Annotated in this window: 72 protein-coding genes (1 of these 72 running past the window's edge); 56 read left to right on the forward strand and 16 right to left on the reverse strand. The window is 44.9% G+C overall.

Annotated features, from left to right (window positions below; genetic code table 11):
• From gmd to AC07NA_RS10510, 3 genes are all read right to left on the reverse strand, one after another.
• Positions 1 to 144, reverse strand: partial view of a GDP-mannose 4,6-dehydratase gene (gene gmd, locus AC07NA_RS10500; RefSeq protein ID WP_345210272.1) — the beginning only. 972 nt of this gene lie to the left of the window's left edge; the window shows 144 of its 1,116 coding nt (coding positions 1-144); its start codon is at positions 142 to 144; the stop codon falls past the left edge of the window.
• 113 nt (positions 145 to 257) lie between these two features.
• Positions 258 to 647, reverse strand: a complete 390-nt coding sequence (locus AC07NA_RS10505) for a hypothetical protein (protein WP_345210273.1) — start codon at positions 645 to 647, stop codon at positions 258 to 260.
• A gap of 94 nt (positions 648 to 741) precedes the next feature.
• Positions 742 to 1,278 carry a UpxY family transcription antiterminator gene (locus tag AC07NA_RS10510; protein WP_494897528.1) on the reverse strand — a complete coding sequence of 179 codons (537 nt, stop codon included), beginning with the start codon at positions 1,276 to 1,278 and terminating at the stop codon, positions 742 to 744.
• An 896-nt stretch (positions 1,279 to 2,174) separates the two neighbouring features.
• On the opposite strand from AC07NA_RS10510, the gene AC07NA_RS10515 reads away from it, so the two are divergent.
• Positions 2,175 to 3,470: a WcaI family glycosyltransferase gene (locus AC07NA_RS10515; RefSeq protein ID WP_494897529.1), complete on the forward strand. Its 1,296-nt coding sequence runs from the start codon at positions 2,175 to 2,177 to the stop codon at positions 3,468 to 3,470.
• 58 nt (positions 3,471 to 3,528) lie between these two features.
• Here the strand turns inward: AC07NA_RS10515 and AC07NA_RS10520 are convergent, their stop codons facing one another.
• Complete coding sequence (locus AC07NA_RS10520; protein WP_345210276.1) at positions 3,529 to 3,750, reverse strand: hypothetical protein; 222 nt, start codon at positions 3,748 to 3,750, stop codon at positions 3,529 to 3,531.
• 223 nt (positions 3,751 to 3,973) lie between these two features.
• Between AC07NA_RS10520 and AC07NA_RS10525 the strand changes: the two genes are divergently transcribed.
• Positions 3,974 to 4,357, forward strand: a complete 384-nt coding sequence (locus AC07NA_RS10525; RefSeq protein ID WP_494897530.1) for a response regulator — start codon at positions 3,974 to 3,976, stop codon at positions 4,355 to 4,357.
• Positions 4,358 to 4,378: 21 nt separating this feature from the next.
• Here the strand turns inward: AC07NA_RS10525 and AC07NA_RS10530 are convergent, their stop codons facing one another.
• A complete protein-coding gene (locus AC07NA_RS10530) occupies positions 4,379 to 5,824 on the reverse strand; it encodes a T9SS type B sorting domain-containing protein (protein WP_494897531.1) in 1,446 nt (481 codons plus the stop codon).
• A gap of 564 nt (positions 5,825 to 6,388) precedes the next feature.
• On the opposite strand from AC07NA_RS10530, the gene AC07NA_RS10535 reads away from it, so the two are divergent.
• From AC07NA_RS10535 to AC07NA_RS10665, 27 genes are all read left to right on the forward strand, one after another.
• Entirely contained in the window at positions 6,389 to 7,162 is a 774-nt protein-coding gene (locus AC07NA_RS10535; protein WP_494897532.1) for a polysaccharide biosynthesis/export family protein, read from the forward strand.
• Between the two features lie 21 nt (positions 7,163 to 7,183).
• Complete coding sequence (locus AC07NA_RS10540; RefSeq protein ID WP_494897533.1) at positions 7,184 to 9,541, forward strand: GumC family protein; 2,358 nt, start codon at positions 7,184 to 7,186, stop codon at positions 9,539 to 9,541.
• A gap of 6 nt (positions 9,542 to 9,547) precedes the next feature.
• On the forward strand, positions 9,548 to 10,861 hold the full coding sequence (locus tag AC07NA_RS10545) for a lipopolysaccharide biosynthesis protein (RefSeq protein WP_494897534.1): 1,314 nt from the start codon (positions 9,548 to 9,550) through the stop codon (positions 10,859 to 10,861).
• The gene (locus tag AC07NA_RS10550) at positions 10,858 to 11,415 is read left to right on the forward strand and encodes an acyltransferase (protein ID WP_494897535.1); all 558 of its coding nucleotides are present in this window, start codon (positions 10,858 to 10,860) and stop codon (positions 11,413 to 11,415) included. Before AC07NA_RS10545 ends, AC07NA_RS10550 begins: the two co-directional genes overlap by 4 nt.
• Before the next feature lie 9 nt (positions 11,416 to 11,424).
• Positions 11,425 to 12,372 carry a hypothetical protein gene (locus AC07NA_RS10555; RefSeq protein WP_345210282.1) on the forward strand — a complete coding sequence of 316 codons (948 nt, stop codon included), beginning with the start codon at positions 11,425 to 11,427 and terminating at the stop codon, positions 12,370 to 12,372.
• 130 nt (positions 12,373 to 12,502) lie between these two features.
• A complete protein-coding gene (locus AC07NA_RS10560) occupies positions 12,503 to 12,937 on the forward strand; it encodes an acyltransferase (RefSeq protein WP_494897536.1) in 435 nt (144 codons plus the stop codon).
• Between the two features lie 123 nt (positions 12,938 to 13,060).
• Entirely contained in the window at positions 13,061 to 14,173 is a 1,113-nt protein-coding gene (locus AC07NA_RS10565; protein ID WP_494897537.1) for a glycosyltransferase, read from the forward strand.
• A gap of 69 nt (positions 14,174 to 14,242) precedes the next feature.
• The gene (locus tag AC07NA_RS10570; protein ID WP_494897538.1) at positions 14,243 to 14,842 is read left to right on the forward strand and encodes a DUF4254 domain-containing protein; all 600 of its coding nucleotides are present in this window, start codon (positions 14,243 to 14,245) and stop codon (positions 14,840 to 14,842) included.
• The gene (locus AC07NA_RS10575) at positions 14,835 to 15,863 is read left to right on the forward strand and encodes a hypothetical protein (protein ID WP_494897539.1); all 1,029 of its coding nucleotides are present in this window, start codon (positions 14,835 to 14,837) and stop codon (positions 15,861 to 15,863) included. The genes AC07NA_RS10570 and AC07NA_RS10575 overlap by 8 nt, the downstream gene beginning before the upstream one ends.
• A 15-nt stretch (positions 15,864 to 15,878) precedes the next feature.
• Positions 15,879 to 17,036, forward strand: coding sequence for an acyltransferase family protein (locus tag AC07NA_RS10580; protein ID WP_494897540.1), 1,158 nt, complete (start codon positions 15,879 to 15,881; stop codon positions 17,034 to 17,036).
• Positions 17,036 to 18,034 (forward strand): glycosyltransferase family 2 protein, encoded by a 999-nt coding sequence (locus tag AC07NA_RS10585; protein WP_494897541.1) that lies wholly within the window; start codon positions 17,036 to 17,038, stop codon positions 18,032 to 18,034. The genes AC07NA_RS10580 and AC07NA_RS10585 overlap by 1 nt, the downstream gene beginning before the upstream one ends.
• Positions 18,035 to 19,279, forward strand: coding sequence for a glycosyltransferase family 4 protein (locus AC07NA_RS10590; RefSeq protein WP_494897542.1), 1,245 nt, complete (start codon positions 18,035 to 18,037; stop codon positions 19,277 to 19,279).
• A gap of 57 nt (positions 19,280 to 19,336) precedes the next feature.
• Positions 19,337 to 20,695 (forward strand): O-antigen ligase family protein, encoded by a 1,359-nt coding sequence (locus AC07NA_RS10595; RefSeq protein WP_494897543.1) that lies wholly within the window; start codon positions 19,337 to 19,339, stop codon positions 20,693 to 20,695.
• 19 nt (positions 20,696 to 20,714) lie between these two features.
• Complete coding sequence (locus AC07NA_RS10600; protein WP_494897544.1) at positions 20,715 to 21,884, forward strand: glycosyltransferase; 1,170 nt, start codon at positions 20,715 to 20,717, stop codon at positions 21,882 to 21,884.
• Between the two features lie 22 nt (positions 21,885 to 21,906).
• Positions 21,907 to 23,007 (forward strand): acyltransferase family protein, encoded by a 1,101-nt coding sequence (locus AC07NA_RS10605; RefSeq protein ID WP_494897545.1) that lies wholly within the window; start codon positions 21,907 to 21,909, stop codon positions 23,005 to 23,007.
• Between the two features lie 116 nt (positions 23,008 to 23,123).
• Positions 23,124 to 26,456 carry a FlgD immunoglobulin-like domain containing protein gene (locus tag AC07NA_RS10610; RefSeq protein ID WP_494897546.1) on the forward strand — a complete coding sequence of 1,111 codons (3,333 nt, stop codon included), beginning with the start codon at positions 23,124 to 23,126 and terminating at the stop codon, positions 26,454 to 26,456.
• A gap of 181 nt (positions 26,457 to 26,637) precedes the next feature.
• Positions 26,638 to 27,186 carry a WcaF family extracellular polysaccharide biosynthesis acetyltransferase gene (locus AC07NA_RS10615; RefSeq protein WP_345210294.1) on the forward strand — a complete coding sequence of 183 codons (549 nt, stop codon included), beginning with the start codon at positions 26,638 to 26,640 and terminating at the stop codon, positions 27,184 to 27,186.
• 153 nt (positions 27,187 to 27,339) lie between these two features.
• Complete coding sequence (locus tag AC07NA_RS10620; protein WP_494897547.1) at positions 27,340 to 28,443, forward strand: acyltransferase family protein; 1,104 nt, start codon at positions 27,340 to 27,342, stop codon at positions 28,441 to 28,443.
• Positions 28,444 to 28,570: 127 nt separating this feature from the next.
• Positions 28,571 to 29,299, forward strand: a complete 729-nt coding sequence (locus AC07NA_RS10625; protein WP_494897548.1) for a thioesterase II family protein — start codon at positions 28,571 to 28,573, stop codon at positions 29,297 to 29,299.
• Positions 29,292 to 30,917, forward strand: a complete 1,626-nt coding sequence (locus tag AC07NA_RS10630) for an MBL fold metallo-hydrolase (protein ID WP_494897549.1) — start codon at positions 29,292 to 29,294, stop codon at positions 30,915 to 30,917. The genes AC07NA_RS10625 and AC07NA_RS10630 overlap by 8 nt, the downstream gene beginning before the upstream one ends.
• 33 nt (positions 30,918 to 30,950) lie before the next feature.
• On the forward strand, positions 30,951 to 37,271 hold the full coding sequence (locus tag AC07NA_RS10635; protein ID WP_494897550.1) for an amino acid adenylation domain-containing protein: 6,321 nt from the start codon (positions 30,951 to 30,953) through the stop codon (positions 37,269 to 37,271).
• A gap of 58 nt (positions 37,272 to 37,329) precedes the next feature.
• Positions 37,330 to 51,606, forward strand: a complete 14,277-nt coding sequence (locus AC07NA_RS10640) for an amino acid adenylation domain-containing protein (protein WP_494897551.1) — start codon at positions 37,330 to 37,332, stop codon at positions 51,604 to 51,606.
• 11 nt (positions 51,607 to 51,617) lie between these two features.
• Positions 51,618 to 65,399, forward strand: coding sequence for an amino acid adenylation domain-containing protein (locus AC07NA_RS10645; protein ID WP_494897552.1), 13,782 nt, complete (start codon positions 51,618 to 51,620; stop codon positions 65,397 to 65,399).
• A gap of 32 nt (positions 65,400 to 65,431) precedes the next feature.
• On the forward strand, positions 65,432 to 67,294 hold the full coding sequence (locus AC07NA_RS10650) for an ABC transporter ATP-binding protein (protein ID WP_494897553.1): 1,863 nt from the start codon (positions 65,432 to 65,434) through the stop codon (positions 67,292 to 67,294).
• Between the two features lie 86 nt (positions 67,295 to 67,380).
• Positions 67,381 to 68,199, forward strand: a complete 819-nt coding sequence (locus AC07NA_RS10655) for a glycosyltransferase family 2 protein (protein WP_494897554.1) — start codon at positions 67,381 to 67,383, stop codon at positions 68,197 to 68,199.
• A 56-nt stretch (positions 68,200 to 68,255) separates the two neighbouring features.
• Positions 68,256 to 69,377, forward strand: coding sequence for an XrtY-associated glycosyltransferase XYAG1 (locus tag AC07NA_RS10660; RefSeq protein WP_494897555.1), 1,122 nt, complete (start codon positions 68,256 to 68,258; stop codon positions 69,375 to 69,377).
• 6 nt (positions 69,378 to 69,383) lie between these two features.
• Positions 69,384 to 70,481, forward strand: a complete 1,098-nt coding sequence (locus AC07NA_RS10665) for an endonuclease/exonuclease/phosphatase family protein (protein WP_494897556.1) — start codon at positions 69,384 to 69,386, stop codon at positions 70,479 to 70,481.
• Positions 70,482 to 70,512: 31 nt separating this feature from the next.
• Here AC07NA_RS10665 and AC07NA_RS10670 read toward each other — a convergent pair whose 3' ends face one another.
• A complete protein-coding gene (locus AC07NA_RS10670) occupies positions 70,513 to 70,929 on the reverse strand; it encodes a response regulator (RefSeq protein WP_494897557.1) in 417 nt (138 codons plus the stop codon).
• 716 nt (positions 70,930 to 71,645) lie between these two features.
• Between AC07NA_RS10670 and AC07NA_RS10675 the strand changes: the two genes are divergently transcribed.
• Positions 71,646 to 72,587 (forward strand): PorP/SprF family type IX secretion system membrane protein, encoded by a 942-nt coding sequence (locus AC07NA_RS10675; protein ID WP_494897558.1) that lies wholly within the window; start codon positions 71,646 to 71,648, stop codon positions 72,585 to 72,587.
• Between the two features lie 426 nt (positions 72,588 to 73,013).
• Here AC07NA_RS10675 and AC07NA_RS10680 read toward each other — a convergent pair whose 3' ends face one another.
• From AC07NA_RS10680 to AC07NA_RS10690, 3 genes are all read right to left on the reverse strand, one after another.
• Positions 73,014 to 73,652, reverse strand: a complete 639-nt coding sequence (locus tag AC07NA_RS10680; protein WP_494897559.1) for a 4'-phosphopantetheinyl transferase family protein — start codon at positions 73,650 to 73,652, stop codon at positions 73,014 to 73,016.
• 60 nt (positions 73,653 to 73,712) lie between these two features.
• Positions 73,713 to 73,931 (reverse strand): DUF4287 domain-containing protein, encoded by a 219-nt coding sequence (locus tag AC07NA_RS10685; RefSeq protein ID WP_345210309.1) that lies wholly within the window; start codon positions 73,929 to 73,931, stop codon positions 73,713 to 73,715.
• A 119-nt stretch (positions 73,932 to 74,050) separates the two neighbouring features.
• A complete protein-coding gene (locus AC07NA_RS10690; RefSeq protein ID WP_494897560.1) occupies positions 74,051 to 74,866 on the reverse strand; it encodes an N-acetylmuramoyl-L-alanine amidase in 816 nt (271 codons plus the stop codon).
• 527 nt (positions 74,867 to 75,393) lie between these two features.
• Here AC07NA_RS10690 and AC07NA_RS10695 point away from each other — a divergent pair.
• From AC07NA_RS10695 to AC07NA_RS10775, 17 genes are all read left to right on the forward strand, one after another.
• Positions 75,394 to 76,008, forward strand: a complete 615-nt coding sequence (locus AC07NA_RS10695) for a Pvc16 family protein (RefSeq protein WP_494897561.1) — start codon at positions 75,394 to 75,396, stop codon at positions 76,006 to 76,008.
• An 8-nt stretch (positions 76,009 to 76,016) separates the two neighbouring features.
• A complete protein-coding gene (locus AC07NA_RS10700; protein ID WP_494897562.1) occupies positions 76,017 to 77,201 on the forward strand; it encodes a hypothetical protein in 1,185 nt (394 codons plus the stop codon).
• Positions 77,202 to 77,214: 13 nt separating this feature from the next.
• Positions 77,215 to 78,660, forward strand: a complete 1,446-nt coding sequence (locus AC07NA_RS10705) for a phage tail sheath family protein (protein WP_494897563.1) — start codon at positions 77,215 to 77,217, stop codon at positions 78,658 to 78,660.
• 51 nt (positions 78,661 to 78,711) lie between these two features.
• On the forward strand, positions 78,712 to 79,149 hold the full coding sequence (locus tag AC07NA_RS10710) for a phage tail protein (protein WP_494897564.1): 438 nt from the start codon (positions 78,712 to 78,714) through the stop codon (positions 79,147 to 79,149).
• A gap of 3 nt (positions 79,150 to 79,152) precedes the next feature.
• Complete coding sequence (locus AC07NA_RS10715; protein WP_345210315.1) at positions 79,153 to 79,620, forward strand: phage tail protein; 468 nt, start codon at positions 79,153 to 79,155, stop codon at positions 79,618 to 79,620.
• Positions 79,621 to 79,625: 5 nt separating this feature from the next.
• Positions 79,626 to 79,784 (forward strand): DUF5908 family protein, encoded by a 159-nt coding sequence (locus AC07NA_RS10720; RefSeq protein WP_494897565.1) that lies wholly within the window; start codon positions 79,626 to 79,628, stop codon positions 79,782 to 79,784.
• Entirely contained in the window at positions 79,784 to 80,470 is a 687-nt protein-coding gene (locus AC07NA_RS10725) for a CIS tube protein (RefSeq protein WP_494897566.1), read from the forward strand. Before AC07NA_RS10720 ends, AC07NA_RS10725 begins: the two co-directional genes overlap by 1 nt.
• Before the next feature lie 24 nt (positions 80,471 to 80,494).
• Positions 80,495 to 82,129: a type VI secretion system tip protein VgrG gene (gene vgrG / locus AC07NA_RS10730; protein ID WP_494897567.1), complete on the forward strand. Its 1,635-nt coding sequence runs from the start codon at positions 80,495 to 80,497 to the stop codon at positions 82,127 to 82,129.
• Between the two features lie 44 nt (positions 82,130 to 82,173).
• Positions 82,174 to 82,467 (forward strand): PAAR domain-containing protein, encoded by a 294-nt coding sequence (locus tag AC07NA_RS10735; protein WP_494897568.1) that lies wholly within the window; start codon positions 82,174 to 82,176, stop codon positions 82,465 to 82,467.
• Between the two features lie 27 nt (positions 82,468 to 82,494).
• The gene (locus AC07NA_RS10740; RefSeq protein WP_345210320.1) at positions 82,495 to 82,911 is read left to right on the forward strand and encodes a GPW/gp25 family protein; all 417 of its coding nucleotides are present in this window, start codon (positions 82,495 to 82,497) and stop codon (positions 82,909 to 82,911) included.
• Between the two features lie 78 nt (positions 82,912 to 82,989).
• Complete coding sequence (locus AC07NA_RS10745) at positions 82,990 to 87,546, forward strand: baseplate J/gp47 family protein (RefSeq protein ID WP_494897569.1); 4,557 nt, start codon at positions 82,990 to 82,992, stop codon at positions 87,544 to 87,546.
• A gap of 48 nt (positions 87,547 to 87,594) precedes the next feature.
• Complete coding sequence (locus AC07NA_RS10750; RefSeq protein WP_494897570.1) at positions 87,595 to 91,095, forward strand: baseplate wedge protein; 3,501 nt, start codon at positions 87,595 to 87,597, stop codon at positions 91,093 to 91,095.
• Positions 91,076 to 92,509, forward strand: a complete 1,434-nt coding sequence (locus tag AC07NA_RS10755; protein WP_494897571.1) for a contractile injection system tape measure protein — start codon at positions 91,076 to 91,078, stop codon at positions 92,507 to 92,509. The genes AC07NA_RS10750 and AC07NA_RS10755 overlap by 20 nt, the downstream gene beginning before the upstream one ends.
• A gap of 12 nt (positions 92,510 to 92,521) precedes the next feature.
• Entirely contained in the window at positions 92,522 to 93,955 is a 1,434-nt protein-coding gene (locus tag AC07NA_RS10760) for an ATP-binding protein (protein ID WP_494897572.1), read from the forward strand.
• 20 nt (positions 93,956 to 93,975) lie between these two features.
• Positions 93,976 to 96,276 carry an eCIS core domain-containing protein gene (locus tag AC07NA_RS10765; protein WP_494897573.1) on the forward strand — a complete coding sequence of 767 codons (2,301 nt, stop codon included), beginning with the start codon at positions 93,976 to 93,978 and terminating at the stop codon, positions 96,274 to 96,276.
• Positions 96,277 to 96,341: 65 nt separating this feature from the next.
• On the forward strand, positions 96,342 to 99,716 hold the full coding sequence (locus AC07NA_RS10770) for an eCIS core domain-containing protein (RefSeq protein WP_494897574.1): 3,375 nt from the start codon (positions 96,342 to 96,344) through the stop codon (positions 99,714 to 99,716).
• 129 nt (positions 99,717 to 99,845) lie between these two features.
• The gene (locus AC07NA_RS10775) at positions 99,846 to 100,481 is read left to right on the forward strand and encodes an MgtC/SapB family protein (protein WP_494897575.1); all 636 of its coding nucleotides are present in this window, start codon (positions 99,846 to 99,848) and stop codon (positions 100,479 to 100,481) included.
• Between the two features lie 15 nt (positions 100,482 to 100,496).
• On the opposite strand, the gene AC07NA_RS10780 is transcribed toward AC07NA_RS10775, so the two are convergent.
• Both AC07NA_RS10780 and rpiA read right to left on the reverse strand, forming a co-directional pair.
• Complete coding sequence (locus AC07NA_RS10780; RefSeq protein WP_494897576.1) at positions 100,497 to 101,312, reverse strand: hypothetical protein; 816 nt, start codon at positions 101,310 to 101,312, stop codon at positions 100,497 to 100,499.
• 215 nt (positions 101,313 to 101,527) lie between these two features.
• Entirely contained in the window at positions 101,528 to 102,220 is a 693-nt protein-coding gene (rpiA, locus tag AC07NA_RS10785; protein ID WP_494897577.1) for a ribose 5-phosphate isomerase A, read from the reverse strand.
• Positions 102,221 to 102,526: 306 nt separating this feature from the next.
• Between rpiA and AC07NA_RS10790 the strand changes: the two genes are divergently transcribed.
• The 5 genes from AC07NA_RS10790 (at position 102,527) to cysM (ending at position 106,229) form a co-directional block, all read left to right on the forward strand.
• Positions 102,527 to 103,237: an RNA ligase family protein gene (locus tag AC07NA_RS10790; protein ID WP_494897578.1), complete on the forward strand. Its 711-nt coding sequence runs from the start codon at positions 102,527 to 102,529 to the stop codon at positions 103,235 to 103,237.
• The gene (locus AC07NA_RS10795) at positions 103,221 to 103,865 is read left to right on the forward strand and encodes an HDIG domain-containing metalloprotein (protein WP_494897579.1); all 645 of its coding nucleotides are present in this window, start codon (positions 103,221 to 103,223) and stop codon (positions 103,863 to 103,865) included. The genes AC07NA_RS10790 and AC07NA_RS10795 overlap by 17 nt, the downstream gene beginning before the upstream one ends.
• Positions 103,819 to 104,328, forward strand: coding sequence for an AAA family ATPase (locus tag AC07NA_RS10800; RefSeq protein ID WP_494897580.1), 510 nt, complete (start codon positions 103,819 to 103,821; stop codon positions 104,326 to 104,328). The genes AC07NA_RS10795 and AC07NA_RS10800 overlap by 47 nt, the downstream gene beginning before the upstream one ends.
• 203 nt (positions 104,329 to 104,531) lie before the next feature.
• Positions 104,532 to 105,344 (forward strand): serine O-acetyltransferase, encoded by an 813-nt coding sequence (locus AC07NA_RS10805; protein WP_494897581.1) that lies wholly within the window; start codon positions 104,532 to 104,534, stop codon positions 105,342 to 105,344.
• A 12-nt stretch (positions 105,345 to 105,356) separates the two neighbouring features.
• Entirely contained in the window at positions 105,357 to 106,229 is an 873-nt protein-coding gene (gene cysM / locus AC07NA_RS10810; RefSeq protein ID WP_345210334.1) for a cysteine synthase CysM, read from the forward strand.
• 10 nt (positions 106,230 to 106,239) lie between these two features.
• On the opposite strand, the gene AC07NA_RS10815 is transcribed toward cysM, so the two are convergent.
• On the reverse strand, positions 106,240 to 107,181 hold the full coding sequence (locus AC07NA_RS10815) for a hypothetical protein (protein WP_494897582.1): 942 nt from the start codon (positions 107,179 to 107,181) through the stop codon (positions 106,240 to 106,242).
• A gap of 217 nt (positions 107,182 to 107,398) precedes the next feature.
• Between AC07NA_RS10815 and AC07NA_RS10820 the strand changes: the two genes are divergently transcribed.
• From AC07NA_RS10820 to AC07NA_RS10835, 4 genes are all read left to right on the forward strand, one after another.
• The gene (locus tag AC07NA_RS10820) at positions 107,399 to 108,178 is read left to right on the forward strand and encodes an IclR family transcriptional regulator (RefSeq protein ID WP_494897583.1); all 780 of its coding nucleotides are present in this window, start codon (positions 107,399 to 107,401) and stop codon (positions 108,176 to 108,178) included.
• Positions 108,179 to 108,225: 47 nt separating this feature from the next.
• Positions 108,226 to 108,885, forward strand: a complete 660-nt coding sequence (locus tag AC07NA_RS10825) for a DUF1349 domain-containing protein (protein WP_494897584.1) — start codon at positions 108,226 to 108,228, stop codon at positions 108,883 to 108,885.
• A gap of 271 nt (positions 108,886 to 109,156) precedes the next feature.
• Positions 109,157 to 109,543, forward strand: coding sequence for a hypothetical protein (locus AC07NA_RS10830; protein ID WP_494897585.1), 387 nt, complete (start codon positions 109,157 to 109,159; stop codon positions 109,541 to 109,543).
• Positions 109,540 to 110,781, forward strand: coding sequence for a hypothetical protein (locus tag AC07NA_RS10835; RefSeq protein WP_494897586.1), 1,242 nt, complete (start codon positions 109,540 to 109,542; stop codon positions 110,779 to 110,781). Before AC07NA_RS10830 ends, AC07NA_RS10835 begins: the two co-directional genes overlap by 4 nt.
• A gap of 77 nt (positions 110,782 to 110,858) precedes the next feature.
• On the opposite strand, the gene AC07NA_RS10840 is transcribed toward AC07NA_RS10835, so the two are convergent.
• The 4 genes from AC07NA_RS10840 to AC07NA_RS10855 all read right to left on the reverse strand — a co-directional run bounded on the left by AC07NA_RS10840 (position 110,859) and on the right by AC07NA_RS10855 (position 115,179).
• Positions 110,859 to 111,686 (reverse strand): SDR family oxidoreductase, encoded by an 828-nt coding sequence (locus tag AC07NA_RS10840; protein WP_494897587.1) that lies wholly within the window; start codon positions 111,684 to 111,686, stop codon positions 110,859 to 110,861.
• Between the two features lie 90 nt (positions 111,687 to 111,776).
• Positions 111,777 to 112,685, reverse strand: coding sequence for a helix-turn-helix domain-containing protein (locus AC07NA_RS10845; protein WP_494897588.1), 909 nt, complete (start codon positions 112,683 to 112,685; stop codon positions 111,777 to 111,779).
• Positions 112,686 to 112,751: 66 nt separating this feature from the next.
• Positions 112,752 to 114,269, reverse strand: a complete 1,518-nt coding sequence (locus AC07NA_RS10850; protein ID WP_494897589.1) for a family 43 glycosylhydrolase — start codon at positions 114,267 to 114,269, stop codon at positions 112,752 to 112,754.
• Between the two features lie 25 nt (positions 114,270 to 114,294).
• Positions 114,295 to 115,179 (reverse strand): AraC family transcriptional regulator, encoded by an 885-nt coding sequence (locus tag AC07NA_RS10855; protein WP_494897590.1) that lies wholly within the window; start codon positions 115,177 to 115,179, stop codon positions 114,295 to 114,297.
• Positions 115,180 to 115,343: the final 164 nt, after the last annotated feature.

Here is a 115,343-nt window from a genome sequence, read left to right on the forward strand (position 1 = left end):
GTATAAATGATCTATCCTGTCGGTGTTGAATAAAGAGCTGCGGCGTTTAATGCCGTGTACTTCGTAGCCTTTTGATAATAGTAGTTCGGTAAGGTATGCGCCATCCTGACCGGTAATACCTGTGATAAGTGCCTTTTTCTTCATATTGTAATTATTGTGATGGAATGCTTAAATGTTACAAGCGTTCAACGAAAACACTGAATTTAATACTTAACAACTGAAATAGTATCACAAGTATTTGCAAACCAAGTGATTGTTTAAGTACCGTTGCTTCCCGAGATCTTTAGTTGGTTTTTCTCGGCGTTTTTTATTAATATTTCATTGTATCGCTCTAAAAGATCGATGTATTTATCTTTCCAATATGAATCTTCCGACTGCTCCGTTACGTGGTCATGGTCGCTATCGGCGTTTTTAAAGTCTTTATTGTTTTTGAACTCTTCTCCTGTAAATAAGTGCGGAAACTCTACAGAAAAATCGTGCTGCAGGCACACACCTATGCGGTGGATGATCTCCAACTTTAAATTCTTTTGATTAAACCAATAGTAAACCGACCGTCTGTTAACCTTAGTGAATCTTGCTACTTCACTAATGCTAAAGCCCTTACGCCTTATTACCTTTTCAACTATTTGACCATAATGTAGATCCATACACGTCTTATACTAACTATACAGTTTCTTGCTATTTTATTGGTGACATTATTTAAATTGAGTTAAAAAAATTGAAAGGAACTTTCTTTTACATTTAACTGGCTACGTTTAAAGATACCTGATCAAAGCCTACCTTAACAGTTAGCACACAATCAAGCTGCTCGATAGCCATCAGTACTGATTTGCCCATAACCTGGCGCACAACGCCCTGGTAGTTCAGTAATAAGCCATCTTTTATCTTTACCTTATCTCCTATATTTAAACTTTGCGTGCTGTTTACTTCAACGTTTTCATAGTTGTTTACTATGGCGCTGATGCGTTCTATCTCTGAATCTTTTAAAGTTACGGCTTTACCGCAATGAAATACAAAGTTCAAAACGCCGGCTGTTTGCCTAATTTTAGTTTGCTCGCTCAAATTAACCTTCACAAATAAATACGAAGGGAAAAGCGGCGATTCAACTACCTTGATCCTGTCGGCCCATTTATTTTTTGTTTTAATAGTAGGGCAAAAGGATGTAATACCTATTTCTTTTAAGCTACGGTCAATTTTTTTTTCAAATCTCGAACGCGTATAAACAACCATCCATTGCTGATGTGAAGTTTTATTGAGTTTGATCACTTTATTATCCATACATATGTATTTGTTAGGTTGTTCATCGTAAACTTTGTTTAGCAGATTTATTGCAATTATTATTAATAATTATAATAATGATCGTGTGAAACAGGTTTCAATTAAAATTTTTATAAAAATCACGTTTTAAAGCAAGATTTTATACACTGAAAATCAACTTGTTTTAAAATTGTGAAATAATGTGAAGCATAAATCTGTTTACTTTACACTATAATTTATGGAATTGTATGCATTAGTAATATACTGATTATTAATGATATTGCCGTTTAAACCAATTTATATACCCATTACTGAGTATTCCTTTACATAGCTATTTGCCCGGCGATGAAAATCAGCCGGTTCAGAAGGCTGTTTTAATACTATTTGCCGATACAGGTGAAAGTAGGATGTCGTGTAGGCGATTTACACATTTCGCAAGCCGATTGATCACTTTACGCACCCACGTGAGAAATGCGTCTCGTTTTTTCTCGATTTTCAAACAAGCGGGATTTCCGTTAACAAAAATTGAACGAAGTGCGTAATTTTATGCAAATAAATTATTGATTTGGTTGTTTCTTTTTGAAACTACAAAGAACTATATCAGTAATTACAAAAAAAGTAATCATGTAAGTGAAATGGCGAAGCTTTGAAATACCGCCAGATATTGAAGATCACTCATTTACAGCAAAAATTACACATACAGGCTCTAAAACGCCTTTTTCGCCACAAACCCACAGTTACAATCATATAACCGGCAAACACTTTTTTAGCACTTTAACATTAAAATTTCTTCATTATTGGTTATCTCAATATTACCAAAGTGTGAAGGAACGTATGTGATACAGCTTGAAATAAAGTGAAATTATTATCACACCCTTAATTGGGTGTTAATAATGCCCCAATAATTACACAATAAAATGAAAAAGCCAGAGACGTCAGGTAAAAGTGTACTAATAATAGGTATCAACTTTTCGCCGGAATTAACAGGAATTGGAAAATATACGGGCGAAATGGCTGATTGGTTGGTTAAGAACGACTATAAATGTCGTGTGGTAACTTCATTCCCTTATTATCCGTTTTGGAAGGTACAGGCACCATATACTAATAAGTTCTACAAAAAAGAAGTATCTAACGATGGTATGCTTACCGTTTACAGGTGTCCTTTATATGTACCGCAAAAACCAAGCGGCTTAAAAAGGCTGATACACGATGCCAGTTTCTTCATTTCGGCATTCGTAATGACCTTCTATTTGCTGTTTAAACCAAAGGCCGATTATATATTTTGTATAGCGCCGCCTTTTCACCTTGGTTTTTTGGGTTTGTTTTACCGTTTATTCAGAGGTGGTAAAATAGTATACCATATACAGGATTTGCAAATTGAAGCCGCCCGCGACCTTCAGATACTAAAATCGAAAAAAGTATTCACCATATTATTTGCCCTTGAGCGCTTTATTATGCAAAGGGTGAACGTAATCAGTTCAATATCGGGCGGTATGCTTAAAAAGATAGCGCTTAAAACCAATAAGGAGATCACCTTTTTCCCTAACTGGGTTGATACCAAAATGTACTACCCTTTAAATGATAGCCGCGAAGACCTGAAGAAAACCTGGGGTTTTGAGGCCGATGACAAAGTGGTATTATACTCGGGCAGTATTGGTGAGAAACAAGGCTTGGAGGCTATTATAACGGTAGCTAAAGAATTACACCCGCTAAAATTTATCAAGTTTATTATTTGCGGAACCGGTCCTCACAAAGCAACTTTGATTGCCAGCGCCGAAGAACACGGCCTTACTAATGTGAAGTTTTTCCCGTTACAGGAAGCGCATTTGTTTAACAGTTTTCTGAATATGGCCGATGTGCACCTGATATTGCAAAAGCGTAATGCGAGCGATTTAATGATGCCATCAAAACTTACTACCATATTAGCTGTTGGTGGTTTATCATTGGTAACTGCCGAGCCTGGTACTGCCTTATTTGAACTGTTAAATGATAACGAAATGGGCGTGGTTATACCACCCGAAGATACCGATAGCCTTAAAAATGCTATTTACGATTGCTGTATCCGCGATAATTCATCTATAAAAAATAATGGCCGCAAGTATGCCGAGCAATATTTGAATAAGAATAATATTATCGATAAAACAATGACCAAGTTAAAACCAGTACCGCCATCATCAAAAGAGTCGGCATTAAAGTTTGAGTTGAACAGATAGCAGTACCATTTATGTGGTTAGTAAATGGTAGCCGTTTAAAATTGGTGTGTATGCCGGTTTACGAAGCTTCTTCGATATGGATAACCGCTTTAGGTTTCTTTAACGAAAACTCTTCCATAGCATACAAATAATTTGATGACGAATATTCATACACCTTAACATCAGTTAAGGTAACGTTAATTTCAGCATCAGTTTCTTTAATGAATTTTACCACCCCAAAAAAAGTTAAATCGAGTTCTACGTCAGTCAAATAAATTTTCCGCTGGGCCGGTTTAGTCATAGTAAGTTGTTTGGAGCGATAACGATTAATTGTCAGCATTATTATTTGTACGGTTAAAGGGTAAAATAGTTATAGAGCCAAAACATTATTTTGAATAATTGAACAAAATGAACCGCCCCGGATTTGACATTGAAGGGGCATTGATAATGAATGTAATTTTCCTGAAAAGGAATGTAATAATTGATCTAATAAGCAGTATCATAATTTATTAATACTATTCAGCGTGAAATTAATAATCATTGACGATGAGCCCATTTATCATTTTATAATGCGTAAAATGATTGATGTGTATGTTCCGTCTGCACCAACAGTACAGTATCTTCAGGAGGGCGGTAAAGCCTTGCAATTTTTGGCAGAGAATAAAAATAATGCCGATGAATTGCCTGATATCATACTGCTTGATATTCACATGCCCCTCATGAGCGGCTGGCAGTTTCTGGAGATATTTAAAAATATCCGCGGAACGCTAAGCAAACCGGTTTGGGTTTATGTGGTATCATCATCAATTGACCCTGTTGATATACACCGTTCAAAAGAGTACAATTTTGTACACGATTATATTATTAAGCCCATAACTAAAAACAAGCTTCAGGACATTTTAAAATGACCTGAAGCCCGGCAACCCGGCCTACTTAATTAAGAGATAGCCCGTTTTGCTTTTTTTACCGCCATCATTGGCCGTGTATTCAATTACATAATAATAGGTACCGGCCTGTTGCAAGCGCCCGTCGGTGCTCGATCGGCCATCAAAAACACGGTCTTTATTATTGTAATCAGTTGTGTTGTAAACAGGCAGGCCATTACGGTCGTAAATAGTAACCTTATTTTTAAGATAGTTTTCTATACCATCAATCACAAAAACATCGTTCACACCATCACCGTTTGGCGAAAGCGCCTGGTTAACGGTGATCTTATTACTCTCAGCGGTTTGGCTGCTATCAACAGCGGCTGTGGCAGTAAGGCTTGATGTTTTTAAAAGTGATGTTGTTTGTGTTGCAGGGTTTACAGCAATGGTAATACCGGCAATGCTGGTACCGCTGATATTATAAGCGGTAATAACATACTTGCTTGCGGCGCTTACCTCGGTTGGTTGCCCGCTAATTTGCCCGGTGGTGGTATCAAATATTAAACCGGCCGGCAATGGTTTACTGATACTGTAGCAGGCAGGTACCGATTTAAGGATTGAATTTGTACCAAAATCGGCAATAAGTAAGTTGCCCGATTCATCAATAGCCACCTGCCTTGGCGAGTGTAGCCCGGTTGATAAAGTGGTAGCAATTTTACCCGTAGGGCCTATACGCCTGATTTGGTTGTTGCCATAATCGGCAACGTAAATATTATCAAACTTGTCTCTGCTTAAATGGCGGGGGCCATTAAAGCCGGTTGCAAAAGTGGTACGTGCTAAAGTACCGGCAGCAACTTTGATGATATTGCCTGATCCTTGCTGGCTTACATACATGTTACCACCCGAATCAAATACAATCCCGTAGGGTTTTGTAAAACCAGTTAAGTAGGTAACAGGCACAGTGGTACCAGCTTTAATTTGAAATATGGTACCCGTAAAATAGTTAGTAACATACGCGTTATCGTCGGCATCAAAAGCAATACCGTACGGGTCACTGAAGCCTTTTATTTTGGCTAATAATGTGCCCCCCTGGTTATACTTTAAAATGCAGTTTTGAGTAAACTGGGAAATGTAAATATTCCCGGCCTTATCAATACCAACGCCTGATGCCTGGTTATCACCTGTGCTCACCACACCAAGTAATTTCCCGGTGTTATCGAGCTTGGTGAGATCGCCGCTGGCAATACTGGTTGTATAAACACTGCCATGGCCATCAATTGCCAAACTAAAAGGTGTTTGGTACGATGACAACAAAACAGGGTCAGCGTATTTTGCCGGATAAACGGCGCCACCCGAATTAACGGGGGATATCGGAGTAATGACCTTCCCTACCGTGAAGGTGCCTGATGCGGGGTACGTAATTGCCGGCGATGTTTGTGCTTGAGCATTTACATTATTATCCCACAGTCCGATTACAATAACGAATCCAAATAATAAATGCTTTTTCAAAATCAATAACAGCTTGTGAAGCCAATGGTAATGAGTGCTTTTACGCTTATTTTACTAAAAAAGTTATGTAAGGGATTAATTTTTTTAAGTGAAAGACTTTAATTTAATTAAAACGATAATTTAACTGTGTTTAAACAAGTAAAATAAGGTACTAAAAGTAATTGGAAATACTATGGCTAACGGTGAATAAATGAGTTGCTTTACCCTGTAAATGAGATGGTTATAAAATGCTGTTTATTTTGAAAAAACAGCAATAAAACATCCCGATCATTGCAAATCCACTAACAATAACTTCGAAAAAAAAGAAACTTTTAATTTAAATACTATCAATAGTTGTTTATTATAAGTTAAGAAATAACAACCTGATATATAGTTAGTTCGAAGCCATTTTGTTCATTTGCAGGTCCCAGTACAACTTTTTTTAAAAAAAAGTTTGCCAACACTGCTTAAAAATATGCACGCTCACTGCAAACTGCTTACAAAAACTACTCAACAGCGCTACGGCGCTTCTACCATAACAATATAAAAATCAAAAATTAATATTCATAAAAACTCAAAAACGTGATGATGAAAAACCATTTGTATAAAGGATTGCTATTCGTGATAATAGCAGTGCTGTCTGCATGTACTGCACAAAAAGATACCAGCTATTTTCAGGGTATTAAACGTAACTCGGAGCTTAGTTATAAAATCAACAATTACACACCATTAACCATACAATCGGGCGATATACTATCGTTAAATATTAAAAGCTTAAATTCTGAAGGTTCTGCCGTGTTTAATACAGCCGCAGCTGCAGGCGCAGGCGATGCAAAAAGCGCATCAGGCGCTTCCGGTTACCTGGTAAGCGACAAAGGCGAAATTGAACTGCCTTTAGTACATAGCCTTAAAGTAAGCGGCCTTACACTTTCGCAAGCGCAAGCCACCATTCAAAAGGCCATAACCCCATACCTGAAAGAGCCGTTAGTTACCGTAAGCCTGGTAAATTTCAAAGTTTCGGTTATGGGCGATGTATCGCACCCGGATGTATATAGCGTTAACAGCGACCGTATAACCATACCGCAGGCTATTACTTTAGCGGGCGATCTTACTTCTACTGCTAAACGTAACAATGTATTACTTATCCGCGAAATTGAAGGTGAGCGCAAGTTTGTGAACATCGATCTTACATCGGCACAGTTATTTGACTCTCCTTATTATTACTTAAAAAATAACGACGTATTATACGTTGAGGCAGGTAAATCTAAATTTAAGGCTGATAGCCCTATCCTGAAAATAATCCCTATCATACTATCTGTAGCTTCATTGGTAATAGTTAGTATTCAATTAGGTAGATAGTATTCGTTAATAAAACACTAAATGAGCAAACAATCCAATCAAGATTTTTTTGGTTCTTCTAAAGTTGCCGAGGCAAAGTCTTTTAACATTCGCGAGTTCTTAAATAAGCTGCTGTATCATTGGCCATTGTACCTTGTATTTTGTGTGATATGCTTTGGTATAGGTGCATTTTATGTAAGATATAAAAGGCCTGTTTACGAAATACACGCCAAGCTTTTGATTAAGGATAATCAGTCGGAAGGAAAGAAAACGGCGCTTGAAGAGCTGAACCTAACAGGATCAACCAATAACCTCGAAGCTGAAATGGGGCTGATGAGCTCTATTCCGGTTACTAAAAGGGTGGTAGAGAGCCTTAAACTTTGGGTAAGCTATTTTGAGCCAACCAAATACTATTCATACCGCGATCTGTATAAAGATTCACCGGTTGATTTCAGCATGATAAAGGCTGGGGAAGGCCAGTTAGATCACGTGTTCGATATTATTATCGCTGATGATAAATCATTCCTGATCAAACAATCGGGCGATAAAACAACCCGGTTCGATTTTTCAAGCAATATAAAAACCAGCTTTGGTGTATGGAGGCTTGATAAAACCGAAAGCTTTGCAAACTACATCGGCAGAACAATACGCATTAAACTGGTAGATCCTGATGAAGCCGTAAAATGGTATCAATACCAGATTCACGAAACACCCATCCCTAAAAGCACCAATGTTGATGTAAGTATGGATGATGAGGTGCCGCAAAGAGGGCGTGATATTGTTGATAACCTGCTGATCTCGTACATGGATGCATCGGTACAGGAAAAACGCGAATCAACCCACAATACACTAAAATTTGTTGACCAAAGGCTGGCATCGTTAACCGGCGAGCTGAACAATGTTGAGCGCAAGTACGAGGGTTATAAAAGTAACCAGGGGATAACGGAAATTGCCGATCAATCATCGCTGTTTCAGGGTAATGCCCAGGATAACCAAAAGAACCTTAACGCCATCAACATCCAATTAAGTTTAATTGACGGTATCGAAGTATACGTAAATTCAGACGAAGGTGCAATGAGCGCCCCTTCAACCAGTGGCCTGGATAACCAGGGTTTATCGAGCCTGGTTGAAAAGCTTAACACTTTACAGTTAGAGCATACCAAGCTGTTGGCAACCCTACCCGAAACTAATCCGTTGTTTAACCCGCTTAATCAGCAGATCAGCTCAACCCGGAACGCGCTTAAACAAAACCTTAAAAGTTTTAAAAGCGGTTTGCAAACCACTAAACGGTCGTTGCAAAATTTAGGTTCAGGTTACCAGTCGTCAATACGTAATATACCCGGTCAGGAACGCGAGCTGGTTGATATTAAACGTATGCAGGGCATTAAAGAAAACCTGTATGTATACCTGCTGCAGAAGAAAGAAGAGCTGAGTTTGGATTATGCATCAACCATATCTGATGCCGTAATAATTGATTACGCGCACAATGGTAATCAAAAAGCACCTATCCCTAAATCGGTTTATGGTATAGCGCTTATGTTTGGCTTGTTGATACCAACGGCTTTAATATACGGCCGCGATGCCTTTAAGAACCGTATCCAAAGCAAAAATTCTATTATATCAGCCACGGGCTTAAATGTATTAAGCGAAATTGTACATTCTGATGATCCGGACCCGATTGTGGTACTTCACCAAAAAACATTCATTGGCGAGCAGTTTCGTGACCTGCGTACCAAGTTGAATTATTTACATGGTGGCCGCAGTGATGGGCGTACAACGCTCTTCACATCAAGCATAGCCGGTGAAGGAAAGAGTTTTATACTAAGTAACTTAGGTACTGTACTTAGCGTTGCCGGTAAAAAAACGGTATTGCTTGAGCTCGATTTACGCAGGCCTACTTTTGCTACACGCTTTAAGCTTGATGATAAAAGACCGGGCTTAACCGAGTATTTGATAGGTAATGCTACCAAGAGTGATGTTATTCAGCCATCTGGCATCTCCGAAAACCTGTTTGTGATACCGGCAGGTATTATACCTCCAAACCCATCGGAGTTGTTGGAGAGTACCGAATTGGTGCAGCTAATAACCGAGCTTAAAAAGGAATACGCTAACGTATTGATTGATACGCCGCCTGTACACTTGTTAACTGATGCCATGATCATAGCGCACCTGTGCGATGTAAGCATGTACGTAATAAGACAAGATTACACACCGAAACAAGAGCTTGAATTTATTAAAGAACTGAATGCCGAGAAAAAGCTGCCGCGCCTTAACCTTATTTTCAATGGTGTACAAAGCGATAAAACAGGCAGCAATTACGGCTATCAAAATAACAGCTACATTAAAGAAGCGCGTAAGCCATTTAAAAGCAGGCTTAAAAAATTCTTTAGCAGATTTTAATTGATTATGAAAGATTCTGCTACTTATGTTGCCGGTAACAGTGTGCGGTTTGAGAAGTTTAGTAAATGGACCAAGCTTATCGCTGTAACGTTTTCGGCCCAGGCTATTATTCAACTGCTGGGTTTACTTACCGGTATATTGATAGTTAGGTTACTGCCAACTACCGAATACGCCTTTTACACCTTGGCCAACACTATGTTGGGCACCATGACGGTACTTGCCGACGGCGGTATTTCATCGGGTGTAATGGCGCAGGGCGGTAAGGTTTGGCAAGACAGGCAAAAACTGGGCGTGGTAGTTGCCACCGGGCTTAAACTGCGCAGAAAGTTTGGTTTGTTTAGCTTAATGCTATCCTCACCTATACTTTTTTACCTGCTGTTTAGCCACGGAGCCAGCTTACTTACGTCAACACTTATCGTGCTGTCAATTATCCCGTCGTTTTTCGCGGCTTTAAGCGATAACCTGCTGGAGACTGCTTCAAAACTGCACCAAGGCATTCACAAACTGCAAAAAAATCAGCTGTTTGCCGCCGTTGGCCGTTTTGTAATGATGACCGGTTCGCTGATAATTTTCCCTTGGACGTTCATCGCTATATTGGGTAACGGTATCCCGCGTATGTGGGCTAACCTGCAACTCCGCAAAATATCAGCCGAATATGCCGATCCGGAACAGGTTGCCGATCCTATTATTGAAAAGGAAATACTCGCTATTGTAAAACGCACACTTCCGGGGGCAATTTATTACTGTGTATCGGGGCAAATAACGGTATGGTTGATCTCCATATTCGGCTCTACACAGTCGGTTGCGCATATAGGGGCTTTGGGGCGTTTATCAACTGTGCTTACTATTTTTACTACGCTGTTCAGCACACTGGTTATTCCGCGCTTTGCAAGGCTGCAGCCTGATAGAAAGCTGATCATCGCGAGGTTCTTCCAAATGGAGGCCGCGCTGATATTCGTCAGTGTATTAATTGTAGGTATAGTGGTGCTGTTTCCAACCCAGGTGCTTTTTGTACTGGGTAAAGAATACGCCGGTTTAACTACCGAAGTTATCCTGATCTCCATATCAAGCTGCCTGGCCATGATATTAGGAAGTACCTACTCGGCTTTAGTAGCCCGCGGCTGGATCTTGAGGCCGGTGGTTAACATCACCATCAATATCCTTTTCCAACTGATACTGGTATTCACCATGGATCTTTCAAAAACCAAAAACGTACTGATGTTTTCAATTGTCGACTTTTTGGTAAGTTATATCATTGTGCTCATCTTTTTCTTTTACCAAATGGGCAAACTTAAAAAAGAGGAGGCTGCCGCGTTATGAAACAAAATTATCCGGCCCTGATCCGCTTTAAATATCTTAAAACAAGGGCATCAATACGTGTAGCCTATTATAAGTTTTTGGGTATGCAAATTTTTAACGGTGTAACGCTTGGTAAAATTGAGTGTTACTGGCCAAACAAAGTGAGTATTGGCAAAGAAGGCTATGTTGAAGACGCGGTTGTTTTAAAGCTATCGCACCCTTTTAACCCAACTAACCGCATTGATATTGGTGAACGTGTTTTTTTAGGTTACGGCTGCGAAATTAACTGTACTACCAGGGTAACCATAGGCAATGACTGCCTTATAGCCAGTAAAACAACATTGGTTGATTCGGGCCATGAATTTGCCTTGGGCACCAATATTAACAAACAACCGGTAACCAACGGCGAGATTACCATTGCCGACGATGTTTGGATAGGTACACAGTGCATCATTTTAGCGGGAGTAACGATAGGTAGGGGCAGCATAATTGGTGCAGGATCATTAGTAAACAAATCAATTCCTGAAAATCAGATATGGGCAGGTACCCCGGCCCGTTTTATAAAGAACAGATAACAAAACCTTATGCAATCAGCAATTTGTACCTTATTTGAAGGGCATTATCATCATGGCTTGGCAGGCTTAACAAACTCCCTGCATAAAAACGGATTTCGCGGGCATATATATGCAGGTTACAAAGGGCAGCTGCCCGATTGGGCTGCAAAAAGTGTGGCCAATAATGACCTTGGTTGGCCTGATGCCAAAACACTTACTTTGGCCGATGGCGTACAAATACATTTTTTGCCTGTAGTAACAAAAACTCACTTTACCAATTATAAACCCGATTATATGTTACAGCTCTGGGCCGGTCCGGCAAAGGATGCCCAGGGCTTAATGTACTTTGATCCGGATATTGTAATTAAATGTAAATGGGACTTTTACGAAAACTGGATAACCCACGGTGTTGCTGTAGTACACGAAATTACGGCGAACGATATGCCGGCATCGCACCCTATACGCCAAGAATGGATAAAGGTGATTGAAAAAAGTGGTTTAACGGTTACAAGGCAACTAACATCATATATTAACGCGGGTTTTTGCGGCATTAACAGAAACTGTATTGAGTTTCTCGAAAAATGGTCGATCATTATTAAGACCGCCGTTAGAGATTATGGTTTTGTAAGTGAGAACTTCCAGTTCACTAACCGTACCGATCCTTTTTTTGCAGGCGATCAGGACGCGATGAATATAGCTGCCATGTGCTGCGAATCGCCGCTAAGCGAGATGGGCCCCGAAGGTATGGACCTTACTTATGGCGGTTTTACCATGTCGCATGCAATTGGTTCGCCAAAACCGTGGAAAAAGAACTATCTTCAGTCGACTTTTAAAGGGATTGCCCCATCATTGGCCGATAAGGAGTTTTGGGCAAATATGCAGTCGCCGATATCGAGTTATAGTGTTAATACTATCAAGAAGAAAAGACTGTCAATGTCTGTGGCCGGGTTGATCGGTAGGTTTTACAAAAAAAGTTAAATCGACAATCTGAAAATCTTATATGGGACGCATCAGAAATTTTATCACTGAGTTTAGAATATGGTTCTGCAATTTTGTAATTGCCTACATTCCTTTTCATTTTATAAGGCTGGCTTATTACCGGCATATCATGAATTTTAAAATAGGTAAAAACTCAAGCATTAACCTGGGTTGTGTGTTTAATACGCCGGGTTTGTTTGAAATGCAGGATAACAGCACGATCAATCAATTTTGCCACATAGATAACCGTGGCAGTATATTTATAGGTAACAACGTATCAATATCACCAAAATGCAGCCTCGTTTCGGCAGATCATGACGTGAACGATGAGGAATGCATAGGCCGGGTTGGCCCGATAGTACTGGAAGATTATGTATTTGTAGGCTATAATGCCATTATACTTAAAGATTGCACTCTCAAGCGGGGCGCAGTATTAGGCGCACGATCATTACTCACCCAATCTGCCGAGGCCGACGGGATCTATTTCGGGATACCTGCAAGGTTAAAAAAACACCGTAACCCTGTTTACAATTACTCAAGCGAGTACATGAGGCTTTTTCACTAAGCCGGCATTTACCCAACAACATACCTATACCTTACACAATATTGAGTTTGCCTTTCGGCGGAGCCCGCTGTTAAACAGTGGATCGACGCGTCGTAACACAAAGGCATACCAGCAACACGCAGCATGAGAATTGTTTTTATATGTGGCTCTTTAGCGCCCGGGCGCGATGGGGTAGGCGACTACACTCGCAACCTGGCCCATCAATTAAGTATTACAGGCCATAAGGTTTTGCTGATAGCCATTGCCGACAGGTTTACCGAAGATATTGCCGAAGAGCAACTATTTGAAGATAGCGCCGAGGCAAACATTATAAGGATACCACACAATTGGAAAAATAGCAGGAAATGCGAATACGCTTCCAGCAAAATAAAAGACTTTAAGCCCGACTGGATCAGCATTCAGTTTGTGATATATAACTACCATCCAAAGGGTTTGCCTTTTGGTTTGCACAGATTGCTTGGCGGGCTGAGCAAAAATATACGGGTACACATTATGTTCCACGAGTTGTGGATAGGTATAAGCGAGTACTCGCCGTTAAAACACAAAATTTACGGATATTTTCAAAGGCGCATCATCGCATCAGTAATTGAGGCGGTAAAACCAAAAGTAATATCTACCTCAAATATATTGTACCGCTATATTTTAGAGCGCATACACACCTCATCGGTACTGCTGCCACTGTTTAGCAATATACCGGTAGCGCCTAAAGACGAAGCTTATACCATATCGGTTTTAAACCAGTTGGGTATAAAGAACGAAAGGGAATTAACACGCTGGAACATAGTGGGCGCTTTCGGCAAGCTTCACCCCGATACCAAAATAGAGCCGATACTGATACAGGAACTAAGCGCCTCGCAAAAGCTCGATCTGGATGTGGCTTTTATAGCTTTCGGTAAAATAGGCGACGAAGGGCAGCAAGAGTTTAACAGGTTAGAAAAATCATTGGCGCCTGCTATCAGATTTCTGAACCTGGGCGAATTAAGCGAAGCAGAAATATCAAATACCATGCAGTTGCTCAACAAAGGCATATCATCAACCCCATTACATTACATAGGTAAAAGCGGCGTATTCGCTGCCATGAAACTGCACAATGTTGATGTATTCATCCCTGAAGAAGCCATGTTTCCGCAGTTTGACGCCAAGGTGAAGACTTATGTGAATGGCTTTGTAAAGCAAGACGCGTCGCAATGGGATGTAACCAATGTGGCTAAAAAGTTTTTAGGCCTGCTGCAATAATACACCGGTAAATAACACACTCACTCTTACAATAAATAAGTACACAGTTAACCTTAACAAAACAATAATATGATTAACGTAGATAATATTTTACAGTTACAAGCAGATACTGTTATTGAATGGCACAATGAGCTGATCGTAAAAGAAGAAAAACTTCCGTGGAAATTTATTGAGGAAAACCACATGTGGAACTTCTCTTTATGGCACGAAGAAGATATAGCGAGGATAAAAGACATTGATCCTTTACGTATTGTGGAAGCAAAACGCAATATCGACAAGTATAACCAGGCCCGTAACAACGCTATCGAAAAAATTGACGAGTGGATATTATCATACCTGGAAGTAGCCGGTACCGTACCGGGCGAAAAAATGCACTCTGAAACACCGGGTATGATCATCGATCGTTTGTCTATCATGTCGTTAAAAAGATACCACATGAACGAGGAAACTTTACGTGAAGATGCCTCTGCCGAACATAAATTATTGTGCGGTAACAAAGTAAAGGTATTGGATGAGCAAATAAGCGATCTTTCAAACTGTCTTAGATTATTACTGATCAGTTTGCAGGTAGGCGAGTTGAAATTTAAGGTTTACCGCCAGTTTAAAATGTACAACGACCCAAGTTTGAATCCCGAATTGTATAAACGAGAACAGCAACTTAATGGCTAAGCGAAAATTAACCATCGACTCCTCTAAGGGCGGCAATGGTGATATCTGGATGCGATTGGTGAGCTTTTACGCCATCGCCGGTATTTTAACCGATCTGGAGATCCATTTACTGATCCCAAAGTTTTTACGCAACCTTGCACAGTACGCCTTTGGCGACAGGATAGTTATTGCCGACGAAGCTACCATAGGCCACATAGAACTTAGCTACTCAAATTTGGGTATGAAAGATCTGATTCGTGGCATCAGCAAAGGCAATAAATACATCAGCCCTTATCAACGGTCGGTAATAAACGATAAAAAGAAAAAGCAGCTTAAAGATTCTGTCAATTTGCTGTTGTTTACCATTGCCGATGTTTTAGGTGTGGTGCAGGTACCGCAGTGGCGATGGATAAAAACTTACCAGGGCTACCTGGATATCATCGGCATTAAAAAACTGAGAAGTGTTGATTACGATCAGTACATCAATAAAATGCAGGCCGATTATGAGTTGCTCTACAACAAACTTAATGGTCCCGATCTGCCTGTATCTCCTGAACTGGAGTTTCCGGCCGATTTGCACGAGAGTACGGTAATATTCCCTACAGGTACCAGCAGGCAATTTATCCCGGTGTGGTGGGCAAAACAAAACCTGCCCAATGCTTATTACGCATTCTTCCATAAAGATGCCGAGGGTGAGAAATTTAAAGAAGCAGGCCTTAAGGTAGTGCCTTTTTATAAAGAAGCCGGTGACATTATAGCGCTTTCAAAAGCCGCTAAGTGGACGGTGAGTACCGATAGCTTTCCATCGCATTTATTGCAATACGCTTCAGAAACCTGTAGCATCACCATCACCGAAGTATTAAGATCAAGAATCATATCGCCCGTTTTTAAAGGGAAGGTGATTGATGCCCAGGTAAAATGCCACCCATGTTTGCACCTCGATCGTAAAAACCACCCGCTTTGCGCGGCCGGTTTTTCGGAATGTCAAAACTGGGTAAGCAGCATTTACACAAACGATCTCATCCAATCTATAGCCGTTTAAAATTACATTCGAGTAATGAATAAATTAAAGTCCTTGTATTTGGAGATCCTGCGTATTTCGGCAGCGTTTTATGTTTTCATCTTCCACGTAGGGTCAGTAACCATAGGCGGCGAGCGTTACTTTGCCACTACCGATTTTAATGATAGTCTGGGTTTAAGCAATCTTGGCGCGCATTATTTTGTGGTGGTGTTCTTTGTACTGTCCGGCTTTCTTATCACCATGTCGGTAAATAAGCCGGGGGTAACCATCAAAAGCTTTTTTATTGCAAGGTTGGGTCGCCTTTATTCGGTATTGATACCGGCGCTTATATTTTCGTTTGTGGTAAGCTTTGTAATTATTTACAGTGGCAGCATCCCTGCCGAGCTGATCAAAAATAATGAGCACCTCGTGATACGGTTTTTTATGAACCTGTTGTTTTTAACACAAAGCTGGACACTTTGCAGCACCCCGCCGCTCAATGACCCGTTTTGGTCGGTAACCTACGAGTTTATTTACTACGCGCTTATCGCAGTGATCACACTCGTTAAAAACTCAGTATTTAAATGGTTGGTTTTAGGCTTTATAGTACTGGTAGGTTTTCCAAAGGTTATTCTTTTGTTCCCTGCCTGGCTGGCCGGCTCGTTGCTGTATTTTGTTAGTAAAAAGGTAAGTGTCAATAAAGGTGTTTCAGCGGTATTGTTCGTGCTTTCATTAGCCGGTATTATCGCGGTTATCATCAATCCCGAACTGGTGCCATTTACTAAAAACGAAAGCGATAACCAGTTTTTGGGTTTCAACCTTTTATTCTCATGGAATTACCTGGCCGATTTTGTTTACTCATTACTTATAGCTGCCAATATTTATTTCTTATTCTCCGTAGCTGATAGTAATTTGTTTAAAGGCGAGCAAAAGGTAATTACTAAACTGCATGATATTTTAAGGTTGGTAGGTAATTGTACTTATACACTTTATCTGTTCCATTTGCCTTTGTTGTTCCTGTTCGCATCGCTTTTACCTTACGACAGAACTAATTACCTGTACCCAACCGGTTTGATAGCTGCTACCCTGTTATCAGTATTCATTATAGCCCGGTACACCGAGTGGAAGGTGGATTTTTGGAGATCAGTAATGGAACGCACATTCAATTTATTCAGCTCCCTGTTTAAAGGGAATTTAAAAACATCGAAAATCTGATGGTTTCTATTTGCATACCAACCTATAATCAGGCGCCATATATTGAACTGGCTGTACGCAGTGTGTATAACCAAACAGTAAAGCCGTTTGAAATAATTGTATTTGATGATTGCAGTACCGATCAAACACCGCAGATACTTGAAAAGCTGGCGCTGGAGATACCTATATTAAAAGTATTCAGGCAGCCACATAACCTTGGAATAGCGGGCAATGTTGATTCGTGCCTGCGTGCCGCCACCGGCGATCTGGTAGTCAGGTTAGATTCTGACGATCAACTTTTTCCCGAATACGTTGAAAAGCTATCGGCACTGATCAGTGAATATCCAAACGCGGGTTACGCGCACGCTGCCATACAGGAAGTTGATCAATCGAACAATTTTTTAAATGAGCGCCGCCTGTTCAGAAAAACAGGTTTTGTAACCGGCGAAACTGCCTTGATGGAAGCCTTAAAAGGCTACCGTGTTGCGGCAAATTTGATCATGTTTCGTCGTGAGGCTTTAGTAGCGGTGAACTACCTTGCAGGCAGGCCAAATTTTGGCGAAGATTATCACATGGCTTCAGCTATATCTGCTGCAGGGTACGGTAATGTTTATTTGAACGAAATTTTGGGTTATTACCGTGTATGGGTTGATGTAGGGAATGTAAGGCAAAAACGTAAGCTATCTGAAATTGACGGGATAAGACGTGTTTTTGACGATGTACTGGCACCTGCCTTTCAAAGGAATGGATGGGGGCTCGCTAAAGTTAACCAAACCCGCGTAAACTTCGCCGTTCGCCAATCCGACTGTTTGGGTTGGGATATTTACTCCGAACCCGAGAAAGAAGAATTGGTTACCGCTATATATAAATTATCGTCAGCGCCAAAAGTTAAGTTTTTTGTGTGGCTGCATTCTAACAAGATGGGCGGCTTGTTCAAATTATTCTCAAACTTAAAATCAGTACCTAAATCAATTATAAAAAGGTCTGTTTTAAAACTTCAAACCAGCAGGGCAAAATAAATGAAGATCATTCTTACACATCCAACAGGCAACCGTAACGTACGTGCCGTGCTTGATGGTTTATTACGTGGCAATTTCCTGGCCGAGTTTGAAACTACCCTTGCCATTGACCCCGCTTCGGCATGGCTAAAAGTATTGCCAAAGGGCATGCAAAAAGAATTGCTCCGCCGCTCATACGATGTATCAAAAGACAAAATATGGTCGCACGAGGGATTGGAAATAGCCCGCATGGTTTTGCCAAAACTGAAACTAAAAAGGTATACCAATCACGAAAATGCTTTTGCCAGTACCTACTCGGTATATAAAGATTTTGATAAGGCTGCTTCAAAACGCCTGGCCAAATATGCAGGCCAAAGCAAGCTAAACGCAGTTTATGCTTATGAAGATGGCGCTTTAGAGCAATTTAAAAGGGCTAAACAATTAGGTTTAACCTGTATATATGATTTACCCATCGCTTACTGGGAAACAGGCCGTAAGCTGATGACCGAAGAGGCCGACCGCCTGCCGCAATGGGCCAAAACCCTTGGCGGTGGTATACTCGACTCTGAAAAGAAACTTGAACGCAAGACCCAGGAAATGGAACTTGCCGACGTAGTAGTTGGTCCGGGTTCATTTGTAATGGATTCGGTACCGGCCTGGGCAAAAACAAAGAAGATGATCGTATCCCCGTTCGGTTCACCTTCAACAGCTAACACGCCCGTTATAAACCACAAAAAAACCGACAAGCCGTTAAGAGTATTGTTTGCAGGATCAATGGGGCAACGCAAAGGATTAGGGGATCTGTTTGCCGCATTGAATCTTGTAAACAGCAAAAACATCGAGTTGGTGGTAATGGGCAGCATGCTCGAAACACCGGAGTTTTACCGCAGCGAATTTGCCGGTTTTACTTATGAGCCGGGGCGTTCACATGCCGCGGTTCTGGAGCTGATGCGCAGCTGCGACGTGTTTTGCCTGCCCTCGATAGTAGAGGGACGCGCGCTGGTAATGCAGGAAGCCATGTCGCAAGGGTTGCCGCTTATTATTACGGCAAACACAGGCGGCGCGGATTTGATTATAGAAGGCGAAACCGGCTTTTTAGTGCCTATACGTTCGCCGCAGGCCATAGCCGAAAAGCTGAACTGGTTTTTAAGCAACCGCGATAAAGTGGCAGCAATGGGTGAACAAGCCCGCCTGCACGCGGCTAATTACTCATGGGAAAAATACGGCTCAACCATAATTAACGAGCTAAAAGAATTTATACTTTAAAAATGCAGCAGTTTAATTGTACCTTTTCAGGGCGTTAAATTGCGGGGATATCCGGAAATGAAAGCAATCGGTTACGAAGCAAATAATACGCACATAGTTTCTCGTATGGATACAGCAGCAGATTTTAAGTGGTTAAAGAAAGCGATATGGGCCTACTTTTTGCTCCTCATTTTTGAAGGGGCTTTGCGTAAATGGTTCCTGCCCGGTTTGGCCACTCCCTTGCTTATCGTGCGCGACCCAATAGCCATGTGGCTGGTATACGAAGGCTGGCAACGCAATCTTTTTCCATCTACCATTTACCTGAAGGGTATGGTGATCATAGGGTTGATCAGTATTTATCTGGCAGTGGTTGCCGGCCATGGCAACGTAATAGTTGCTATATATGGGGCGCGCATATTTTTGATACACTTTCCGCTCATATTTTTAATTGGGCGGGTGTTTGACCGCGAAGATATTTTACAGATGGGCAGGGTTACCTTATATATAGCCTTACCTATGCTCATACTCATTAGTATGCAGTTCTACAGCCCGCAATCGGCTTGGGTAAACCGTGGTATCGGTGGGGATATGGAAGGAGCAGGCTTTAGTGGTTCGGGCGATTTTAAACGCCCGCCGGGCACCTTTTCTTTCACAAACGGTACAGCATTGTACTTTGGCTGGCTGGCACCTTTTGTATTATACTTTTGGTTCCATCTAAAAAAAGTTAATATATGGCTGCTCATTTCCGCTTCGGGCGCCATGCTTATCGCCATACCATTCTCTATTAGCCGTACCTTGTTTTTTGAGGTAAGCTTAACAGTTGCCTTCGCGGTAATAGCCAGTGTGCGCAAACCTGAAAACTTTACCAAAGTTGTAATTGCCGGTATCGCCGGTATTATAGTACTGGGCATATTAAGCCAAACAGAATATTTTACCACAGCCACCGGTGCGTTCTTTGATCGTTTTGATACGGCTAATGAGCAGGAAGGCGGTTTAGTTAAAGGGGTAATTGGCGACAGGTTCTTCGGTGGTTTATTTACCGCGCTGGAAGAATCGTCTGATCAGCCTTTTTGGGGTTATGGTGTTGGCCTGGGTACAAATGTGGGCAGTATGCTGCTGTCAAATACCCGTATGTTCCTGCTGTCAGAAGGCGAGTGGGGCAGGCTTATCGGCGAGGTTGGCCCCTTACTTGGTTTAACTATTGTATTTATGCGGGTAGGTTTGGCGCTTAAGTTAACCTGGGGAGCATATAAAAAATTAGCTCAAAACGATTTTCTGCCCTGGCTGCTGCTCAGCTTCGCTTTTATCAATATTATTATGGGCTCGTGGGCACAACCTACGGCACTTGGTTTTGGTATTGTGATAGCCGGGTTATTAGTAGCATCACTTAAGCCGGAACCAGAACCGGACACAGATACCGATTACGAAGATTCTTAGTTACTTAAGCATTACTATTTTGAAAATTATCTTCTTTACGCATCCCGATTTTTTGGGATCGGCGAGTATGCCCCGCTTTGCAAAAATGCTTGCCGACGGCATGATACAACGCGGCCACGATGTAGAGGTATGGCAGCCTAAACCAAAGTTCTTCAACTGGTCTAAAATTGGGTCGTTAAAAAAATGGCTGGGATATATTGATCAGTTTGTGGTTTTCCCGTCGGAGGTTAACAAAAAGCTTAAAAACTACGGCAACGATACCGTATTTGTATTTACCGATCATGCTTTAGGCCCCTGGGTGCCTTTGGTAAGCAACAGGGCGCACGTGGTACACTGCCACGATTTTTTAGCCCAGCTATCGGCCCTTAACCATATACCAGAAAATCCTACCGGTTTCACCGGGCGTATCTATCAAAAATATATCAGGGGTGGTTATACCAAAGGGAAGAATTTTATTTCGGTATCTGAAAAAACAAACGAGTTGCTTCAGCAATTTTTACCCGCTAAACCCGCGTTGAGCGAGGTAGTATATAACGGGCTTAATCAATCATTCAATTTAATTGATAAAGCTGAGGCAAGGGCAACATTATCAACCTTAACAGGCCTCAACCTTAATAATGGGTTTATAATGCACATAGGCGGTAACCAATGGTATAAGAACCGCGCGGGTGTTATTGCAATTTATGATGCATGGCGTAGTGTAAGCGATAAAAATTTACCATTAGTGCTTGTAGGTAAAGCGCCTAATGCCGAATTGAACAGTAAAAAAGCGGCATCGGCCTACGCGAATGATATATACCTTTTAACCGCCGTAATCGACGAGCAATTGCAATTGGCCTATTCAGGGGCTACCATGTTATTGTTTCCTTCACTGGCTGAAGGTTTTGGCTGGCCAATTGCAGAGGCTATGGCTTCGGGTTGCCCGGTGATCACTACCAATCATGCCCCCATGACGGAGGTTGCCGCGGATGCCGCTTTCTACATTGACCGGAAACCTGAAGTTGCGGAAGACGAAAATGCCTGGGCAAAAGAATCGGCTAAAGTGGTTGAGCACGTGGCCAGCCTCACCGCAGCAGAACTTACCGACGTAATAAACGCAGGCCTCAAAAATGCCGAACGTTTTGACACTGAAGTATCATTGAATAAAATAGAAAGCATCTACAAAAAAATATCGGCCAACGTTGCGTAGCTTGCTTTAAACCTAAACAAACATGAATAAACCTGTAAAAATTGCCGGGTATACCAGCATTATTTTAGATAGCCTGCGGATATTGGCTGCCCTGATAGTACTTGTTTTCCACATGTTCTATCACTGGTTTCACCCATTAACCATGGCTTACAAGCTTGATGATATCGCGCATGCCGCGGTGATCATCTTCTTTGTGCTGTCGGGTTATTTAATTTCATATACTACCACTACCAATAACAGGGGGAGCTCAAAATATTTTCAGGCACGCTTTAGCCGTTTATATTCGGTAGTTGTGCCGGCCTTAATTGTAACCGCGCTATGCGAACTGGTTTTAAAAGCCATTCAGCCCGAAATATATGCTTCGTTTACCAGGGGAGCATCATTACCAAGATATATCATATCAGGCTTGTTCATGAACGAGATCTGGTTCTTTTCGGCTGCTCCGCCAATGAACGGGCCGCTGTGGTCGTTAAGTTTTGAGTTTTGGTACTATGTTATCTTCGGTTTGTGGATGTATAAAAAGAAAGGCATCCTATCGTACATAATACCAATAATAGGCTGCCTTATTGCTGGACCCAAAATTTTGCTGATGATGCCGGTATGGCTGATGGGTTACCTGGCTTTCCGTGTACAGCGTGTTAATATTAACAACACGGTGGCCTGGTTGCTATTTGTGCTGATGTTTTTTATGGCGTTCTTTTTAATTACATCCATTTCGCCATTACCTTATAAACTGGGTACACCGCCATGGTATTTTTCGGCACAGTTTTTTACCGATTGGATAATTGGCTTTTGCATAGGCTTCGCCTTGTGGATAATGCCTAAAGATACCACTGCTAAAACATCCGGCTGGATAAACGGTATCCGTATAGCGGCCGATCTTACCTTTCCGATATATGTGCTGCATAACCCGATACTGATACTTTGGGACGCGATATTTATAAACCATATAAAAGATGTATCGCAGTTATGGCAGCCAACACTTTCGGTATTGGCAGTAACAGCTATTATTGGTTTTCTTTTAGAAAAACAGCGATATATATGGATTAACCTCTTCAGGAACCTGTTTAATCAGCTTAAAAAAATAATTACCTACCTAAAACCCGCCCCTAACGTAAAATAAAGGTTAATTTATGGTGGTCATTTTGGTCATTGTGTCAAAATTACACTTTGCGGAGTAACCTAAGTGGCTTTGTAACGTAGAAAGGGTTGAAAATCAATTGATTTTTAAGAGCGTTTATGAGTAAATTACCACTGACCCATATCGCCTCCACTCAAAAAACAGGAAAAAAGCTGTTTTGGAGGCTTGTTGTAGCATTTTTAGGATATCTGCTACCTATAGTTATTTGTTTAAAGCCGAATGCCGTTCTTGGCCAATCTGCAAATTATTTAACCAGTCCGGCTGCAAATACTTACACTTTAACCCAGCCGGCCAAAACCAGTGCAGGTATTTATACCAAAGATAGCATACTGGTACGTACCCTGTGGACAGCTAAAAATTATGAAACCGGCACCTACCGCATTGAGTGGGATGGTAAAGATGATTTGGGCAACCCGGCACCTGCCGGCGATTACGTAGCCAAAGTATTGGCCAACAATGTAAAATATACATGGAACGGCATTATCGGAAACTCGTCTGACAGTAATACCGGCAGCACCGTGCACCGTGGCTCATACTACTTTATGACCGGTATGACCATTATAAACAATACTGCTTACTACAGCAGCGGTTACAGTGAAGGTCGCCCAACTGTTGCAAAATTTGTTACATCGCAGCCGCAAAAGAAAATCAATGTTGAAAAAAATCCCGGTACTACCACCGCCAATATTGATTATGTTGCAAGTGATGGCAAACTGGTATATTGGTCGGGTTATGATGCTTATGATAATACCAACACCTGGGTTTTTGCCAATAAAATAGCCGACGATAGCGATGTTATTTTTACCGCAGGTGTTCAATACAACCAAAAACACGGCAGGGGCTATAATGCCATTAGTTATATTAACCAGGCAAAAGCAACCATAACCGGCCTTGCAGTACAAAAGAAAGGCAACTTTTTATTTATAGCCAGGCAGGGTTTAAACAGGCTTACCATTTTAAATAAAACAACAGGCGCTGCAATAACCAATCTAACTGTTAGCGCGCCCAAGTTTTTATGTGTTGATGGCAATGATAACCTGTGGATGGTAACCGATAGTAACAAGGTTGCAAAATACGTTGTTAATACTAACGGAACACTATCAGCACCGGTTTTAACCATATCAAGTGTACTTGCGCCGATAGCTATGGCGGTTTCGCCAGATAATAATACGCTTGCCATTGCCGATGGCGCCCTTACAAGCCAGCAAGTAAAGGCCTTTAACCCCACCACAGGCGCCAAGCTATGGATACTGGGTACAGCAGGCGGCTACATCCCTAACTCTTTAGTAAATAACAATAAGTTTTATTTTAACGATATAAGGGGTAAAATGTACGCGGCCGGCGCGGCAGGTTTCTTCCTGTTCATCGCTTTTCAGCCCGATGGTTCCTTTTGGGTTAATGATCCGGGGAATTACAGGGTGCAACACTACTCGGCTCAATTACAGCATATTGAAACTATTATGGCTATGGGGCCAAGTTATTCAACCTGGGCCGATAAAAATGATAATACAAGAGTAGGTGCCGAGTACCTCGAATTTAAGGTTGATAACACTGTACCTTTAACGGGTAAAACAGGCTGGCAATTGGTAAGGAACTGGGGTGCTAACGTATCAACCGCTTATGACCGTACTACCAAGTTCACTAATGTGGTCACTCTTAAATCAGGAAGTGTAAACAGAACATTCGCTTTCCTGCGAATAATGGATAACTACCATTTGGTAGAGTTTAAATCAGACAATACATTACGCTTTACCGGTATAGTTAAAAAGCACTGTAACTTGGATAAAGACGGTTCTTTATATATGGATGATTTAACCCGTTATACCTTTAAAGGTTTCGACGCGCAAAATAATCCTATATGGAACACCGTGCCCGAATCATTAGGCAGTACGGTAATGTTGAACGACAAGTCGCCATTGCCTAAACAAGGGTTTAGAAACACATATCTTACCTCATCGGGCAAGGTTGTGTTTTACGATTATGGTATTGAGCTGAGTATCCGCCCAACTGTAGTGATCAATACAGGCTTCCATTTAGGTGCCATGCAAAAAGGCGGTAAAGATTATTTATGGAAAACCGCCAAAGCAACACATATAAGTTATAAGGGCGCTTATCCCGAGCCCGACCTATACGATATAGGTAACCAGGTTAACAATAATGCAGGCAGTTCTGCCATGGTGTTAAACAACAATATTATTACCGGTTACCATGGCGAGTTTTGGAAAGGTACACAAACCAATATGTACAACCATTATTTTGATAATGGTTTAGCTATAGGGCAATTTGGTACCGTTGGCCAGCACAATGGCGAACAAGCCCCGGCAATGATGGCGGGTAACGCGTTGTCGCCTCAATTGGTAAAAGGTAACAGTGCTGATGAAGCATACCTGTTCCATGGCGATGAGAGCTTTCATGGCGGCATGCACAAATGGACTATAAGTGGTTTAACTACTGTTAAGCTGCTGAATGTGCCTATAAAATATCCTTCGGATAAAGTGGCGGCCATTGTAGCACCCGGTACCGATTTGATGGTGGGCTTACCTTATGATCAGCCGTTGGTAAATAACACAGCAGGCTGGACCATGAGCCCCGCAACTCAGCAAACAGGCTGGAATGTGAGAACTAACGCGCTTGTATCTGATAAACGGGATAACCCGGATGTATATATAGTTTGTAAATCAGAAACGGGTACTTTTAGCGTTAACCGCGACCTGGGTAATAATAACAAACTGGAATATTGGGCACTCAACGGCGAAATATCGTATTACCTTACTGATCAGCAAGGCGTAATGAAACAATATTTTGATGTACTGGATAACACCGGGAAGATCATTGTACGTATCAGTAATGTTTGGGCGCATTCATCAACTCCCGGTCAAACTAAAAATACCATTTACGGTAACAGTAAAGTACTGGTAACCGGTTTAAACGATAGCTTTATTGCCCCCTTAATGCAAAAACTGCAACCTTTGGAAATAAGAGGAAGCAAAGGATCGGTAATTATTAAATATGCCGGTTATTCAGTAACGGTTCCACCTTTTGATGCCACGGCCAATGTATCATCGCCAAAAACAATGCGAGCATATATTACAGGCGGCGTTAACCCAACAGGGCGTAACTTTGGTTTTAAAGATATGCGTTTTGTTAATACCGCTACACCACAAGCAATTACGTTTGAACCGGTAGGCATCAAAAGCCTGGGCGATGCGCCATTTAACCTCATCGCGTCATCAACCAACAACATGCCGGTTAGCTTTAGCTTAGTATCAGGCCCGGCGGTAATTGATAAAAACACCGTTACCATAACAGGCGAAGGTGATGTGGTAGTTAACGCATCACAATTAGGTAACTCGGCATACAAACCGGCCCCTTCTGTTAAACAAGCATTTACAGTAGCCGGTATCGAAAAGAATACACACATAGCCTTATAGGCTGATAAAAATATTGCAAACAGTAAGCAGGTGCATCACGCACCTGCTTACTGTTTTAATAATACCTTCAGGCGGAATAGATAATCATTTATGACCGCGTAATACACTTTTTTCTAAATTTACAATGTGGTAAATTCGGCTTTGGCCGGATATTAACTGCTGCATTTATATCTGTTGCTCTATGCCAACCAACCTTTCCACCTTTACCATCGGCGATTATAAAAATGGTAGTAAAATAAAAGTACTCGTATGGTACTTTATCAATTACTATATTTTTAACAGCTCGTTTCCGTGGCCTTATAAGTTTAAAATTTTCTTGTTACGCGCTTTCGGCGCAAAAGTGGGCGATGGGCTGGTGATTAAAACCCGCGTACGTATCAAAAACCCATGGCGATTAACTATTGGCAATCATTGCTGGATAGGCGAATCGGTATGGATAGATAACCTGGAAAATGTAACCATAGGCAATAACGTTTGCATATCGCAGGAGGCGCTGCTGCTTACCGGTAACCACGATTATACAAAGAGCGATTTTCCGTACCGTTTAGGTGGCATTGAACTGGAAGATGGGGTTTGGATTGGTGCCAAAAGTACCGTATGCCCCGGAGTGGTTTGCAAGTCGCACGCTATTTTAACGGTAAACTCTGTTGCTAATAAAAACCTGGATGCCTGGAGCATTTACTCAGGCAACCCCGCTACGTTTGCACGTACGCGAAAATTTGAAGATTAAGCCACTCATTTCAATTTCTGTTGATTCATTTTCGGATCTGTAATATACCTTCTCTATCTGTAACCTTTACTTATACCTGTACTACTTGTTATTTTATTTATTAAAAGATAACAAGCATATTTACTCGAACAATCTTTCACAATTAAGTTACACATGCATCGAATTAAAAGCCTCGACGGGATACGCGCGATTTCAATTTTTATGGTTTTACTTGGTCATTGTGCCGATACCATAGGCCCAATTGTAACCGATAACAGTGCATTTCCGTTTTTTGCCAATGCCCGTTTAGGGGTGCGTATCTTCTTTGTGATAAGCGGTTACCTCATCACTAAAATACTCATCACCGAAAGAGATAAAACAGGGGGCATCAATTTAAGGAACTTCTACATCCGCAGGGCTTTCCGTATATTTCCGGTATTTTACCTGTATATTATAACCCTTATCGTACTTAAAAACTTTTTCATTCCGGAGCTTTTTGAAAGTTATGAGTGGATTGGTTTCGCATCGGTTTTTTTGTGGAATTACGCGCATTGGTTTATTGTGCCTAAAGCCACAAACGGCAACGTGGTATGGTTTTTTGGTCACTTCTGGACGCTATCCATGGAAGAGCAGTTTTATCTTTTATGGCCAATAACCTTTATCAAATTAAATGTAAGCACATTAAAAAAATTGGTTATCGGTATTATAATTGCCGCACCGGTGGTGAGGCTGGCTACTTATTATTTTATGCCCGATAGCCGCGGACAAATAGAGATGATGCTGCACTCGGGTGGGAGCATCATATTGATGGGCTGCCTTGGCGCGTTGATAGAGAACACCGCTTTCTTCAGAGATAAAGTAATGAAACTGGTTAACAACACCGCGCTTATCGCGTTCATCGGTCTGTTCGTTTTTGTTATTTCGCCGATGTTAGATCACCGTTTTCAGGGGGCTTATAAGTTACCCATTGGTGCCAATCTGGAGAGCTTGTTGATCATGATCCTGATATTCTGGAGCATTTATGTGCCTTCAAAAGTAGCTGTATTTCTTAACAGCAAAATAATTACACATATCGGTGTGTTATCGTACTCGCTATATATATGGCAGCAACTATTTTTAAATAATAAGATCAATTACTGGTTTAACCAGTTTCCGCAAAATATTTGCCTGGTAATTGTGATAGCCCATATATCATATTATCTTATCGAAATGCCATTTTTGAACCAAAAGAACCGTTTTATACGAAAACCCAAACCAATGGTTGTAGCAAGTGTTTAAAAAGGGCTTGCAGTATTACGGTATAAATAATATCTTTATAAACTACCTATGCGATCCGTCGGGTCGAGTTTATTAAGAATTTCTTTCATCCAATTTACCTTGCCGTTTTTAGGCTTTTGCATCCTGAATGGAAAAAAAAATAAATTTACTGTGCCTGCCTTTCGCAGGTGGCAGTAAATATGCTTATCGTGAGTTATTTAATACTATACCATCCATTTTTAATGTGATGGTTTTTGAGTATCCGGGCAGGGGAACAAGAATAAATGAAGATTTATGTGCCGATGCCGGTGCTATTGTTGATGATCTTTACAAACAGGCGCAAACCATTATTCATAAAGGCGAATACGCTATTTACGGGCATAGCTTAGGCGGAATGCTGGCCTACCTGTTAGCCTTAAAACTGGTAGAGAACAACCAACCACTGCCTGTACATATTTTCATTACAGGTACGCCCGGTCCATCAGCCCCTTCACGAACAACTAAGAAGCGGCATCTGTTACCTAAAAAAGAATTTATAGCAGAGGTGAAATCGCTGGGTGGTATGCCCGATGAAATTTTGGAGAGCGAAGACATGCTCGACTTTCTGGAACCTATACTGCGTAACGATTTTAAACTCAGCGAAACCTATAATTATATCGATAAACCAGCACTCAACATCCCGTTAACGGTTATTACCGGTACTGATGAAGACCTGGAAAAAGAAGAAATATTGCTTTGGGAAAAAGAAAGCAACAGCGGCGTTGAATTTATAGAGATGGAGGGCAACCACTTCTTTATACTACAGCACCAGGCAGCTATACTGCAAACCATACAAAACACTATCAGTAAACTTATTAAATCGCCCTATCATGGATAATAAACAAGTATATCTTAAACCAAACGTGGTATTTGAACCATTGGTAGATAAATGGTATGCCTGGAGCCATTTAATATCGCCGGCAACGGCAGCAATGAATATTGTAGGCAGGCATTTGGCTATCATCGAGTCGTATTTGTCGGCGCCGGCCATTCACGCCAGCGCGGTGCTTAACCCTAAAATGAAGGGCGGTCCGTTTATGGATTTTGGCGGAGGCCGTGTAGATGAAGTTCGCGAGCTGGAAGCGCAATCATACAAAAAACAAGATCGGGTAATTGAGTTTGCCAAAGCCATTAAATCGCTTGATAGGTTACTAACTGCTGAAGCCACCGGTTACGGTTTGGAAGACCTTTATCCTAAAGTCCCCGATATTTTGAGGGGATTTGTAGAACTGTATTACGACCGTAATAACAACCCGGGTTTCAGATTTTTTGAAGCCTTATTATACCAAAGCGAGTTTTATAACAAAAGTTCGCAAAGCATAGCCTTATGGTTAACTGATAACGATGAGCGCCCGTTTTGTTTGAGCACACCACGCCTTGAAGAATCGCATGTGTTAGACTTACAGGTGCCTTTTGAGCATGAGTGTATAGATGAGCTTTCGAAAATGAAACGTGTACCGCAAAGCTACGAGTACATCAAAAATCTATGCGGTATTAAGCCCGATCAGGAAGCCTTGTTTGAAACCTTCTTTACCGAAACCGTTCCGCCTCCGTACGAAAAATATACCGGCGATAAAATACGCATGCGCTACTTTGGCCATGCCTGTATCCTGGTTGAAACCAAAGACATCAGCATACTGGTTGATCCGCTGATCAGCTATTATGGTTATGATTCTGACGTAACACGCTTTTCGGATATCGATTTGCCTGATACTATTGATTATGTGTTGATCACTCACAATCATCAAGATCACATCCTGTTTGAAACTTTGCTGCCCTTGAGGCATAAAATAAAGAACCTGATTGTTCCGCGTACATCAAGCGGCAAGCTGGAAGATCCCGACCTGAAGCTGATGTTCAGCAATATCGGTTTCAAAAACGTGATAGGTATGGACGAGATGGAACCTGTTCATTTCAACGATGCCATTATTACTGCCCTGCCATTTATTGGCGAGCACAGCGATATGAATATATTGACCAAATGCTGCTACCTGGTAAAAGTGGGCGATTTTAAGCTCCTTTTCCTGGCCGATTCACGCATTGTTGAGCCAAGATTATACGAACTTATTCATAAACATATTGGCGATGCCGATGTGCTGTTTATAGGCATGGAATGCGACGGCGCGCCTTTGACCTGGTTATATGGCCCGCTGCTTACTAAGAAATTGCCACGTGATATGGACGGCAGCCGCCGGCTTGCCGGTTCTGATTGTGATAAGGGCATGGCACTGGTAGATATCTTTAATCCGAAAGAGATTTATGTATACGCCATGGGGCAGGAGCCTTGGGTGGAGTTTATCAGCAGTATTAAATACACCGATGAATCGAACCCGATTGTACAATCGAACAAATTGGTGAAACTATGCACCGAACGCGGCATTATAGCCGAACGCTTATATGGCGAAAAGGAGCTTTTATACGAAATGAATGCAGGCAGCTTAGCGGAACAAGAATAGCTGGCGCACCTTTTTTGAACATTTAATAACCTTATGCACAAACCGTTTTTTCCTTTACACCCTGCCCAGCAGGAAGTGTTTGTTGATCAGCTTCTGAACATCGATAGCGCCCAATATAATATTGGCGGGTACATCGTATTGAAAGGAGCGTTGGATAAGGAGAAATTCCATGAGGCCGTGGGCTCGGCCCCGGTGGTGTTTGACGCGTTCAAGTTCAGGTTTGATTTGGCCCTTGCCGAATTAGGTTATCAATATGATGACAGCTTCGGCAAATGCGAACTGGTTGAGGTTGATTTCAGCGATCAGGAGGATGCCAGTGAAGAGGTCATCAAATGGATGCAGGGACAGTTCAATATTCCTTTCGCGCTAAGCGCGCAAACACTGCCTTTTGATCAATACCTGGTGAAAATTGCCGATGATGAGCATTGGTTCTTTGGTAAATACCATCACCTCATTACCGATGGTTACGGCTTTATTGTTTACGTACAATACGTAGCGCAAAAATATAAGGCCCTGGCTAACGGCGACGATACGGTATTTAACTACCCGGCCTACAGCGAAGAAATTGCCAACGCAGGCGAATACAACCAATCTGAACGTTATAAAGATGACGAGCAGTACTGGAATGAGAAGATCGCTGCCAAACCGCAAAAGTTGCTTACCCCGAAATATACCTTATCGGCAGCGCAAAAAGCAAGCACCACTTACAATATTGATATTCCGGCGGAGCAAAGGCTCTCTCTGGAGTATATTCAGCAGGTAAGCGGGGCCGGTTTTCAACAACTTACTTTAGCGGCATTGCTGATATACTTTGGCAATGTATCGGCAGATACTGACTTTGTATTTGGCATCCCGGTGCATAAACGGGGCTCAAAAAAGCTGCGTAATATGGTGGGTATGTTCAGCGGGGTTTTGCCGTTTAAAGGCAGCTTTGATAAAGAGCAAACTTTGGCCGGTTTATTGGCTGATGTTACCAACACGCAGAAAAAAGATTACCGCCATTATAACTACCCCATTGCCGACCTTAGCCGCAACCTTAAGCTGAATATTGCTGATGGTTATTTGTGCGAGGTGGTGGTAAACTACGAACCGCTTGATTTTGGCCTTGATTTCGGCGACGAAATTGAAGCCCGCATTATCCGCCTGGGTAATGATGAAGAGCGCACGCCATTGCAATTATGCTGGCGCGATTACGGCAAAAACCAGCCGCTGCAATTACAAATACAATTCAGAAACGAATACTTTACGGCAGAAGAGATTGATCTTTTAGGTAAACGTATCCTTTATATTATAGCGCAGTTTCCGCAGGCGCTTGATAAAAGCGTAGGAGATATAGATATTTTACCTGCTGCCGAACGCGAAACGTTATTGGCATTCAGCACTTATATGCAATCGGAAGCCAATACCGAAAGCTATCCCGAAGGGAAAACGATCATCGACCTGTTCGAGGCAAAAGTGCAGCAGCACCCTGATGCTATAGCATTGTTGTTTGAAGGCAAGGAACTTAGCTACGCCGACCTTAACGCGAAGGCCAATCAACTGGCATATTACCTGCAAAAGCAAGGTGTACAGACCGAAACATTGGTGCCCATTTGCATTGAGCGTGGTTTCGGGATGATCGTGAGCATACTGACGGTTTTAAAGGCGGGCGGTGCTTATGTGCCTGTCGACCCTGAATATCCGCAGGACAGGATTAACTACATGCTGGAAGATTCGGGTGCCAAACTGGTGATCGGTAGCGCGCAAACCCGTGAAAAACTGGCTGGTTTTACCGGTACTATCATTGAGTTAGATGGTATAGAAGATGCATTACAGGCAGAAAGTACGGATAACTTAGATGCTGAATCAGTCCCCGATAACCTGGCCTATGTAATCTACACATCGGGCTCTACCGGGAAACCTAAAGGGGTAATGGTAGAGCACAAAGGCCTGGTGAATTTGGCTGTTTATCACGATATTCTGTTTGATGTACAGGTGGGTACGCGCATATTGCAGTTCGCGTCGTTTAGCTTTGATGCATCGTGCAATGAAATATTTACGGCATTGGCCGGCGGAGGTACATTGGTACTATGCCGCAAAGAAGTGCTGTTATCGGCCGATGGTTTTAAGAACCTGATTGATACCTACAAGGTGGAGGTAGCTATTATACCGCCATCATTCCAGCAAATTATTGAGAACGATCTGGGTACGCTGCGCAGCATAATATCTGCCGGCGAAGCCCTGAACGAGCGTTTGGGAAGGCATATCCAATCGAAAGGTGTGAGGCTGATCAATGGTTACGGGCCTACAGAGGGCACCGTTTGCGCTACGCTGTCGGTTGATCCTATCCGCCCCGATGGCACTATCGTTATTGGCAAACCTATTGATAATGTACAGGTATACTTATTAAATGATGATACTTCGCCGGTGCCAATTGGCGCTTACGGCGAGCTGTGCATTGGTGGCATACAGGTAGCCCGCGGTTACTTGAACCGTGCGGAACTTACTGCCGAAAAATTTATTGATAATCCGTTTGATACTACCGAAGGTGCAAAGCTTTACCGCACAGGCGACTTGTGCCGCTGGCTGCCCGATGGTAATATAGAATATGCCGGTCGTAAAGATGACCAGGTAAAAATAAGGGGCTACCGCATTGAACCGGGCGAAATTGAAAGCGCGGTACAACAAAGCGGCCTGGTAAAACTATCTGTAGTGGTAGCCAATACCGATGCGCAGGGCAATAAACGCCTGATAGGTTATGTAGTGCCTGCCGAAGGTTATACCAAAGAGGGTTTGGTAAAATACCTTAACGGTTTACTGCCCGAATACATGGTGCCGCAACTGTGGATAGAAGAAGAAAGCTTTAAACTTACCACCAATGGTAAGATAGACAAGAAAGCGTTGAAAGCGCCGGATCTGAGTGATTTACAATCCGTAGCGTACCGTGCGCCTCAAAATGAAACCGAGCAAAACCTTGTGCAGGTATGGAGCGAGTTATTGGGTATTGAAAAGATAGGTATTGACGATAACTTTTTCGAACTGGGCGGGCATTCATTACTGGCCATGCGCGTCATCTCGCAGATCAGGCTGCAAACAGGGAAGGAGCTATCGGTTCGTGATCTGTTTAATAATCCTACTATCGCCTTACTTTCTGCCAAAATAAACGATGAAAAAGCAATTGCTAACCAACCGGTATTAGCAGCAGGCGAACGCCCGGCGGAGATTCCACTATCATTCAGCCAGGAGCGTTTGTGGTTTATCGATCAAATGGAAGGCAGCGTTCAGTATCATATCCCGGCGGTATTTAAACTGGAAGGAACGGTAAATAGAACGGCGCTTGAAAATACTTTTAAGGCTATTGTGAACCGCCACGAAGCATTACGCACGGTGATCACAGCGGCCGGAGGCATAGGTTATCAGCAGGTACAGCCTAAAGATAACTGGGCACTGGGTTATCACAAAACAGAACAAAACAACGAGGCAGAACTTCGCAGCCTGATAACTACCCTTATAAGCAAACCTTTCGACCTAAGTGCTGATAGCATGCTGCGCGCAGACCTGCTGGAAACCGGTACTGACGAGTATATGCTTGTGATCACCATGCACCATATCGCGTCGGATGGCTGGTCGGGTTCGGTATTGGTAAAAGAGTTTGTAGAATTATACAGAAGCGAGGTCACTCAAACAGCACCAAACTTAACCGACTTACCAGTACAATATGCAGATTATGCCCTGTGGCAACGCGGCTACCTGCAAGGTGAAACACTGGAGCAAAAACTCAACTACTGGAAAGAGAAACTGGATGATGTAGCCCCGCTGCAATTACCAACAGACCATGCCCGCCCGGCGGTACAAAGCACCAAAGGCGCTACCCAAACTTTTCAATTGAAAAGCGGTGTGGGCAAAAAGCTGCAAGATTTAAGCAGGGAGCAAGGGGTAACCTTGTATATGACCCTGCTATCGGTATTTAAAGTATTACTGCACCGCTACAGCGGACAAGAAGATATTTGTGTAGGTACAGCGGTTGCAGGCCGCAACCAGGGCGAACTGGAAAGCTTGATCGGGTTCTTTGTAAATACTTTAGCCCTGTGCGATGAAGTGCGAGGCAATGATACATTTACCCAGTTACTCGGCAAAGTAAAACAAACCACTTTAGCCGCGTACGAACACCAGGACGTGCCATTTGAAAAGGTGGTAGAAGCGGTAGTGAAGGAGAGGGACACGAGCCGTAGTCCGCTGTTCCAGGTGATGATGGTATTACAGAACACGCCCGAAACACCTGCACTGGAACTGAACGACCTGCAACTCGAATACAAACAAGAAGCGCACGGCACCTCGAAGTTTGATTTAACGATGTTTTTGACAGAGCAAAACGGCGAGATCAACGGCGAAATAGAATACAACACCGATCTGTACCAGGCTGCTACAATAGCAAGGATGATCTGCCATTATGAAGAATTGATCGGTGCGGTAATTACTAACCCGGCCGAAGAGATAGGTAAGCTGAACATCCTTACCGAAGCAGAAAAAGAACAGCAGCTTACTCAATTCAACAATACTCAAACAGCTTACCAGGCAGATAAAAGCATTGCCGAATTATTTGAGCAACAGGTACAGGCAACACCATCAGCAACTGCGTTGGTGTTTGAAAACGCCGAGCTGACTTACGAGGAGCTTAATAAAAAGGCTAATCAACTGGCCGGCTACCTCGCCCAACAAGGTGTAACTGAAGAAACACTGGTGCCACTATGTGTTGAGCGTGGAGTGGAGATGATGATAGCGATTCTGGCTATCCTGAAAGCAGGCGGTGCTTATGTGCCTATCGATCCTGAATATCCGCAGGACCGTATCGCTTACATGCTGGAAGATACCAATGCCAAGTTGATACTAAGCAGCGTGGCAAGCCGGGATAAATTAAATGGCTTTACCGGTAAGGTGATCGAGCTGGATAACGAGGCGACACAAGCCTTGTTAAGTAATGAAAGTGAAGAAGATCTGGCTGTAAAAGCATCGACTAACAACCTTGCTTATGTGATATACACTTCGGGTTCTACCGGTAAACCTAAAGGTGTTTTGGTGGAGCAGGGGAATGTGGTGAGCCTGGTGAAAAATGTTAGCTACGTTGATATCAGCAGTGATGATGTGGTACTGGTAACCGGAGCGCCAACCTTTGATGCCACTACTTTTGAGTACTGGAGCATGTTGCTGAACGGCGGCAAACTTATCCTGTGTAAAAATGAGGATCTGTTCATCGCGTCGTCGCTTAAAGCATTAATTACAAAATATAGGGTGACCACCATGTGGTTCACCTCAAGCTGGTTTAACCAGTTAACAGAGGACAGTCCGGAAGTATTTAGCGGGTTGAAAACCATACTGGTAGGCGGCGAAAAATTATCGGAACACCATATTCAAAAGATCAGCACAGTATACCCGGCACTGAACTTAATTAACGGTTATGGTCCTACCGAGAATACCACCTTCTCGTTAACTTACCCGATAACAAACCCGGTCAGCAATCCTATCCCGATAGGGAAACCTTTAAATAATCGCACCGCTTACGTACTTAACAGCAGCTATCAATTGGTGCCCGTCGGCGCGATCGGCGAAATTTATCTTGGAGGCGCGGGTTTATCAAGAGGGTATTTGAACCGCGAGGAATTAACCCGCGAAAAATTCATCAGTAATCCATACGATACCGGCGGCAGGTTATACAGCACCGGCGACTTAGGCAAATGGCTGCCCGATGGCAGTATTGAATACATTGGCCGCAAGGACGACCAGGTGAAAATCAGAGGGTTCCGGATAGAGCCGGGTGAGATTGAAAGCGTGGTTAAACAAAGCGGACTGGTAAAACAGGCCGTGGTAATTGTAGGTACCGATGCGCAGGGCAGTAAAAGGCTCATCGGTTATGTTATCCCCGATGAGGGCTACAGTAAAGAAAACCTGCTGCAATACCTCAACAGCGTGCTGCCCGATTATATGGTACCGCAGTTATGGGTTGAAGAAGAAAATTTTAAACTGACCGCTAACGGAAAAATCGATAAAAGAGCACTCAAGGCACCGGATATGAGCGGCATCCAGTCGGCAGCGTACCGCGCGCCGGAGAACGAAACCGAAGAGAAACTGGTGCAGATCTGGAGCGAATTATTGGGGATAGAAAAGATAGGTACGGAAGACAGCTTCTTTGAATTGGGCGGGCACTCGTTGCTGGCCATGAGGCTTATCCATCGTATTGAAACGGGTTTATCCATCTCCATCCCGGTGAATATGCTGTTCAGGTTTACCACTATTAAAGAATTAGGCAGGTATATTGAAACGCAAACACACAGGGAACCTGTTGATCAAAAAAGAGCATTCAAGGTAATGGATATTTAACATAACGATATTACCTTAAACAGATATTTAAGAACAAAAGCTAAGCCTGACTTATTACATGGAAGATTTTTTTAATAAGGTAATTGATATACTGTACAAGGCGAAGCAAAATGATGTAGAAATCATTCTGAATGGCGATCGCCTGCAACTTAAAGTCCCTGAAGATCAGGAAATAGATGAGCAACTTTTAAATGATATAAGGGCTAATAAGCAACTGATAATTGATTTTTTAAGCAATGAAAGCTGGAAATCAAAAAGCATAAATGATACTGATAAAATAGCCATATTTGACAGGGCTGCACCTATCGACCTGCCTTTATCTTTCGCTCAGGAACGCATATGGTTTATAGACAGGCTGGAAGGCAGCGTACAATACCACGTACCGGCAGTATTTCGCCTGAAAGGCGAAGTGAACAAGGCGGCGCTGGCAAAAACCTTCCAAACTATCGTTAACCGTCACGAAGTATTGCGTACGGTGATGACCGAAAAAGGCGGCAGGGGTTACCAGGAGATAAAAGCAGAGAACAACTGGGCAATAGAAGAACTTCAAGCAGCAGATCAAAGCGAAGCGGAACTAAGGGAAACCATCCAGTCGCTGATCAATAAACCGTTTACGCTGACCGAAGACCACATGCTGCGCGCGGCATTGCTGGAGATCAGCGAAACGGAACATATTTTAGTAGTAACGATGCATCATATCGCGTCGGATGCCTGGTCGATGCCGGTAGTGGTAAACGAAGTGGCAGCGCTGTACAAAGAATATACCACGGGCGAGCAAGCCAACCTGCCGGAGCTACCGGTACAATATGCCGACTATGCCCTGTGGCAGAGAGGCTACCTGAAGGAAGAACTGCTGGAAGAAAAGCTGAACTACTGGAAAGAAAAACTGGACGATGTAGCCCCGTTGCAACTACCGGCAGATCATACACGCCCGGCCGTACAAGGCACCAAAGGCAGCACATTGCTGTTCAGCATGGATACCGAAATAGGCAAAGGACTGCAAGCCCTAAGCAGGGAACAAGGCGTAACACTTTACATGACCTTGCTTTCGATATTCAAAGTATTGCTGTACCGTTACAGCGGACAGGAAGACATCTGCGTAGGCACCTCGATAGCAGGCAGGCCACGTCAGGAACTGGAAGGGCTGATCGGCTTTTTCGTAAATACACTGGCACTTCGTGACGAAGTGAAAGGCGAAGAAAGCTTTACCGATCTCCTGAAGAAAGTAAAACAAACCACGCTGGGCGCTTATGAGCACCAGGATGTACCGTTTGAAAAAGTAGTAGAAACGGTAGTAAAAGAAAGAGATAAAAGCAGAAGCCCGCTGTTCCAGGTAATGCTGGTGCTGGGCAATACCCCTGAAGTACCTGAAGTAAAGCTTGGCGGTCTGGAACTGTCGGGCTATAGCTATGAGCAAACCACGGTAAAGTTCGATTTGACATTCTTTGTAACCGAAACGAAAGATGGGTTACGCTTCGCGGTACAATACAATACAGATGTTTACGAGCATGCACGCATAGCCCGCATGACGGAACATTTCCAGCAACTGATCAGATCGGTGCTGGCTAATCCGCAGGGAACAATAGGCCATTTGCAGATACTGACAGCAGCGGAAAAAACAAACCTGCTCAACCAGGGCAAAAGCACCGCTGCTTATCCGGAAACGGCAACGGTGGTTAGCTTATTTGAAGCACAGGCAGTGAAAACACCCGATGCGAAAGCGCTGGTGTTTGAAGGGAAATCGCTCACCTATGCCGAACTGAACCAAAAGGCCAATCAGCTGGCGCATTACCTGCAAAGGCATGGTGTAAAGGCAGGTACTTTGGTGCCGCTGTATATGGATAGGGGCATAGCGCAGCTGACCGGTATGCTGGGCATATTAAAAGCCGGTGGGGCGTATGTGCCACTGGATACCGATATGCCGCAGGAGCGAATTGGTCACTTATTGGAAGATACAGGCGCAAAAATAGCGGTAAGCGAAAGCAAATACGCCGAACGCCTTACCGACGAAAACGACAACCTGAAAGTAGCGGAACTTGACGAACTGGATTGGGAGCTGTCGTTGGAAAGTGAAAGCAACCCGGCCATAACCCACAATGCTTACGATATAGCCTATGTGATCTACACATCGGGTTCAACAGGTAAACCGAAGGGTGTAAAAGTTAGCCACCGTAACTTGGTTGACTATGTTTACGGGCTGGATGAAAAGATTCAGATCAGCTGTTGCCGCAGGTTTGCTATGGTGACCACCATTGCAACCGATTTGGGTAACACCGTGCTTTATGGTTCATTGCTATACGGCGGCGAGCTGCACGTGATAAGCAAAGCGATGGCGAGCCACATAGAGGCGATGCAGGAATATGTGGAAGATAACCGCATCGACTGTATCAAGATAGTGCCATCGCATTGGAAGGCTTTATCGCCCGAATCGGGTGCGCCTTTGCTGCCGTCGAAACTGTTGATATTTGGTGGCGAGGCCTTGCCGAAATCATCGGTGGAGCGCATTCGTTTATATGGCGATTGCAGGGTAGTAAACCACTATGGCCCTACCGAAACTACGATTGGTAAGCTGCTGTACGAAATTCCCGCAGAGGAAGATATCACAGGCAACATCATCCCGATAGGGAAACCATTTTCAAATACTGAAGTATACATATTAACTAAAGAGGGCGAAGTGTGCCCTGTGGGCGTACCGGGGCAGCTGCTAATTGGCGGTTCGGGTGTAGCCGGGGGCTATTTGAACCGTGCAGAACTGACTGCCGAAAAATTTATCGACAATCCATTCGGAACAGATAAATTATACCAAACCGGCGATAAGGTACGCTACAACGCCGAAGGTAATATCGAATATCTTGGCCGTATTGACGATCAGGTGAAGATACGTGGTTACCGTGTAGAGCCGGGCGAGATCAGTCGTGTGCTGGAAGCCAGCGAGAAGGTAAAACAGGCGGTAGTCATCAGCCGTGAAGACAGGCAGGGCAACCTGCAACTGGCAGGTTATGTGGTAGCCGAAGGTAAGTTTGACCGCGGCGCGATACTGGATTACCTGAAAGCCCAACTGCCGGACTATATGGTACCGGTCTATCTGCAAGAAATAGAGAAAGTACCATTAACCGCCAATGGCAAGGTAGACCGCAAATCGCTGCCCGATCCGGAAGGCGAACATATACAAGGCGGTTACCAGGCGCCTAAGAACGAAACCGAAGAAATTCTGGCGGAGATTTGGGCCGATATCCTTGAACTGGACACGGTAGGAACTACGGATAACTTCTTTGAACTGGGCGGTCATTCGCTGCTGGCAGTACGTTTGATCTCGGCAGTACGCCGTGCATTTAAAGCGGAGTTGCCGATAAGCGACGTGTTCGATTATCCGACCATTGCCGAACTAAGCGAAAGGCTGCAAGGCGATCAAACTGAAAATAAAGAAGAAGCTGTTCCGGCAGCATTGCTTCCGCAGATAGCGGTGAGCGAACGACCTGATGAAATACCATTGTCGTTCTCGCAAGAGCGTTTGTGGTTTATTGACAGGCTGGAAGGCAGTGTACAATACCATGTACCCGCGGTACTGCGCCTTAAGGGCACGCTGAACATAAGCGCCTTAGAAAATACCTTTAAAGGGATAGTTAACCGCCATGAAGTATTGCGGACGGTTATCAAAGAGCATAACGGTACAGGCTATCAACAGGTAAAAGCGAAGGACAACTGGAGCCTAAGCCAACAAGATTTAACCAACCATTCAGAAGAGCAGGTAAAGCAGGCAATTCAAACGCTGATCAGCGTGCCGTTCGATCTGGCAGAAGATACGTTGTTAAGGGCCACGCTGTTAACGCTTAGTCCTGCCGAATATATACTGGTGGTAACCATGCACCACATCGCTTCAGATGGTTGGTCGGGGTCTATATTGGTAAAAGAATTTATAGAGCTTTACCGGAGCGAGGTTACCCAAACTGCGCCTAACCTGCAAACCCTGCCGGTACAATACGCGGATTACGCGCTGTGGCAGAGGAATTACTTGCAGGGCGAAACGCTGAATGAAAAGCTTAATTACTGGAAAACAAAACTGGATGATGTAGCCCCGCTGCAACTGCCTACCGACTACGCAAGGCCATCGGTGCAAGGCACACAGGGTAGTACAACCGTATTTCAACTGCCGGATCATCTAAGCAAAGCACTTCACCAGATCAGCAAAGAACAAGGCGTCACCCTGTACATGACGGCGCTGGCCGTACTAAAGGTATTGCTGTATCGCTATAGCGGGCAGGAAGATATCTGCGTAGGCAGCCCGGTGGCCGGCCGTAACCAAAGCGAGTTGGAAGGCCTTATCGGGTTCTTTGTAAATACACTGGCTTTACGCAACGAGGTAAAAGGCGAGGAAACCTTTAACCAGTTATTGAGCAAAGTAAAACAAACCACGCTGGAAGCTTATGCGCACCAGGATGTGCCATTTGAAAAAGTGGTAGAAACGGTAGTAAAAGAACGCGACCTAAGCCGCAGTCCGCTGTTTCAGGTGATGCTGGTATTGCAGAACACGCCCGAAATACCAAAGCTGCAATTGAACGATCTGGAGCTGGACTACCTGCCCGAAGCGCACGGCACATCGAAGTTCGATATCACCATGTTCCTGACAGAGCATAACGGCGGAATCCGTGGCGCGGTGGAATATAATACCGCCCTGTATAACGAAGCGACGATAGCAAGACTGATAGGTCATTATGAAGAACTGATCGCGGCTATTAACAGCAATCCAACAGAAAAAATAGGTCAGCTGAACATCCTTACAAACACCGAGAAGGAACAACAGCTTAATGAATTCAATAATACAAAAACAGCTTACCCAACAGATAAAAACCTGGCGCAGCTGTTTGAAGCGCAGGCAGAGAAAACACCATTTGCAACCGCATTGGTGTTTGAAGGTAAAGAGCTAACTTATGCTACGCTTAATAAGCAAGCGAACCAACTGGCCAATCTCCTTAAAAAACAAGGTGTAAAGGCAGAAACACTGGTACCGCTTTGCATAGAGCGCAGTACCGAGATGATCATTGCCATACTGGCGATACTGAAAGCAGGCGGCGCTTATGTACCTATCGACCCGGAATACCCGCAGGATAGAATAGCGTACATGCTGGAGGATACCAACGCCGCTTTAATTATCACCAGTACAACGGGCAAAGAAAAACTAAGCGATTATACCGGCAAAGTAATAGAGCTGGGTAGCGAAGCGATTCAAGCCCAATTGAACAATGAGAGCGAAGCAAACGTATTCACTGAAACCGCGTCGGATAACCTGGCCTACGTGATCTATACATCGGGCTCAACAGGAAAACCTAAAGGCGTAATGATGCCGGGCTCAAACCTGGTTAACTTGCTATTTTGGCAGGAAGATCAGTTTAAAAATAAAGCGAGGCGTGTATTGCAATTCGCCGCGTTTACTTTTGATGTAAGCTTTCAGGGAATTTTTTCAACGCTTTGTTTCGGTGGTACGCTTTATTTAATTAATGGAGAACGCCGCCGCGATGTGAACGAGTTAATGCGCGATGTTGATAAGTACAAGATCACTCATTTGTTTTTCCCGTTCATCGTTCTGCAAAACCTGGCCGAATTCATCGTGTCGTTACCGGAGGGTATGCACTTTGCCGAGGAGGTAATTATAGCAGGCGAGCAGCTGAAGATCACCGACGATATTGCAAAACTGGTACATAAAACCGGAACAAGGATCATCAACCAATACGGCCCAACCGAAGCCCACGTGGTAAGCTGGTTCGATGTGGATAATGCCGCGTTGCCGCCGCTGCCGCCAATCGGTCGCCCTATAAGCAATACGCAGATCTATATAGTGAACGAAGCCATGGCTTTGGCCCCTGTAGGGGTATACGGCGAACTGTGCATTGGCGGGGTGCAGGTAGCCCGTGGCTATTTGAACCGCCCCGAACTCACCGCCGAAAAGTTTATCAACGATCCGTTCAGCGAAGATGCATCGGCCAAACTATACCGCACCGGCGACCTTTGCCGCTGGATGCCTGATGGCAATATTGAATACATAGGCCGCAGGGACGACCAGGTGAAGATCCGTGGTTTCCGGGTGGAACCGGGCGAAATTGAAAGCGTGGTACAGCAAAGCGGCTTGGTAAGGCAAACAGTAATTATAGCTGCTGCTGATGCCCATGGCAACAAACGCCTGATAGGGTATGTTGTGCCCGAAGAAGGTTATACCAAAGAAAAACTGGTTGCCTACCTTAATGGTATACTGCCCGATTACATGGTGCCGCAACTGTGGGTGGAGGAAACTGCATTTAAGGTTACCTTAAATGGTAAGGTGGATAAACGCGCGTTGAAAGCGCCCGATATGAGCGAAATTCAATCGGCAAAATACCAGGCACCTGAAAACGAAACAGAAGCGATACTGGCCAAAATTTGGGGCGAACTTTTAGGGCTGGATAAGGTAAGCACCAACGATAACTTCTTTGAGTTGGGTGGGCACTCCTTACTGGCTATGCGTGTTATAGCGCAAATTAGGGTACAAACAGGTAAAGAACTTTCCGTTCGCGAACTGTTTACACACCCTACAGTTAGTGAATTAAGCGCTCATTTACTGACAAGCGGGGATACAGCGGCATTATTGCCAAAAATTATTCCCGCAGTACGCCCGGCTCAAATACCGCTTTCGTTTAGCCAGGAGCGCCTTTGGTTTATAGATCAGCTGGAAGGTAGTACACAATATCATGTACCTGCTGTTTTTAGTTTGAAAGGCGAATTAAATAAGTTAGCTTTACAGCGTACATTTCGGGCAATTATTGATCGCCACGAGGTGTTGCGTACCGTGATCGTTGAAAAAGACGGTTACAGTTATCAGCAAATAAACCACGAAAATGACTGGGCATTGGGCTATACCAATGTAACCGGAAATAGCGAAGCTGTGCTTAAACAGCATATTCAAACCCTTGTTTCCAGGCCATTTAACTTAGGTGCCGATAGCATGCTAAGAGCCGACTTGCTCGAACTCGATGCCAACGATCATGTATTGGTGGTAACCATGCACCACATCGCGTCTGACGGTTGGAGCGGTTCGGTAATGGCTAAAGAGTTTGTGGCTTTGTACCAAAATGAAGTAAACGGCACTGCTGCTGATTTGCCGGAGCTGCCCGTACAATACGCCGATTACGCTTTATGGCAACACGGTTACCTGCAAGGGGAAACACTCGATAAAAAACTTAACTACTGGAAAGAAAAGCTGGACGATGTAGCGCCGCTGCAATTACCAACAGATTACGCCCGCCCGGCAATACAGGGCACCAACGGTAGTACAACAACATTTAAGCTTGACGCGCAAATAAGCAAGGCGATACAGGAACTAAGCAGAGAACAGGGTGTAACATTATACATGACCCTGCTTTCGGTATTTAAGGTGTTGCTGTACCGCTACAGCGGACAGGAAGATGTTTGCGTAGGTACATCAATAGCAGGTCGCAGCCAGCAGGAACTAGATAACCTGATAGGCTTTTTTGTAAACACACTGGCCTTACGCGATGAGGTAAAAGGCGAACATAGTTTTGTTGAACTGTTAAACGCCGTTAAGCAAACAACACTCGAAGCTTACGAACACCAGGATGTGCCGTTTGAGAAGGTGGTTGAAACTGTAGTAAAAGAGCGCGACCAAAGCCGCAGCCCACTATTTCAGGCCATGCTGGTATTGCAGAACACGCCGGAAGTGCCCGAACTTAAATTGGGCGGACTAAATCTTTCTACCTACGAATTTGAGCTTACCACCGTAAAGTTTGAGCTTACATTTGTGGTGACAGAACTGGCAGGTGGCTTGCAGTTTGCGGTGCAATACAATACCGATCTGTATCATGAGGATACTATAGTCCGTATGATCGGTAATTATAAAGAGCTCATCAATTCGGTACTTTTAAACCGCGAAGAAAAGATAGGCCGCTTACGTTTACTAACGGATGCGGAGATTGATCAGCAATTGATCGGGTTTAATAATACCGCCACAGAATACCCGGCAGATAAAAGCATTGCCGAAATTTTTGAGGAACAGGCTGCCCAAACACCGGATGCCGTTGCTTTGGTTTTTGAGGGTGAAGAAGTAACCTATTCGGCACTTAACGCGAGGGCTAACCGCCTGGCGCGTTACCTGCAAAAGCAGGGTGTAAAAGCCGAAACTATGGTGCCGATCTGCGCCGAGCGCGGGTTGGAAATGATCATCGGCACGCTGGCGATATTAAAGGCAGGCGGGGCGTATGTGCCTATCGATGCCGAGTATCCCGAAGAGCGTATCAATTACATGCTGGAGGATATCAATGCCGAAATTTTACTAAGCAGCGCGCAAAGCAGGGATAAACTGCCTGCCTTTAAAGGCAAGGTGATAGAGTTGGGCGCAAACCATATTTTTGAAACCGAAAGCGACGAAAACCTTACGGTTACGGTATCGGCAAGTAACCTCGCTTATGTAATTTATACATCGGGTTCAACCGGTAAGCCTAAAGGTGTGCTGGTGGAGCAGCGTAATGTGGTTAGCCTTGTTAAAAATGTAAACTACATCAACATCGGCAGCGATGATATTTTATTGATCACCGCGTCGCCAACTTTTGATGCCGCTACATTTGAGTTCTGGGGGTTCCTGCTGAACGGCGCCAAGCTCATCATTGTTAAAAATGATGAACTGTTCGATATCGCGAAGCTTAAAAAATACCTGATCGAATTTAAGGTGAACATTATGTGGTTCACTTCGGGCTTGTTCAACCAATTGTCAGAAGATCACCCCGAAATATTTGTCGGCCTGGATGCCGTACTGTTTGGTGGCGAAAAAATATCGGAGCGCCTGGCCTTAAAGGTTAAGCACGTGTCTCCGGCAATAAAACTGATACATTGCTACGGCCCTACAGAAAACACTACTTACTCGTTAACATACCTGATACAAGGGAACGAAAGCCTGATACCAATTGGTAAGCCATTCAGCAACCGTACCGCTTATATCCTGAACGATTATCAACAGTTAACGCCGATAGGCGCGATAGGCGAAATTTATGTTGGCGGCGCAGGGGTATCTCGTGGTTACCTGAACCGCCCGGAACTAACGGCCGAAAAATTTATCGATAACCCGTTTGATACCACCGAAGGCGCGAAACTATACCGTACCGGCGACTTATGCCGCTGGTGGCCCGATGGCAATATTGATTACGTAGGCCGTAAGGATGACCAGGTAAAGATCCGTGGTTTCCGTATTGAGCCGGGCGAAATTGAAAGCGCCGTACACCAAAGCGGCTTGGTAAAACAAACCGTAGTTATAGCCGCCGCCGATATGCAGGGCAGCAAAAGGCTGATAGGTTATGTAATACCTGATGAAGGCTACACCAAAGAAAAACTGGTGGCTTACCTCAACAGCGTATTGCCCGACTACATGGTACCGCAAATTTGGGTAGAAGAAGAAAGCTTTAAACTAAACAACAGTGGTAAGGTAGATAAAAGGGCGCTTAAAGCCCCTGATATGGGCGCGGTTTACACCAACGAATACAAAGCTCCCGAAAACGAAACAGAAGAAATGTTGGCTGCAATATGGTCGGTATTATTGGGGATAGAAAAGGTAGGTACAACAGATAACTTCTTTGAACTGGGCGGGCACTCATTGCTGGCCATGCGTGCCATTTCGCAGATCAGGCAGCAAACCGGGCAGGAGCTAACCGTTAGGGAGCTGTTCAGCCACCCAACCATTGCGGAGTTGAGCAATCACCTGCTGCTTAATATTGATATCACGGTAGCATTGCCGGAGATCATTGTAGGAGAGCGTCCTGAAGAAATTCCATTGTCGTTCTCGCAAGAACGCCTTTGGTTTATCGATAAGATGGAAGGCAGCGTGCAGTACCACATACCTGCTGTATTCCGGTTAAAAGGTACGCTTAACAAAGTGGCGCTGCGCAATACCTTCCAGGCTGTAGTGAACCGCCACGAGGCATTGCGTACCATTATTAAAGAAGAAAACGGTAGAGGTTACCAACAGGTTAAAGCCAAGGACGACTGGACGCTTGGCTATCAGAACTTAGTAGGTAAAACCGAAGCCGAAATAAAAGAATATATACAGGTAAGCATCAGCCAGCCATTCGATTTAACAACGGATGCCATGCTGCGTGCCGAACTGCTGGCCATAACAGAGAACGACCATGTACTGGTAATAACCATGCACCACATCGCTTCGGATGGTTGGAGCGGTTCGGTATTGGTGAAGGAATTTGTTGAACTGTACAGAAGCGAAGTAACGCAAACCCTTGCCGACCTGCCAACCCTGCCGGTACAATACGCGGATTATGCCCTATGGCAACGCGGTTACCTGCAAGGCGAGGTGCTAAGCAATAAACTAAGCTACTGGAAAGAGAAACTGGGCGATGTTAGTCCGCTGCAATTACCTGCCGACCATGCACGCCCGGCAGTGCAAGGGACTAATGGTAAAACCAAAATGTTCCAATTGCCAACGCCATTGAGCAAGGGCATCAGCGAGTTGAGCAAACAGCAGGGCGTATCGTTATACATGGCCGCGCTGGCAGCATTCAAAGTATTACTGTATCGCTATAGCGGGCAGGAAGATATTTGCGTGGGTAGCCCGGTAGCAGGCCGTAACCAAAACGAACTGGAAGGCCTCATCGGTTTCTTTGTAAATACACTCGCGCTGCGCGATGAGGTAAAAGGCGACGAACCATTCACCGAATTACTGCACAAAGTAAAACAAACCACGCTGGCCGCTTACGAGCACCAGGATGTACCGTTTGAAAAGGTAGTGGAAACAGTGGTAAAAGAGCGCGATTTGAGCCGTAGCCCCTTGTTCCAGGTGATGCTGGTGTTGCAAAACACGCCCGATGTGCCCGAACTTAAACTGGACGAACTGGAACTGGAATACCTGCCCGAAGCGCATGGTACCTCCAAGTTCGATATTACCATGTTCCTTACCGAACGTAACGGTGAGATCCACGGCGGTGTTGAATACAATACCGACTTGTACGAGGCCGCTACTATCGACAGGCTGATCAGTCATTACGAACACCTGATCGCAGCTATTATCGCTAACCCGGCCGAACTGGTAGGTAAACTGAACCTGTTAAGCGAAGCGGAAGAAACACAGCAGTTAAATGAGTTTAATGATAATCAGCTCGATTATCCAAAAGATAAAGTTGTTACTCAGCTGTTTGAGCAACAGGTAAAACAAAACCCTGATGCTATAGCCGTAGTGTTTGGAGAGCATACGCTGACCTACGATGAGCTAAACAAAAAGGCTAATCAACTGGCGCGTTACCTGCAAAAACAGGGTGTGCAAGCCGAAACACTGGTGCCTTTGTGTATCGAGCGCGAGCCAAAAATGCTCATCAGCATATTGGCGATATTAAAGGCGGGCGGCGCTTACGTGCCTATCGATCCTGAATATCCGCAGGACAGGATCAGCTATATGCTGCAAGATACCCAAGCCGGTTTTGTGATCAGCAGTGCTGCAAGCAGCGATAAATTGGGCGATTTTGGTGGCACTATTATCGATATCAGCAATGCCGATATCGAAACGAAACTACAGGCAGAAAATGATACGGATCTGGCCGCGACTGCTTCGCCTAATAACCTGGCTTATCTAATTTATACTTCAGGTTCAACAGGTAAGCCTAAGGGTGTAATGGTTGAGCATCGCAATACCGCGTCGTTCATCAACTGGAGCATACAGGAGTTCGCGAATAGCGATTTTGATATCGTTTACGCCTCAACTTCCATGTGTTTTGACCTTTCGGTATTTGAAATGTTCTACCCGCTAAGTACAGGCAAAAAATTGCGGATACTGGAGAATGGGTTGGATATTAAAAACTACCTGAATGTTGACGAAGCCATACTGATCAACACCGTACCATCGGTAATAGAAAGCCTGCTGAAAGATAAGGCAGACCTGCACCACGTTAACATCATCAACATGGCAGGCGAACCGGTGCCGGTACACGTATTGGAAGGTTTAGATACCGCTGCTATAGAGGTGCGCAACCTGTATGGCCCAACTGAAGATACCACCTACAGTACACAATATGTAATGCGAAATGGTGAGCCGGTATTAATTGGTAAACCTATTGCCAACACCAATATTTATATATGTAATAAGGTTGAGGAAGGTATTAATCCATTAGGTATTACCGGCGAAATATTCATTGGCGGAGCGGGTATTGCCCGTGGTTATCTGAATCGCCCCAAACTAACTGCCGAAAGATTCATCAGCGATCCGTTTAGTAAGGTTGTCGATGCCAAACTATACCGCACCGGCGATTTAGGCCGTTGGTTGCCCGATGGTAATATAGAATATCTGGGTCGTAAGGACGATCAGGTGAAAATTCGTGGTTATCGTATCGAACTGGGCGAAATTGAGCAGGTGCTGATGCAAAGCGGTTTGGTACAACAAGCCGTAGTATTGGCAAGGCCTGATAAGCAGGGCGCGAAACGACTGATTGGCTACGTAACCACCAACACCACATTTAACCGCGACCAGATAGTACAATATTTACAGGCTTATCTGCCCGATTATATGGTGCCCGGTATTTGGCTGAAGCTGGAAGAATTCCCGCTTACCTCTAACGGAAAGCTGGACAAACGTGCATTGCCCGATCCGGATTTTACCGAAATTATCAGCCATACTTACGCCGCGCCGCGTAACGAGGTTGAAGAAAAGTTATGCAACATCTGGGGCGACTTGTTAAGTGTACCTCATGTGGGCATTTATGATAACTTCTTTGAGCTGGGCGGCGATTCTATCCTTACTATTCAGATAGTGAGTCAGGCGCGCCGGGTAGGTTTACGCTTGCAGCCAAAAGATATTTTCTACCACCAAATGATAGCCTCGCTGGCCGAAGTGATCATACAACGCGGCGACGATGTTTTACTGGGCGAACAAGGCGTGTTAACAGGCAATGCCGGGTTACTGCCTATACAGCAATGGTACCTGCAAAAAAATCAGCCCGAAATATCGTATTACAACCAGGCTGTATTTTTTAAACTGAACAAAAACATATCGTCGGGTATGCTGCAATCGGCATTAAGCCTCATCACTATGCAGCACGATGCCTTACGATTTGTGTATACCAAAGAGGGTACGGAATGGGAGCAACGCTACGGTAACGAACATGCGCAATTACTTGTAGAGGATTTGCAGGATGAAGAAAAGAATCATCTGCCTGAACTAATTACAGCAAGTGCAAAAAAACATCAGCAATCTTTATCAATAACCGAAGGTAAACTGATGCGCGCGGTACTGATGCAAATGCCGGGTTACGAAAACGATAACCGCTTGCTCATCGTAGTGCACCATTTGGCTATCGATGGGGTATCATGGCGTATTATCTTGGAAGATTTGAACCAATTGCTTGATAGCATGATCGGGCTTCAGCAACCTTCAATGGGCGCCAAAACAAGTTCGTACAGGCAATGGCATACCGCATTAACCGAATATGGTTTAAGCAAGAAGATTGAAGCGCAAAAAGCATACTGGAACGGGGTGGCCAGCAGGTTTGAACCACTACCCGATGATTGGGCATTTAACGGCGACGTTATGATGAGCGATGTGGCAGCCAGCCGTGTAAAGCTCGATGCCATTAACACCATGCACCTGCTACAGGAAGTGCCTAAAGTATACCATACCGAAATTAACGATATACTGCTGGCGGCCTTAAGCAAAACTTTATGTGATTGGGCTGGGCAGCAAAAAGTGATCATCGGTTTAGAAGGCCACGGCCGCGAAGCCATCAGCGAGAGTATTGACAGCAGCCGCACAGTGGGTTGGTTTACAAGCTTATACCCGGTAATGTTAGCAGCTGAAAACGATACCGACGGCCTGATAAAAGGGGTTAAGGAAGAGTTGAGGCGTATTCCGGAAAAAGGACTTGGCTTTGGCGTACTAAAATATATCAATAAAATCGATGCTTTGCAAAGCCGTGATCCATGGGATATCGTATTTAACTACCTTGGGCAGTTAGACAAGGCTGTTTCAGCAGGCAACTGGCTTAGCCGGGCCGATGAGGAGATAGGGCAGTCGGTTAGCGCGGCGAATTATTCGGATGCAAAACTCTCTGTTAACTGTTTTATAGTACAGGGCGAACTGGTGATGAACTGGGGGTACAGTACCAAACATTATCGTGCCGAAACAATTAAAACGTTAGGCGAAACTTATATAAAAAACTTGGCCACAATTATTAGTTATTGTATGGAAAAGGGTAAATTAGGAAAGGTATATACCCCTGCCGATTTTGGATTAAGTGCTGAAATTAAGCACGAGGAACTGGATAAATTCCTGGAAGATGATAACAGCGATAATATTATGAGTTTTTAACTATTGGGTTTATGGAAATAAAGGAGTTTTTATCAAACCTTGGGGAAAAGAACTTTTCATTATCTGTTGATAATGGAAAACTCAATTTAAGGGCTAATAAAAGTAAAGTTACTGAAGATGAAATCAAATTAATAACAAGTAACAAAGATGTTATTAATTATATCAAAACTCATAGGGATGCATTAGTTGAATATATATCTGCACTGTCTAAATTACCATCGGCGGTAAAGTCAAAAGATATTTCTGCCATATACCGTTTAAGCGGTTTGCAGGAGGGGATGTTATTTCACAGCCTTTACGATAATGGCTCGGGTAACTACATTGAGCAGTTCACCTGTGATCTTGTCGATCTGGATGTGGATGTGCTTACCGCGAGCTGGGCTGCTATTATTAAACAGCACAGCATATTGCGCAGTGGTTTCTTTTACGATGAGTTTAGCATCCCTGTACAATGCGTGTACAACGAGGTAACGCTTCCGGTTGAGGTATTGGATTACCGCGAACTGGATGCCACCACCGCGCAGGAAACTTTTGATAACTACGTAGCCGCCGACAGGAAGAAAGGTTTCGACTTTAAAAAGCCGCCGCTTATGCGCCTGGCAATTTTCCGTTTGGGAGAAGGCCGGTACCGCATGCTGTGGAGCTCGCACCATATTTTATTTGATGGCTGGTCGTTACCGGTGCTGATGGGCGAGTTTTTAAACACCTACGAAATGATCATCAACGATCAGCGTATGGAGGTGCAGCCCGAAGACAAGTACGAAGATTACATCCGCTTTTTAGAACGCCGCGATAAAGAAGCCGAAGAGCAATACTGGCGTACCTATCTGCAAAATATTACGCAGGGTACCAACCTGCCTTTCATTAGCGCTGTAAAGCGGGTAAATGATACGGCGGGCGGTTTCAGTTCGTTAATTGAGGTGCTGGATGCCGCGCATTCGGCACAAATTCATGATTTTGCTAAAAGGCATCGCTTAACGGTCAATACCCTCATGCAGGGCGTTTGGGCGTTTTTGTTGCATCAGTACACTAACGATCCCGCTATCGTATACGGCGTTGTTGTATCCGGGCGGCCCGATTCATTGCCTCATGTTGAGCAGCGTGTGGGGATGTATATCAATACCCTGCCTTTCCGGTCGGAATTGAATAATAGCGCCGGGGTGGTAAGCTACCTGCAACAACTACAGGCCGAGCAAATTACCGCGCGCGATCATCAATACACCTCCCTGCAACAAATAAAACAGTGGACAGGCATCAAAGCCGACCTGTTCGACAGTATACTTGTATTCGAAAATTACCCGGTGAGCAAACTGGTAGCTTCACGCGCGTGGTCGTTACAGGTAAGCAATATTCACGTTCACGAACAAACCAACTACCCGTTAAGTATTTTAATAGCCGATGCCGATGATATAACAATTACTTTTAATTATAATGCCAACCTGTTTGATACTGCCTATACAGAAAATGTATTGGCGCAGTTCGTGCATGTTTTACACCAAATTACCGGCAATGCCGTAACAAACTGGAGCGATGTAGCACTGCTTACACCTGCCCAGTACACCACCGTATTTGAAGATTTTAATAATACGGCGGTAGATTATGATCTGACAAAAAACCTTGCCGAACTGTTTGAAGAGCAGGTAAAACAAAGCCCCGATGCTACCGCGATAGTATTTGAAGGGGAGCAATTAAGCTATACCGAACTTAATAAACGTGCTAACCAACTGGCCCGCCATCTGCAAAAGCAGGGCGTAAAGGCCGAAACATTGGTGCCGCTTTGTTTAGAGCGTGGTTTCGATATGATCACCGCGATACTGGCTATACTAAAAGCCGGTGGTGCGTATGTGCCTATCGATCCCGAATATCCGCAGGAGCGTATCAACTATATGCTGGAAGATACCGGCGCGGCATTGCTGTTAACCAATGGCGAAAGCAGCACTAAAATAAGCGGCTTTACTGGTACAGTCATTGAACTGGATAATAGTGAACTTAATGCGGTACTCAATACCGAAAGCACTGAAGACCTGCCCGAAAAAGCAGCACCTGATAACCTGGCTTATGTGATTTATACATCAGGCTCAACAGGTAAGCCCAAGGGCGTAATGAACGAGCATAAAGGTGTGGTGAACCGCTTAAAATGGACCCAGGATTATTTTAAGCTGACAGCCGCGGATGCCGTTCTGCAAAAGACCACCTTTTGTTTCGACGTATCGGTATGGGAACTTTTATGGCCAATAATCACCGGTGCTAAACTGGTATTCGCCAAACCGGGCGGTCAGGCTGATAGCGCTTACTTGAAAGAGATTATTGATAACGAGCAGATTACACTGATGCACTTTGTGCCATCAATGTTGAGCGCTTTTTTACCCGATGTAGAGGCAGGTGATTGCCAAAGCCTTAAAAATGTATTGTGCAGTGGCGAGGCTTTAAATGCCGCGCAGGTACAATTGTTCCGTACTAAACTGCCGAATGCTACCATCCATAATTTATACGGCCCAACCGAGGCCGCTATCGACGTAACTTATTGGAGCGATACTGATAAAAGCGAAGCTATTGACCTGGTGCCTATTGGTAAACCGGTAAGCAATACGCAGCTTTTTATACTTAACGATAGTTTTGAGGTAACACCTGTAGGTGTATTTGGTGAACTATGCATTGGCGGCGTACAAGTAGCCCGTGGTTACCTCAACCGTGCCGAACTTACTGCCGAAAGATTTATCGCCAATCCGTTTGATGAAAGTGGTAGTACCAAACTATACCGCACCGGCGACCTTTGCCGCTGGTTGCCCGATGGAAATATCGAATACTCGGGCCGTAAGGATGACCAGATAAAGATTCGCGGTTACCGTATCGAGCTGGGTGAGATTGAAAGCGTGGCGCAGCAAAGCGGTTTGGTGAAACAAGCCGTGGTAATTGCCGCTAACGATGCACAGGGCAGTAAACGCCTTATCGGCTATGCCGTGCCCGATGCTGATTATAGTAAAGATGAACTGATAGCCTACCTGCAAAGCGTGCTGCCCGAATACATGGTGCCGCAATTATGGGTTGAGGAAACAGTATTTAAACTTACCCCAAACGGTAAGATAGATAAACGCGCGCTGAAAGCGCCGGATTTAACGGGTAGTCAATCGGGTATTTACCGTGCCCCGTCGAACGAAACCGAAGAAAAGCTTGCTGCGATATGGAGCGAGCTTTTAGGCGTTAAGCAAATCGGTATTGATGATAATTTTTTCGATTTGGGCGGGCATTCGTTGCTGGCCATTCGTGTTATCTCGCAGATCAGGCTTCAATTAGGTAAGGAACTGGTTGTTCGTGAATTGTTTACGCACCCTACCGTTGCTACACTAAGCAAAAGGATCCTTAACCAAAACGAAGAAGCGCAAGCTGATGTATTGCCGCCGATAACCGTGGTATCTCGCCCGGCTGAAATTTCGTTGTCTTTCGCGCAGGAACGCCTGTGGTTTATTGATAAACTGGAAGGCAGCCTGCAATACCATATACCGGCTGTTTTTCGCCTGAAAGGCACCCTGAACAAAACCGCGCTGGAAAATACTTTTAAAGCGATAGTAAATCGCCACGAAGTATTGCGTACCGTAATTGCCGAAAAAGACGGACTTGGTTATCAGCAGATACAAGCACCGGGTAACTGGAAACTAACCACCAGCAAGGCAAGCGGCATCAGCGAAACCGAACTGAAAGAAGACATACAAAACGCCATCAACGCGCCATTCGATCTGGGTACCGACAGCATGCTGCGGGCCGGGTTGATCGAAATAAGCGACGAAGAGAATATCCTGATCGTAACCATGCACCACATCGCCTCGGATGGGTGGTCGGTTTCGGTTATGGTGCGCGAATTTGTAGAACTATATCGTAGCGAAATAAACGGCACCATAGCCCAGCTACCTTCATTGCCGGTGCAATATGCGGATTATGCTTTGTGGCAACGCGCGTACCTGCAAGGCGAAGTGCTGGATAATAAACTAAGCTACTGGAAAGAAAAACTGGATGATGTAGCCCCGCTGCAAATCATTACTGATCGCCCGCGCCCGGCGGTGCAAAGCACTAATGGCAGTTCGGTTAATTTTCAGTTAGATGCCGAATTGAGTAAAGCCCTCCATGAGTTAGGCCGCAAGCAGGGTGCTACCCTGTACATGACCTTGCTATCGGTACTCAAAGTATTGCTGCATCGCTATAGTGGTCAGCAGGATATTTGTGTGGGTACACCGGTGGCAGGCCGTAGCCAAAGCGAACTGGAAGGCCTGATCGGTTTCTTTATCAATACATTGGCACTGCGCGATGAGGTAAAGAGCGAAATGAGCTTTGTGCAATTGCTCAACGCGGTAAAACAAACCACGCTGGAAGCTTACGAGCACCAGGATGTACCGTTTGAAAAGGTAGTGGAAGCGGTGGTGAAAGACAGGGATATGAGCCGTAGTCCGCTGTTCCAGGTGATGATGGTGTTGCAGAACACACCCGATGTGCCTGCGCTTCAACTGGGAGACCTTGAACTGGAGCCTATCGCTGAAACCCGCAGCACAGCCAACTACGATCTTTCGATGTTCCTTGCCGAACGTGGCGACGAGATCTATGGTGGTATAGAATATAATACCGACCTGTACAACCGGGATACGATTGAGAAAATGATAGGCCATTACCAGGAACTGATCAGCTCGGTAGTATTAAACCCTGAAGAACTGGTAGGGAAGCTAAGCTTATTAAGCGAGATGGAGGTCGGTCAGCAATTGACTGAACTTAATTCGACCGAAGCCGCTTACGCTACCGATAAAAATATAGCACAACTGTTTGAAATACAGACAGGCCAAACACCGGATGCCACAGCGCTGGTATTTAAGGGTGAAGAATTAAGCTACAAGCAACTCAACGAAAGCGCTAACCAATTAGCCCGTTACCTGCAAAAGCAAGGTGTAACTGCCGAAACTTTGGTACCTATATGTGTGGAGCGTGGTTTCGGGATGATTGTCAGCATTTTGGCTGTATTAAAATCAGGCGGGGCTTATGTGCCGGTTGATGCCGAATATCCCGAAGACCGTATTGCCTACATGCTGACCGATACCAACGCGAAACTGCTGATCAGCAATGTTGAAAGCAGCAAGCTGGTTGGTTTTGAGGGAACTGTCATCGACCTGAACAATAAAAACACCAGCGATGAGCTATTGGCAGAAAGCAAGGAGAACCTGCCGGTATCAGCAAAGTTGGATGATTTGGTGTATGTGATCTACACATCAGGCTCAACCGGGAAACCGAAAGGGGTGATGATAGAACATCAAAACTTGCTGAACTATAGCTTAGGTTTCAAAGCTTATTTCGATGTAACTGCCGCCGATGTTGTTTTGCAGCAATCGTCTATCTCGTTTGATACCATGTGTGAGGAAGTTTACCCGGCCTTAATTTCGGGTGCCAAACTCATCATTGTTAAAGAAGGCGGTAAGGATGTCGAAGCTATACAGTATTTTCTGCAAAACGAAAAAGTAAGCATACTCAGCACCACGCCAAGCGTAATAGAATGGCTGAACCGCGAATGGGTATCTGCCCCAAACCTGCGTTATATCATCAGCGGGGGCGAGATATTGCCACCAGCTTATATCAACAATATTTTCCCGGACGTGCAGGTGGTAAACACCTATGGCCCGAGCGAAACTACAGTATGCGCTACTTACTATAAAATTGACGATGTTAATAAGGCCTCGCTTATAGGTAAACCGGTAAGCAATACGCAGGTTTACATATTAAATGACACGGCAGCCTTAGCCCCGGCAGGGGTATTGGGCGAGCTTTGCATTGGCGGCGCGCAGGTAGCACGCGGTTATTTTAACCGGCCTGAATTGACTGCCGAAAAATTCATAGCCGATCCGTTCAGTGATGATCCTGCTGCGAGGCTGTACCGCACCGGTGACTTGTGCCGTTTAATACCCGATGGCAATATAGAATACGCCGGTCGTAAAGATGACCAGGTGAAAATTCGTGGTTACAGGATTGAGCCGGGAGAGGTAGAAACTGCTATACAGCAAAGCGGCCTGGTAAAACAAGTCGTTGTAATTGCCGGTACCGACGAACGTGGGAGCAAACGCCTGATAGCGTATGTGATTCCGCAAGATGGCTACGTTAAAGAAAAAGTAACAGCATACCTGCATAGCGTACTGCCCGAATATATGGTGCCGCAGCTATGGGTTGAGCAAGAAAGTTTTACCCTTACCCCAAGCGGAAAGGTAGATAAACGCGTGTTGAAAGCGCCGGATATGAGCGATGTTCAATCCGCGCAATACCATGCTCCGGAAAACGAAACCGAAGAAAAGCTGGCAGCGATATGGACTAAACTTTTAGGCAGAGACAAAATAGGTACTACCGATAATTTCTTTGAGCTGGGTGGGCATTCCTTACTGGCCATGCGTTTGCTCTCGCAGATCCGTACACAAACAGGTATCGATCTTAGCGTGCGTGAACTGTTTACAAACCCAACCATTGCCGCGTTGAGCAATATGTTGGTAGCCAAGGCATCGGGTATAGAAGCGACGGCGAACCTGCCCGAAATTTTGGCGAACAATCGCCCCGACGACCTTCCCTTATCCTTTGCGCAGGATCGCTTATGGTTTATAGACAGGCTGGAAGGCAGCGTACAATACCACGTGCCGGCAGTATTCCGCCTGAAAGGCGAGGTAAACAAACCTGCATTAGCAAAAACTTTCCAAACCATCGTTAACCGTCACGAAGTATTGCGTACGGTGATGACCGAAAAAGGCGGCAGAGGCTACCAGGAGATCAAAGCGGAGAACAACTGGACGATAGAAGAACTTCAAGCAGCAGATCAAAGCGAAGCGGAACTAAGGGAAACCATCCAGTCGCTGATCAATAAACCGTTTACGCTGACCGAAGACCACATGCTGCGCGCGGCATTGCTGGAGATCAGCGAAACGGAACATATTTTAGTAGTAACGATGCATCATATCGCGTCGGATGCCTGGTCGATGCCGGTAGTGGTAAACGAAGTGGCAGCGCTGTACAAAGAATATACCACGGGCGAGCAAGCCAACCTGCCGGAGCTACCGGTACAATATGCCGACTATGCCCTGTGGCAGAGAGGCTACCTGAAGGAAGAACTGCTGGAAGAAAAGCTGAACTACTGGAAAGAAAAACTGGACGATGTAGCCCCGTTGCAACTACCGGCAGATCATACACGCCCGGCCGTACAAGGCACCAAAGGCAGCACATTGCTGTTCAGCATGGATACCGAAATAGGCAAAGGACTGCAAACCCTAAGCAGGGAACAAGGCGTAACGCTTTACATGACCTTGCTTTCAGTATTCAAAGCATTGCTGTACCGTTATAGCGGACAGGAAGACATCTGCGTAGGTACATCGATAGCAGGCAGGCCAAGACAGGAACTGGAAGGACTGATCGGCTTCTTCGTAAATACACTGGCTCTCCGTGACGAAGTAAAAGGCGAAGAAAGCTTTACGGACTTACTGAAAAAAGTAAAACAAACCACACTGGGTGCTTATGAGCACCAGGATGTGCCGTTTGAAAAAGTAGTAGAAACGGTAGTAAAAGAAAGAGATAAAAGTAGGAGCCCGCTGTTCCAGGTAATGCTGGTTTTGGGCAACACGCCTGAAGTGCCCGAAGTAAAGCTTGGCGGTTTGGAACTGTCGGGCTATAGCTATGAGCAAACTACGGTAAAGTTCGACCTTACATTTTTTGTAACCGAAACGAAAGACGGACTGCGCTTCGCGGTACAATACAATACAGATGTTTACGAGCATGCGCGCATAGCCCGCATGACGGAACATTTCCAACAACTGATCAGATCGGTATTGCAAAGCCCAACCGCTTTGGTAGGCAAACTGCAATTGCTGAGCGAAGCAGAAGAACAACAACTGCTTACACAAGGTAAAAGCACGGTAAGCTACCCGGATACGCTGACAGTAACAGATCTTTTCGAGGCGCAGGTAGTTAAGAACCCAACCGCTACTGCTGTTGTATTTGAAGGAAAGAAACTTACTTATGCCGAACTTAATGCTAAAGCCAATCAGTTGGCCCATTACCTGAAAAGGCAACGTGTAAAAGCCGATCAGCCGGTATTGTTATATATGGATAGGGGCATTGATCAGGTAACCGGTATCCTCGGTATTTTAAAGGCCGGTGGCGCTTATGTGCCTGTTGATGCCGATACCCCGCAGGACAGGCTAAGCTACCTGCTGGAAGATACGGGCGCTAAACACGCGGTAAGTCAGGGTAGGTATTCCGAGCAATTGGCAGACTTAGATGACAGGTTGAAAGTAGCCGCTTTGGACGAACTGGATTGGGAGTTATCGCTGGAAAGCGATGCTAACCCTGAAGCCGTGATCAATCTGGATAACCTGGCCTATGTGATCTATACATCGGGTTCAACAGGCAAACCTAAAGGAGTAGAAATTAGCCATCGCAACCTTACAGATTATGTATACGGACTGGACGCGCAGATAAACATCAGCAGTTGCCGCAGGTTCGGTATAGTAAGCAGTATGTCAACCGATTTGGGTAATACGGTATTATACGGCTCATTGCTGTACGGTGGCGAGCTGCACGTGTTTTCAAAAGCGAAAGCAAGCCATATCGAAGATATGCACGCCTACGTGGAAGATAACCGGATAGATTGTATCAAGATTGTTCCATCGCACTGGAAAGCATTGTCACCTGAACCGGGCGCGCCTTTGCTGCCGTCGAGGTTAATCATATTTGGTGGTGAAGCTTTACCAGCAGAGGCGGTACAACGCATACAAAATTACAGTGATTGCAGGGTGGTGAATCACTACGGCCCAACCGAAACAACCATTGGTAAGCTACTTTATGAGGCAACATATACCGGTCAAAAAAGTGGTGTTATCCCGATAGGAAAACCATTTTCAAATACCGAAATATATATATTAAGCAAAGAGGGCGAACTATGTCCTGTGGGTATTCCCGGTCAGCTGCTTATAGGTGGCACAGGTGTAGCGAAAGGCTACCTGAACAGAACGGAACTTACCAAAGAGAAATTCATAGATAACCCATTTGCAGAAAATTCGGGTCCAAAACTATACCAAACCGGTGATAGGGTACGCTTTGACGCGGAGGGCAATGTAGAATACCTTGGTCGTATTGACGACCAGGTAAAGATACGTGGCTACCGTGTAGAGCCGGGCGAGATCAGCCGGATACTGGAGGGTAGTCCGCTGGTGAAACAAGCCGTAGTTATCAGTCGCGAAGACAGGCAGGGCAACCTGCAACTGGCAGGTTATGTGGTAGCCGAAGGTGCTTTCGACCGGAGCAGGGTATTAGATTATTTGAGGGAACAATTGCCGGATTACATGGTGCCTGCATACTTGCAAGCCATAGAAAAAATTCCGCTTACAGCAAGCGGCAAGGTAGACCGCAAGGCATTGCCCGATCCGGAAGGAGAGCAGCAAACCGGTGGTTATCAGGCCCCCGAAAACGAAACAGAGGTAGAACTGACCGCTATTTGGGAAGATATCCTCGAAATTGAAAAAATTGGCCGTACCGATAACTTCTTTGAGTTAGGTGGTCACTCGCTACTGGCAGTACGCTTGATCTCGGCGGTGCGCCGCGCGTTTCAGGCAGAATTGCCGATAAGCGACGTGTTCGATTACCCCACCGTAGCTGAGCTAAGCGCAAGACTACAGGAAATTGAAGCGGCTGATATTCTTACAGCAACAACAGAAAACGACGATACCAATAACGATAATACCCAGGTAAGCAATAAAACATTGTTGCCGCAAATTACAGCGGTAGATGATCGCCCGGCTGAAATACCTTTATCGTTCAGCCAGGAACGTTTATGGTTTATTGATAAGCTGCAAGGCAGTGTACAATACCATTTACCAACAGTATTACGCCTGAAAGGCACAGTTAACAGAACCGCCCTGGAAAATACTTTCAGGGGGATAGTGAACCGCCATGAAGTATTGCGTACCGTGATCACAGAGGTTGACGGTAAGGGATATCAGCAAATACTGCCCGAAGGCAACTGGTCGTTAGGCTATTATACCATAAACGAAATCAGCGCCAGCGACGATATTACCAACGAGGCCGAATTGACCGCATTGATACAGATGTTGATCAGCAGGCCATTTGATCTTGGCCGTGATAGCATGCTGCGTGCCGACCTGCTGGAAATAGGCGCTGACGAATACATGCTGATCGTAACCATGCACCACATCGCTTCGGATGGCTGGTCGGGTTCGGTACTGGTAAAAGAATTTGTGGAGTTTTACAGGAGTGAGATCACTCAAACCGCACCTGATCTGCCGGTTCTGCCTATCCAATACGCCGACTATGCCTTATGGCAAAGGAATTATTTGCAGGGCGAAACGCTGGAGCAAAAGCTGAACTATTGGAGAGAAAAGCTGGACGATGTAGCTCCGCTTCAATTACCAACAGACCATAAGCGCCCCGCGATGCAAAGCACCAAAGGGCAAAGCCAATCCTTCCGCCTGAAAAGTGGTATGGGTAAAAGCCTGCATGACTTGAGCCGTGAACAAGGGGTAACGCTGTACATGACAGCGCTGTCGATATTCAAAGTATTACTGCACCGTTATAGCGGGCAGGATGATATTTGCGTGGGTACACCGGTAGCAGGCCGTAACCAGGGCGAACTGGAAGGGCTGATAGGCTTCTTTGTAAATACGCTGGCCCTGCGAGATGAAGTAAAAGGCAATGAATCTTTCACTCAATTATTGGGCAAGGTAAAACAAACCACCTTAGCGGCTTACGAACATCAGGATGTACCATTTGAAAAAGTGGTAGAAGCCGTGGTGAAAGACAGGGATATGAGCCGGAGCCCATTGTTCCAGGTGATGTTGGTGCTACAAAATACACCTGAAATACCTGCATTGGAATTGAACGAATTGCAACTGGAATACAGGGAGGAAGCCAACGGTACCACAAAATTCGACCTTACAATGGTACTTACCGAACATAACGGTGAGATTTACGGGGGCATCGAATACAATACCGACCTGTACGAGGCCGCGACGATAGCGAGAATGATAGGCCATTATGAAGAATTGGCCGCGTCTATCATCAGCGATCCTTCACAACAGGTTAGCAAACTGAACCTGTTAACAGCGGCTGAAAAAACCGAACAGCTTGAAGCTTTCAACGCTACTGAGGCAAATTATCCGACAGATAAAAGCGTTACTGAACTGTTTGAAGCGCAGGTACAAAAATATCCGGGTGCAACAGCACTGATATTTGAAGGGAAAACGTTGACCTATGCCGAGCTGAACAGTAAAGCGAACCAATTGGCGCGCTACTTGAATAAGCATGGGGTAACTACAGAAACGCTGGTGCCTTTGTGCATTGAGCGTGGTATGGAAATGATCATCAGCATACTGGCTATACAAAAGGCCGGTGCCGCTTATGTACCTATCGATCCGGAATATCCTGAAGACCGCATCGCTTACATGCTGGAAGATACTAACGCCAACCTGATTGTCAGCAGCAAGGAAAGCAGGGATAAGCTAAGCGCGTTTAACGGTACTATCGTTGAAATTGGCAGCAAAGAGCTTGACAAAGAACTGCAAAAAGAAAGCAGTGCTAACTTAAGCGCCAAACCTGCGGCTAACAACCTGGCTTATGTGATCTATACATCGGGCTCTACCGGTAAGCCAAAGGGCGTTATGATAGAGCATAAAGGTTTGGTTAACCTCGCTTTAGGGCAGGGTGTTATACTAAATGTTGGGCATGGCACTCCGGTGTTTCAGTTCGCGTCTTTTAGTTTCGATGCATCCTGTGTGGAGATTTTCACTACGCTATCTAACGGTGGTAGCCTGGTGCTTTGCAGTAAGGACACTTTGTTGTCGGTAGATGGATTTAAGAACATCATCGAAAAGCATAAAGTGGAACTGGCCATCATCCCGCCATCATTCCAGCAAATTATTGAGAATAAATCGGGAACGCTGAAAACTATCATATCGGCAGGCGAAGCCTTGAACGAGCGTACCGGCAGACATATTCAGTCGCAGGGTATCAGGTTGATCAATGGCTACGGCCCAACGGAGATTACGGTGTGCGCCACCTTGTCTGATGATCCCATTAAAGAAGATGGTACCGTTGTAATAGGCAAGCCTATTGATAATGTGCAGGTTTATATACTGAACGAAGGTTCAAGTTTAACGCCTGTAGGCATATATGGCGAATTATGCGTGGGCGGTATACAGGTAGGGCGAGGTTATTTTAATCGCGCCGACTTAACTGCCGAAAAATTTATTGATAACCCGTTTGATACCACAAAAGGCGCTAAGCTATACCGCACCGGCGATATGTGCCGCTGGCTGCCCGATGGTAATATTGAATACGCAGGCCGTATTGATAACCAGGTGAAGATCCGAGGGTTCCGTATTGAATTGGGCGAAATTGAAAGTGCCGTAATGCAAAGCGGACTGGTGAAACATACCATTGTAATAGCCGCTGCCGATGTACAAGGCAATAAACGCCTGATAGGTTATGCCATACCGGCAGATGGTTACAGCAAAGAAAAGCTGATCGCTTACCTGCAAATACATTTACCTGAACACATGGTACCGCAGTTATGGGTTGAGCAGGAAAGCTTTAAACTCACCACCAATGGTAAAGTAGATAAGCGTGCTTTAAGTGCGCCGGATATGAGTACCTTGCAAACAGATGCTTACAGCGCGCCGGAAAATGAAATAGAAGAAAAACTGGCCGCCATTTGGAGCGAACTGTTAGGTGTTGAAAAAATTGGTATTAACGATAATTTCTTTGAACTGGGCGGGCACTCGCTGCTGGCTATGCGTGTAATATCACTGATAAGGCAGGAGCTGGGTATCGAGTTTACCATCAGGGATTTGTTTACTTATCCTACCATCAAAGGTATCTACCAAAAAATACAAACGCAAAGCGCCAAAGTATCCGAATCGCTCATCCCGATCAAAAAATCGGGTAGTAAAATACCGCTGTATATTATTTGCGGTGCGGGTGGTACGGCCTTTAAGTTTAAGGAATTTGCGGGGATGCTCGATTCGGAACAACCGGTATATGGGTTACAGCAGCCAACTAATATCAAGGAGCTGGATGAATTTCCGGAGACGATAGAGGGCATCGCGGCACGTTATGTTGAAGCCATACTGGCCGAAAACCCCGACGGTAAATATGCTTTATCAGGCCATTGTTTGGGTGGTTTAATTGCTATTGAAGCCGCAAACCAATTGCAGGCGATGGGCAAGGAGGTAACCATGCTGGCCATGTTTGATGCTGACGCGAAGGAAATAGCAGTAACCGCGCAACCAAAATTGAGCGAGTTTTATGGCCTGCCCGCCAAAATTAAAAGATCGTTTTTAGGACTCTCATTAAAAATAAAATTTGAGCTCTTCCTTTTAACAAAACACCCAAGGCAGGCAGTTATGTACAAAGCCCGCAAGGTTAGGTCTTTACTGAAAGATGCCGACATGAAACCTGAAAATCTGGATCAGGAAGTGTTTGATAAGATGTCGTCAAAAATTCAGAAGGCAGCTGAGGGTTATGTGATCAAGCCATTCAATGGTAACATTATATTGTTTAACGCTTTGCAGCAATATTTCTTTATTGATAAGATAAATAAGGTGATATACAAAGAGATAGCTATTGATTACACCAATAAGCATGCCTGGAAAAAATATGCGGCAGGTGTAGAGATTTACGAAGTAAAAGGAGAACACTCCACTATTTTTGAGCAAATTAATGCACTTGAATTTAGCCGGATATTACAGCAGCATTTAGATGAAAGTGCTAAGGCTTAATTTATTAAAAGTGTATTTATCAGTTTAGTATTATGAAAACGAAAGAGCAGGGGGATACCCCTGATACTAAAAATACGCCGGGTAAAAAGGCAGGCAGGCTAACCATGCGGGATAGGCTGATATCGTACCGTAACCTGCCGCGTTTTTTTAAACTGGTTTGGAAGGTAAGCCCAAGGTTAACTTTTATTAACCTGTTTATCCGGATATTGCAGGCCGCTATTCCGCTGATTATGCTTACCGTTGGTAAACAAATTATCGACGAGGCTATTAAGATCACGCACGATCAAAGCATATCGCACGATTACCTGTGGGAACTCATTGTTATTGAGTTTGCCATGGTGATATTGCTGATTGTGATGAGCAAGGCCACCTCGTTGATTGATGAATTATTGGGCGAAAAGCTTACCAATAATACCACCAACATGATCATGGCGCACGCGGCAACGCTCGACCTGGTTCAGTTTGAAAATTCCTTGTTTTATGATAAACTGGAGCGTGCCCGGCAGCAAACCACCGGGAGGGCTATACTTTTAACCCATGTTTTTAGCCAAATACAAGATACCATCACTATTCTTTCACTACTGGCGGTGCTGGTAATGTTCAGTGTATGGATCATTCCGGTACTGGCTATATCCATACTGCCATCGCTGTTTGGTGAATTTTATTTTAACGCCAAAAATTATTCGCTTATACGCAGTCAAACCCAGGGCCGCCGCGAACTGGATTACCTGACCCTCGCGGGCACCAGCGATAATACCGCTAAAGAAGTGCGTTTATTTAGCCTGTCGGGTTTCTTTATACAGCGCTTCAAAAAAATATCGGTTAACCTTTATAAAGCTAAACGAAGGTTCGGGGTAAAAAAATCTATCATCAGTTCGTTGATAAACATACCGGGGGCATTAGGCTTTTACAGCGTATTTATCTATATTGTTGAGCAGGTACTGGTAGGCAAGCTATCCGTGGGCGATCTTACCCTGCTGTTAGGTACCATAAGGCAGTTGGGTTCATTGGTGCAGGGCAGTGCCAAACGCTTAAGCGCTGTTGCACAAGGGGCAATTTATTTAACGGATTTTTTCGATTTCTTTGAGATAAAGCATTCCATAGTGGTTCCGCCAAACCCGCGGCCATTTCCAAGTCCGATAGTTACCGGGTTTACCTTTGAAAATGTTGGGTTTAAGTACATTAATTCGGATAGATGGGCAAATAGGCATTTGAATTTCACCCTTCGACCGGGCGAGAAATTGGCGTTAGTAGGAGAGAACGGTGCAGGTAAAACCACGTTGGTTAAACTGCTGGTACGCCTTTACGACCCCACCGAAGGCCGTATTCTGCTGGATGGTTACGATTTGAAGGAATACAACATCAACGATATCAGGGCGCAAATGGGGATCATCTTCCAGGATTTTATCCGTTACCAGCTTACCGCTGCTGAAAATATAGCCGTAGGTAATTTGGCCGAACTGAAGAACCGCGAACTGATTGAGCAGGCGGCACGCCAAAGTTTGGCCGATACGATAATTGAACGCCTACCCGAAAAATACGACCAGATACTCGGCCATTATTTTGATAAAGGCTTTGAGCTATCGGGCGGTGAGTGGCAAAAGGTGGCGCTTGCAAGGGCCTACATGCGCGATTCGCAGATAGTAATATTGGATGAGCCCACAGCGGCATTAGATGCACGATCAGAATACGAAGTGTTTCAGCGTTTTTCGTCAATTACCGAAAAGAAAACAGCGGTATTGATATCGCACCGTTTTTCAACCGTTCGCATGGCAGATCGTATTGTAGTGCTTGAACGCGGCGAGATCATCGAGATTGGCAGCCATGAAGAGCTTTTACAACAGGAAGGCAGATATGCCGAATTGTTTGAACTACAGGCATTAGGATACAAATAGTATTCGCGGGGATTACTTCATCCCCAAAAGATCAAATACATCATCAGATTAAAAGAAAACAGAATATAAAGCAATAAAACTTACTTATGGAATTAACGGCATCCACCTCTTTAACCGCATTAATTTTAACCAAGAACGAAGAGCCTAACTTAGCCCGCGTTCTGGATAAATTAACCTGGCTTGAACGGGTTGTTATATTAGATAGCTACAGTACCGATACTACCTTAGAAATTGCGGCTTCGTATCCTAACGTTGAGGTTTACCAACGTGGCTTTGATACGCATGGCAACCAGTGGAACTACGGCCTTTCACTATTGAAAAGCAAATGGGCGCTTACGCTTGATGCTGATTATGTTTTAACCGACGAATTTATCGCCGAAACAAAAAGCATTATCGCCGCCCCTAAATATGTAGCTTACCTAACCACTTTTAAATTTTTGGTTTTCGGGCAAAAACTTTATGGGGATAACACCACGCCACGACCGGTTTTATTTGATTTGGCCAAGTGTAACTATTTTGATGACGGCCATACTCAACGTTTGGCTATCAACGGCGAATCGGGCAATTATAAGTCTTATATTTTGCATGACGACCGTAAGTCGCTGTCTCGCTGGTTATCAAACCAGGATGGTTATGCCATTAAAGAGAGCAAAAAATTGATAGCCCCAACAACCGAGAAATTGCCATTGAGCGCTAAACTGCGTAAAACAAAGGTACTGGCTCCTTTCCTGGTGTTCTTCCATTGCCTGTTTGTTAAGCGCTTAATTTTTAACGGCTGGGTAGGCTGGCACTATACCCTGCAAAGAACCATGGTTGAAATAATACTGGCGCTACGCTTAATTGAGGACGAAAAACTATCAAAACTGGTAGAAGAACAGCCTAAAAAGGTGCTGCAAAATCAATAATTTCGCTCCGAAATGCAGCGCTTCTATATTTATAATAATCACTCCTAATACACCTTATGAAAATATTACACATTATACCCGCGTATAAACCTGCTTACGGGTATGGTGGTCCAACAGAATCAGTATCGCGCCTGTGCGAAGGCCTTGCCGCAGCCGGGCACAGTGTAGATGTATTTGCAACCACAGCCAACGGCGATAAAGAACTTGATGTGGTACCCGGTGTTGCTGTTGATGTGGACGGCGTTAATGTTATTTATTTTAAACGTATAACCGGCGACCCTACCCATGTAAGCCCCGATCTATGGTCGCACCTGAAAAAAACAGCCGGTAATTATGATGTGATACATGTACATTCCTGGTGGAATGTTTTGGTGGTAATGGCCGCACGTATAGCGCTTAAAAGCAAAGCCAAAGTAATTGTTGCCCCAAGAGGGATGCTTAGTCCTTACATATTTTCGTCGGGTAAAAGCATATTTAAAAAGGCTATACATAATTTTATTGGTCGCGGTATTTTAAAGAGGTGTGTTTTGCATGCCACCGCGGCATCTGAATACGTAGAGTGCCGCGAAATTATACCCGGCTGGGAAGGCTTTGTGCTGCCCAATATTATCACCCTGCCCGATGCGCCTATTACAGAATGGGTAAACGATACCTTTATGCTGATCTTCCTGTCGAGGGTGCACCCTAAAAAAGGACTTGAAAATTTGTTCAGGGCGATAGCTAAGCTTGATTTTAAGGTGAAGCTTAAAATAGCCGGCAGCGGGGATGACGACTATATGGCCGAACTGAAAAAGCTGACTGCCGAATTAAATATTGAAGATAAGGTAGAATGGCTGGGCTGGGTGAACCGCGAGGAGAAGTTTAAAGAATTGAACCGCTCTGATCTGTTTGTGTTAACCTCATTGAATGAGAATTTTGCCAACGTGGTTGTAGAATCGCTGCACATGGGTACCCCGGTTTTAATATCTGAAGATGTTGGCCTGGCCGATTTTGTAAAGGAAAAAGATATGGGCTGGACATGTACCCTTGATGTGGACAGCATTGTCGCGCAACTGAAAGCGGCATATCTGGATACAGCCAAACGCACGCTGATACGTAACATAGGCAGGGATACCATAGAAGAAACTTTTTGCGAAAAGGTACTTATTGACCAGTACGTTGCCGAGTACAAGAAATAGAGATACGTGAGTTTCAGAACAATTTTACTTAAGGCCGAAAAGCTGCTGTTTTACGCTAACTGGCTGGCTGCCGCTGTGCTGCTGGTTAGTTACCTGTCGGCAGTTATCAGTCCGCAGGTGTTTTGGCCTTTGGCGATATTGGGCCTTGGCTACCCGGTGCTGGTGGCAGTAAACCTTGTTTTTGTAGTTTACTGGATGCTACGGTTGAAATGGCGTTATTCGCTGGTTTCAGGCGTAAGTATATTATTGGGGCTGGGTATTTTACTGAATATCATTGGTCTGCATTTTTTTGCGGAGCCTAACCCCAAAAGTGAGCACATAAGGTTGATGACTTATAATGTGCGTAATTTTAACCCGATTGATGAGCTCCCTAAAGGAGAGCAGGCACACAGGCGTATATTGCATTTGATTAATGAACTACAGCCGGATATTATCGGCATGGAAGAATTTAATTCACGAGTAGCTGTTTTTAGGATATGCGATTCTCTAAAGAAAACATTAGGTACTGATCAATATTATTTTGAGCCATTTATAACCACTCCGAACGACTCAACGGGTCTTGCTATTTTTTCAAAATACCCGATAGTTAACAAAGGGGTAGTCAGGCTATCTAAACTTAAAAATGAGAACCAGTGCATCTTTATTGATGTGAAATATAAAAACCGAGTAATACGTGTTTACGATTTTCACCTGCAATCCATCGAGTTGGATTATTATGATTATTACCTGTTAAAGAATTTTAATGCGCAAAGAAGGGCGGGTTCTTTAAAAATAATGCAAAAGCTAAAGCGTGGTTTTATTTTGCGCAGTATGCAGGTTGATATTATCCGTAACCATGCTGCCCGCTGCCCGTATCCTTATGTGTTTTTGGGCGATTTTAACGATACGCCCAATTCTTATACCTTTAACCAAATGGCCTCGGGTATGCAAAATACCTTTAAACATAAAGGCCGGGGATTAGGCAAAACTTTCAACGGTGGTTTCGCGGCTTTTCAAATAGACTATATTTTGGCAAGCCCGCATTTTAATGTGCTAAGTTACCGTATCACTCCCGAAAGAATTTCTGACCATTACCCCGTATACAGCGATCTGCAACTCAAATAAGCCGGATCTGCTTCTCTTCTCTTGCGGCCATTTAGCCAAATGGCTGATCAATATTAAATATTTCTTTTAATTTTTCCTGTTGCAGGGGTTTCGATATAAACTCCCTTACAATAGAATATTGCAGTGATTTTTCCTTATCGTGCGCAAAGGTTGATGAGCTTACAATGTAAATTGCTATTTTATTCCAGGTGGCGATATGCAGGTTGTTAAGCTCATCTAAAAAGTCCCAACCACTCATAATGGGCATGTTGATATCCAAAAAAATATAGTCGGGTAAATCCTTTAAATTGTTAATGCTGTAAAGTTTAGTTAATGCATCTCTGCAATCTAAAAAATTGGTGATCTGCGCGTTTACCATTAATTTGTGGGCAAACTTTTCAAATATATAATGGTTCAGTTGATTGTCGTCTATACAGAAAATGTTAACATATAAATCATTCCCACCCATATTTTCAATAAAAACTTATAATTAAAACTTCTTTATCTGCCACGAAAACCTGCCGCAGCATATTTCATAAAGCTAAATTTAATTGGTGACTTCAAATATTATCGGTGCATATTATTTAACCTGCTTTCGGCCCATTTTTTTACGGTTACTTAACATGCATGCACGGCACAAGGTTACAACTTTAGCGCCTGTTACCTTATATTCAGCAGCTAATGGCGCTTAAAATAAAGGCAAAATATTGTGATAAAACAAACAAGCCCTTTCGTGACAAAGGACTTGTTTAAAAATCATAACTAATAACGATTTTGAAAAAAACTCATATCAAATATACCGATGCACTTTTAACTAATATTATACAATATGCCTACATTATTATGAGAAAAAGTGTGGTTGAACATCTACTTGTTATTTGTTAATTTTTTGTTTTTTAATGCTTTAAATATTGCGTTTCCGAAAAGTTATCACACTTTGCTCACCTGCTGTACCACACTTTGCCACCCTGTAAGGAAACTATTTTATTTTGAATGCGTAAAAGCCTGCGAAGTATAGCTTCAATATAACCACTTCAGGATGTTTGCTTCGGGCACTGCAAATGTTTGAATCTGCTTTTCACAATAATAACACCGCCTGTTCAATTGTTAAACCGCTTTTCACAATGAGAAGATCTTCCGGCCGAAGATTAAAATGCCGGAATAGCAGTATTACAATAACAGAACATGAAAAGATACATTAGTTATAAAACAAGTAGCCGCTTATACGTCGCCGTTAGTTTGTTGCTGAGCCTGCTGGTTTTATCGGTCGGCACCCGAGCGCAGCAGTTTAAAAATTTTAACCAGTATTCTAATAATCTGGTGCCTTTTAACCCGGCATACTCCTTGGTACACGGCGATAATGGCGCGGTTAATTCATTGCTGCGTAAGCAGTTTACAGGTATTGAAGGCGCGCCTACCACGGTTATGGTAAATGGATACTTGCCACTAAGCTCAATAGGGGCAACGGCCGGTTTAATGATACAAAACGACCAGGTAGCCATTGAGCGGCTTACGGAACTGAACGCATTCTTCGCCAAATCGATACAATTGGCAGGTACGCAACATTTAGGGGTATCTATTAACGCGGGTTACCGTTTTTATCGTGCCAACTACACTTCGCTCGACCCTACCGGATCCGATCCTAACTTCCGCAATAATATAGATGATAACAAGCCCAATATTGGTTTTGGGGTGATGTATTATTCGGATAAATTTTATCTCGGCCTATCGCTACCGCGCTTAACTATCCGCAGCTTAGGTACGGGCTCACAGCAAACGGATGCCAATTTTCGTAACAGTTATTACCTGACGGGAGCTTATGTGTTCGACCTGTCCGACGATATTAAACTCAAACCTGCCACACTCGTTAATTATACCCCATCTATACCGGTAGAAGCCGATATATCCGCCATACTTTACACCAAGGAAGTATTCGGTGTAGGCGCTAATTATAATACCCGGGGTTCAATAGCGGGGATATTATCTTTCAATGTTAACGCGGTACAAATTGGCTATAGTTACCAGGTAGGCACCAGCCGCATAGCAGGTTTTGGTAACGGCATTCACGAAATTATGTTGGGTTTTCGATTTGGGAGTACTGCTAAAGAGAGTGGTGGGGTTTTGTAAAGGGGAAAACAACAGTCATCGCTGTCGCGAGTTTAGCATAGCGTAACTCGTGACACAGCATGGTGTAAGCTTTCAGCTTAACGGATTTAAACGGAAGTATTTTATCAGTTCTTCGTTAGGAATGATTGTGCTGTAATTGAACGTTAGTGGATGTGCTTTTTTCTTTTCTCTCAAAAGAAAAAAGTACCAAAAAAGAAAAGTCGCGGCTGCGCAAGGAACTATGTTTGGGTTGTGCTTGGGCAGGGACTGTGCTATCCGTTCCTTACGATGCCGCATTTTTTCGAGTATGTTAGGGCAGTACTTTTGTTTAAAATAAAAAAAGCAACAGCCGCTACGGCTTCAGCCGAGTGGCAACTATTTCGCGGCCTCCGGCCGCTTGCTTTCATAGCAGTTACGAGTTTAGCATAAGCGCCACTCGCAAAAGGATCAAAATCTGCTTAACGCAAATTCCTCAACCACCACCTCTTCATCCTCCAAAGCCTTACACACGTAACACATATACTCCGGGTGAATAGCTATACGCTGTAAAAACCATTGCTGGCCATTATACAACAGGGTATCATCAACACAGCTGAACGCTGTTAGATCATCCAGTAAACCTTTGCCGGTGGCTTTAAGCAGCGCTTCTTTTTTTGCCCAAATTTGATAAAAAGTCGTTAAGCGGTCGCCCGACTGTTGTATGTATTCCCTTTCTTCGGGATGAAACTGACCGATCAGGTCATCAATATTGATCTCTCTTATTTTTTCAACGTCAATCCCTACCGGCGAATCGCCAAAAGCTACTGTAACCAGGGTTTTTGAGTGCGAGATATTGAAATACTTCCAACCCGCTATCTGCGGCTTGTTAAAACTATCCCTTTCCCATTTATTAAAAAGCTGAAGCGCGTTATCGCGTTTTAGGGCGTGGTGTATCATCAGTCGGGCTAATAGCCTTACCCGTTGGTCGTTAACGCTGCGGTACCGGGTTATTTCGGTATGTATGCTGACTGGCAGTAGCTGTAAATATTCATCTACCACAAGGCCATCCACTTCGTTATTAAAACAATATAATAGTTGAATAGCCATTTGCCCGTGTGTTGTATATCCCTGTTGTGCCGAATATACGCAAAGCAATAATAAAGTATATTACGCTGTTTTACCTTTAAACAGCGCGTAAATAGCCATGGCATGGCCATGCCCCAGGTCGAAATCCTGTTTCAGCCAGTCGGTTATGGTGCCAGCTTTAACGCCGGGTGTAATTTGATTGCCGGTTAAAAATCCCTTTTCGGTAGCTAATTGCTTAAAATCTTCGGGGCCTTTACCTGTTTTGATCTTGATGTTATCTAAATAAGCTTGAAACGACATAGATATAATGCTTTATCGGCATAAATATAACAGAACAATCTCTGCCTCGCAATCGAGCCCGCTTAATATTTCTACAGTACGGCGGCGCTATAAACCCTGCCGTACTGTAGCATACCTTTTTAGCTCTTTACCAAAAACTTAGTGCTGATCCAGCCTTGCAGATCGGTTTTGCCATCGTACAGGCCAGGTATCTTTACATTAGTCCAGTCGCCGTTGGTGGTAAGGCCGTTTACTACGGTGCCTTGCGGTAGCGGTTTGGCAAGAGTGGCAAAGCTTGCGCCCGCGCCGGCACGGATATTCACGGTTGCCGAAGTTTTTAGCGCGTTCACGGCACTTGTACCAAAGGCATGGGCACGAAAGTTGGTCATTGGAAAAGCCGGACCAGGATCTGATTTACGGATAGGCGAAATATCATCGTGCCCTATAATATCTTTCAGCGCGTAGGTTTTAACCAGCAGGTCGGCAATTTTTTGCGTTACATCTATTTGCTGTGGCGTGTAAGTTTGCCAACCGGCAGAAATACCATCGTTTTTGTGGGCGGCAACCACAACCTGGTCGGCAGGTACTTCGGCACCATCAACGGGGCATACCCATTTGGCACCTTTTTTCACCAGGCGACCGGCGTTTACGATTTCAATCCCTATCGAAAATTGGTTGAGGCCAACGAGGCCTTTCCATGTGCTTTTACCGGCATGCCAGGTAACAATGTTGAATGGCGCCAGCTGGGTAACCTTGCCATCGCGGGCAATAACCAAATGAGCTGATGCCTTGGCCGCAGGATCGGTTAACCAATCAATAGCGCCCGATGCTGATGTGGCGGCGGTGTAATGTATTACTAAATACTGCGGGGTGTAAGGCCCTTTTTTGTTAGGGGTAGGTTTGAAAGCAACCTGGTTTCCGTTGTCATCAAACAATAAGTGATTAACGATTTTCATAAAAAATTATAATTTATAGGTTCAAATTCTTTTTGTAGCAGATGGCGTAAAGCCCCGAAAAATATGCACCGGCCTGTAATAAGCTGCGCGGGGTGATACCATCCGTATGTGTTATGCGTGGCCGGGTTAACACCCTGCCGAAATAAATAGTAAGTATAAAGTTTGTTTTAAGCGCGTACAGGCAGGTTTATCTCAACACCTGTTATACAATAATTGGATTTTTCGGGCAAGAATACACGAGTTAAATCACTACTAATATACCGTTAAAACACCTATTTAATATAGTGTATATACGATTGTTGTACAATGTGTTAGCATCTACTTTTACAACCGTAATGTTTAGAAAGATAAAGCATTTTTTTGAAGGTTACATCTACCCCCTGATCTGAAAGAAAAACTAAAATAAGGTATTGCCCGCAGCGCAATATGATATAGTATAAATACTTAGGCGATGGCATTGCCCGGTATTTATCAACAACCAATTAACTAACCGTAAGAGTAATAATTTTTATTAACAGGATAAAAATATGATTCGCACTACGCTTGAATTTATTAAAAAAGAACTGGAAGCCTACATAGTTGAACGGGAGCAGGATCCTGCCAACTATAGTATTGGCAACGTGGTTGATCTTAAATCAATTGTGTTGCCTAACGGCGATATCAATGTTAGGGATAGTACGCATGTTACCCTATCGCTGGTAAATATTGAAGAGGAGCGGAGGGAAGGCAAACAACCGTATTTTGTACCTACTGATGATAAAAAGTTCATCCAGCTAAATCCGCCTGTTGAGCTCGACCTGTACCTGCTGCTGGTAGCTAATAATTCCGACTACCCAACCGCCCTGCGCGACCTGTCGAATATCATCGCTTTCTTTCAATCGCATACCGTGTTTGATGCGCAAAAATATCCGTCTTTGAATCAATCGGTGGTTGATCCGGTTAATAAGGCCTGGCAGGTTATTGAGCGTTTGAGCGTAAAACTGGTAAGCCTCACTTTTGAACAGCAAAACAACCTATGGGGCATGCTTAGCTCAAAATATATACCGAGCGCGGTGTACAGGGTTAAAATGCTTACCGTATTTGAAACCCGCAGCGACGAAAAGGTGGCAGCTATTAATGAACTAAACTTTGTTGAAAACTGATAATCGCCATGGCAACCATCACCATAAAATATACCGAACTCTTGAGCTTATCTGTAAAGCAGCCTTTTTATAACAACAAGGTATGCCGCGGATACCAGGCCACACCGATACTCGATTTCAACATCGTGCCAACACCCGAAACCTTAGCCTTTATGAAGGCCAAAAAAATGGTATTTAAAAATACCGATAACAGTGGTGGCTTTACCGTACTGGTGCAAACAAAGGGTAAAACACCGGGCGGTAACGAGTTATTGGGTTACCCTGTTACGGTTGCAGATAAACTGACTTTTGTTATGCTGCTTAAAAACCCCGACCTGATCAATTTTAACGTACTGCCAATCTCGAAAGAGGCTAACAAGATCTACTACTTTGGCAACCAGGTAGCTGATAAAACCGCTTTGCGCGACGACCTTCACCTGTCGAAAAATATTACCGGGGTTGACGGTGCTGCAGATCAGCTCAAAAAGGTATCAAAAAACTATAACTTCCATTTTGCGGGCGTTACCACTACGGCTGCCGTTAAGGTAAAACACCTTTTAACCGGGGCAAAGGTGAACGCCAAACTGGTTACCTCGCAAAATGGCAAATCTGAAATATATGTTGATCTGTCGGCATTGCCATCGGGCTGCTGCCAGTTGCTTATCAGCAATGTAGTAAGCGATGAATTTTACTATTTGGGCAACATGGCCGATCAGCCAATGTTTGGGGTTATTGAGCTTTCGTTGTCAAAGCTGCTGTCGGCAAATTACCGGGTTGTTGAGCCCGATCTGTCCTTAACCGTAAAGCGACCTAAATATACGGTTTTATTTAAAAACAGGCAAACTACGTGGCGCTATAATATTCAATTGCAGCCCACCAGTCCGCTTTATATTGAAATGGCCAAGCTTACAGCCGTGCAAAAGGCCGACTTTATAAAACAGCTTACCGTGGCTACCAATGATACCGCCATTAAGTTTAAACTGGCCAGTAATACCGATAGCAATTTCGTGTTCGTATCCACCAAAAACATTGCCCTGCAAGAGCGTTACGCCCTATCAACCAATGTGGCTAAGGACCTCATCATCTCGCTGTCGAAATATGTTAAAACACCAAAAGAAACCATTATAAAATCCAGCCTGCCTTATCCCTCAATGGGTAGTATCGATGAGGGCAGCCTCCCCACTATTTATTCAGATGTATTCATAACACTTTAAAAAACAATAAACAATGGCAAATTACAGATCACCCGGTGTATATGTAGAGGAAGTATCCACCTTACCGCCTTCAATTGCAGAAGTAGAATCTGCCGTACCGGTTTTTATTGGCTATACCAAAATAGCTACCAACCTGGCCGCGAACGATCTTTTGAAGGTACCAACCCCCATTAACAGTATGGCCGATTACGTGCAATACTTTGGCGGTCCGTTTGTACAGGCTGCGGCCAATATCAGCATAGTTGTTGACGAAAAAAGAACAGGTACCAAAACAACCGGTTACAGCGCGGTGATTACCCCTAATAAGGATGCCATGGGCAAGCACAACTTGTACCATGCTGTAAAACATTACTTTGCCAATGGCGGCAGCCGCTGTTATATTGTATCGGTGGCTTTGTATACCGGTACTGTTGATGCTGATGACCTTGAAGCAGGTATCACCATTGCAGGCGCACAGGATGGCCCGACCCTCTTGTTAAGCCCTGAAGCCGTGTACACCAGCGAAAGTGAATTTAACTCGCTTAACCAGGCCCTGATAGGCCAGGCAGCAAACCTTAAAGACCGTTTCGCTATACTGGATACCCGCCTATCAACCGTGCCAAAATCAACCAGCTCGATAGGTACTGATGTGGCCGGAACCATTGATTCGGTAAATGCCGATCCGCTGATAAGGCAATACGGCGCGGTATACTATCCGCACCTCGAAACCACTTACAATTATGAGTTTGATTTTGACGCGCTTACCATTACCGATTATACCGTTAACGGTGCAGCACCTGCCGCGGCGGATGACAAGCAGGGACAAACTTTTTCGGCGCTGAAAAATACATCGTCGGTATTATACAACTACGTACTTGGCCAGTATAAAAACCAGCATATCGTATTGCCGCCATCGGCAGCTGTTGCCGGTATTTATTGCCGGGTTGATGCCTCTCGCGGGGTTTGGAAAGCGCCTGCCAATGTATCCATCAATGATGTGGTAAAGCCAACTGTATCAGTAGCACGTGCCGATCAGGATCTGCTCAATATTAACGACCAAACCGGTAAATCAGTAAACGCTATCCTTAACTCACCGGGCTTCGGCACGCTGGTAATGGGTGCCCGTACACTTAACGGTAACGATAACGAGTGGAAATACATCAACGTACGCCGCTTCTTTATCACAGTTGAGCAATCTATCAAAAACTCAACTGCCATGTTCGTTTTCGAGCCTAATACCTCGTCAACATGGGTTAAGGTGCAGGCCATGATAGAAAATTACCTGTTCACCAAATGGCGCGATGGTGCCCTTGCAGGCGCTAAGCCCGAGCAAGCTTACTTTGTGAACGTAGGCATAGGCAGTACCATGACATCCGTTGATATACTGGAAGGCCGCCTCATTATTGAGATAGGTATGGCGGTTGCGCGGCCGGCCGAGTTCATCGTGCTGAAGTTTGAGCAAATGCTGCAAACCTCGTAATCAACCTAAATAATCGTATTAAAAATATTGTAAACATAAAAAACTACAACAATGGCAAATTATCCATTACCGGTCTTCCATTTCAGTGTTTCATTGGGCGGCGGGGCACCTATAGGTTTTTCAGAAGTAAGCGGACTTTCGCAGGAAGTTCAGGCAATTGAATACAGGGACGGCCTCATGTCGTCAACCACGCTGCCGCTGAAAAGTCCGGGTCTTAAAAAGGCAGGCAACATCACCCTCAAAAGAGGGATGCTAACCGCCAATAACGAGTTTTACGATTGGTTGAACAACAAAGGTAACCCTGGTGTTGAGCGCCGCGATATTACCATCACCCTGCTTAACGACGAGAACAACCCTGTTTTTGTATGGAGCATAGCCCAGGCATGGCCGGTAAAAATTGAGGGCCCGGGTTTAAAGGCCACCGGTAACGAAACCGCTATCGAATCAATTGAGCTGGTACACGAAGGCATCACCCTAAAAACCGCGTAAGCAATGGCAACCTACTACCCACCGGCAAGCTTTTACTTTAAGGTTGAATTTATTGGGGTAAGTGGTGCCGATAGCGATACCGAGCAGCGCTTTCAGGAAGTAAGCGGCCTATCGGTAGAGATTGAAACAGAAGAGGTACGCGAAGGCGGCGAAAACAGGTTTGTATATAAGTTCCCGAAACGGGCAAAATACCCTAACCTGGTGCTTAAACGGGGTTTATTAAAGGGTACAGCTTTGCTGGATTGGTTTAAATCGGCCATGAACACTTACTTTTTTGTACCTGTTTATGATTTTAAACCTGCCGACCTGATGATCACCCTGCTGAACGACGCGGGCGAACCTTATGCCGTGTGGAACGTGGTGCAGGCTTACCCGCTCAAGTGGTCAACCTCTGATTTTAAAGCGACCGATAACTCTGTGGTGGTAGAAACCATTGAACTGGCCTACCAGTATTTTGAACGTAAAATGTAGCAACCATGCCGGTACAGATAAACGAACTCATTATAAGAACAGTAGTTGACCCCGCGCCCACAAATAATGGCGCGCAGGCCAGTACACCCGCAGGCGGCAACGATGCCGAATTAGATGCCATAGAAAAGGTATTGGAAATAATTAAAGAAAAAAAGGAACGCTGATGGATACTCAAAGTGCGGCAAAATTGCCCTTCAACCTCAAAATACTGCAAACCGACGAAAATGGCATCCCCGTTTTAGGGGTACCCTTCCTGGCTATGTTTAACCCGGAAAATATTGCCATTACCGAGGATGTAGTATGGAGCCTGAGCAAAACGCCCGGCCAGGCCGGTGCCGATCCGGGGTTTTTAGGTGTGCAGCCACGCAAGTTTACGCTTGAGCTGATACTTGACGGAACGGGCGTGAACACCAATGGCGTTAAGATACCCGTAACGGTGCAAATACTGCTGTTCAGGGCGGCAACTACTACGGTTGATGGCACCAAGCACCGGCCGCATTACCTGCTGGTACAGTATGGCTTGTTCTTGTGCAATTGCGCGCTCACTTCGTCAACGGTTACCTATACCATGTTTGATATGACGGGGCTGCCCATCAGGGCTAAAATAAGCGCCACGTTTGTTGAGCGTACGCCAAATTCGTACGGCAGTATCCTGAGCATGTTGTCCTCGCCCGATCTTACACACTCGGTACAGGTAAAGGAGTGGGATATACTGCCCCTGCTTACCCACCAGATCTATAAAGATCAAAGCTATTACTTACAGGTGGCCAGGGTAAACAAGCTTAAAAACTTCAGGAAGCTGAAGGCCGGTTCCACGCTCATTTTCCCGCCGATAGAGGTAAAAAAATAATCATCAATAATAACTGATACAGATATGTTAGATAGTCTACCACCGGGCACACAGCCGGCAGCCGATGTAGTTAGCCAGAAGGTTCTGATAAACGGAACGGTGCTGAGCAATGAAGTTTTGCTATCGCGGATAATGGTAAACAAAACATTTAACAAGGTGGCTTATGCCAAAATTGTTTTTATTGATGGCTCGGCATCCGAAGCCGATTTTACCCTGAGCGCCGATGATACCTACAAGCCGGGCAACCAGATTGAGGTACAATTGGGCTACCACAGTAATGTAGAAACCGTATTTAAGGGCATTATTATAAAACATGCCATCAAAATAAGGCAAAACGGAGCTTCGCTGTTAATGATAGAGGCTAAAGACGAGGCCATTAAATTAACTGCTGCCCGTAAAAGCGCCTACTACAGTAAAAAAACAGACAGCGAGATCATCGAAACATTAGCGGCTGCCTATCAGCCTGATATAGAAAGTACAACGGTAACGCACCCGCAACTGGTACAATTTGATACCACCGACTGGGATTTTATACTTACCCGTGCCGAAGCCAATGGCATGCTGGTACTTACCGATGATGGTAAGCTGGTGGTGAAAAAACCAACTACCACAGGTATATCGGTATTAACAGCCACCTATGGCATGAATGTGTTTGAACTGGAAGCCGAAATGGATGCCCGCAGGCATGTGGCCAGCGTATCGGGTATATCATGGGATTATACGCAGCAGCAGGTGGAGCAATCTGATCCGGGCGATTCGTCGTTCAGTGATAACGGGAATATCCCGGCATCTGCCATGGGCGATGTGCTGGGTGCCGAAGTATTGCTGAATCATAGCGGCCATCTTACCCAACCCCAGTTACAAAATTGGGCCGATGCTTATGCGTTGCGTAATCACCTGTCTAAAAACGTAGGCCGTGTGCGTGTGCAGGGCAATGCCGCTATAAAACCCGGTACCCTCATCACCCTGGCCGGTGTTGGCGACCGCTTTAACGGCGATGTATTTGTGAGCGGTATAGTGCATGTTTTTGACGGAACATGGCTCACCGACGTACAATTTGGCTGGCAGGAAGACTGGTTTTATAAAAGCGAAAATGTAATGGATAAACCCGCGTCGGGCTTATTGCCGGGCGTTAACGGTTTGCTGATAGGCACTGTTGCAGAAGTAACAGACCCCGAAGGCGGGCAGTACAGGGTGAAAGTAAAAGTACCCACCATTGCATCGGGCGATGAAGGGATTTGGGCACGTGTGGCCACGCTGGATGCTGGGCCTAAACGGGGCGTATACTTCAGGCCGCAGGAGAAAGACGAAGTAGTGCTGGGTTTTTTAAATGATGATCCGCGCGAGCCTATCATTTTGGGCTACCTGCACAGCAGCAGCACCAACGAAGCCCCGCTGCCAATTGATACCGGTGCCGAACAATATGGCTTTGTAACCAAAGAAGGGGTGAAGCTGGTATTTGACGATACCAACAAACGCCTCACGCTATCGGTAACAACACCGAGCGGCGACAAAACTATCGTGCTGAATGATAGTTCGGGAGCATTCAGCATGACGGATGAGAACCAGAACAGTATAAAAATGGAAGCCAGTGGTATTACCATACAGGCAGGCCGTGGTAACGTAACCATCAAAGGCGTGCAGGTAATGATTAACTGATCACCTGAAAAGAAATTATATAACCAACATTAATACACAAGCAAATGCCACCAGCAGCCCGCGTAAGCGATAACCATGTATGCCCAATGGCTAACCCCAACGGCAGCCCGCATACCGGCGGCCCAATTTTACCGCCCGGCGCGCCAACGGTGCTTATCGGCGGTTCGCCGGCCGCAATGGTGGGCAACATGTGTACCTGTGCCGGTCCGCCCGATAGCATCACCAAGGGGTCGGCAACGGTAATTATTGGCGGAAGCCCTGCCGCGCGTATGGGCGATATGACGGCACATGGCGGCAGCATAATGGCAGGGTGCCCCACCGTATTAATTGGAGGTTGATTTTAAAAACAAAGAAATACTACAGCAATGGCAATTACAGACAGATCATTTTTAGGAACAGGGTGGAGTTTTCCGCCAACCTTCCGCAGGGATAACACTACCGTAGATATGCTGGTGAACGAGGCCGATGTATACAGCAGTATAGGCATTATCCTCTCCACCATCAACGGCGAGCGTGTAATGCTGCCCACCTTCGGTTGCAATTTGCAGCCCCATGTTTTCGATCAGATGGATACCCCGTCAATAGCCATGATAGAGAAGATAGTGAAAGACGCGCTTATTTATAACGAGCCGCGCATTATTGTAGAAGAAATTACTTCAACAGCCTTGCAAAACGAAGGCATACTGGAGATCAACGTGAAATACAAAATTATAACCACCAATACGCGCTATAACTATGTATATCCATTTTATATAAAAGAAGCCACCAATATAGCTACCTGATGATCGGCAATGCTGATCAATTAATAAACCATTATCCAAACCGGTTTTATAGGCCGGAACATCAAAATATATGCTGAAATGGAAAACTGTAATTGCCATAACGAGATAAATCTTAAAGGTTCGGGCCAGTTAGAACGCTACCTGAAAGCGCTCGACCCTGCTTACGTATCAATTGATGGTAGAAGTACCGAAGACCTGCTGAACTTTGCCGCGGGTTACGCGGAGCAGATCAGGTTTTACGATATGCCCGACAGCCCCGCGCCAGACGATGGTGCCAAGCCCGAAAAGGTAAGCTGGGCCGAGTTTTTTAAGCGTGATATGGCAGTAATAGCAGCTTCGATAGCGCAGGTTAACCTGGCGCAGATCAAGGCAGATTATGACGCGATCAGCAACCAGTTGCAAGATGAACCAAGCCCCGAATTGTTTACAGCCCTGTTTGATGAGGTAATTAAAATAGCCGCCAAAATTGATAACTGGTACACTGTGGCCTTACCGCAGAACCCGCTGTTTGAAGATTTGGATCTGGCCATCAACTCATCGCTGCGGTCGCAGTTGAAAAAGGCTATCTCGTATGAAGAAGGCTTTATTATAGTTGATTCTAAAACAGTTTTGAATATTGATTACGGTCGCATTGCTAACAAAAACCTATGGGGATTGAATGACGATGCCGACCCTGATTTTGAAATATACCAGGGCTTAACCGCCGAAGAACGCATACTAAATGCCGCCCTGTATGTTGATGATATTTTCCATGCGTTTTATGGCGCTATCAGCAATATTGTAGAGCAATCGGCAAGTTATGTGGAGTATGCTTTAACGCAGTACCCAGCGCATCAGCCTTACATGACCTTGTTCATCGCGTTTATAAAACTGTTCAGTTTGGCGCAGCAGCAAATGAACGGCCTTACCGATAAAATGCTGAATTTTTACTACCGCGATGTGCTGCACCTGGCAGAAAAACCTGCCGTGCCCGATAAGGTATTCGTGGTGTTTGAGCTGGCTAAAAACGTAGCGAAGTATGACTTGGCTAAAGGCACAGCCCTCAGCGCCGGTAAAGATAACACAGGCAAAGAGCAGGTATACAAAACCGAAGACGGCTTTGTAATAAACCAGGCTAAGGTAAAGGAACTTAAAAATATATTTATTGAGAAAACACCTGCTGAAGCTACCGAAGAGCAAAAGACCATAAGCATCATATATGCCAAACCGGTAGCCAACTCAAAAGATGGCTACGGCGAAAAGTTTACCGAACCCGGCGCTAAATGGCCAACCTTTGGCAACAGCCTTAGCAAACCAACACCGGCCAATATGTGCGATTATATTAATAACGCGCAAATTGAGCTGAACAGCAGGAATGAAGCTACCGTAGGTTTCGCGCTGGCCTCGCCGCAATTGCTGTTGCAGGGCGGTAACAGGCTTGTGGGTTTCAGCATGCCTGCACTATCCGAACTACTGTTAAAACAACCGGATATGCTTGCCAATGTGCAGATAGCGTTGAGCGGCGAAAAAGGCTGGCTTACCATTGACAGGCAAATTACCGATGCTACCGAAAAAGAAAGTTTTACAAGGGCTATAGGCGAGGGCATATTTGACCCGGCCTATACCGAAAGCGGTTTTTTTGTAGATGAAAAGATACAAGGCATCTACCTGTATATATCAATAGCCGAAGCCGGTATTGTGGGTTTTGATGCGAAGGTGCACACCGGGAATACTTATAAAACCAACTACCCGGTAATGGAGTTTTTGATCGGTCCGGAGGTTGATATCCCGGCTACGGTGTACAATACATTACGGGTTAACGATGTGGCTTTGATAGTAAAAGTAGGCTCCATTAATCCGCTGCCGGGAGATGAAAAACAGCCTAACTACAATGGCAATTTCGATGGTTTAAAGAACCTCATTATACAAACCGATGCCGGTGTTTTACCCGCAGGCAAACCGTTCGATCCGTTTAGTGCCATACCCGTGCAAGGCTCGTCGTTTTACGTGGGTAGCGATGAGGTGTTTAATAAACCGCTGGGCTATTTATCGGTAAACATCAATAAAACACAAAGCACTGCTAACACGCAGCTTGCAATGACCTCTTCAGAGGGGTATGAATATGGGGTAAGCGTACTGTATAACAGAACCTGGAAACGCCTGTGCAACAGTTATGGATCAGACTTTAGGCAGGAAACCCTTACCATCAATATTTTAAACGAATATACATTTGTTAACGGCGATAATGGCGAAGTTAAGGAAGTAAGCCTGGCCCGGAAACCGATAGAGTACTTCGATAGCCTTGAAATAAATGCCGATAAAGGCTTCCTGAAAATTGATAACCTTGTATGGACAGGCGGCGAAATACAAGACCGCTTAAACCGTGCGCCAGAGTTTCAAATAAAAGAAATATCGGTAAGTTATCTGTCTGTATTAAGAACGCTTGAACAGGGTATTGATCAGGTATTTCATATCTATCCTTTCGGCACGGTCGAAACCGGCATCACCGTTAAACCAAGCAAGAAAGACGCCATATTAGCCGGGGACAAGATCGTATTAGGGCGAAGAAAAATTGAAGACACGATCATCGATAAGCTGATCGTTAACGCCAATAACTTGCTGCTGCCGCAGTTTACCTGGGTAAATCCAACCAATATATACAAAACCGAGGTATCAGATACTGTTGACGATTACAGCGATGTAACTTATCAGGATGCGGGGATAAAGGGCGGTAAAAAATTGGGTGACCTGGTGGTGTACGATGCCAACACCGCCACACCGGGTAAAAATATTGGCGACAGGATACTGGCCAAACTGATGTACGATGCCAGCGGCCTCAACGACAGGCTCACCGGTAAAAACAACCAGTACTCGGGCACCATACAGGAAGAAGGGATGCTGTTCATCGGGCTGGAGAAACTGGTGCCGCTGCAAACATTATCATTACTGTTTGAATTTGCGCCCGGCAGTGCCGTTAACGAAGATGACGAACCGCCGGCGATCAATTGGGCGTACCTTACTTATAACGAGTGGCGGCCTTTGAATGTGGAGAACCTGGTATCTGATAGTACCTACGGTTTTCAAACCACCGGTATTGTAAAGCTGGATATACCAGCCGATGCCAATGATAGCCACACCATTATTACCGATGGCCTGTACTGGTTCTGCGCCAGTGTAACTGCCAATGCCGACCGTATTCCGCAATTGATAGATGTAATAGCGCAAGCCACCGAAGCTGAGTTTTTTGATCAGGGTAACAGCCCTGCGCATTATGATAACGCTTTGCCTGCCGGTTCTATCAGCAAATTGTCGGTAGCGGTATCGCAAGTGAGTAAGGTGCAGCAGCCATTCGCCTCGTTTGATGGCAAACACAAGGAGGTTGGTAAAGAATACTATACCCGCGTAAGCGAAAGGCTAAGGCATAAAGGCCGAGCCATTACCGCATGGGATTATGAGCACCTTGTGCTGGATAAATTCCCGAGCGTGTTCAAGGTAAAATGTATCCCAAATACAGATCCGCGTTGCTTTTGCCGTAAAAAAACAACCCACAGTACCACAGGTGCTCCGCAAGCTGATTGCTGCGGACCGGTGCGTGCATCGGGCCATGTACTGGTGGTGCCTGTGCCTAACCTTAAAAATAATAACGCGGCCAATCCGCTGCAACCTAAAACCAGCAGGTTAACCTTAATTGAAATAGCTAAATATTTAAGAACGGTAAGTTCGCCGTTTGTAAAGGTGCATGCCAAAAACCCGGTTTACGAGCAGGTGCTGGTGTTTTTCAGGGTGAAGTTTTTAAGCGGGGTTGATAAAGGTTATCACCTCAAAAAACTAAACCAGGAAATTGTAGAATACCTCACCCCATGGGCCTTTGACGAAAAGATAGAAGCCGATTTCGGGCAGAAGATCTATGCCTCGGCCATTATTACCTTTATTGAGCAGCGCCCTTATGTTGATTTTATAACCGACTTTTTGATGGGCGTTTGCCGCGATGAATGCTGCGGATCGGCCAAAGCCAAACCCGGCGAGGTAACCAAAACAGGCTTTATCGAATCGTTAGATCAGGTAACCGGCTGTAACGATATTGAGCATTTCCTGAACGGGCAGGGCTACTTTGTTGGCGATGTTATCGCGCAGCCATCTACCCAGTTATCGCTGCTGGTATCGGCACCGCACCATATTATTTTGCCTTTTGAGGATAAACCGGTACAGCTTACTCCTTGCGAAAAACGTAAGGCAAGGGAAGTGCCCGCGCAACCCGCGCCCGAAGCACCTAAAGAAGAGCCAAAAGATACCACGCCGCCAAAGGATACAGTGAATCCGGAACAACCCACATGGAATCCATCACCCAAACCTAAAAAAGATATTATAGAACCTGTCAACGAGGTAAAGGAAGATAAAATTGAAGTGGTAAAGCAACCAACCGACATTGTAAAAGGTACTGACGTGGTAAAAGGCGACAACATCCTGAAAGATGTAAAAACGGTTGATAAGCTGCTCGACAACAAAAAGATAGTGGTAAAAACCATTGCCGATGATAAGGTGGCCAAAGCCAGAACACCGGTAGTGAAAACCGAAAAGGCTAAGGAAGCGCCTGCCAAAAAAACAGACGCGGACAAAACCACCGATACCAATAACGATACCACAGGCAAACCCTGAGAAACCAAACCAATTCAAAACAGCGCATCTCTATAAAAAACTACTGCTATGCCAAATCCAGTTTCATTATCAAAAGCCAACCCGCTGCTCCCTGCCGAGGATTATACCGCGCTCCGTTCAAAAGGTATTAACCTTATTGAAGAAACAGGCAGCGACATCTGGACAGAATATAACAATTCTGACCCGGGCATCACCATACTTGAGGCGGTAAGTTATGCTATTACCGATCTGGCCTATCGTACCGGTTTCGAGGTGAAAGACCTGCTGGCGCCCGAGCAACTTACACCCGATACCTGGAAACAGGTGTTTTATACTGCCAAACAAATACTGCATAATCGCGCCCTCACCGTTAACGATTACCGTAAGCTCATTATTGATATTGAGGGTGTGCGCAATGCATGGCTAAGCCCGAGTAAGGATTACGAAGTGCCAATCTGGATAGACTTTAACTTTTTTGAAAAACGGCAAGACCACGACTGTGCCTGCGAGGATGAGGAAGAAGAACTGTGCTATGGCAAACTGGGCATAAACCCGGTAAGCGTAGCCGATGCCAAAAAACTGCGAGAAGAAAAGCTGGCCAAAATAAATACCGAACTGGAAGCACTCAACAAAAGGCTGCAAGGCAAAAAAGAGGAACTGGAAAAAGTGCCCTCTGATGCCGATGTTACCATTATTGAAAAGCTAAAATCAATCATTAGCCATTTGCAGGAGCAAATTGATGATCTGACGGATGAGCAAACCGCCGCGTCGGGCACTAATTATGTTGAACCCGAAATTGTGGAGATTGAGGGCCTGTACAACGTAATGGTGGAGTATGAAGAAGATATTATTGACGGCGCACGCCGCGAAGAGATAAGGCAGCAGGTGATAGATCGGCTGGCGGATAACCGTAACCTGTGCGAAGATTTTTTAAGCATCAACGCGGTTGAATACCTTGATTTCGGGATAGGCGCATCCATCGTATTGGAAGAATATGCCGATCCCGACCAGGTGCTGGCGCAAATCTTTTTCACTATTTACAAGTACTTCACCCCATCAATCCCTTTTTACACCATTCAGCAAATGCTGGATAAAGGTTACCAGGTTGATGAGATTTTTGAAGGCCCCGCGCTGGAGCACGGCTTTATTGAAACCACCGATCTGGAACGTACCGATCTGTACCGCGATATTACCCTATCATCCATCATTGCCGAAATATCTAACATAAAAGGCATTAAAGGCATTACTTACCTGCACCTGCCATTTGATGGTGTAAGCGAGGATAAAGCAGTGAAGAACTACTTTTTTGAGTGGGTGAGTTACTTACGTAATGCCGGTATGGTGGCACGTATTCAGCCGGCCATGTCGCAGGTGGTGTTTTGTAAGGAGCGCGATTTTATCAGCTATTTTACCGGGAGGGATGATGACCGTCGCCCCGAAAAAATGCTGAAACAGTTTAAGGATCTGAAAGCCATTGAGCGCAAATACAAACTAATTGGTACGCCCGATGATTTTGAAGTACCCAATGGTGAGTACATGGAACTGGAAGATTATTACCCGGTTACCTACTCCCTGCCCATGACCTACGGCGTAAGCGAGCGGGCCGGTTTACCCGCCAACGCTACCGAAGAACGCAAAACACAGGCTTTGCAATTAGGTGGCTATATGCTGTTCTTTGAGCAGATACTGGCCGATTACCAGGTGCAATTGAACAATTTGCGCGAGCTATTCAGTTTTGACGATACCGTTAAGCAAACTTATTTTACCCGCCCTCTTACCGAAATTGAGAACCTTCAAAACTTGTTAATTGATAAAGGCAATCACGGGGCGGGTAATTTTGATCAAATTTTAAGTGATTTCGCCAAAGTGGTACAAAACCTTGCCGAAACACCTGCTACATATAATGAGCGCCGTAACGCTTTCCTTAACCACATGCTGGCCCGTTTCGGGGAAGATTTGTCGGAGTACGAAGCGCTGACCAAACTGCTTAGCCCCGCCGGAGCCGCCGAACGCCTGATTGGCGATAAGGTACGGATCCTGAAAGATGGTGAATACCAACTCATCAGCAGCGACCGTGGCCGTGCTTATAACTATACCCTCATTGATACCTGGAACAGCGATAACGTAGCCGGTGCCGAACGCCGGATTGGTCGTTTGCTGGGTTTCAACAACAACCAGCAGCGCTCGCTTGCCCCCGAGTTTTTAATATGCGAGCCCTTAATGGAGCAGGACGACCCGACTAAACCGCCGGTACAAAAGATATCTAAAAAAGGTTCGCCGCTTAACGTGGTTAAAATTCTCGACCCGGAGGATAAAACCAAAGTGCTGTTTACCAGCGTAGAGGTGGTAGATGGTTGCTGCACCGAGTTGCTGATGGAAGATATACTGCAACATGCCGACGACCGCATCTACTTTAAATTTAGCGATGAGGTAAAGGCCCGCAGCCGTAAAGCAGCCGGGTTGATAGGCAAATTCTGGTTTGAACTTTATGACAGTGCTGATCCGGCGGAAGCCGTGCTATTGGGTACCAGCGACCAGTTTGGCAAGGTAGAAGAGCGCGATGCCGCCTTTGAAAAGCTGCAAAAAATAATGGAGCAGGTAAACAGTAACGAAGGTTTGCACATAGTGGAGCACATTTTACTGCGCCCTAAACTGGATGAAGTATTGGATGAGAACGACACTACCGAACCGGTAAGCTTTCTGGACATCTGCCTGGATGCTTGCGACCTGGAATCAGTACTGGATGAGGATGTACAGGAGCCTCCCTACAAAAAGAAAATATCGCGCACCCCGGCAGAGAAATGCTATGATGAACTGCCGTGGATATTGCAATACCTGCGCTTATCGCCCGAAACAGAACTGTATGATAAATCGGTGCTGTTTCAAAAGGTGATTCCCGGCGATCCTAACCCAACAGTTTTGAAGTTCAGGAAGTACGAGGATATGGTGCAACGTGTGGCCGACCTTAATGAATTTGGTTCGGAACGGAAAAACTTTGAGATAGTAGCCGATAAGGAAGTGTCGGGTAAATATGGCTTCATCATTCATGGCGATAAAGGCGCTGTACTGGCACAAAGCATCTTCATGTTCAACCTGACTGAAAATAAGGAGGGTGCCGATAACGACCCTTACGATATTGAGAACGAAATAGAACGCCTGCTAAAATACTTTGGCCATGAGATGGACTGGTATTGCAGTCCGCTGGCTTGCGATGGTAATACCGATCCGTATTCGTTCAAAACAACCGTGGTACTGCCTTGCTGGCCAAAACGCCTGCGCAATCCATCGTTCCGTAACCTGGTTGAGAAAACGATACTGGCCGAATCGCCTGCCCATGTGCAAACACGGGTAGTATGGATAGGCATACAGGAAATGCAGCGCTTTGAAAAGGTGTATAAAGACTGGCTGCTGGAAATGGCCCAAACCGAAGTGCCCGATTACGATAAGGTAAACCCGCTGGTTGACGCCCTGAATACGCTTACCCCGTGCGGTGTATGTAATGATGATTGCGACCACGATAATACCTACCAACCTGTAAAGCCGGTAAAAGATGACACACGTTATCAATAGTTTATTGTTTGAAACCCGTTGCCCCGATGAAACGCTGTCGTTCAACCTGCGCTATAACTTCGCGCAAACCTATCAGCAGCAAATAACCGAGGTGATTGATGAGGTGTGCTCACAATATGTTACTGATGATGAGGTGATCCAAATTGATAAGCTGGAACTTGATCTGGGTGTGTTTAGTACCCATACCCTGGGCACCGATTTTAAGAGTGTGCTGCGCGCTACCTTCGAGAAACAACTAAGCCAATACCTGTCAAAATCAGAACCGGCCAAACGGCAGCAGCAAACGCAATTATCGCAAGCGGAAACGTTGGCATACTTTTTACTGAACGGCACGCTACCCTGGTTTGCCAATGAGGATGGCATCGATATCAATGAAATAGCCCAAAAGGTATTGGTTAACCAGGCCAATATGTTCAGGCATTTTTTTTACCAGAACAGGTTCAAAGCCTGGGTTTGGCAACGGGTATTGTTTCAACTCAATCCTGCTTCAAAGCAGTTGGTGATCCATCTCGCGCCTGATTTGAAAAAGGCAGAAGAATTATTTACCGCATGGGTAACCGCTTTAACTAATAAAGTGACGGGGCTAAGCAGCAGTACGATCTTACAGCAGCAACTCGCAGATGTTAGCAATGTAGTGCTCAACAACGCGCAACTCCTGTTTAAGCAGCCTGATGATGTTCAGTTATTGCAGCAGGTATTTGAAAAGCATATAGAGGAAATATTTAAGTCAGATGCCGTTTTAGTAATCCGCTTAAAGACCGAACTTACCGGCATCATTGCCGAAAATGGTTCAACGCATACAGCATCACCAACAAGCAAAGAGCAGGCAGATGAACTGATAAAAGCAGCCATTGCCAATGCCGAATCAAGCGTTTCTTCCACATTCGCGCTTGAATCTGAAACGGCAGATGAGAGAGAGAAGTACGCGGTTAAGTATGCCGGTATTGTGCTGCTGCATCCCTTTTTGAAAACATTTTTTACAAGGCTCAATTTGCTCGATGATAATAACTGGAAGAATATGGATGCGGCTTTCAGGGCCGTGCACCTGCTTAAATATTTAAGTAACGGCGAGCAGGAAGTGCCGGAGTATTCGCTTGTGTTTGAGAAGATACTATGTGGTTTATCGGTAAATACGCCTATCCCGCTTAATGTTCAACTAACTCCCGATGAAACCGAACAGGCTACCATGCTTTTAACGGATGTGATCAGTCATTGGTCGGCATTGAAAAATAGTTCGGTTGATGCCCTGCGCGAAACCTTTTTGAAACGCGATGGCCTCATCACCAAAAAAGAAAACAGCTGGCTTTTACAGGTAGAACAAAAAACTTTTGATGTGCTGCTGGATATGATCCCCTGGGGATACGCCACCATCAGCCTGCCCTGGAACAAGTACCTCCTCTATGTTGAATGGTAATGATAAACGATAATGGAAACAGAAAATAATATAACCACAAATTCAACAGTAAACGCGCTCAACAGCAACGCGGTCACCCTCACCAAAGAGCTCAACTGGTTTGTGGAGGTAATAAATGCCCGGCTGCGCGATTTCTTTTCTGATGAAATATTGTCTGCCACTGCAGACACGCCATCTGTAGCTACAAAAACAGAAAGCAGTAGTACCTTAGATCATGCGCTCATTAACGCGCCCGATCTCACCGAAGATCATTCCATTTACAGCGATTTTGTAGCCTATTACCAGCTTACCACCGATGAAAGATTATTACTGATGCTGGCGCTGGTGCCTTATGTGCAGCCTCACTTGCTCGACGCTTTTTTCGCCATCAATAAACCATTGGTGCGCGGCTATACCGAGTTTGGCGGTGTTAAGGGTAATCGGCATGGCGGCTTTATCCCCACTATTGAAACCGCGTTGTTTTTATTGAGCGGTAATGACCTCGGCAACCGCTTTAAGCTATACCAGCTCTTTGAACCCGACCATGTTTTCTTCGCCCATAATATTTTGCAAATAGACCCGGCTGGCAACAACGAGCCGTTCTATTGCAGCACACTTACCATTACCGAAGAATACATTGACTTTTTTACCACAGGCAAGCTGCGCAAACCACAGTTCAGTCCCGATTTTCCAGCTAAACGACTTACCACCAGTATGGAGTGGAGCGATTTGGTGGTAGATGAATTTACTATGGAACAACTGGATGAGATACGGGTATGGCTGCAACATGGCCAAACCCTGCATACCGATTGGGGTATGGCTAAAAAGATAAAACCGGGTTTCAAAGCCCTGTTCCATGGTTCGCCGGGTACGGGTAAAACACTTACGGCTATGCTGTTGGGTAAGCTGTTCAAGTTGGATGTATACCGTATTGACCTCTCCATGGTGGTATCCAAATACATAGGCGAAACCGAAAAAAATCTCGAAAAAGTATTTAAAAAGGCCGAGAACAAAGGCTGGATCTTATTCTTTGACGAAGCGGACGCCCTGTTTGGCAAACGCACCGGCATATCTGACGCTAATGATAAATACGCCAACCAGGAGATTGCCTACCTGTTGCAGCGGCTGGAGGATTATCCCGGTTTAGTGATACTGGCCAGCAACATGCGTAACAATGTTGACGAAGCCTTTACCCGCCGCCTCAACGCTATTATCCACTTTCAAAAGCCACAGGGGCGCGAACGATTGCGCATTTGGGATTCGGCATTCAGCGCGCAAAGTAATCCGCCGGATAAGAACAACATGCAGCAAATTGCCCATCAGCACGAGCTTTCGGGCGGCTCTATCATGAATGTGGTTCAATATGCTTCGTTGATGGCCTTAAACCGTGGTGATAAAAAAATATCGGTGGATGACATTACCCTCGGTATTAAAAAGGAATTGAAAAAAGAAGGCAAAACCATGTAACCGGCTATAAAATAAACGCTATGCAAACCGATAAAAACATCGCTACAGAAACTTCCGCCGAAAAAGCCGGAGGCAGCAACGCATCAAATATTCAGCGTAAACTATCGGTAGGTGCCGAGAACGACCCGCTGGAGCACGAAGCCGATGCCATGGCCGACAAGGTAATGCGCATGCCCAATACGGCTGCCATACAGCGTAAGTCGGCTTCAGGGCCCGGGCCCGATTATGATGATGAGCGGGTTCGCCTTAAACCATTAGCCAGCCAGATCACCCCATTCATACAAACAAAAAGTAAGGGCGAAAGTACCGTGAGCGATGCCGTATCAGGCCGTATCAGGAGCAGCATGGGTGGCGGCAGTCAAATGGCCGATGGCACTAAGAGCTTTATGGAAAGCAGGTTCGGCACCGGCTTTAGCGATGTAAATATTCATAACGGCGAAGAATCAACTCAGCTTAACCGGTCGCTCAACGCAAAAGCCTTTACGGTAGGCAACAATATTTATTTTAACGAAAGCCAATATCAGCCCGAAACCGAGAGCGGTAAACATTTGCTGGCGCATGAGTTAACGCACGTAGTACAGCAAAAAGGAGGCGCAAACACGGTTAACCGCAAGGTTGATACCTATCGCACCGAAGGAATTGATACCCCGGGTATTGACACCATTGCCGGTAAAGATTACTGGCTGTATGTAGTTGGTGAAAAGTATGATGTAACCTTTGCCCCGAGGATGAATACCAATGTGGAGGAAAAACACGCGGTACTAAGTGCTGCATGGGCTAAGCAACCCGGTAGTGTTGCCGCCGCGTCGGAGATGATCCTGTTAATTCCGGGTACAAACCGCGCCGCGGGATCAAAAACGCTGATGTATAAGGCTGTATTTAAACCTAAAGATGCCACGATAAAGGATGATAAACCGAAGTTGAGTTTTACATTCATTAGTGAAGTAGGTACTGCCGAGGCTGCGCAAGCATTACCGCAGGGTTACAATACTAAGAATCACAATATTGCATTTAATGATTTACCCGAAGACTATTTTGATAAGTTTCCGGATGCCAAGCAGCAAATTTTATACTGGATAGAAAGCAATAAGGCCACTGATCTAAGCAGCGTACTCACGGTAGAAACTACGGTGAAGGCAAAAAGGAAGCTGATCAAATTTAACATAACGGGTACTAAAAACGGTAAAGGTGTTTTTGATGGCACCATAACTTATTTAGGTGAAAATGTAACTGATGCACCTGTATCGGTAGGTTATAACGATAAAGATTATGGCGATCTCGAAATAGAAAAAGCGCAAAAAAACAAAGAGTATAAACTGGGTGCCGTTGATGTAAGTAAAGTGCCTGCGGCAGAGCGTGTTTTTGTAAAATATATGGCGGCTACTTATGCCAAAAAGGGATTAAACAATGCCGAAGTTGATGTAATAATACCTATCGATACAAAAAAAGTACTTTACACTTTCAGGTACATTAATAAAACCAACGATGTTGAGGTAGAACGGATTGGCGAACTGGGTAAGGATGTAAGTTTTAGCGGTGTATCTATCCAAAACGCGGCCGGTTTCGCGGCAGCCAATACTGATGCGGCTACCCTAAAAACATGGCTGGGGCAACGCTACAAGGGCTTAACTATTAAGGGTAACACTCAGGCTGATATTATTAAAGAGGCCGATACCCAATTGCAAAAAGAGGCAGGAACCGCAGCATGGTTCAACAAAAACTATGGCATGTCTGTACTCGACGGTACGGAGGGGGCCGATAGGTGGCAGAAAACCCATGGCTGGACAGAGCCGCAAACTTGGGGTATGAAAGATTTTACCACTGCCGAATTAATGCTTTTAGAGCAGGCCCTGCAAGCACAAAGCCAGCCTATGTTAACTGCCTTAAAAGGCGTGAAGTTTACCCGGCAAAACAATGAGCGCGATAAAAAAGGGACATCAACCAATAGCGATACCGCAGGGTTTACCGCCGGTAATACCAGCGAACGGACAATAACTATTTACGACAGGTTCAATCTTTCTGAAAATATCATGTTCGTTGGCGATAAGTCGAAAGTGCATAATACCAGCCTGATGACTATAGTGCACGAAATGGGTCATGCCGTAAGTTTTGGTCAAACAGGGGTTGAAGCCGCGTTTAATGCTTTTGTGAAAAAGAATAACATTCCTGCTGTTACCGCTTATGCAGGTACTAAGGTAAATTCAGAATCATTCCCCGAAGCTTACGCGTTGTTTCATTTAGATCCCAACTGGATGAAGACTAATATACCGGCTATGTATACCTGGTTTGAAACTTTAAGCACCAGCGGCAAAGCGCCATAAGTAAGAGCATAAGATAGCCGGATGTAAAATAAAATAATCTAAGTTAACCGTTCAACAGCAAGCAAATGCACGAAAACGCCACCCTCGCCAAAACACCCCAAAGCACACCCGCTGCTGTGGCTAACCAGGTTGTGCCCGTGCAGGAACAGGTAGAACAGGAGCCGAATTTAATGCAGTTACTACCTGTACAGCTAAAGCTTGCCGTTGGCGCGCCCGATGACCCGCTGGAGCAGGAAGCCGATAGCATGGCCGACAAGGTGATGCGCATGCCCGACACACCGTTTATACGACGCAAATCATCTGAAACAAAAGAAGGCTATGATGACGAGATGGTTAGGCTTAAACCACTGGCCGGTCAAATTACACCATTTATACAGGCAAAAGGCAATGGTGATTCAAAGACTGTAGGTAGTTCACTTTCAGGGCAAATAGAGTCGGGCATGGGAGGTGGCAACTCACTATCAGGTGAGGGCAAAAGCTTTATGGAGAACCGCTTTGGCACCGACTTCAGCGATGTGAAAATCCATAACAATGGTGAATCGACCCAATTAAACAGGCAACTTAATGCCAGGGCATTCACCGTAAGCAATCATATTTATTTTAACGAAGGCGAATATCAACCCGAAACCGATACCGGCAAGCGCCTGCTGGCACATGAGCTGACCCACGTGGTGCAGCAAACGGGTAGTGCAGGTATTGATAATCAAACCATACAGCGTACGCCTTATCCATCGGCAGATAGCATTAGCCAGCAACAGATGAATGCTGGCAGGCGAAGCCGCGAGTTATTGTCGAGGTCGTTTTTTGATTGGGCGGTAACGGATAGCGAGGCACGTGAGGTATTGCATATTATGCAAAGGTTGCACCCCGAGGCTTTTTTATGGGTAAGAATGGCTATGCAAATGCGGGGCGATTGGCGCACATTTGTAGAGGAATTACCGGAAGAGGATCACCCCGCTTTACAGGAGCTGTTTCAAAATGTTGATTTTAACGGCGGGTATATTTTACCGGGAGACGATATCCGTTTAGAGATATCAACAAACGGGCATATCGACAGAGATTTTTCTTTAGATTATAACGTTACACGTGCCGGTGTAGAGCTTGTATATGTCAATCAGCCAGTTGAAATAGCGGGCTTATTGCCGCAGGAAGCCGCTAACAGAATTGCAAGGGCTTATATTGATGGCCAGATATTTTTTGAACCCATAGTAAGGTTATTGGTCACAAGGCGTGGCGCGGCCTACGCGCCACGTATGGGCAGTACCAGCCAAAGCCTGTGGGTAAGTTCTAATATTACAATCGATAGAAATTCGATAGAAGTAAGGCGGCGCGACAGGCAACGGGCTTTCATGAATTACATTAATCTTTCATCGTTAAGTGATGAGCTTTCGGTAAATGCCAGGCTGCATTACTACCACTGGATAGAACAGCATATTAACCAACCCGATTTTTTTACGATAGAGCCACCTGAAGCCTGGAGCCTCGCCTTAAGGCAAGCTTTAACACCGCCGCCGGCTTCGCCACTACAGCCGTTTTTGGATATGATGCACCGCATGTCGGCCCGTGCGCATGCTGCTACTGACGCCGCCGAACGGCAAACGCTCAATGATTCGTTAAGCAGGTATATAGCCTGGTTGGACGCGCACATGGCCGATCCGCAGATAACCCGGTTTGATCCTGTTGCTATATGGACAAGCATGTACTCACAATCGTTTCAACTAAGGGTACATACCGAACGTGAAAGATATTTGCAGGAGCGTGAACAGGAACGGCGCGATTCACCGGAAGCACAACGCCGCCGGGAGGCCAAATTTCAAGAGTTTTATGAGCTGGCTCAGCAATTATGGGGATATCGCGCGCGTACCTTTCCTTACAGGATCCCTATTCCATCAGAAGGGCGCGATATTTTGGTATGGGATGATGGCCGCCAGGCTGTTTTTAGCGACGTGGCCAATCAGTTAATGAATTGGGCTACCGCTCATATGTTTGATGATAACTATACCTCAACTATTCCAACGGTTGTTTTGAGTGATATTTTACGGGGTGGTGATTTTGAAGCCCGCTTGCGCCAGGCTTCAACACAGCCTTTAGTACACGAATCTATCGACAGGCACGAAATTATCGGTTCGAGGGTTTTTGCATCATTTGGACAAACGATTGGTACAGGGTTGCTGGTAGTAGGCTTGATAGGTGCCGCGGTTGGTTTAGGTATAATTACGGGCGGCGCGGCTTTGGTTGTAATAGGGGGCATTGCCGCTTATGCCGGTGTAAGTTCATACCTCGAACGCCGCGAAGAAATTGAAAGATCGCATTATGAAGTACCTATCCCCATGACTATGCTTGCTTCGGTAGGCGATATTGTAGGTTTATCGCAGCTAATAGAAGGTATTACCGGCGAAAGAATAGACTCGGGCAGGAGGCTCAGCAGTATTGAACGGTCGGATCAGTTGGGTGTAGGCGGCGGTAGCGCGGTGTTATTACTGGCCGGGAGCAGGGCCTTCAGGGGAGGGCGCAGCCTGGGGCATAGCATGGGCGAGCGAATTGGTGTTCCTCCGCGATTAAGCACACCTGCAACGCTGCCATCGGGACCTGAAGGTAATGTAAGGTTTCCGGGGAGAGCTACCGCTGCCCGGCCTGTTATTCCGCAATCAAGTGCCAGAATGGGCGGCCTGGTTGAGCAGGTACGCAACGCCCTGCCGCAAGATATAAGGGTTGGGTTTGATATATGGATGGAAGAGATCATAACCAATGGCGGCGATCCGCAGAATGTTTTAGGGCGGATGCCTGCTGCACGCCGTATTAACATAGCAACAACAAGGGCTCAAGGCTTTACTGCACAGGTAGCGGAAGCCGCGCGGTTAGAAACCCAACGGGTAAGAGCTATGGATAACCCGCTGAACCCGGAATTGCCTAACAATCGCAGAGTAGGGAACATTGACATCTCTTATAATGAAACGCCGCCATCGGCTGCGGAAATAAGGCAGGCGCAGGCTATATTTGACCGTACCGGAGAGCCAATACGTTTATTTGGCGATACCGCAAGCGGTATTAATTATCCCGGTATTGATGGGACTATCGGTAACCCGCCAAGGCCGTTATCATTAAAAGCCGGGGCGATGGAAGCAGGCGCCAATTATGCGCGATGGGCGGCGGAACAGGCTTATTCGGCCGCGCAGGCACATGGTTATACACATGTTGAGGTACATATTGAAATGCCCGGCAAAACAATGGCCGAAATACGGGCAGGCTGGGATGCTGCACCAACACAACCCGGGCAAACGGCAGGAGGGCCTTATTTTGATGCGAGCCAAACCATAGCGCGCATTATCATAGCGGCATCCGATGGGGTAATTAATATGAACACACCTCCAACAGGGCCTGTTCCGCCGGTAGGTGTAAGGGTAGAAACAGGCAGGCGCGATGATGCCCGTATTCCATAATAAATACGTAAACGAGTGCTTAGATGATTGTCTTCAAAACCATCTTCTCAAATTCATGTTACAATAATATCCGCATCTCTTAATGTATATGAACCTCGCATGCCATAGGAGGGCGATCATTTTATAAACATGGATTTTACAATAGAAACAAAGGATCTTATCAGCATATTAATGTCGGTAATATGTGGTGGTATAATAGGTTTAGAGCGGGAGTACAAGCATAAATCGGCGGGGTTTCGCACTATTGTACTTATCACGCTGGGTTCCACCATATTTACTATCGCGTCGCGGCATGGCTTAAAGTCGGATGATCGGATAGCGGCAAATATTATTACAGGTATAGGTTTTATTGGTGCCGGTGTGATCTTTAAAGATCAATTCTCTGTAAGAGGGTTAACAACTGCCGCCGTTATCTGGACATCGGCCGCCATCGGCATGACGGTGGGTATAGGTTACCATGCCCTGGCGTTGCTGTTAACCGTTGTTACCATGTGCATATTACTGCTGATGAATCGTGTTGAAAAGATGGTGAGCCTGTTGCAAAAGCAGCGGCGATTGAACGTTACCTTCCGCACGGCCGACTTTGAGCAGGTAAAAAACCTTGAAGAAATGTTGAGCAATAAACAACTGATTGCAGATCGCTTGCAGGTAAGCAAAGATCAGGATACGCTTACGGTGGTGTGGCACATATCCGGCAAGAAAGCCGTATTGTTATCTCTCAACGAAGTTCTTGCCGATATGCCCTCGATTATCAGTTTTAAATAGTGCTTTATGCCCGGTTCAATTAGGGAACACCAATACCGGCACATGCACGTGAGCAGGCAGTATGTGTTTGATCGTTCCGTTCAATAACTCCCTGAAATGGTATTGATGATTCACTAAAGCGATCAGGTTGGTATCCATGGCATGTACCATAATATCTACCGCTTTATGTATATCGCGTTCTTTAATATTATTGAAGAATAAATTATCGTATTTAACATAGCGGCTTACACCATCGCTGAAAACCTCAGTGGCATATTGCTGATCCATATCGGGCAATCCATCGGCAGGTAAATGGGCTATTTGGATACCTGCCTGGTAAGGTTTCGCCAGGGCCGAAAGGTACCTGACAACGGGCAGTTGGCAATAACGGAGGTCGGCGAGATAGCTTACCGTTGAAAAATCGGTAGTATGGCAGTCCTCTGGGATAAGCATCAGCGGGCACCGTACTTTGTTAAGAATGGTATGTATGTTTAATTGGGGGATAGCGTTATCAACATTAAGCGCGTTAACTATCATCCAACTATCATGCTGAATAATGAGCTGTGATAATTCCTGCTCAGAAATATTGTGGGCGTCAATGTATTCCGTTGAGGGTTGAAACGTGTGCGGAGTAACTTCGGAATGATAATGTACCGGATGCAAAGTCTCGGTAATATCACGTTGAGGTCTGCCTGCCACCAGTACTTTTTCCTGTACTGTACCGGCAACGCTAACGGGGTTAACGTTAGCGATAAGCAGATTGGCCTCTATCCGGGCGGCCATATTCCGGGCAAAACGGATAACCTGCTGCGCATGCGCAGAGTTATCATTGATAACGAAAATGTTTTTCATACGGGGTAGCTTGAGAATACATATCTAACGCCAAACTACCGGCATTTGTGAGCAGCAAATTAAAACCTGACCAATGGTTGACAATAGGCAGTATTATCGTGTCGTTTTACCCTGAAAAGTGGTTCTATAATCTATTTAATGGGTTTTTCTCATAAATAGTATCGCTGACCATTATGCTGATTTATCGAGTATAGTAACCATTTTGATGGCGTTGATTATCGCCTCACAGGTTCAACTATATTAATCCCCTCTTCGCCTGCAATTATCGCTTTTGATGCCATTTGGTAAAACAACGAATGCTCAACCACGCCGGGCAGCATCTTAATGTGTGTGTTCAGTTGGCTCAGGGCGGGCAATTGTTTAAAATGCACGTCGAGCAGCATATTGCCATTGTCAGACATTACTGCGCCATCCTTTTGGGTTCCGGTACGCAGGTTGATGGTAATATCCGCGAAATCGTTGGTCAATCGCTTAATTACCACTTGCAGGGCAGCAGGTATTACCTCTATCACCAATGGGTAAGTGGTGTCTAATTCCGGAACAAATTTGGAGTTATCACCGATGATGATAAACTCGCGGGCCATGGAGGCCAGTATCTTTTCGGTAGTGTGGATACCGCCGCCGCATTTCAGGGCATTCAATTGGGTATCGAACTGGTCGCAGCCGTCAAAATAAATATCAAGGCTGTTAACCAATCCCGGCGATTTAACATTTAAACCATGCCCGGCCAGCAACACCGTAGTTTTAAACGATGAAGAGGTAAAACTAAGCGTACCCGACAGTTCGCTATCCGCAGCTAATAAATTAACGAGGTGAGCAATGGTAGTACCTGCCCCTAAACCTATGGTTTGATTTGGTTTTATCAATTTCAACGCTGCTTTGGCAGCTTCCAGTTTATGATCTGTCATGGTGGTAATATAGTTATCTGTCAACAAAACAGCGCAAAATGTAAATAAATAGTTAGCTAAAATAAAACTTCGAGGCGTTGATAGCCCTTACCTTAAGAGCCGACTATTCCGAATCGGAAAGATAAGCTACCAATTGTTTTATGTATTTGCATTTATAGCTTCCGGTTGCTTACATTTGCGGGCATAACAATAAAACGCTCAATCATTTGCGCCATGTAATCGTGTCAATAATTCATTTTTAAATGAAACTTCCCCATCCCCGGGGAGGCTGTGACGCTTATTATCTTTTATTTTAATTTTTATAACATGGCTATATCGCAAAAATATGGTCGTACGTATCATTATCCGTTTTCGCCCGGTACAACCAGCGACGATCGTATACAACACGACTATTGGGAGCATTTACAAAAAATACCCACATTAATACATACAGAAAAACTCGACGGTGAAAATAATTGCCTGTCTAAACACGGTGTATTCGCCCGTTCGCACGCGGAACCAACTACATCCCCATGGACGGAAAGTTTACGCCGCTACTGGCAACTTGTAAGGCACGATCTGGGTGAGCTGGAAATCTTTCTGGAAAACCTGTACGCTATACATTCTATTGAATACCGCAACCTCGCACATCATTTTTACGTGTTCGGTATCCGCGAGAACGATAGGTGGCTAAGCTGGGAAGAAACCAGGTTTTACGCCGCGATGCTCGATTTGCCAACAGTACCGCAATTGGGTATTGTAAAGCCCGACAATGATAAAATTGCTTTTGAAAAGAACGCATTGACTTTGGCACAAAGCATTGGTTTATTGCAACCGCATGATGCAATTACCGGGGCGCCGGTAACTATGGAAGGTATTGTGAGCCGGAACGCCGATGGTTACCATGTTGACGATTTTGCACATAACGTATTCAAGTATGTACGCAAAGGGCATGTGAAAACCGATCAGCATTGGACACGTAACTGGAAACGTGCCCCGCTAAACAACGAAGGGAGGGTTTATGTGGACGGTAAGTGAAAATAAAAATTGGGATTTTTTGCAGCAGCGTTTTAATTGGGTTGCCCGCATGGATGGTGTACCGCAAGATGCCATTTACCATGCCGAAGGTGATGTGGCCATACATACACAAATGGTGCTGGCTGCTTTACTGACCGAACCTGCCTTTCAGCAGCTTAATGTGCAAGCGCAGGAAATACTTTGGGCGGCCGCTTTACTGCACGACGTAGAGAAATACAGTACCACGGTAATGGAAGCCGATGGGCGCATAACCTCAAATGGGCATGCACGCAAAGGAGCAGATACGGTGCGGCGCGTGCTTTATCGTGACGTGCCTGCTCCGTTTGCCATACGCGAGCAGATAGTTGGCCTGGTGCGTTATCACGGTTTGCCGCTTTGGGTTTTTGAAAAGCCCGATCCTGCAAAAGCGCTGGTAATGGCTGCCGCCGAAGTAAATACACAATGGCTGGCGCTATTGGCCCGTGCCGATGTAAAAGGGCGTATCTGTAACGATATGGATGACCTGTTATTTAAGGTTGATTGTTTTGAAGCATTTTGCCAGGAACAGGGTTGCTGGGGCGTTCCGCGTGCATTTTCATCTGATGATGCACGGTATGTATTACCTGCAACATCAGGATGTATACCTTGATTATGTGCCTTTTGATAAGTCGGCGGCCGAAGTTATTTTGATGAGCGGTTTGCCGGGTGCTGGTAAAAATACATTTATCAGCAAACATTACCCGGATATGCCGGTGATTTGTTTGGATGATATCCGTAACCGGTATGGAATATCGCCGACTGATAAAGCAGGCAACGGCAGGGTAATACAGGAAGCTAAAGAACAGGCAAGGGTTTTTCTGCGGAAACACCAGCGCTTTATTTGGAACGCGACCAATACTACCCGACAAATGCGTACGCAATTAATAGAGCTATTTACTACTTATAAAGTAAGTGTGCGTATTGTTTATATTGAAGTACCCTATACGAAACTACTACTGCAAAACGGCAGCCGTGAGGCAGCAATACCGTTGAATGCATTAGAAAAACTCATAGATAAGCTGGAAGTGCCCGGCCCTAATGAAGCGCACGTGGTACAATACCAGGTGCTTTAAATATTGTTTAAAAAGCCGGTTCTTTAATTAAGGGACCGGCTTTTTAAATTTATGAGGTGGGGAAAACGAGGTAAATCGGACTTAAACAAAGTCATCATCCAATCAAAATATATTACAGTTTGGCAATTTGTTCGGGGTACAAAACCTAATATGTACTTTTGCCTGTCAACACGGTAGATATTATAGATAAAAAGGTATACATAATGAATGACGATTTTTACAGTCAGTTAGTTGAAAAGGCACCCGGTACTAAGGTAATTCCGCCTAACGCGGTTATTGCTGCCTGGGCGCAAAGCATCATTCATCTTTTATATCCGGAACATGCCGGGCAGGTGTTCAACTCTGTCGACGATGTAAAACAGCATGTGGCTGCGTTAGAAAACGAGCTTGCCGGGTTTATATTAACCTGCAACAAACAAACCGACGAGCCATGCCGCAGTTTAGCCACACAGTTTTTTGAAGGACTGGAAGAGCTTTACCGTTTACTGAATACTGATATACAAGCCATTTATAACGGCGACCCCGCCGCGCGCAGCGAGTTTGAAGTAATACGTACTTATCCCGGTTTTTATGCAATTTGCTTTTACCGCATAGCGCATTTGTTGCATGATTTAAATGTGCCTTTTGTGCCGCGGATCCTCACCGAGCACGCGCATTCCAAAACAGGTATCGATATTCACCCCGCCGCTATCATAGGCGAGTATTTCCATATAGATCACGGTACGGGCATTGTTATCGGCGAAACCTGCACCATTGGCCGTTATGTAAAACTGTACCAGGGCGTAACCCTTGGCGCGCTTAGCGTGCGTAAAAATATGGCGGGCACTAAACGTCACCCTACGGTGCAAGATCGTGTGGTGATCTACTCCGGGGCTACCATTTTGGGCGGCGACACCGTGATAGGGCATGATAGCATCATCGGTGGCAACGTTTGGCTTACCGAAAGTGTTGATCCCTTTGCAACGGTATACCATACCCCCATGATCACCGTAAAAAATACAACTGAAACCCATTAATACGATAATAGTATGGCCGGAATAATCGATCTGATAGGCAATACCCCAATGGTGGAGATCACCAAGCTTAACCCTAACCCCAACGTGCATATTTATGCTAAGCTGGAAGGTAATAACCCCGGCGGCAGTGTTAAGGACAGGGCATCGCTGAACATGATCCGCAGCGCTATTGAAAGGGGCGAAATAAAACCGGGCATGCGCCTCATCGAAGCTACCAGTGGCAATACCGGCATAGCGCTGGCCATGATAGCCCGCTTGTTCGATCTGGAGATAGAGTTGATTATGCCATCAAGCTCAACCCGTGAGCGTACACTTACTATGGAAGCTTTCGGCGCTAAGGTGACATTGCTGGAGAACATGGAAGTTTGTCGCGATTATGCTGAAGAAAAAGGCGCTACCGATGGCTATTTCCTGCTCAACCAGTTTGCCAACGAAGATAATTACCTGGCGCACTACAAAACAACCGGTCCGGAGATATGGAACGACACACAGGGTGGCATCACCCACTTTGTAAGCGCAATGGGTACTACCGGTACTATAATGGGTACTTCAAAATACCTGAAAGAACAAAACAGCGATATTCAAATAGTGGGCTGCCAGCCCGAAGAAAACTCATCCATCCCGGGTATCCGCCGCTGGCCGGAGGCTTATCTGCCTAAAATATATGATCCGGCAAGGGTCGACAGGGTGATGGACATTTCCGAAACCGAAGCAACCCTAATGGCTCGCGAATTAGCCAAAGTAGAAGGCGTATTTGCCGGGATGAGTACCGGCGGCGCATGTTCGGCAGCTATCCGCCTTGCTAAAGAGCTAACCGAAGGCACCATCGTATTTATAGCCTGCGATCGTGGCGACCGATATTTAAGCAGCGAGTTATTCGGGTAGGAGATAAATACTATAAAGGTATTTTCCAGGCCAGGTCGAGGCTGATGAGGTGCTCATACTTGCTTGTGTTGTGCGCGCCTATGCCTATAAAGCTTGGTCGGTATATAAGGCCTAAATTGAATGTTTTGCCAATTTGCCAGTAGCCTGTAAATAATAGGCCCAAAGCATAATTGGTTTTATTTATATGTGGTAGTGCCGTACTTGTCGAATCTCTCCCCTGGTATTGTATCCACATATTTTTGCTGTATGATAAGCCATATCCCAACGAAAAGCGGTTGATCTTGTGGTTATTATCCAGCCCGATCCATAGTGTTCGCATATCCCGATACCCGCTGCCCCTTCGAATTGCTGCAGGTACAGGTGCCATGAAATCTATTGCGCCGCCTGCTGTGAGGCTGATAAACTGCTTTTGGCTATGGTAATAATCAAGCCCGAGTGAGATTCCTATAAAGCCGGTGTTTGATTTTACGCCTTCGTTTTTTGGCTGCAACCTAAATATGTTTACGTAGGGTAAAGAAAAATGCAGCAGCAAGTCCCCTTTCCTGGATGGGGGCGGTAAGGTAGTATACCTTAATGAGGTATCTCCCGGTTCAATGTATATATTGGATGGGTAAGTATATCGTTTAGGATTGTTTTTTACCAGCAGGCCCGATCCTAAAAAAGCCATATCGGCATAATAAGCAAAAGATGTTGCAGGTTGAATATTTATCGCTTGTTTGCTGCTATCCGTAATCACGGTTATCCTTAATGGCTTGTTGGCTTTTTCAACCGTAAATTTTGCTTTGTTACGCTTGGTGGTAACCAATGTTTTGTTTACAATAACAGTTGCAGGCTTTACTGTATGTACAGTAAAGGTTTTGGTACGCTCCTCAAGCATCGTAGCGCACGATGAAAATAACAGGCAGCTGATAGCAGGCGTAAATGTATTTTTTATAAAGTGACTAAGCCGCATTGTGACATAGCTTTTGGGTGTCGCTAATATAAAAGGTTTTCGCTGTAAATAATTGAGGATGTAATCGGTATCTGTATTGTTAATTAAGGGTCTTGCCGGCATCAATTTAAGCTGAAATCCTTGTCAAAATCATTTTAAAAGCTATTTTTGGTTTCTATATATAGATTAAATTCCTATTTGGAGACGAAAAAATAAAGCGTTCACATTTGTAATCAAAATGGATAATAAAGAGGCAAATAACGGGTCGATGATAGCAAAATCGATGGAGGTGCTGGAGTTACTGGCGGCTCACCCTACGGGCTTAACGCTGCAAGAAATGGTGAGTTTGCTGAAATATCCGAAATCATCGGTATACAAAATAGCCAATACGTTGTATGGGTTAAATTACCTTGGTAAGGAGCTGGATAGCCTGAAGTACTACCTATCACGCAAGTTGCTGATGCTGGGGCTTTCGGCGGTGAGCGGCTATGATATTATTGAGCGCTCAAAAGAACACATGATCAGGCTGCGTGATGAAATTGGCGAGTCGATAATGATTGGTACCCTGTTAGATAAGGAAGCCATACTGCTGCACCAGTACCAGGGCACCATAGATTTTGTTTTCCTGCTGAAACAGGGCATGCGTTTCAGCCTGCATTCTACCGCGCCCGGTAAGGTATTGCTGGCCTTTTTGCCGCCAAAAGAACAAAAGGATAAGATAGATAATATTGAGCTCGACGAGATCAACGAATATACCATTACCGACAAAGATGTGCTGCGCAAGGAGCTGGCGAAGATAGTCCACGACGGTTACGCGGCCGACATCAACGAAACCGTAATGGGGGTACACTGCGTTGCCGCACCCATATTTGACGAAACCAATAACGTGATTGCCTGCGTATGGACCTCCGGTCCGGCAGGCAGGCTGCCCGAAGAGCACATTCCGCATATAGCCCGGCAAATAGTTGACTGCGCTATGGCTATATCGTACAACATTGGCTACAAAAAACAAAAATGATCAACCCGAAACATAAATCGTAAACAATAATAAATCAATCAACAAAAATGAAAAGAACAAGAAATCTATTAGTAGGTATGCTTGCATTAGGCGCTGTGCACACGGCATCGGCACAAAGTTTAGATAAGATGCAGTGGTTTAACGAACCCGAAAAATGGGATATCAAAAATAACGCGTTAACCATGACTGTAACGCCGCAAAGCGACTACTGGCGCATATCACACTATGGTTTTACCGTTGACGACGCGCCGTTTTATTATACCACCTACGGCGGTGAGTTTGAAGCCAAAGTAAAACTAACCGGCGGCTACAAAGCCCGTTTCGACCAAATGGGCCTGATGATTCGTGTTGACCATGAGAACTATATAAAAACAGGTGTGGAATTTGTTGACGGTAAGTTTAACGTAAGCACCGTAGTAACCCACCACACCAGCGACTGGAGCGTAACCACACTGGACAAAGTTCCGCCTTTCATCTGGATAAAAGTAGTGAGACGATTGGATGCCGTAGAGATATTTTACTCGTTCGACGACGTAACCTACATCATGACCCGCAACGCCAACTTGCAGGATAACCACCCGGTACAAGTGGGCCTGATGGCAGCTTCGCCGGATGGAAAAGGTTTCGAGGCCAAGTTTGAAAATTTCAAAGTAAAACACCTGGCAGATCAGCGCCGTTTAGAGTGGCTTAAAAAACACGCGGAGTAAGCCGCTTCGTTAACTCATATAACAAGGGGGGATGCTATAATTAGTATTCCCCTTTTGTTATTTATATGGAGTTGTAATGCTTTGATAGTTAGTTGATAGTGTTTTTTATTGAAGAAATATTTTTTCTTGCAAGTGTAAAGAAATTACTATTTTGTGCAGCAAATACAGTGGCTGATAACCCCTGCCTGTAAACGATCTTTTTTTAAGAAGAATTACCCCGAAAGTTCTGCTCGTAAAGTTTATTGATGAACAATTTTTAAAAGAAAGTGTAATGGCTGATTTAAAGTCTCGAACTTCGCTTACGGACGAGTATATCGTAAACGGGGGAAACGGCGAGGTGATCATTGACCTTATAATAGGGGCGATGGGGCAATCCGGTATCTCAATAATAAAGCTGGATGGCATTGTGCTGGCCGATGAGATCATCGGCTCGCTCGTTGGGTTTGTGGTAGGTACTAATAAAGAGGTGGAGAACAAGTTCCTCACGGTTACTACTATTATTACAGATGTGAGTAAGGATAGCGATGTAACAAGTCTTGATTTTGCGATAAGGGGCGGTAACCAGCCCTTTAAGGCGAAAATGGAGCGGGCAGTACAAGGCGAGGGCGATTCGGTAGCTTATGATATTGACATTTTCTTTCACCAACAGCTGTTATGAAAAAGATATTTATCCTGTTTGTTATCATAGCCGCATGGTCAAATCAATTATTGGCACAGGGCACGCCTATTGATACCACCGTTAATTTAGATGTGCTGAAGTCGCCGGCCTCGCCCGCGTTCAATATGTTGGGTTTAAGTCCGAGTGATGTTGAACGGCCTACAGATGTTAACGCCTTTGCCCTCTCCTTACAAAACTCAACCAAAAATTTTACCACCTTACCCAATAGTTACGCGGTTGAAATCGCTCCCGTTTACATCGTAAAAAAGAGCCTTATCAGTTTAGATAAGTTCAATTCAACAAAGTTTGGCGATGTGTTCTTGCAGAGCCTGGTACTCTCCATCGGTTATACACATGTTGGGCCCGAGGGGATGGAAGATGTTGATAGCCTGCGTCAATCAAAAATGGGGATAGGCATCAAGTTTGCAATAGTAAGGCCTAAGTTTTCGGCTAAAACAAGCCAAACTTATAACGACCTCATAGCACAGCAGAAGGTACTGTTAAAAGATTACCTGAAAATAAAAGGAGAAAACCCCGATGCTAAAGAGCTGCAACTCACCAAAGATTCGATAAAGGCCCTGTTTACAACGCCTATGGATGCTGAAAAGCGTAAAAGCGAACTGGAGCGGTTAAACTTAAAACGTGCTGCTTTAGTAGAGAGTATTAACGAGACCGGTAATACCCTTCTGGCAGATCGTGAAGCGTTCAATACTGTAAAGAAGATAGCCAGCGACTTTAAGATAGAACGTATCGGCGCTTTCCTTGATTTTTCGGCAGGTATGGTGCTCGATTTTCCCGACGATCGCTTTAGCAACAGCACCGTTAGCAAAGCGGGCGCGTGGTTAACCGGTGGATACGAGGGCGGCAATAACGGCCTTTCAATTATGGGTATAAACCGTTTCCTGTTTCAGCCCGATAAGGTATTTGCCGATGACAACGATGTGCTGGCCATCAAAAATATCTCAACATACGATGCGGGGTTAAGGCTGTTGTACAATGGTTTGGCCGGGCGGTTTGTATTAAGTACCGAGGCTATTTATCGCAGCGTGATCTCAAAAAGTACCATAGATCCTTCGTGGCGGTTAGTATTTAATACCGAGTACGATATCGGCACGAACAAAAAGATCACCTTTGCCTTAGGCAGAAATTTCGACGGCACAACCACCAAAGGCGGCAACCTGATAGCCGCGCTCAATTTTATAAGTTCGTTCGGTTCGGCACGTAAAATTTCAAACTGAAGTTAGCCCGGTATACATTTTATACAACACAAGAGCCGCCTTCTGTTGCAGAAGACGGCTCTTGTGTTGTGTAATGATTAATCGCTTATTTCGCAGGATAAGGCAAGCTCTTTTTGCGCGTCTAAAGCTTCAAGGCGCGCTACTAATGAGGCCCGCATATCAGTATAAGCATCACGGCCAAGCGCTAATCGCCTTGGCACAGGGCTCACTTCTACACTGTTTATAATTGCCTCCACAGATTTGTTTACATCGCCATTTATCGGGAAATCGCCGTTGGCTATGGCCCGGCGTACATCGTGGGCGGGTGTGTTCTCGTAGGCTTCAATAAACGGTGCTTCTACCATCGCGGTAGCGAAAGATGTTTTATGCGCGCCGGGCTCTACAATGGTAACACCAATGTTAAACGGAGCAACCTCTTGTGCCAGGGTATCGCAAAAACCTTCAACCGCCCATTTGGTGGTGTGGTAGTAGCTGAAGTTAGGATAGGTAGTTTGGCCTCCGGCCGATGATAGCTGTAAAATGCGGCCGCCATCTTGTTTGCGCAAATGCGGTAATGCCGCGCGGATCACCTGTATGGAGCCAATAATATTGGTGTCTATCTGATGGCGTATCTGCTCGTCGTCAGCCTCTTCTGCGGCGCAGAAAAGCGCGTACCCGGCATTGTTAACAATGATATCAATGTGGCCTAACTCTGCAAAGGCTTTGTTTACTACGCTTTTTACAGCGGCAGTATCGGTAACATCCAATGTGGCTATCCAAAGCTGGTCGGCATATTGGGTTTTAAGATCGTTCAGCGCATCGGCCTTGCGTACGGTAGCTGCCACGCGGTGGCCTTGTTCTAATAATTTTTCGGTAAGTACGCGCCCTATGCCAGACGAGGTACCGGTTATGAACCATGTTTTCATTAAGATTATTTTTATTATTTAAATTACTTCACAAAAGTATCGGCCCGCATATCTTCCGTTTAGCCTTAATCAAACCATTGCTGACGTAAATCAAACCATCTGCCGTAAAGCCGTTGGTATTTGCCCCGTATGTTTACGAAATGCCTGCGTAAAATGCGTAGGCTCATCAAACCCCAAACTATAACTTATTTGGCTAACCGACCAATTGGAGTGCAGTAACAGCGCGCGGGCTTCCTGCATTATGCGTTCGGTTAATAACTGCGTGGTGGTTTTGCCTGTTACGGTTTTAAGCGCGCGGTTTAAGTGATTGGTATGCACGGCCAGTTTATCGGCAAATGCCTGTGGCGTGCGCAAGTGTAATTGCTGCAATGGTGTAACTAAGGGGAATTGATCTGCCAGTAAGGTTTTAAACGCTTCCGTAAGGCGGTCGGCGGCTGTTTGCGCGTGCGTTTCTGCCTGCGGTTCAAGTTTGAGAGCACCATGGATGCACTCCAGTACATATAAAAACAACAGGTCGTATTTATGCGGGTAATCTGATGATTGTTCTGCAAGCATTTTTTGAAACATAGCGGTAAATAGCTCTCGTTCTTTCAGGTCAAGGCGAAATACAGATTGGCCATTAGCATTGAAAACCGACCAATCAGCAGGGCGGTGATAAGTATGCAGGGGCAAAAAATCGTCGGTAAACATGCAACTGTAACCACCGCATGTACCGGTGTGCACTTCCCAGCGGTAGGGTACCTCGCAATTGGTGAAAATCAACGCGCATGCTCCCGGTTCAATCAAATACTCTTTATCCAGATAATAATAGCTGGCATGGCCTGTTATCAGCGAAATCTTATAAAAGTCTTTACGGCTGTAAACTGTTGTAGCCGCTATATTTTCGTGGGTAAAGTCATCAAGCCGCAAGGCAACAAAATGCCCGCCGCTTTGCCGCCAGGTTTGCTGCGTTATCGGAAACGAAGGCGAATAATCGTCAAGTGTTTGTTGTTGAACCATAAACAAAAGTAGCTATCATTAAATTAAAAGCGCTTACGGTTATGGTAATATTACTGTAAGCCTCTGCTACTTCCCGCCCTTCACAAACGTTTCAAATTTCAACACTCCATGCTCATTTGCCTTAAAAGTTTTACCATCATCGCTGCTTGTTAATGCGTTGCCGCCGGTAAAGTTGGTCAGGTCGCTTAGGGTAACGCCGTAGCAACCCGTTGTGGCGGCCGATTTTAATACAATCACATACTTCGTGCCTTTCTTTACCTTCAAATTTGGCTTTACGTAAATATTTTTAGCCGACCAGCCGATAGATTGATCCGCTATGGTTTCACTGTACAAGGCCTCGCCAGTCGGTTGCGAATTGCCGTTTGTGGCGTAGACAGACACTACGAGTTCTTTATCCGGGTTGTTGTTTTTGAAAGCTGTAAAACTCAATTTGCTCAACAGACCCGATTTGGTGGCGGTGAACGTTTGTGCCCTTTGCAGTGAAGCGGCAATATCGCATTGTTTGCTAAAATCATCGCTCCCGGTGGAATTGCCCAGGTTGGTCTGTACGGGCGATTTTACCTTTTTAGGTAGCTTATAAGTTTCCAAACATTTAAGCGGATTAATAGCGCCATCGGCAGTAAATGTTAACGGTGCCCAGTAATAGTTGGCCAGCGCTTCGTTCTTGGCGGCATTGTTCCACAGATCGCTGCCGTACAGGTAAACGGTTTCGGCGTTTATTTTTATGGTCGATACAAAAGATGGCTGCCCCCCGCAGGAGTTATCACTGATCTTCACTGCATCAGACCATGGCCCTAAAGGCGATTTCGCGGTACGGTACGAAGTACCCGTGCCCGAGCAATAACCGCAGTTAGGGTCGCTGTAAACTACATAATAAATGCCCTTGCGTTTAAACAATCCGGGTGCTTCAGTTTGTTCGCCGCTTACCGAAGCCACGTGCTCCCCGGTACCCGAAAGATAATCGTCAGTGAGTTTCTCTATCACGATAGAACCCTTTTTGCGCCAGTCGGTATAGGCAAGGTAAGCGGTGCCATCGTCGTCAATAAAAGTATCATGGTCGCCGTTGTTTAAGCCGGCGGCAGGCATGTCGCTGTTTACGGCCAAATGCGGTTCAGCTACTTCGGTGAAGGGGCCGATAGGGGTTTTGGCGGTAAATACCCGGTAACCAACCACGTTATCATATACATTTATCCACAGCACATACAGCTTTGTTTTTTGGTTATATATCACATGCGGACGAAAACAGCCATAGGTTTTTCCATCGCAACGCGATTGCCATACAGGCGTTTTAGCATCGAACAGGTATCCGCGGTCTGTCCAGGTAGAAAGGTCGGTTGACGAATACACCTTGAAACCGCAAAACGGCGCGCCCTTGTTTCCCCACTGAAAGCCGCAATCGTAACTGGTGCCGTATAAATAATAGGTGCCGTTAAAATGCGCTATCTCGCCATCGTGCGCGTCTACAGCATCTCCGGCAGTACTAAAGCGTATAGCCTGGCGACCCTTGGCATCAAAGTTTTTTATTTGCGCAAAGGCAGGCGTGAGGCATATCAGGGTGCATAAAAAGGTAAATAGTAATTTCATATGGTAACAATAGGTGGCAGGTGTTTTATAATAGATCATGACTTAATTTTCTGTATTCGGTTGGTTTTAAACCCGTTTTCTCTTTAAATATCTTCGAAAAATAAAAGCTCGATTCAAAGTTCAGCTCTATCGATATCTCTTTGATGGGTACGTTGCTGTTGCTTAGCAAGTCCTTCGCCTTATCAATTTTCAATTGCAGGTAATACTGCCCCGGTGAAAGGCCCGTATAATTCTTAAACAGCTTGCGGAACCACGAGTACCCCACGTTCAATTCGTGTGCGGCCTGCTCCGGCGAGTAGGCGTTGCTGATATTGGCCCTGAACAATAACCTTGATTTATTGATGATATGCTCTTCCTCTTTATTGCCCGCCGCACTTTGCTTGGTTAGCGCGTGGCAGGTGCCTATTAAATGCAGTACCGCGCCGGATATGAGGGGCTGATAACCCGGTTTTTCCAGCTTGGTGTTTTCAATAATGCAGTTATAAAGGCTAAAAACACTCTCGTTAAAGCCAATGTACAAGCAAGGGCTTTCGGGTTTAACATAGCCCGACCGGAGCAGGTTATCAATAATATCGCCTTTTATACCTACCCAATACTCATCCCAGCCGGTATGGTTATCGGGTTTGTAGCGGTGCCGCTCGTTAGGGAAAAGTACGATCAGCGTTCCGGCCTTGATGATGGTTTGCTTAAAATTTTCCGATTCAAATACGCCTTGTCCGTTAGTGATGTAAATGATCTGGTATTCCTGTAGTATCCGCCAGCTGCTCCAGTTAAAGTTATGGTGAGCAGGGTGGTTCTTAAAAGGATAATCGTTGGTGGCTTCAATATGCGTGCAGCCCGCGTTTAAAACGGTAAGCCCCCAATCCTCATCCTCTTTACTAACCGGAAGGTATTTGAAAAAATTAATCATAAACAATCAATATCAGTTAAGCTAACCAATTAAGGTTAAGCCTACAGATTTTTTTAAAAACTATTTCCAGGTTTATAGCTAAGGTAACAGCGGTTACCAACAAATGTTAAAGCTAATAATCATTTCTGAGGCATGGTTAATAATGTCAAAAAATGCAGCCGAAA

This window comes from Mucilaginibacter sp. GW821-FHT07G05 (genome assembly GCF_059418565.1).

Excerpts from the sequence above, each read along its gene's own strand:
- AC07NA_RS10505 (WP_345210273.1), bottom strand. The coding sequence starts at position 647 with ATGGATCTACATTATGGTCAAATAGTTGAAAAGGTAATAAGGCGTAAG.
- AC07NA_RS10510 (WP_494897528.1), bottom strand. The coding sequence starts at position 1,278 with ATGGATAATAAAGTGATCAAACTCAATAAAACTTCACATCAGCAATGG.
- AC07NA_RS10515 (WP_494897529.1), top strand. The coding sequence starts at position 2,175 with ATGAAAAAGCCAGAGACGTCAGGTAAAAGTGTACTAATAATAGGTATC.
- AC07NA_RS10520 (WP_345210276.1), bottom strand. The coding sequence starts at position 3,750 with ATGACTAAACCGGCCCAGCGGAAAATTTATTTGACTGACGTAGAACTC.
- AC07NA_RS10535 (WP_494897532.1), top strand. The coding sequence starts at position 6,389 with ATGATGAAAAACCATTTGTATAAAGGATTGCTATTCGTGATAATAGCA.
- AC07NA_RS10540 (WP_494897533.1), top strand. The coding sequence starts at position 7,184 with ATGAGCAAACAATCCAATCAAGATTTTTTTGGTTCTTCTAAAGTTGCC.
- AC07NA_RS10545 (WP_494897534.1), top strand. The coding sequence starts at position 9,548 with ATGAAAGATTCTGCTACTTATGTTGCCGGTAACAGTGTGCGGTTTGAG.
- AC07NA_RS10550 (WP_494897535.1), top strand. The coding sequence starts at position 10,858 with ATGAAACAAAATTATCCGGCCCTGATCCGCTTTAAATATCTTAAAACA.
- AC07NA_RS10555 (WP_345210282.1), top strand. The coding sequence starts at position 11,425 with ATGCAATCAGCAATTTGTACCTTATTTGAAGGGCATTATCATCATGGC.
- AC07NA_RS10560 (WP_494897536.1), top strand. The coding sequence starts at position 12,503 with ATGAATTTTAAAATAGGTAAAAACTCAAGCATTAACCTGGGTTGTGTG.
- AC07NA_RS10565 (WP_494897537.1), top strand. The coding sequence starts at position 13,061 with ATGAGAATTGTTTTTATATGTGGCTCTTTAGCGCCCGGGCGCGATGGG.
- AC07NA_RS10570 (WP_494897538.1), top strand. The coding sequence starts at position 14,243 with ATGATTAACGTAGATAATATTTTACAGTTACAAGCAGATACTGTTATT.
- AC07NA_RS10575 (WP_494897539.1), top strand. The coding sequence starts at position 14,835 with ATGGCTAAGCGAAAATTAACCATCGACTCCTCTAAGGGCGGCAATGGT.
- AC07NA_RS10580 (WP_494897540.1), top strand. The coding sequence starts at position 15,879 with ATGAATAAATTAAAGTCCTTGTATTTGGAGATCCTGCGTATTTCGGCA.
- AC07NA_RS10585 (WP_494897541.1), top strand. The coding sequence starts at position 17,036 with ATGGTTTCTATTTGCATACCAACCTATAATCAGGCGCCATATATTGAA.
- AC07NA_RS10590 (WP_494897542.1), top strand. The coding sequence starts at position 18,035 with ATGAAGATCATTCTTACACATCCAACAGGCAACCGTAACGTACGTGCC.
- AC07NA_RS10595 (WP_494897543.1), top strand. The coding sequence starts at position 19,337 with ATGAAAGCAATCGGTTACGAAGCAAATAATACGCACATAGTTTCTCGT.
- AC07NA_RS10605 (WP_494897545.1), top strand. The coding sequence starts at position 21,907 with ATGAATAAACCTGTAAAAATTGCCGGGTATACCAGCATTATTTTAGAT.
- AC07NA_RS10610 (WP_494897546.1), top strand. The coding sequence starts at position 23,124 with ATGAGTAAATTACCACTGACCCATATCGCCTCCACTCAAAAAACAGGA.
- AC07NA_RS10615 (WP_345210294.1), top strand. The coding sequence starts at position 26,638 with ATGCCAACCAACCTTTCCACCTTTACCATCGGCGATTATAAAAATGGT.
- AC07NA_RS10620 (WP_494897547.1), top strand. The coding sequence starts at position 27,340 with ATGCATCGAATTAAAAGCCTCGACGGGATACGCGCGATTTCAATTTTT.
- AC07NA_RS10625 (WP_494897548.1), top strand. The coding sequence starts at position 28,571 with ATGGAAAAAAAAATAAATTTACTGTGCCTGCCTTTCGCAGGTGGCAGT.
- AC07NA_RS10630 (WP_494897549.1), top strand. The coding sequence starts at position 29,292 with ATGGATAATAAACAAGTATATCTTAAACCAAACGTGGTATTTGAACCA.
- AC07NA_RS10635 (WP_494897550.1), top strand. The coding sequence starts at position 30,951 with ATGCACAAACCGTTTTTTCCTTTACACCCTGCCCAGCAGGAAGTGTTT.
- AC07NA_RS10640 (WP_494897551.1), top strand. The coding sequence starts at position 37,330 with ATGGAAGATTTTTTTAATAAGGTAATTGATATACTGTACAAGGCGAAG.
- AC07NA_RS10645 (WP_494897552.1), top strand. The coding sequence starts at position 51,618 with ATGGAAATAAAGGAGTTTTTATCAAACCTTGGGGAAAAGAACTTTTCA.
- AC07NA_RS10650 (WP_494897553.1), top strand. The coding sequence starts at position 65,432 with ATGAAAACGAAAGAGCAGGGGGATACCCCTGATACTAAAAATACGCCG.
- AC07NA_RS10655 (WP_494897554.1), top strand. The coding sequence starts at position 67,381 with ATGGAATTAACGGCATCCACCTCTTTAACCGCATTAATTTTAACCAAG.
- AC07NA_RS10660 (WP_494897555.1), top strand. The coding sequence starts at position 68,256 with ATGAAAATATTACACATTATACCCGCGTATAAACCTGCTTACGGGTAT.
- AC07NA_RS10670 (WP_494897557.1), bottom strand. The coding sequence starts at position 70,929 with ATGGGTGGGAATGATTTATATGTTAACATTTTCTGTATAGACGACAAT.
- AC07NA_RS10675 (WP_494897558.1), top strand. The coding sequence starts at position 71,646 with ATGAAAAGATACATTAGTTATAAAACAAGTAGCCGCTTATACGTCGCC.
- AC07NA_RS10680 (WP_494897559.1), bottom strand. The coding sequence starts at position 73,652 with ATGGCTATTCAACTATTATATTGTTTTAATAACGAAGTGGATGGCCTT.
- AC07NA_RS10685 (WP_345210309.1), bottom strand. The coding sequence starts at position 73,931 with ATGTCGTTTCAAGCTTATTTAGATAACATCAAGATCAAAACAGGTAAA.
- AC07NA_RS10690 (WP_494897560.1), bottom strand. The coding sequence starts at position 74,866 with ATGAAAATCGTTAATCACTTATTGTTTGATGACAACGGAAACCAGGTT.
- AC07NA_RS10695 (WP_494897561.1), top strand. The coding sequence starts at position 75,394 with ATGATTCGCACTACGCTTGAATTTATTAAAAAAGAACTGGAAGCCTAC.
- AC07NA_RS10700 (WP_494897562.1), top strand. The coding sequence starts at position 76,017 with ATGGCAACCATCACCATAAAATATACCGAACTCTTGAGCTTATCTGTA.
- AC07NA_RS10705 (WP_494897563.1), top strand. The coding sequence starts at position 77,215 with ATGGCAAATTACAGATCACCCGGTGTATATGTAGAGGAAGTATCCACC.
- AC07NA_RS10710 (WP_494897564.1), top strand. The coding sequence starts at position 78,712 with ATGGCAAATTATCCATTACCGGTCTTCCATTTCAGTGTTTCATTGGGC.
- AC07NA_RS10715 (WP_345210315.1), top strand. The coding sequence starts at position 79,153 with ATGGCAACCTACTACCCACCGGCAAGCTTTTACTTTAAGGTTGAATTT.
- AC07NA_RS10720 (WP_494897565.1), top strand. The coding sequence starts at position 79,626 with ATGCCGGTACAGATAAACGAACTCATTATAAGAACAGTAGTTGACCCC.
- AC07NA_RS10725 (WP_494897566.1), top strand. The coding sequence starts at position 79,784 with ATGGATACTCAAAGTGCGGCAAAATTGCCCTTCAACCTCAAAATACTG.
- vgrG (WP_494897567.1), top strand. The coding sequence starts at position 80,495 with ATGTTAGATAGTCTACCACCGGGCACACAGCCGGCAGCCGATGTAGTT.
- AC07NA_RS10735 (WP_494897568.1), top strand. The coding sequence starts at position 82,174 with ATGCCACCAGCAGCCCGCGTAAGCGATAACCATGTATGCCCAATGGCT.
- AC07NA_RS10740 (WP_345210320.1), top strand. The coding sequence starts at position 82,495 with ATGGCAATTACAGACAGATCATTTTTAGGAACAGGGTGGAGTTTTCCG.
- AC07NA_RS10745 (WP_494897569.1), top strand. The coding sequence starts at position 82,990 with ATGGAAAACTGTAATTGCCATAACGAGATAAATCTTAAAGGTTCGGGC.
- AC07NA_RS10750 (WP_494897570.1), top strand. The coding sequence starts at position 87,595 with ATGCCAAATCCAGTTTCATTATCAAAAGCCAACCCGCTGCTCCCTGCC.
- AC07NA_RS10755 (WP_494897571.1), top strand. The coding sequence starts at position 91,076 with ATGACACACGTTATCAATAGTTTATTGTTTGAAACCCGTTGCCCCGAT.
- AC07NA_RS10760 (WP_494897572.1), top strand. The coding sequence starts at position 92,522 with ATGGAAACAGAAAATAATATAACCACAAATTCAACAGTAAACGCGCTC.
- AC07NA_RS10765 (WP_494897573.1), top strand. The coding sequence starts at position 93,976 with ATGCAAACCGATAAAAACATCGCTACAGAAACTTCCGCCGAAAAAGCC.
- AC07NA_RS10770 (WP_494897574.1), top strand. The coding sequence starts at position 96,342 with ATGCACGAAAACGCCACCCTCGCCAAAACACCCCAAAGCACACCCGCT.
- AC07NA_RS10775 (WP_494897575.1), top strand. The coding sequence starts at position 99,846 with ATGGATTTTACAATAGAAACAAAGGATCTTATCAGCATATTAATGTCG.
- AC07NA_RS10780 (WP_494897576.1), bottom strand. The coding sequence starts at position 101,312 with ATGAAAAACATTTTCGTTATCAATGATAACTCTGCGCATGCGCAGCAG.
- rpiA (WP_494897577.1), bottom strand. The coding sequence starts at position 102,220 with ATGACAGATCATAAACTGGAAGCTGCCAAAGCAGCGTTGAAATTGATA.
- AC07NA_RS10790 (WP_494897578.1), top strand. The coding sequence starts at position 102,527 with ATGGCTATATCGCAAAAATATGGTCGTACGTATCATTATCCGTTTTCG.
- AC07NA_RS10795 (WP_494897579.1), top strand. The coding sequence starts at position 103,221 with ATGTGGACGGTAAGTGAAAATAAAAATTGGGATTTTTTGCAGCAGCGT.
- AC07NA_RS10800 (WP_494897580.1), top strand. The coding sequence starts at position 103,819 with ATGATGCACGGTATGTATTACCTGCAACATCAGGATGTATACCTTGAT.
- AC07NA_RS10805 (WP_494897581.1), top strand. The coding sequence starts at position 104,532 with ATGAATGACGATTTTTACAGTCAGTTAGTTGAAAAGGCACCCGGTACT.
- cysM (WP_345210334.1), top strand. The coding sequence starts at position 105,357 with ATGGCCGGAATAATCGATCTGATAGGCAATACCCCAATGGTGGAGATC.
- AC07NA_RS10815 (WP_494897582.1), bottom strand. The coding sequence starts at position 107,181 with ATGCGGCTTAGTCACTTTATAAAAAATACATTTACGCCTGCTATCAGC.
- AC07NA_RS10820 (WP_494897583.1), top strand. The coding sequence starts at position 107,399 with ATGGATAATAAAGAGGCAAATAACGGGTCGATGATAGCAAAATCGATG.
- AC07NA_RS10825 (WP_494897584.1), top strand. The coding sequence starts at position 108,226 with ATGAAAAGAACAAGAAATCTATTAGTAGGTATGCTTGCATTAGGCGCT.
- AC07NA_RS10830 (WP_494897585.1), top strand. The coding sequence starts at position 109,157 with ATGGCTGATTTAAAGTCTCGAACTTCGCTTACGGACGAGTATATCGTA.
- AC07NA_RS10835 (WP_494897586.1), top strand. The coding sequence starts at position 109,540 with ATGAAAAAGATATTTATCCTGTTTGTTATCATAGCCGCATGGTCAAAT.
- AC07NA_RS10840 (WP_494897587.1), bottom strand. The coding sequence starts at position 111,686 with ATGAAAACATGGTTCATAACCGGTACCTCGTCTGGCATAGGGCGCGTA.
- AC07NA_RS10845 (WP_494897588.1), bottom strand. The coding sequence starts at position 112,685 with ATGGTTCAACAACAAACACTTGACGATTATTCGCCTTCGTTTCCGATA.
- AC07NA_RS10850 (WP_494897589.1), bottom strand. The coding sequence starts at position 114,269 with ATGAAATTACTATTTACCTTTTTATGCACCCTGATATGCCTCACGCCT.
- AC07NA_RS10855 (WP_494897590.1), bottom strand. The coding sequence starts at position 115,179 with ATGATTAATTTTTTCAAATACCTTCCGGTTAGTAAAGAGGATGAGGAT.